This window comes from Synechococcus sp. JA-2-3B'a(2-13) (assembly GCF_000013225.1).
Lineage (GTDB): Bacteria > Cyanobacteriota > Cyanobacteriia > Thermostichales > Thermostichaceae > Thermostichus.
Genome location: NC_007776.1, coordinates 2280538 through 2393167, shown reverse-complemented (window position 1 = coordinate 2393167; position 112630 = coordinate 2280538). Strand labels below are relative to the sequence as shown.

Here is a 112630-nt window from a genome sequence, read left to right as displayed (position 1 = left end):
CCAGAAACAGTCCGCCACATGGCTCTGCTCTGTAGGCTAGCTCATCCCGGATGGATGAGGGATTGGGTTTCCCGCACCCTTCCCGAGGCTCTCCCGGCAGCCCATGCGCCTCAGTTGCGTCCCTGTTCTATTGGGCCTGAACTGAGCCTGAACGATGTCTTCAGCAACCAAGTCGGGTGGTGTCGTCATAAATGAAGTTATTATCAATTACAGAACTTATTGACTGTTACGGCGACGTTGCCCAACAGCGGAGGGGCGGCATCATGGTCTACACCGAAGAGGCGTTCAAGGCAGAGCTCAATGCCAAAGGCTGGCGAGCCACTCGGCAGCGGGAGATCATCCTGCAAACGTTTCAAAACTTGCCTGAGGGCACGCATCTGAGCGCGGAGGAGTTGCACAAAAAGTTGCGGGAAGAAGGCCACAACATTAGCCTTTCCACCATTTACCGCACCGTCAAGCTGATGTCCCGCATGGGCATTTTGCGAGAACTGGAACTGACCGAAGGGCACAAACATTACGAGATCAACCAGCCGGCCCCCCACCACCACCACCATCTGGTGTGCGTCAAGACCAATAAGGTGATCGAGTTCAAAAACAACGCCATTCTTAACATCACCCAGAAGGTGGCAGAAAAGTACGGTTTCAAAGTGTTGGATTGCCAGCTCACCATTATTGGTATCAGCCCAGAAGGGCAGCGCTCGATTTTGTAGCCAAAAATTCCCAAAGCTCAGGTTCTCATGCTTTCCCAGAAGGGGAACTGTACTGGGCTGGTAGGAGGATGGGGATCCCGTCAACGGGAGGAAATGCCAGAATAGCTCCCGTGAGGCCAATCGGCAGTCGGCAACCGAGGCAACAGTTGAATGGTTGATGAATAGTTGATCTTCTTCACCCCACTAGATCCGGGAGAGGGCCATGAACGAACAGGAAGTGGTGCAGTGGCTGGAGCAGGCGCTGGCCAATCCCCACCTTAGATTACAGGCCAAAGCCCAACCGCTCCGGGACAGCCCCAAGGCTTATGCCCTTGTCATTATGATCAACCGTCCTGCCGGCCTTGCTCTCAACTATGAGGAGTTGACGGCCTGGTTCCAAAAGGCAATCCCCACTCGTTACCCCCAAGTCAAACGGTTGGCCCTCTACAGCCGCCCCATGGGCCAGCAGGCTGCCGACTGGAAAACTCAGGTGAGGCTGGATCCGGAGCCGACAACGACCAGATGGGATCCCGGGATGGAGTTCTCAGAGAGTCCGGATCTAAGCCGCTACTGCTTTGTCAGCAATCGCCAGTTGCTTACTGCCGACCTTCCTCAGCCGCCTGGTTTGCTCCGCCAGGCGGTTTTGGGTTTTCACAGCCTCACTTCTGGGCAAAAGCAGGAGGTTCTGCCCCTCCTGCCCACCTTGTTTCGCAATCCCAGCACCGTCTCGACGGTGATGCTGTCGGTGGAGGCAGCCCTGTGGCTGGAGCCTCTGAAAAGCCTGAATCCTCACGAGCTGCGTCTATTGAGCGTTTGGCTGAGCCGCTATTGCTTCAACCCCAGCCGCACCCTAGCGGAATTGGATCCCGCCACCTCAGGTCTCAAAACCGGACAAACCAAGCGCAGCTACCGCGCCCCTCAGGTGGGGGTTTCGCTAATGTTGGCCAGCTTTGCCGGCAACCTGACGGCGGCCTCAGGTGTGACCCTGAGCCTGCTGTTCGGTATGGTGTTTGTGCTTTTCCTGACCGTCTTGGGCAGCTTAGAGGGGGGATTCTCTCTGGGCTCTTTCATCTTCGCCATTCTGCTCACCCTCGCCTTCAATGCCCTGATCTTCTTTTTGTCCCCTTGGCTGATGGACTGGATCCAGCACAGCCTCTATGGCACCGAGTGGGTAAGCTTGGCGGAAATTGGGCGTCGCAGCCCAGAGAGTGCAGAGGTGATTCAACGGGTTTGCCGCCAGTACAAGCTGAAGCAGCCGAAGCTGGGGCTGATCCGCGACCAAAACCCCACTGCTTTTACCTACGGCAGCCTGCCGGACACGGCCCGCATCGTCGTCAGCGAAGGGTTGTTCACCTACTTGGAAGATGAGGAGGTGGCTACAGTTTACGCCCACGAGCTGGGGCATGTGATCCACTGGGATTTCGCCGTCATGACCCTGGCTTCCACGTTGGTGCAGATTCTCTACCTTCTTTACGTCTACATGCGGGATGCGCGCGACAACGGCAAAAGAGGCAGCCTCCGCTCCCTGGCCTTGGTCGCCTACTTTTTCTATGTGGCCGGCTCCTACTTGTTGCTGTATCTGTCGCGGGTGCGGGAGTACTTTGCCGACCACTTTGCTGCCGAAACCACCGGCAACCCCAATGGGCTCTCGCGGGCTTTGGTGAAAATTGCCTACGGCATTGTGCAAGAGGGAGAGCGGGAACAGGATGAGGAAACCCGACAGCGCAGTGCTCGCCTGCTGGAAGGAACGCGGGCTTTGGGGATCTACGATGCCAAGGCGGCGGTGATGGCAGGGACGGCCTACCGGGTTGCCTCGGATCCCGGCCAGGTGGGCAGGGTATTTTTGTGGGATCTGTTTAACCCTTGGGCCTGGTGGATGGAGCTGAACTCCACCCATCCCCTCACGGGCAAACGGGTACGGGCGCTGAGCACCTATGCGGAGCAACTGGATCTGCCGGTGGAGTTCGATATGGCCAGCGTGGTTGCCCAGGGCAAGCAGCTCAACCGGCAACAGCTCTACGGGAACTTTCTGCTGGATATACTGCTGTTGAACGCCGAGTGGCTGGGGGCGATTGTGGGGGCGCTGCTCGGGATCCCAGCCTTGCAGGTGGGCTTCTATGAAATGTTTGCCGGGCTGACCCTGATGGGGGTGGGCTTGGGCCTGCTGCTGAAGATGACGGTGATGTACCCCAGTCTGGAAAACCCGCCGGCGTTGACCGTGCTGAAGGCGATGAGCAATCCCTACGCCAGCCCCTTGCGCGGGTTGCCGATGCAGTTGGAGGGGCGGGTGATCGGGCGGGGGGATCCGGGCTATCGCTTCGGCTCCGATCTCAAGTTCCAGGATGAGACAGGGATGATCTTCCTGCGCTATGCTTCCCGCTTTGGGCCGCTGGGCAACTTCCTGTTTGGAGCGCGCCAGGCAGGGGGGGTAATCGGCCAAGAGGGATCCGCGGTGGGGTGGTTCCGACGGGGGGTGGCCCCTTACCTGGATCTGGCCCGCTTTCAAAGCCGCCATGGCCAGCTCATCACCAGCTACCATCCCTTCTGGCAGGCTATGTGGGCTGTGCTGTTGTTAGTGGTTGCCCTGCTGGTGATGCTGTTCTAGAGGATCGCGATCCTCAGCAGCGAAGAGCTCGCCTAGGCCATTGGGATTGGCTACTTTTGCCCACCGTTAACCCGGGCGTAGTCGTCGCTGAAGCGGACAATGTCGTCTTCGCCCAAGTACTGGCCGTTTTGCACCTCGATAATCACCAGAGGGATGACGCCAGGGTTCTCCAGGCGATGCTTGGTGCAAGGGGGCACGTAGGTGGATTGGTTGGCCGTGATGAGCTTTTCTTCATCTCCGCAGGTGACCTTGGCGGTGCCGGCAACGACGATCCAGTGTTCGCTGCGATGGTAGTGCAACTGCAGGCTGAGGCGATGCTTGGGCAAAACCACGATCCGCTTGATTTTGTAGCCAGGGCCCTCTTCCAGCACTGTAAAGCTCCCCCAAGGCCGACTTTCAGCATTGCTCTCGATCAGCTTGTTGAGGGTTTCGGCAGAGAGGGAAGGCGAAGGTTTTTCCGGTGAGGCCAGATTGGCATTGGGGGTTTCCAGCATGGGATGCTCTCCTTGGGAGGCCTACCTGTAGCTTATCTCAACAACCAACTCGAAGTCTGTTTGTTTATCTTTAGAACCACCAACAGATCGGCTTCAGCTCCTGGGGATCCCCAGCCGGTTCAGGTTTGGTGGGGTAGTGGTTAAAATCCTGTGGAATCATGAAAAAGATTTCTGCTCTGCAAAAAGGCCACTTCCCCATGCGTTCTTCCTCTTCTGTCCCTTCTTACCCGGTTCACATCCATGACCGCCAACGGGACACTCACTATCTAATCCAGGTGCCGGCGGATCAATACATTTTGGCCAGCGCCGAGGCCCAAGGGATCCAACTGCCCTTTGCCTGTCGCAACGGCGCCTGTACCACCTGTGCGGTGCGGGTACGGCGGGGATCCCTGTATCAGCCGGAGGCAATGGGCATCTCGCGGGAGCTGAAGGAGCAGGGGTATGGGCTGCTGTGCGTGGGCTATGCCCGCTCGGAGCTGTGGGTAGAAACCCAGGATGAGGATGAGGTGTACGAGCTGCAATTTGGGCGCTACTTCGGCCAGGGGCAGGTCAGGCCAGGGATCCCCATCGAGGATGAGTGATGTCTTCTTCGGCACCGGTTTCATCTCAACAACTGTCGCCGGATCCCTTGCCCTCTCAACCGCGGGGCTGGCTGCTGGCAGCAGCGGCGCTGATCCCGGTGAATCTAGCCCCCAGCTTGCTGTTGGCTTTGGTGGGAACGATTCAGGGTTATACCCGCTGCGGTGGCCGGATCCTGCGGGATCCTCTATTTGGACTGGCGGCTCTCCTGAGCCTGGCTGCGGTGGGAGTGGCCTTTTGGGGGGAGGATTGGCGACTGAGCCTGCCGGGGATGTTCAACTACTGGCCTTTTTTGTTGATGCTGCCGGCCTTTGCCGATGCGCTGGCCTCTCGCGGTAGCGGGACGGAGTTCCATCCTGTAGGCCGTCGGCGTTTGGCCCAGATGTTGGTGTTGGGCAGCGGGCTGATGCTGCTTTTGGGTTGGGGAGAAGTGCTGTGGGAATGGCAGGGGCACTTCTTCTTGGGGCCGGTTTGGATCACGGGGGTTGCCGGGGGAGAGCGACCGGCGGCAGCTTTTACTTCCCCCAATATCCTGGCCATCTACCTGGTGATCCACCTGTGTTTGGCGGCAGGGCTGTGGCTGGATCGAGCCGATAGAGACTGGCCACAGGCAGTAGGGCTGGGAGCTGTGCTGGGGCTGGGATCCCTCTTGTTGCTGCTGACAGCCTCTCGCAACGGCTGGGGAGTGGGGGGGCTGGCGCTGATGATGGGGCTGGCCCTGCGGCGCTGTTGGTGGGGGATCGGGATCTTGGTCGGCATAGGGTTGGCTGGTTTGGCTGCTGCTTGGGATTGGCCGGGCTGGCGGGCCGTAGTGCCCCGATTGATTTGGAGCCGTCTGGCAGACACCTTCGATCCCCAGGCGCTCCATTTTAGTTCCACCGCTAACCGTCTGGATGCCTGGCACTTTGCCCTGCAGATGGCGCGAGAGCGGCCTTTGACGGGCTGGGGCTGGCAGAGCTTTGCCGCCCTTTATAATGCTCAGGAGCCGCCGGAGCTGCTGGGCCATTGCCACAATCTGTACCTACACCTGGCAGCCGAGGGTGGGATCCCGCTGTTGCTGGGCCATCTGATCCTGTGGGGCTGGATTTTGGCGCGGGGATGGCATGCTTGGCGGCGCTCTCAAGAAAGTGTCCTGCTGGGGATGCTGCTGGCCTTGACGGCGTTTTTTGCCTCAGGGCTTTTGGATGTGGTGATGTTGGATGGCCGCATCCACCTGTTGGTAACCTTGCTGTTGGGGGCAGTTTGGGGAGCCAGCCTCGAGCAGCGCTCGACAAAGGGCCAATGCAACCAAGATCTGGGATAGCTTTCCCAAGGGGGTCACGGTTGAATGCCCCACCATGGGCGTCGGCGCTGCCTGGCAATAGGGAATGACTCTTGACCTAGCAGTAAATCCAAAATCCATGGGTTCCCACCCGTAGGAAATCCTTGTGGTGAACCTGTACCGAGATGTGTTGTGGCCTCTGCTTTTTTCTGGGCTGAGAGCCGACCCGGAAGCGGTCAAGATGGGCCTGCTGCGCGCCTTGCATTGGATCGATGCCACCCAGGCCACCGGGATCCTATCGGCTCTGGAGCGACTGTTTTGCTACCGGGATCCCCGGCTAGCGGTGTCGCTGTGGGGCCTTACCTTTCCCAATCCCCTTGGATTGGCTGCGGGCTTCGACAAAGATGGCCTGGCTCTGGGCGTCTGGCCCAGCCTAGGATTTGGTTTTGTAGAGGTGGGCACCATCACTCCTCAGCCCCAACCGGGCAACCCCAAACCTCGCCTGTTTCAACTGCCCCAAGATCGCGCCGCCCTCAACCGCATGGGCTTTAACAACCAAGGGGCGGCGGCTCTGGCGGAACGGTTGCGCCGGCTACAGCAACGTCCCATCCCCATTGGAATTAACCTGGGCAAAGCCAAAATCACCCCTCTGGAAGAAGCGGCTGCCGATTACCTGGCCAGCTTCCGGCTGCTCCAGGATCTGGGGGACTACTTTGTGGTCAACGTCAGCTCCCCCAACACGCCGGGGCTGCGATCCCTGCAGGCTGCTGAGCAACTGGAGCCCATCCTATCTGCCTTACAGCGGGAAAATCAGAAGCGAAAACCCCTCCTGGTGAAGATCGCCCCCGATCTGGACTGGCCCGACATCGACAGCATCCTGGAGCTGGCCCAAGACCATCAACTGGCCGGGATCGTGGCCACCAACACCACCCTCCGCCGCGATAACCTGAAAACCCGTTTCCTGCCTGGCCGCGGGATCCCCTTCGCACCAGCGGAGTCTAGGCCAATCCTTGCAGAAGCCGGCGGGATCAGCGGTGCCCCCTTGCGGGAGCGTTCCACCCAAGTCATCCGCTACATCCACCGCTCCACCCAAGGAAAATTGCCCATCATCGGAGTGGGGGGCATCTTCACCTTGGCCGACGCCTTGGAGAAACTGGAAGCGGGAGCCAGCCTGCTGCAGGTCTACACCGGCTGGGTTTACGAAGGGCCGGGTATGGTGCCGCAATTGCTCCGAGGCCTAGCCCGCTCTTCTCCCCCCAGCCCTGATGTTACACTTCCCCCAGAGAATACCCCTGTGGGTCAGATCCAGGCGTAAGATCGTTAGGGATCCCTGAGGAAGCTTGCCGGTGAACCTGCTGCAACACCTCTTCAAAACCCCCCATCCGGTCATTGGGGTGGTTCATTTGTTGCCGCTGCCCACCTCACCCCGTTGGGGGGGGGACTTGGAATGGGTGATCGCTCAGGCAGAACAGGCAGCTACTGCCCTGGCTGCAGGAGGGGTAGACGGGATCCTTGTCGAGAACTTTTACGATGCCCCCTTTGCCAAGGATCGGGTGGACGCAGCGGTGGTCAGCGCCATGACCGTCATCGTCCAGCGGCTGAAAACCCTGGTCTCGCTGCCGGTTGGGATCAATGTCTTGCGCAACGATGGCTGCAGTGCTCTGGCAATTGCCGCCTGCGTGGGGGCGCAGTTCATCCGGGTGAATGTGCTCTGCGGGGCGATGGTGACCGACCAAGGCATTATCGAGGGGAATGCCTACCGCCTGCTGCGCTATCGCCGGGAGCTGGGGGCTAATATCAAGATTTTCGCCGATGTGCTGGTGAAACACGCTCAACCCCTAAGTCCCATCAGCCTGGATGCGGCTATTACCGACACGGTGGAGCGCGGCCTGGCCGATGCCATCATCCTTTCCGGTTGGGCCACCGGCAAGCCACCCCTTCTGGAGGAGCTGGAGCTGGCCCGCAAAGTTGCTCCTCAGGTGCCGCTGCTCATCGGCTCGGGGGCTACTGCTGAAAACATCGGCAGCCTGATCCGGCGGGCAGATGGAGTAATTGTGGCCAGTTCTCTGAAGCGGTCTTCCCGTTCCGCAGGCATGCCGGCAGGCTATTCGGATCCCTTTCCCATGATCGACCCGATTCGGGTGCGGCAGTTTGTGGAAGCACTGCACCTTGCGCTCCGTGAGCGGGCCTCCAACCATGCTTGTCTGGCCGCTCCCGGCTCTGGTTCCAACTAGCCGTTGGCGCTAGGATTGGGATCTGGCTGCAATGGAGCGCTCCTCTTTAGACTATGTCATCAGACTATGTCGTCCCTTGATCTGGAGGGCTTGGATTCTGTATACCACCCTTCTGGTTCGGCTCTTGGGCCTGCAGAAGAAGCCTTTTGGAGCTCTGTTCCGGCTCGCACCCCCCGCATTTGGGTTGTTGATGATGACCCAGTGGTTCGTTGCTACATTATCAATGTTCTCAAAGGCTCTCAGTACTACGTGGAAAGCTGGGAAAGCGCCCGAGCAGCTTGGGATCCCTTGCAAAGCTTGGAAGAGAGCGAGTGGCCCGACATGGTGATCTGCGACTGGGTCATGCCTGAGATGTCGGGGGTAGAGTTCTGTTGCCGTCTCAAGGGATCCGCAGCAGGGCAGTTCGTCTATTTCATTTTGCTCACGTCCCGTTCTGAAGTTGAGGCTCGGGTAGAGGGGCTGGATGCGGGGGCGGATGAATTCATCACCAAGCCGGTCGATCCCGAGGAGCTGCGGGCGCGGGTGCGGGCAGGGTTACGTCTCCAGCGGCTCACCCAAGCTTTGGCCCAGGCCAACCGGCAATTGCGAGCCCGCAATGAGTTGTTGGAGTCTTTGTCTTTGACGGATCCCTTGACCGGGGCGTTGAACCGGCGAGCTCTGGATCAGGCGCTGCCCCATTTGCTCAAGCAGGTGGGGCCCCGCGGGGAGGCTCGCTACCGCTATCTCTGCCTGCTGATGATGGATGTGGATCATTTCAAGCAGGTCAACGACAGCTACGGCCACTACATTGGCGACTGTGTGCTGCAGGCCATCGTCGGGCGGCTGCAAAATCAACTGCGGCCCTCCAGCCTGCTCTACCGCTATGGTGGGGAAGAATTTGTTTGCGTTACGCCCGGGCTTAGCCCCCCCCGCTGCGGTCGCTACGCAGAGTCTCTGCGGCAGGCTATCGCCAAACGGCCCATTGACATCTCCCCCAAGCGCAGCCTGCCTGTTACCATCAGCATCGGTGGGATCGTGCTCAGCGAAGACTACTGCCCAGAACCGGAAACCGCCTTGCAGCAGGCGGATAGCGCGCTCTACCAGGCCAAGCAGGCAGGGCGCAACCGAGTTCACATCCTCATCCCGACTCCAGGGGTTTATCTGCCCTCTTCCAGCGGATAGCCAGAGGCCACCGCCAAGGCTTCCAGAGAGCGAACGCCTGTGTAGGTGCGGCCATTGATGATCCAGGTGGGATAGCTGGTGATCCCCGCTTCTGTGCATTCTTGAGCTTGGGGAGTGCCGGGGCCGTTGGGGGAGCACTCCACGTAGGGCACTTGGTCGAAAGCTGCCCCGAACAGCTCTTTCTGATCTTGACAATGGGGGCACCAATAGGCCCCGTACATGGTGCCGCCGATCTGCCGCAGGTGGGCTGCTAACCCTACCGCCAGGGGGCTAGGCGGGGGAACTTGGTTGGCGTACACCCCAATCGTGGTCACCAATGTGAGAAAGGCCACCAGAATGTAGCTGAAGGCCAGCTTGCCCCCATCCAGCCAGCGGTGGCCCAGCACGGTCACCAGCCCCAGCCCCGCCACCAAGATGATCGCGGTGGTGCAGTACATGCAGAATTGCCGTAGCACTGCCACCATCAGGTAAAGCATGTACATCTCAAAGGCGGTCATGGCGGAAACCAAGCCAAACAGGGCCGGCCAGCGCCACCGCTTCACCAATGGGAGCCCATCCGGCAGCACCGCCAGCGCCAAGACTCCCAGAAACCCCAGCAGGCCAACAGCCGCTGTCGGGATCCCCAAAAACTCTGCCCAACGGCTGGAGAGCACCAGGTCACACCCTCCATCCCCAGTGCAGAAGGCGGCGGGCTGCTCCGTCAGCTTGGTGTAGGTGAGATAGGCCGTCAACAGGGATCCCAGGCCGGCCAGGATCGCCAAGATCAGACGGGAATGGCGCTGCAGCCAGGTCTCTTCTTGGGCTTTGAGTTTGAGATAAGAAGCCATGGCGTTTCAGGGGTTTCAGCAGTTGGACACCCCCGATTATAGTGGGGCAGAACTGGCCTCGTCCGTGGGCTCCGACGCAGAAGAGCCGCTTGAGCGCCGCACCTGGGCGGCAAACCTATCTCCCAGCGGATCCAGCTCCCCCAGGGATCCCAGTTTGGAGTCGGAGATAGGCCGGTCGCAGAGACCCCAACGGCGGCGGAAGTAGCGGGCTAGATCTCTTTCTGCCAGGGCCAGGTACACCGGTCGGCCATGGGGACAAGTGTGGGGATTGGCGGTGCGCTGCCAAGCTTCCAACAGCTTTTGCATCTGCTCCAGGGTCAGCGGGATCCCGTTGCGCAGGGCGCCACGACAGGCCACTGTTACCTGGGCTGCCTGCAAATCTTGACAACCACTGAGCTCCAGCAGGGATCCCTGTACCTCTTCCGGATCTTCCGACCCTAAAGCCAGAGGGATGCGTCGAATGAGATGGGTATTGGGGCCAAAGGGTTCTGGCTCCAGCCCCAACTGCTCCAACCGCTCCAGGGCTTGGGGCGATAGTCCTTGCAGCGTTATGGGCGTCTCCGGTGCTACCAGTTGCCAATGCTGCCGGATGTACTCGTAGCGAACTCGCTCGTGGGCCAGGTGCTGCTCCACCAGCCATAGCCCCTGGGGATGCTCCGCCAAGATGTAGATCCGATGCAGTTGGGCCAGCGCCCTGAGGGGAGGCAAGGGAGAAGTTGGGCGGTCAGAGGGAGGAAGATGGCTCTGAAAATCGGGCGAGACTCGATAGACCACCTTGGCCTCGCTGGCCCGGATCAGATGCACAGAGCGGCGGCTGGCTTGCCCGGATCCCAATTGCAGAAGGGAGTGCAGGTGTTGGCGCAACTGCTCCTGGCGGGCCGTCAGATTCTCCAGGTAGAGCTCGCTTTTGGCAGGATGACGGTTCCAATCCACCTGCTCTGGGGGCAGGCGCAGGTGAACAACCACCAGTGGATGACGGTGGCGAGGCAACGCGTGGTGAAAAACCGACTGGATCAGCCGTTGCCAGTCGGGCATCTGCACAAACCGTCCGTTTACGGCCACACGGATCCAATCGGGGTGGGGGCGATGCAGGCGATCCGGCAGGCCCAGCACCACTTCCCAATCGCTATCCCCATCCTGGATCCGCCGATAGCGCAGATCCGTGGGATCCACCTGCGGCAACACCTGCAGCAGCAGATCTTGCAGAGATTTTCCCGGCCAGAGGCTGAGCAGCAATTGCCCTTCCTGATGCACCTGCCAACTGACCCAGGGATGGGCTAGGGCTGCATTCTGCACCAGGGTCAGGAGCGGGCGAGTTTGGGGCAAGGCCCGACGGCGCAGAGGCCAGTCGGCAAACAAATCCGCAACCGTGACCACCGTTCCCAAGGCAGTGGCTGCCGGCTGCTTGTGGATCAGCTCCCCCTGTCGGTCGTAGGCGGCCAGCCAGCCGTGAGCATCAGAAACGTGGCGGGTTTGGATAGCCAGGGATCCCAGCCGGGCCAGGCTGTGCAAGGCTTCGCCCCGAAACCCCAGGCTGCAACCGTCCAACTTGCTGGTGGTGTGGCGACGGGCCACCTGCTCCAGCTCCGAAGCGGGGATCCCTTGGCCGTTATCGGCCACCCGCACCTGCCAGCGGCTGGGCCAGATCTCCACCTGAATGCGGGTGGCCTGAGCATCGAGGGCATTTTCCAGCAATTCTCGCAGAGCAGCCCCCAGCGAGTCGATCACCTCTCCCGCGGCCATCTGGGCGATCCGCTCTGGGTTCAGGGGTTGGATTTTGGACATGGAGTGAGTTGAGAAAGCAGACTCTCTTCCTGCCAGCTTGTCGCCAAAAGGCCAACAGCGCCGAGCTTTAGCTTAGCTCTCTCCCTCTGTTGCCAGTGGACAGCGCCTTGCCAATGGTTTTCATTAACTTCAAGGCTCCCCTCAGGCCAAGTGAAGGATTGAGGTTCCGCCTTCCTGCCCATCGGTAACCGCCAAGAACTTCGAGAAATTTCGAGAACAAGAGAGCTGAGCGGGTGGCCAGTCATAAGGAAACCTTAAAATCCCAAGGCCAGCCATCAGCCTCTACTAGGATTTAAATAGTAAAATTTCTCATTAAGGAGGAGATTATGGCAGCACAGCAAGCTCCGGCCCGAGAGCTATTCAAGGAGGCTTTTGAGAATCGCTACACCTGGGACAAAGACTTTCCTGGCTACCGAGCTGAGATAACCTACTTTCCCAAAGAAGGTGACAGCAGCCTCTCCTTCTCAGGAGTTGTGAGTATTGACCGCAACATGAAGATCGATGTTGCCGGCGTCGAGGACGAGGAGATCCGCCAGAAAATACGGGAACAGATGTGGGAAGTCATGGTGCATCGCGTTCGTCATTCCTTCGACGAGGAACACGGTGGCCACACCTTTGCCTATGGAGAGCCACAAAATTCAGACATCACTGAAGTTCTTGTTTCGGGCTTATCTTCTACCGATAGGTACTGGGTTCAGGGCAAGCACATTCAAATGGTACATCGCCATCTTGCCAATCGGACAATTACAGTCTCAGTTCAAGAGTTTTACGATACAGGTGAGGGCTACCTACCCACTCACTACACTGCTGAGTATTGTAGCCCAGGAACTGGAGAAAAAACTCAAGCAAAGATGATCTACGAAGATCGTTATCAAAAAATAGGTCGGTATTGGATTCTGGTTGAGAGAAGAATTTGGGAAGAGCAGGATGGCCAAAAAAGTTCATCCCCTCAACTTTTCCTCTTCTCTAATATTCGATTTTTCGAATAGCTGAGAAAAATAAGTTTTTCTTTGCGGCTGTGGGCATCTCTCATTATAGAAGGTGATGAGTTGCTCACAGCCAAGCTCAAAACAGATGGCCACAGGGTACAGCCTGTCAAGGACTCAAGGGGTACAATAGCAGCACTTAGCAAACCAACTTCGGAAGGAGGATGGATTGATCAGTAGTAAAGAAGTCTTCACTATCTGCTCCATGCTATATTTCCCAATTCTGCAAAGCTTTGGAGTTACCTATGTCTAAGCTGGACTTAAAAAATGCACCTGGACACCAGGTACTGGCTGCGGCAGGTAAAAAGGCACTTCGACCGGGGGGCTTTGGCGCTACCGAACGGCTCTTCAAGTTTGCCGAGTTCCGTCGAGGAGAAACTGTGCTGGAACTTGCCTCAGGCCTTGGCTACACGGCTATTCGATTGGCAAAGCGCTATGGCATACATGTTACCGGCATTGAGAAAAATCCAGATAACATTGCTCGCACTCGCGCTAATGTTTCTGCAGCAGGGCTAGCCGGCCAAGTTGAGATCCTCGAGGGCGATATCTTTCACCTAGATCAAATCGATCAGAAATTTGACTATGTCTTGGCGGAAGCTATTTTAACAATGCAGTCCGATGCAGGAAAATCTAAGATTTTGTCAGGGATTTACAATTGCCTCAAGCCAGGGGGTAAGTTCCTCAGCCATGAGCTGCGAGTTGAGGGATCCAACAGCGACGCTATCCGCAAGGAGTTATCCTCCGTAATCCATGTCAATGCCAATCCTTTATCTACTGACAGCTGGCTTGCAACTGTTCAGCAAGCAAATCTTACGGTTGTCCAGTATGCCACCGGCCCCTTAACTTTGCTCAATCCCGTTGCTATTGCTACAGAGGAAGGATTGCCGACGCTCTTAACTATGGTGTGGAATGTGCTTACACGTCCTGTAATCCGGCAGCGGATCTTATCTATGAAGCAAATCTTTAGCCGATATCGAAATAACCTAGGCTACATCATACTGATTGCCAAGAAGGAGGCTTAATGATGTCTCTTGTCTCCCCTGAGTCACCTTTTTTGCAGCTCAAAGATCACATTGCTTATTCTGTGGAAGGAGTTCTCAGCAAGATCATTTGGAAAAGTGAAGTCTGCCAACATACTCTTTTCTGTATGGCGGGAGGCACAAGTATTTCCGAGCATACCTCCACAAGGGACGCTACTCTCCACGTCATTGAAGGAACTGGAGTCTTAACCCTTGCAGGTGAGAAGATCTCTCTATCTCCGGGCATATTTGTCTTAATTTCGGCAAATGTTCCCCATGAGTTAGAAGCCACTGCTGACCTTGCTTTTGTTCTGACTTTATCAAAGGCAAGTTAAGAACGCCGCCTTTTACTCAGCCAGCCGCTTAACATCGCCAAAGCAAACATTCCCAGCAAAGCAAAGCCCAGCAGCCACCTTCCCTGCTCTAGGATCCCTGCCCCCAGAGCCACTACTGGGGGTGTAGAGACGGCAATGCCCAAAGCTAGGGCGAGAAGAAAGTTCTGCCATTTTATTTGGGTTAGGCCGGCGGCGTAGGCGACAAAGTCGAATAGGCCCGTCATTAAAAAACCAGCTGTAAGAAAAATATTGTTTTCCAGATAGTTAGCTGAAAGGGCATCGACTTTGTACATCCATTGTCGCCCAACTACTCGCTGTACTAGGTCTCTACCAAACTTTCTGGCTAGGTAGAAGTTAAGTGTACAAGAGATAAAATCAGCAATTGCAATGTAAAGGATTCCCGATCCAAATCCAAAGAGGGCTCCTGCCAAGATGGAGTAAAGGGTGCTGGGTATGGCAGGAATAATAATACTCAGGGAGCGTAATCCAATCAGGGCAAGGGGTGCCCAGGGGCCTAGTTTTGCTATAAATTCTCGAGTTGCCTCTGGATCTAAGCGACGGGCCAGCAAGATGGCAGCTAACAGGACAACAAGCAACAACAGCAGTGAGAGGATGTCTTTCCTTTTTCTGGAATTGATTTTGCTGCTAGAGGACAAATCCTCTGAGGGGGTAGGGGACGATCCTACTGACTCGCCATCTGCTGACTTGTCAAAGGTAGTGCCGGGCGGATAATAGAGTTCATCCTTCAGGATCCAACCTGTTTTCTGTTGCAGATAGGCATGTGTGCTCAAGCCCAGACGCTTTGCCTCGGTGGCAACAGCCTTGTAGTCTAAGCCCAATAGCTCGCAGAGCTCTTTTTGTCGAATACCAGAAGGTGGCTGCATAGGGCAAAAGATCTCTACTTTCTCTGCTAGATGCTTAAGGTTTCCGAGGGATGCTCGAAGTAGGCATGATTTTCATAAGGCTTGTTTTGCTAGTGTAGAAGGTGTCATGTATTTTGCTTTTTAGAGGTTGATAATGATCTTGTGTATTGGCGATGTTCTTAGTTTAGCAGAATTGCAACAGATTCTGTCCCTCATAGCCGATGCTGAATTTGTGGATGGTGCTCTGACGGCAGGCTGGAATGCCAGGCTTGTCAAAAACAATAGGCAAATGCCAAAGGGATCCCTTCAGCAACGGAAGATAGAGGAGATTATCTTGGCAGCTCTAGAGCGTAATTTGTTGTTCCAGATGGCTGCCCGGCCCAAGCTCATTCATTCCATTTTAATTAGCTGCTACGAAGCGGGAATGTCCTATGGCACTCATACCGACGATGCGCTGATGCTCGATCGGCATCAGCTGATGCGCACGGATATTTCCTTTACGCTATTTCTAAGTGCCCCTGAAGACTATGATGGCGGTGAGCTGAAGATCGAGAGTAGCGAGGGGGAGCAAGCCTACAAGCTGCCGGCGGGTGCTTTGATCCTCTATCCTGCTTCCACCTTGCACCGAGTTGAGCCTGTAACCCGTGGGATCCGCTATGCTGCCGTCAGTTGGGTTCAAAGCCTAATTAGGGATCCGCAAGAACGCGAGATCCTCTTTGATTTACAGACTGTGCGGCAGCAGATGTTTCAGGAATCGGGCAAGACACGCCACTTTGATTTGATCTCCAAAGTTTACGCGAACCTGCTGCGGAAATGGGCAGAGCTCTAGAGGGATCGAAGAAAATAGAGCAGGGCTTCTCTGTCTTCAGCAGCCATATTTTTAAAGATCTCGCGGGAGCGTTCAGCTTCTCCCCCATGCCAGAGAATGGCCTCCTCGAGGCTGCGGGCGCGGCCATCGTGCAAATAGCCGGAGGAGGGCAGAACTGTCTGCGACAAGCCGATGCCCCACAAAGGGGGGGTGCGCCATTCTCGGCCCGTGGCCTCGAAGTCAGCGCGGCCATCTGCTAGTCCTTCGCCCATGTCATGCAACAGCAAATCGGTGTAGGGGTGGATGACTTGGTTGGCCAGGGCAGGGATCTCATGAATGCCGGTTTGTAGCTCTGGTCGGTGACACTTGGCGCATTGGGCTTGGACGAAGAGCTTTTCCCCTCGCTGAACTTGGGGATCCTGCCAAAGGGCGCGGCCAGGCACGGCCAGGGTTTGCACGTAAACGGTTGTCGCTTGGAGAGTGGCCTCGTCGATATCTTGGCTGCCATCCGCGGCCGGAAAAAGAGGATTCGTGACACCCATGTCGTTGGCGTAGGCGGCCGCAGTTTGTTGCCTGAGGTTGGGGGTATTGGCTTTCCAACCAAACCGTCCCAGCACCAGACGCTGCTGCTCTTGATCCCAAACCAAGTTGGGGCGGCCAGAGATGCCATCCCCATCGGCGTCGTCAGGATCGGCTGCTGCCAGGATCCTAGAAGCGGGAACGGCCTCCAGTAGGCCCGCTCCAAACACCGGCTGGGGGATCCGCAGGGAGATGAGGACAGGATCGATGGGCGATCCCTCCAGAGTTAACAGCTTTACAACAGGAGAACGCAGCCTGTAGGGAGTTCCGTCGGCGTACTCTCTGGTCTGCTCTACCCAGTGCAACTCCACCTTGGCCTCTGGCCGATAGCCCCGAACGGCCTTTTCTTGAACCTGCGTGCCGATGCCGGCCACAGGGGGAGTGTTGCTATGAGGAGCAATGGCCTCCCATCCAAAAGGCTGGGGATCCCCGCTTCTATCCAGGGATCCAACCTGGCTGACTCTGACGACCCGCTGCCCCTTGTCAGGAAAACCTCGGCCGTTTTTAACATGACAACCGGCGCAGGAGTTGTTGTTGAACAGAGGCCCAAGGCCGGGGTTAACAGGCGCCGGAGCGGTGACGAAGCGAGCCTCAAAGGCGATGTCCCCCAGGGCATGCAACCTGGCCCAGCGGGGATCCAAGTTGGGAGCCGGCTGCTCGTAGGCTGTTGAGGTGCGGTTCCAAAGGGTTGTTTCGCCACCCGCTCGAGGGGGCAATGGCTGGGATCCCTCTGGGGCAGCGGGGAAAGCCAGAAAGCTCGCCGCCCAAAGAGAGGCCAATCCCAGCATGAAAATCTGGAGAAGACGACGCATCGGCTATCAAAATATCGGCAACTCAGCTCTTTTGGGACTTTCTTACTACTGCAGGAGCGGCACAACTTCCTGAGCAAAGCTGTCGAAAGCGTCTTCAATTTTTTCCATAGCGGCAGTAATAGATCCACGGGCATTGGCATCGCAAAGGCTTTTTTCGATAGGGGCAGGGATCCCCTGGAGAGCCGCCGCCGCTGCTTGTAACTCCGACTGAATTTGACTATCCAAATTGGGATTGATGTCCCGGACAAATTGGCTCAGGCCACGACCTTTTCTATCTCTAAATCCGCCCAAGTAAGCATACTGAACGCTGCGCACATTGGCCTGGAACTCCGGCAGCGAATGGTGGGCAAAGCGACTTTCCAGCAGAAAAGGATTTTGCTGGGCGAAGGCTTCGCCAATTTTGACCTTGCCCAGCTCGTCCAACATGCCGAGAATACCTTGGGCTATTTCTTCAGCAGCAGCTTGCAGCGTGAGATAACTCTTGCTGCCCTCGCCGGCTTTTACCCATTCTTCGCGAAAAGCAGGCAGCCCTTGCACTCCCTCTGTCCAGCTTTTGAGCAGCTTTGCCGCCGTATCCGCCAAAACTGGGCCAAGGGCAGCCAAGTACTCCCGATCCCGCTCGGTAAAGTCTTGCAAAGACTTGTTGTTATCCACGCCAAAGAGCAAGAAGGCCACGGCATGAAATCCCTTTTGCCCGCTTTCCAACTCGGCCACGGTCTCTGGAGTGAGGGGATCGCCGCTGTTGAGAACTTCCAGCACCTCCACCTCGTTCAGGGGCCATTCGTCCAAATCCGCATCCAGCCCCAAATAAGCCGCCGGCCCAAAGGCAAAAGCCTCGCTCTCCTCCCAAGTGATGCGGGCAACAGACCAAGCCTGGCGAGCCGCTTGCAAAGTCTGGGCATTGGGATCTTGCACGAAGGCCTGGATGGCCTGAGACAGGGCCTGGGTATCGGCGACCAACTGCTCATAGGCAGGGATCACCACCTGATCGGCAAAGTCGAGCAAAATCTGCCGATCCTGAAACCGCTGCTCAGGAGAGAGCACAACGGCTGGCCGGCGAGAGCCTGCCCCTTCTTCCCCACCCTCGCCGCCGCCATCCACCGGGATAGGCCGACACTCCGGGTTCATTTGAGCTGCCTGCTGAGGCGAAGCCTGGCTCAGGGCCGGTGGATCCCCGCCGCCCGCAGCCGAGGGATCCTTTTGGGTTTCCCCGCAAGCGGCCCCGCTGACCAGAACATAAAGCCCTATCCCCGTCCACAGCTTCAGATACCTCGACATCTCCTCCGACTCCTTTGCCCTCGACTTGGCCAACTTTGGCTTGATTGTAATCCAGCTATTGCGACTCAATCTTAAGAAGGGAGAGATTTTTATCACCGGCTGCCACCGGATCGCCCGGCTCGTCCCTCTGCGGGCCAGCTTCCATCTGCAGCTTCCCCAGGTGGGGCTATGGGCGGATACAAGTCCGACTCTTAACAAAACTTAACTCTAAAGACATTGATATTTGTTTGCAAGAAGCCTAGAGTAGGTCACAGCTCGCTGTTGAGATTTACTCTCAACAGTTGGTTACGTGTCTCGAAAGGATGTGTCCGTGCGGCCAGAGGCGGGCCTGGGGCAAGGTCTCTGGCCTTTTCCTAGAAAAGCTTGTTTAGAAACGCAAGAGGAGCGGAGATGACAGCGACGACACTCAAGCAAGAAGGGGGATCTAGCTCGCAACAACAGATCCCGTGGTGGGCGGGCAACGCCCGTTTGACCGATCTTTCTGGCCGGCTGCTGGGGGCGCATGTGGCCCATGCCGGGCTGATCGTTCTCTGGGCAGGGGCGATGACCCTGATCGAGTTGGCCAAGTTTGACCCCAGCCGACCGATGTATGAGCAGGGGCTGATTCTCTTGCCCCACCTGGCCAGCTTGGGGCTGGGGGTGGGATCCGGCGGGGAAGTCCTGGATACGGATATCTACTTTGCGGTGGGAGCGATCCACCTCATCAGCTCTGCCTTTTTGGGGTTTGGCGGCATTTTTCATGCCCTGCGCGGGCCGGCGGTGCTGGATCCCAAAGCCTTTCCCCTGTTTAGCTACGACTGGCAAGACAAAAACAAGATGACCACCATCCTAGGGATCCACCTGGTGCTGCTGGGATTGGGAGCCTGGCTTTTGGTGCTCAAGGCAGTGGTGTTTGGCGGCTTGTTCGACCCGGTGGCAGGAGAGGTGCGCCTGGTGTCTCCCAACTGGAACCCCTTTGGCCACCTGTTGGGCATAGAAGGGCGCCACTGGATCGCCGGGGTGGACACTTTAGAAGACGTGGTGGGCGGCCACCTCTGGCTGGGCTTGCTCCTGGTGTCAGGTGGGGTTTGGCATATCGCGACCAAGCCTTTTGCCTGGGCAGAACGGATTTTTATCTGGTCTGGGGAAGCTTATCTTTCCTACAGCTTGGGAGCTTTGGCCTTGATGGGATTTATTGCCGCCTATTTCGTTGCCGTTAACCCAGTGGTCTATCCCGAAGTTTTCTATGGGCCGCTGCTGCAGGTGGGCTTGGATCGCTATCCCTTTTTTGAGCAAGGAGAGGCTCTCACGTCTAGGGTTTGGCTGGCCAATGCCCACTTTTGGCTGGCCTTTTTCTTCCTTCAGGGCCACCTTTTCCATGCCCTGAAAGCCCGAGGATTCAATTTCCGTACCGGCAGAGTAGAGCTCGCTGCACAGCAGGCCTAACGGCACGCTGAAGGCATTGACTATCTAGCCATCTGATTTTGAGCTTCGCACTTGCAGTTTCGAGGTAGGAGCAATGGCAAAAATAGGTCTATTTTTCGGCACTCAAACCGGAAATACCGAAAGAGCTGCCGAGATGATTCAAAAAGAGCTGGGCGAAGACAATGTAGATTTAATTGACATTGCCGAGGCCAGCATTGAGGACTTTGAGAAGTACGACTACTTAATCATCGGCTGTCCAACTTGGAATATTGGGGAGCTTCAGGCTGATTGGGATGGTTTTTTCCCAAATTTGGATGAGATCGATTTTTCCGGTAAGACGGTAGCCTACTTTGGAGTTGGGGATCAGTTGGGCTATCCCGACAACTTTCAAGATGCCATGGGGATCCTGGCCAAAAAAATTGCCGAGCGTGCCGGCAAAAATGTCGGCTCCTGGCCTACAGAAGGCTACGAGTTCAACGAGTCTAAGGGAGTGGTTGACGGTGAGTTTGTCGGCCTTGCTCTGGACGAAGATAACCAACCAGAGCTGACGGAAAAACGAATTAAAGAGTGGACGGCTAAACTAAAAACGCTCTTCAATCTGTAATTCAAACCCGGCTTCTTAACTTGTCATTGATACTGTGGGAGTTTGTCATGACCGGCGCAGTTCTATCTTCATCGCCTACTTCTGCTGAGGGATCCCCTCAGGTCAGTTGGTTGGCAGGGAATGCTCGTTTGCTCAACCTATCCGGAAAGCTGCTGGGGGCCCACGTGGCCCATGCGGGGCTGATCATGCTGTGGGCCGGCGGCATGACCTTGTTCGAGGTGGCCCACTGGGATCCAAATCAACCTATGTACAGCCAGGGGCTGATTTTGTTGCCCCATCTGGCCAGCTTGGGCATCGGCGTCAACGCAGAAGGGGTGGTTACGGATCCCTATCCCTTTTTTGTCGTGGGCGTTCTGCACCTAATTGCCTCGGCAGTGCTGGGGGCAGGAGGGATCTTCCATGCCCTTTTGGGACCAGAGGTGCTGAGCAAGGGGAAAACCTTTGCCGAGTTTTTCGGCTACGACTGGGAAGATGACGACAAGATGACCACCATCCTCGGCATCCACCTGCTGCTGCTGGGGCTGGGTGCATGGCTGCTGGTGGCCAAGGCTCTCTTTTGGGGAGGGCTGTACGATGCCAACCTGGGCCGCGTGCGGATCGTTGCGGATCCCACCCTCAATCCGCTGCGGATCTTTGCCTACCTGACGCCGCTCATGGGTCAGCAGGGCATGGCCGCCGTGAACAATCTGGAAGATCTGGTGGGAGGGCACATCTATGTCGGCCTGCTCTGTGTGCTGGGGGGATGGTGGCACATAGCCACACGGCCCTTTGCCTGGGCCAAGCAGGTGCTGATCTACTCGGGCGAAGCCTACCTCTCCTACAGCCTGGGGGCCCTGGCCTACATGGGCATCTTGGCGGCCTATTTTGTCAGCGTCAACGAGATCGCCTATCCGGTGGCTTTCTACGGGCCGCTGGGGCTGGCTGCCGACGAGATGGGTGTGGTGAGCAGCCGTACCTGGTTGGCTACAGCCCACTTTGTCTTGGGGATCCTGTTTTTGGCGGGGCACATCTGGCATGCCATCCGGGCGCGGGCGGCGGCCAGCGGCTTTGACTTCCAGCACGGGGGCTGGGTGCGAGCCACAGATCCGCAGGTGGGCAACTTGGACACGCCGGTAAACCGGGGCGATCTCACCCTGCTGCTGCTGCAAAACCTGCCCATCTACCGGGAGGGCCTCTCTCCTTTTTTGCGCGGCTTGGAGATCGGCATGGCTCATGGGTACTTCCTGGTGGGGCCGTTTTACAAGTTGAGTCCGCTGCGGAATTCGGAGCAGGCCCTGACGGCAGGGACGCTGGCGACCATCGGCCTGGTGCTGATCCTGACGGTTTGTCTCTCCATTTACGGACGGGTGTCCTTTCCTCGCTCGCGGCTGGTGGCAGTGGTCAATACCCCCTACGGCGAGGTGGCCTATCCGACGCCGGGCGTGCAACTGATGGCCGAATCGCAGGGATCCCCTCAGCCGGTGCGAGTACCGGCAGGATCGGAGGACTTGCCCGAAAACTTGCGCACCCGTGCCGGCTGGAGCCAGTTGGCGGGAGGGTTTCTGGTGGGCGGCGTTGGCGGTGCCCTGTTTGCCTACATGCTCCTGAACAGTGCGGACGTGTTGGCCCAGATTTTGCCTGGGCTGTGAATGAGGTTTGAGGCTCCCTGGTTCGGGGATCTGCAGAAAGGAGAGGGGTATTGTCCCCTCTCCTCTATCCAGATCGGCTCGGATCCTTTGGGCCGCATTTTCCAATGGCAATTGCACTGTTCACAATTGCATGGTTCAACCGCACTTTGCCGGTTGGTTTCTGGCTACTGGACTTTGTAGATCTTTTGTTTGGCTAGCAGCCTTGATGGTTTTAACAGTCGAGATGGAATAGCGAATATGAGTTTAAGCTCCGCTTCTGCGCTCGCTTTTGAGGCCCTGTATCTGGGCATTTCTCCCAGTCTCAAGCTCTTTGATCAGCCTTTATTAGGATCCCTGGGGAAATGCTTTCGGATAGCCTACTGGGAGTACCACCAAACCCAGGATGAGCCTTGTAGCCTGGAGACTGTAATCACGCTGCTATACGAATATCTCAAAGCTTGGGATCGACCCGTTCATCTTATCGGCCACGGCTTGAGCGGGGTGGCCGCTTATCTTTTTGCCTGCCGTTACCCACAGCGGGTACAGTCTCTGACCTTGCTGGCCGTGGGAGGTTGGCCTGCTACCACTTGGCATGCCCATTTCTATGTGCAGCGAAAAATCTTTTGCTGGAGTCGGGAACAACTCTTGGTGCGTATAGCCCAGAGCCTTCTACCTACTTCAGAACAGTGGCGAGCACGCTCACTCTCCTATGCTCTGGCTAAAGATTTGGATACTTCTCCCATACCTCACTCCCTATTTCAGGTGATAGCGATTCCAGCCCAGAAAGTGTCGGTGCCGATGTTGGTTTGCGCCAGCAAGGATGACCCCATTGTGGATCCTGCTTCGCTCGAGAAGTGGAGAAACCACCTAAAGCCAGGGGATCAAATGTGGTTTTGCCCTGGGGGGCGACACTTTTTTCATCATTCTTTTCCAAGTTTGGTCAATCTGAAAATAATGGATTTTTGGCAGGAATTGCGTAAACTTCAGCCCAGCATGGCTTAGGGCGGCTGGACTTTCGCGGGATGATAGAATGGCTACTCATCCAAACAGCAGAGGAGCTCCGTTTGCAGCTAGGGCGAAGCAGCCCAGGTGGAGCCCCTGACAACAGGAAAACGGGCAGGGGTGGAATGAGGCCATTGAGCTCCCGGTAAAATTGATAGAATAGGGCAAGCCCCCAACTTGGATAGGGAATGGGCTTGACCGCGGAATCCTCGGCTATGTTCGACAAACTGCTCTTTCCCATCGATAACTCGCGTGAAACCAGCCACGCCTTGCCCTTGGTGGCGGACATAGCACAGCGCTACAAGAGCCAAGTGTATTTGCTTTCTGTGCTGGATGATACGGAGCTTGACCCGGAGCGAGCCGAGCAAGCCCGGCAGAACATCCACAACCTGCTTAAGCAAACGGAGTCTGGCCTGCATCAAATCGGCCTTAGCAACGTCAAGAGTGAGTATCGAGAGGGGAAGGTACCTTTTGTCATCTGTGATGTGGCAGACGAGCTGGAGATCAGCCTGATTGTGATGGGCTGCCGCGGCCTCACCCTATCTGGAGAGGGGCAGAACAACTCCGTGAGCCACCGCGTGATCGATCTCTCCCCCTGCCCGGTGTTGGTCGTGCCCTGAGGAGAGGGATCCCATTGACCAAAAGGCGCGGCAAGCCCCGTCCTTCAGGGCGGGGAAGGATAGCGCCGACCGTAGCCGACGCCCTTTAAAAACGCAGTGCCGGCCATGTGAATATCGTTGTCATCACGCATAGGCCAAGAATACGATTGAGCGGTGCAACGACTTCAAGCCTTCAAGTACGAATTGCTGCCCAACGGCCAGCAGGAACGGCAGATGCGCCGCTTTGCTGGCTCCTGCCGGTTCGTCTACAACAAAGCACTGGCGTTGCAGAAGGAGCGTCACGAGCAAGGCCAGAAAAAGCTAGGCTATGCGGGCCTGTGCCAGCTGCTCACCGCGTGGCGCCACAGCGCAGATACGGCGTGGCTGGCGGATGCGCCGGTGCATCCGCTGCAACAGGCGCTCCAGGATTTGGAGCGAGCCTACAGCCACTTCTTCGCCCAGCGCGCCGGCTTCCCTCGCTTCAAGAAAAAAGGCCGGTCCGACAGCTTCCGTTATCCCGCGCCCAAGCAAATCCAGCTGGACCAGGCCAACAGCCGCATCTGCCTGCCCAAACTTGGCTGGCTGCGTTATCGCAACAGCCGCGACGTGGTGGGCAAGGTCAAGAGCGTCACCGTATCCAAGCACGCTGGCAGGTGGTTCGTGTCGATCCAGACCGAGCGCGAGGTGGAGCAACCCAAGCCGAAGGGCGGCGTAGTCGGCATCGACGTCGGTATTGCCCGCTTGGCTACCCTCTCGGACGGCACGTTCTACGCGCCCCTCAACAGCTTCAAGCGGCACGAGGCGCGCTTGCGCAAGGCACAGCAAGCGCTCTCCCGCAAAGTCAAGTTCAGCAACAACTGGAAGAAGGCAAAAGCCCGCCTCCAGCGTATTCATTCTCAGATGGCCAACGCCCGCCGCGACTTCCTGCACAAGGTCTCGACCGCGATTAGCAAAAGCCAGGCAATCGTGTGTATCGAGGACTTGCGGGTGCGGAATATGTCCAAGTTGGCGGCAGGGACGGCAGATGCTCCTGGGAAGAACGTCCGCGCCAAGTCAGCGTTAAACAAAGCCATTCTCGACCAGGGGTGGTACGAGTTCCGTCGCCAGCTGGAGTACAAGCTGGCCTGGAAAGGCGGCAGGCTCATTGTCGTGCCGCCGCAGAACCCGAGCCGCACCTGTCCATGTTGCGGCCATGTTTTATCAGACAACCGCCAGACCCAAGCCTGGTTCGAGTGCGTGGCGTGCGGCTATGAGAATAACGCCGATCGCGGCAGCGGGCCGGAGGCCTTTCGCGGCAGCGGGCCGGAGGCCTTTCGCGGCAGCGGGCCGGAGGCCTTTCGCGGCAGCGGGCCGGAGGCCTTTCGCGGCAGCGGGCCGGAGGCCTTTCGCGGCAGCGGGCCGGAGGCCTTTCTGGTCGGTGCCATCAACATCCTTGCTCGCGGGATATAGCTGTTGCGAGACGAAGGGCAGGACACGGCCGACGCTGCGGTCGGGATGCGGGTGGGTGAACCACCCGTGTCAGCCCGGATGGCCTGTGGATCGAACTGCACGGGCGGTCGGAAGCAGGAACCCGCCGAGACGACTGCGCAAGGAGCCATCCATGCGTAGCGTGGTAGGAATCTCCGGCCTAAAGGCCGGGGAGGATGTCAATGCTTGTTTCCCGTACTGCTCAGCCACAGCCTCTGGCCGTTCCTGGAACGCACTACGCGCCCACCAGTAGCAAGCGCACCGTCTTGGCATGTAGCTGGCGCTGCTTTCTGACCGCTATCTTGGAGGTCTGAAACTTGAGCAGCAAGACAATAAACCAAGACAATAAACAATGTCAAATAATGTCAAAGAAAATGTCAAAGAAAATGTCAAAGAATAAATGTCAAAGTTGTCCACCCAGAACCTGGCCGCCTTGGCGCTCATCCCGCAAGTCTTGAATGGGCCAACGCAAACAATGACTGCCACTTTCTGGTTTGGTACGGGACTGCCTTCGCCCGATCTGGTAGAGAAGGCAAGATGTGGTGAGTAGCTACTTGCATCCAGGTGGACGCTCGCCTTCTAAAGACTTCAGAAAATCTAGGGTGCGGTTATAAACAAACCGAGCTGTTCCCAACCACTGCTGCAGCGTCTGTCGCTGTTGTGCTGTCGGATACATCTCGTCCCCCAATCTTTTTGCCGGCGCCGGAGATGGAAACTTGCCGGTTGTCTCACCGCCATTTGGAATGGCCAACTGCAAGCCCAAAATCTGGGGGCGCGCAGGGAGGCCGAGACCTCCCTGCTTGTATACTTCTCTTGCGGCTGAGCTGAGCTCGAGACCAAGCATGATCCCACCGCAAACTGCTATTCCCCAAGGGGCTGAGATCCTCTGCATCGGCACAGAATTGCTTTTGGGAGAGATCACCAATACCAATGCCCAGTACTTGGCAGCCGAGTTGGCGCAACTGGGGATCCCCCACTATTACCAAACGGTGGTGGGGGATAACGAGGCCCGCATTCACCACGCGCTGGAGGTGGCCTGTGGTCGTTCCAGCTTGATTCTGATCACCGGGGGTTTGGGGCCGACGCCGGACGATCTCACCCATGAGGCGCTGGCTTCCTTTTTTGGGGCGGAGATGGTGGAGCACCCCCAAGTGTGGGAAGAGATCCTGCAAAAGTACGGGCAGCGGGGCCTTGTGCCCTCGCCGAGCAATCGCAAGCAGGCTTTTCTGCCCCGGGGAGCGAGGGTGTTGCCCAACCCGCTGGGCAGCGCCTGTGGCCTCATCTGGCAGCCCCGGCCCGACCTGCACATTCTCACCTTCCCTGGGGTGCCGCGGGAGATGCAACACATGTGGCGGGAGACCGCCGTGCCTTATCTGCGCTCCATCGGCTGGGGAAAAGAGGTGTTCTACAGCCGGGTACTGCGCTATTGGGGCATTCCCGAATCGACGCTGGCCGAACGGCTGGGATCCCTGTTGGCGGGGGAAAACCCTACGGTGGCTCCCTACGCCAGCCAGGGGGAGGTACGCCTGCGGGTTACCGGACGTGCTCCCAGTCGTGAAGAGGCCCAAGCCTTGATCGCCCCGGTGGTGGAGCAGATTTTACAGATTTCTGGAGAAGACTACTTCGGCAGCGATGACGCCACCTTGGCCGGTGTGGTGGGGGAGCTGTTGCTGCAACGGGGTCAAACTCTGGCGGTGGCAGAATCCTGCACCGGCGGGCTGCTGGGGCAGTTGGTGACCGGGATCCCGGGCAGCTCCCGCTATTTTGTGGGGGGGATCGTGGCCTACGACAACCGCATCAAGGAGCAGCTTTTACAGGTGAATCCGGAAACCCTGCGACAGCACGGGGCCGTGAGCGAGGCGGTGGCCGCCCAAATGGCGCTGGGGGCCAAGCAAGTCCTGGGCTCCAACTGGGCCTTGAGCATCACCGGCATTGCCGGGCCAGAGGGAGGCACCGCCACCAAGCCAGTCGGTCTTGTGTATCTGGGTTTGGCGGATCCGCAAGGGAAGGTGGAAGTACACGAGTACCGGTTTGGCAGCCTGCGCGGCAGAGAGGGGGTGCGTTGGTGGAGCGCCCAAACGGCTCTGGATCGCTTGCGGCGGCGCTTGCTCCACCACCCCCTTCAGGGGGGATCCGGTCTCTCAGGGTTGGATCCCTGAGTAAGCTGGGGGAGCAGATGGATCCAACCGATCTCCAGAAGCAGACCCTACCAGGCAAGGAGCAAGCCGATGATCCCCGATGCCGTCCAGGCGGGCAAGGAAGCCCTGCGGCAGGGCCGCCTTCAAGAGGCCATCCAACTTTTTGAAGGCTACCTGGCCCAATCCCGTCAGCAGGACAAAGCATTAGGGATCCCGGCAGACTCATCTGACGGCGAAGCCCTGGAAGCCCAAATGAACCTGGTGCGGGCCTACCACCAGTTGGGCCAGACGGAGAAGGCACGGTCCCTCTGCCTAGAGCTGCTGCAACACCCCAACCCCCAGGCGCAAGGCTGGGCCAAGAAGATCTTGCTTCGCCTGCCCACTGCAACAGAGTCCCTGGCTGCTCCGTCCGCCAAACCTGTCGAACCGCGTTCTGCTCCCCCAGAGGAGCCGTCTCCTGGAGCGGGATCCCTGTCCACCCGTCAACGGGCCGCCCAACTGGGTATGAAGATCCCCCTGCCGGAGCGGGCCGGCCCCCTGCATTGGGCCAAGTGGGGATCCCTGGGGGTGGGCATTGTCTTCCTTTGGTGGCTGAGCTTTGTGTTGGTAGGCAGCCATCTGGATTTTGGCCGGCTGAGTTTTCCGCGGCAGCTTTGGTTTTTGCAGGGGTTGCTGCCCTGGCTGCGCAATGGCCTGCGGTGGTTGGTGGCCGGCAGCCTGGCGGTCAACTTTGGAGTAGGCCTTCTCTTTTTTGCCCCCTGGCTGATGGATCAGCTCCACCAACGGCTGCACAAGTTGCGTTGGGCCAGGCTTGGCGAAATCGAACGCTACAGCCCCGAAACGGCGCGCCTGCTGCAGCGCATCTGTGCCCAAAACCAGCTAAAACAGCCCCGACTGGGGGTGATCCCGGATGCTGGGCCGCTGGCCTTTGTTTACGGCACTTTTTCTGATGGCTGCCGCATTGTGGTCACCCAAGCCCTGTTGCAGCAGCTTTCTGAGGATGAGATTGCCGCCGTCTACGCCCAGGCCCTGGGGCGAATTGTTAATGGAGATATCCTGGTCATGACCCTGCTGGGATCCCCGATTCAACTGGTTTACCTGGCCCTAGAGCAGGTGAGCCAACTGGGAAGCAAACGGCGGGATCTCATCGGGCATGTGGCCCCGCTGCTCTACCTCATCTACACGGTGCTCTCCTACCCGCTGTTTTTCCTCTCCCGCCTGGGCACCTACCATGCCGACCATTTTGCTGTAGAGGCGACTGGCAACCCGAACGGGCTGATTGCTGCTCTGCTCAAATCGGCTGCTGGCCTGCAAGAGGCCCACAAAAACGACCGCCGACCTTCCTCGCTGTTGCACTGCACCCGCCTGTTCAGCTTTTTGGACTTCAAAACCATCGCCGCTGCCAGTGCTGCCGCCCGCCTCCAGGATCCCTCCCAAGCTGGCCAAGTCTTTCTTTGGGATCAAATCAACCCTTGGGCCCGCTGGATGCAGGTCAATTCCAGCCATCCGCTGCCGGGGCACCGCTTCAAGGTCTTGGCGGGATATGGAGAGCGGCTGCGCCTCCTGCCGGAGCTGAGCCTGGGATCCGGGTCCAAATTGGATGTGGCCCGCCTGCAAAGCCGGTTTTGGCTGGATCTGGCCATCTACGCAGCCGAAGTGGTCGGGATCCTCATTGGCTGGCTGGTGGGGCTGATCCTCTACCTGCTGCTGCAAAACCGTCTCGATCCCAAGGTGATCGCGGCAGCAGCGGTGGTGGGCTACGGGGTGGGCTTGTGGGCCAAAGCGGGATTGATGTACGGGGGATCCCTGCCGGCAAGGCCGACGGATGTGCTCAGCTTGCTGGCGGATCCCGACGCGGATCCCCGCCGCGGACAATGGGTGGAGCTGGAGGGGGAGTTGGTGGGACTGGGCCCCTCCGGCTATCAACTGGGGGCAGAGCTGAAGCTGCAAGAGGCCACAGGGCTGATCCCGGTGCGCTTTACTTCCCCTTTGGGGCCGGTGGGCAATGTCTTTTCCGGCCTGAAGCGGATCCGCGCCCTGGTGGGCCGGCGCGTCAAAGTGGTGGGCTGGTTCCGCCGCGGCAATACTGCTTGGGTGGATCTGGCCTACGTCCAGGTGGGATCCAATAAGCTGCACAGCCGACCGCGCCTTTGGCTGGTTGTGTTCGGCTTGGGAGTCATCCTGCTGGGGATTTGGGGGGCGTTCTATTTCCCCAACTTGGCCTCTTACCTGCGGCGGTGGTGAGCCAGGCTCTCTTCCAGTTGGCTGAGAAAACTAGCGGCGAGAGGGCGTTAACTGTGCCTTGCGCAGGCGCACCGACTGGGGCGTGATCTCCACCAGCTCATCCTCGCCGATGTATTCCAAAGCCCGCTCCAGGGTCATCTCCACCGGCGCTTGCAAGTGCACCAGCTCCTCCCCGCCCGCAGCTCGGTGGTTGGTCAGTTGCTTGGTTTTGCAGACGTTCAACTCCAAGTCCTGGGGACGGTTGTGCTCGCCCACGATCATCCCTTTGTAAACACGGGTACCTGGGGTAATGAAAAACACACCCCGATCCTCGGCGTTTTTCAGGGCGTAGGTGGTGGCCACCCCTTCTTCAAAAGCAATCAGCACCCCGTTGCGGCGCATTTCCATCTCAGAAGTCAGGGGACGGTATTCCAGAAAGCTGTGGCTCATGATCCCCTCGCCGCGGGTGATGCGGATAAACTCCCCTCGAAAGCCGATCAGCCCTCGCGCCGGAATGACAAACTCCAGCTGAGCCCGACCATCGGATCCCACCATCATGTTCTGCATTTCTCCCCGCCGTTGCCCCAGCCGCTCGATGCAGGCCCCCACCGTCGCTTCCGGCACATCCAGCACCAAACACTCATAGGGCTCATAGGGCTGGCCGTTGACCTCGCGGAAAATTACCTTCGGTTGCCCCACCTGAAACTCATAGCCTTCCCGCCGCATGGTTTCTAGCAGGATGCCCAGGTGCAGCTCGCCTCGCCCCGACACCAAAAAGCGATCCGGCGAGTCGGTTTCTTCCACCCGCAGCGCCACGTTGGTTTCCAACTCCCGCATCAGGCGCTCCCGCAGTTGCCGCGAAGTTACAAAAGTACCCTCTTGCCCGGCGAAGGGGGAGTCGTTGACGCAGATCATCACCTGCAATGTGGGCTCGTCCACTTTGATGAGCGGCAAAGCCTGGGGATTCTCGGGAGAGGTGAGGGTGTGGCCAATGTTGGCCTCGGCAAACCCCGCCACAGCAACAATGTGGCCGGCGGTGGCTTCCGTCAGCTCGATGCGCTGCAGGCCCTGAAAGCCGAACAGCTTGGTTACTTTGCCCTTGGCAATGGATCCATCCTCTTTCACCACTGCCAATGGATCCCCCAGACGGATGGTGCCGTTGTGGATCTTGCCGATCACAATCCGGCCCAGGTATTCCGAATACTCCAGCGTGGTGACCTGCAGCTGCAGGGGCTTGCCGGGATCCCCAATGGGAGGTGGGACATGCTTGAGAATGGCCTCGAAAAGAGGCTTCATATCCAGGGATCCGCTGTACTTCCCTTCCAGAAAGTCTTTGAGATGGGCTTCTTCCAGGGCAAAGCCGCGCAACCCAGAGGCAAATAGATAGGGGAAGTCGCACTGGTCTTCGTCTGCCCCCAGCTCCAAGAACAAATCCAGCACCTTGTCGACGGCTTTGTAGGGCTCGGCGCGAGGCCGATCAATCTTGTTGACCACCACAATTGGGCGCAGGCCCTTCTCCAAGGCTTTGCGCAGCACAAAGCGGGTTTGCGGCATCGTGCCTTCGTTGGCATCCACGATCAACAAGCAGCCCTCCACCATCCCCAGCACCCGCTCCACCTCGCCCCCGAAATCGGCGTGGCCAGGGGTGTCGACGATGTTGATCAAGGTTTCGCCGTAGCGGACGGCTGTGTTTTTGGCCAAGATGGTGATGCCCCGCTCCCGCTCCAGCGTGTTGCAGTCCATCACACAGGTGGGGATGTCTTCCCCCTCCCGAAAGATGCCCGCCTGGCGCAACAGGGCATCCACGAGGGTGGTTTTGCCATGGTCAACATGGGCAATGATGGCGACGTTGCGGATGGGGAGTGACATAGATAATCAGCCAGGGGAACATTGCCCTATAGGCAGGAGAGCCCTAGGGATCTCTTTACAACTTTAGCGCAAAGAAGCGTTACATCGCTAAACAGTTGAGCGCCCTTGACTCTGGGCTTAGCCCCAGCACTCCCAAAGGGTTATCCCGACTGCCTCAATATCCAAAGGGATCCCCTACATATCGGCGCCGCGCAGATAGAGCAGCAGGATGACCGCCGGGCCTGCCAAGACAATCAAGGCCAGCAGGGCCAACTGCACAAAAACTTCGTATTGTCCGAACATAATCCCAGATCCTGTGGCTTACGCTTTGTATCCTAAGGGGTGCCCTCCACCCCAGATGGGAGAGCTGTTACAATTCTTCAAGTCATGCGCTCTTCGCCAAGGGATCCCTAGCGCTCCTGCTGGGCTTGAAACACCACCGGATCCAGGTTGAACAGTTCCTGCAAGATCCGCATGGCTGCCCGCCGCGCCTCAATATCCCGTTTGGCCCGCAGTTGCACCATCGGGTCGTGCAGGATCTTGTTGACGATGCCGCGGGTCAAGGCGTCGATCACCTCCAGGTGCTTCTCGGCAAAGTCCTTGCCCAGGCGGGAGAGAGCTTTTTCCATCTCCTGCTCGCGGATGGACTCCACCTTGTGGCGCAGGCTGGAAATGGTGGGCACCGTCTCCAGAGAACGCCACCACTCCATGAATTGATCCACCTCCTCTTCCACCAGGGCTTCGGCAGCCAGAGCCAGCTTTTGCCGTTGGGCGCGGTTTTCTTCCACGATGCGGGAGAGGTGATCCACATTGAACACCTGTACCCCCTTCAGCTTTTCCACATCGGGATCGATGTTGCGGGGCACAGAGATATCCACCAACAACAGCGGCTGATCCGGCTGCAGCACCCCTGCCAGTTGCTGGTAGTTCAGGATCGGCTGGGTGGCACCGGTGCTGGTGAAGACCAAGTTGGACTCGGCCACACTGTTCAGCAGCGACTCCCAAGGCAGCACCTGGATCGGCTGCTCAAATTGCTTGGCCAGGGCTTCGGCTCGCTCCAGGGAGCGGTTGACCACCGTGATATCGACTGCCCCCTTGGCCAACAGGTGCTGCACCAACAGACGGGCCATTCTCCCCGCCCCCACCACGGTAACCTTGCCCTGAGAGAGGGATCCCTGCTCTTGCAGAGCCAACTCCACCGCTGCCGAGCTGATGGACATGGCGCCGGTGCCGATCTCCGTTTCGGTACGGACGCGTTTGCCGGCGGTAATGGCCGCCTTAAAGAGGCGATTGAGGATGCGATCCATGCCGTTGCAGGCTTGGCCCAGTTGCTGGGCTTTTTTCACCTGCGAGAGGATCTGCCCTTCTCCCAGCACCAAGCTATCTAGCCCGGCAGCCACCCGCATCAGGTGGGTTACGGCATCTTGGTAAAGAAGGGTAAACAGGTGCGGACGCAGTTGGGGCAAGGGGATCCCTTTCAGCTCAGCCAAGAACTGCATCGTCTGCCGGACACCACTCTCCATTTCTGAGGTGACGATGTAGACCTCCAGCCGGTTACAGGTGCTGAGGATCGCAGCCTCCTCAATGTGGGGGTGGGTGCGAAGCTGCTGGATCGTCTCTCCCACCTCCGCCTCCGCGATGCTGAGGCGCTCCCGAATCTCTACGGGAGCTGTGCGATGGCTAAGACCGACAACCGCGATAAACATGCCTCTCCGTCGTCTGTACAGCAACAGCAAAAGTTATTAAAAACAAAAACTCTGAACAAAAGCAAATATTGTTTCAGAGAGAAAGCAAGAGCTGTGACCGATACGAGGGGATCCCTTGACTCGGTTCCAGCAAGCTTAGGTAACTTTTCTCAGCCTACCTAAACCCTAAGACCAGTATCGAACCGGTTTTGCCGGATTTTGCTGAAGAGTTATTACGTTTTCACGGGTTGGGGCTTGATAGATTTCGTAACTTTCCCAAAAAGGCAAGGGCGACCTTCACCAGGGGAAAGCCGCCCCGATCTGCGAGGATGTTGGGTAGGGGATCCCTTAGCGCAGCTGCAGTCCGCGGGGCTGCTGGCCATCTTTCATGTGGATGGTATCCACAAAGCGCACCGTGCGGGATTGGCTGGAGATCACCAAGGTCTCGGTGCGGGCCCCACCCCCAAAGAAACGTACCCCGCGCATCAAGTCACCATCGGTGATCCCGGTGGCAGCAAAGAGGACTTCCTTGCCACTGGCCAGCTCCTCACACTCCCACACCTTGTCGGGATCCTCAATGCCTTTTTCTTTGAGTTCCCGTCGCGTTTCCTCCACAGGCGGCAGGTAAGTGCCCGCCTGAACTACTTCGGGATCGTAGATCAGCCGACCTTGGAAGTGGGCGCCCAAGCACCGCAGAGCAGCTGCCGAGATCACTCCCTCAGGAGCAGCCCCGATCCCCATCAGGGCATGAATGCCGGTGCCATTGAAGCCTGCCGAGAGAGCCGCCGAGATGTCGCCATCGGTGATCAGCTTCACCCGCGCCCCCGCCTCTCGAATTTGGCGAATCAGATCGAGGTGGCGCTTGCGATCCATGACCACCACCGTCAGATCGGAGATCTCCCGATCCAGGCTTTCGGCGATGATCTTGAGATTTTTCTCTGGCGGATAGTCGATGTGCACCTTGCCCTTAGCCTGGGGCGGAGCTGCCAGCTTCTGCATGTAGATGTCCGGGGCATGGAGAAGGCCACCTTTCTCAGAGATGGCCAGCACGGCCATGGAGCCATTTTGGCCTTTGGCCACCAGGTTGGTGCCCTCGCAGGGATCCACAGCAATATCGATCTCCACCAGCTCTTCCACACGGCAGAACTGCTCAGCATCCGGGCGGGTACAGATGCCCACTTCTTCGCCGATGTAGAGCATGGGGGCCTCATCGCGGGTTCCTTCCCCGATGACGATGCGACCGCGCATAGGGATCTGGTTGAGTTTCTCCCGCATGGCCTCTACAGCCACCTGGTCGGCGGTCTTGTTGTCCCCTTTGCCCATCCAGCGGGCGGCGGCAATGGCAGCCTGCTCCACGACTTCGATGATCTCTAGCCCCAACTTGTTGTCCACGATGTGCCCCCTTGCTGATCTCGGAATGGTGAAGGCCAACTTAAGGATATCTTCAGACTCTTCCCCTCAGTTTACCAGGGCAGGCTTCTCCTCGGGATCCCATTCTCTCAACCCCAATAAGCTGAGAGAACAAATCTCCCAAAGCCAGTCAGGAAGAGCGATCCCCGTCTTGGCGGCTTACTATTGCCGCTTGGGGATCAGGGATGGTAGCCTATTTTAAGGGCAATAAGTTTTTCTTAACGCCATTAAAAAAACGCAATGAAAAGATACGCTTTTGTCAACCGTTCCGGACAGGTTCAGGTGATCCGAACGATCCCCGGCCACTGGGAGCGCACCCTCTTTCCCGGCCAGCAGGCGATTTTTGAGGCGGAGCCGGACGACTATCTGGAAGTCTACAGTTGCTGCTGCTCCACCGCCATCCTGGAAGAGCGCCGCCTCTGTCGCTATCTGGTGGATTCTTCCTCGCCTGAGGTTGACCTCTACCTGTGGTCATCTTCGCAACGGGGAACTCTGGCGGATGCGTTGAATGGTTGACAGGCTCTAGCGGCTGGCTTCCACGCGGCAGTAGAAGGTGTCTTGGCAAGAGGACTCGGCTTGCCCAGGATAACTAGATTGGGGATCGCTTCTCCTGAGGCCGATCCCCGGATTTTTCAGAGGGCGGACGCGGCTCTGGAGAAGGGGCATCGGGGGGACGGGTCAGGCAACTGCCCCGCGCAGCATTGCGAAAGGTATCGATGCGCTCCACGCAATTTTGATGGCCGCAATAGGGGCAATACAGGCGATCCCCAGGTTGGGGCTCCACATCGGCCTGGCTCCACCACCGCCGACAGCGGTCACAACAAAAGTGATAGAGGAACTCCAGCGCCACTCTCATGGGATCCCTTGCAGAGCTGAGCCGATCAGCATGGAAAAATGGGCATTATCCGGATCCCGGCAGTTGGGATCCGTCGCTATCTATCGAGTTAAGGCAGAGTCATTATGAGTATGGTATGTTAGGTTTGGTTTACATTTGCACTTTACCGCAAGGAGCGTTGATTTATGTCTCAGGAAGGATGCCTGCGAGTGGGGCAGCCCGCTCCCGATTTTTCGGCCACCGCCGTCTATGACATGGAATTCAAGACGGTGAAGCTCTCCGACTACCGGGGTAAGAAGTATGTGGTGCTGTTCTTCTACCCCTTGGACTTCACCTTTGTCTGCCCAACGGAGATCACGGCCTTTAGCGACCGCTATGACGACTTTGCCAAGCTGGATACCGAGATCCTGGGCGTCTCGGTGGACAGCGAATACTCTCACTTGGCCTGGATCCAGACCGACCGCAAAGCCGGAGGGGTGGGCGAGCTAAGGTATCCTCTGGTCTCTGACCTGAAAAAGGAGATCAGCGCTGCCTACAATGTTCTGGATCCGGAGGCCGGTGTGGCGCTGCGCGGCCTGTTCATCATCGACAAAGAAGGGATCATCCAGCACGCCACCATTAACAACCTGGCCTTTGGCCGCAGTGTGGATGAAACCTTGCGCACCCTGCAAGCTATCCAATACGTGCAATCTCACCCCGATGAAGTTTGCCCGGCCAACTGGCAGCCCGGCCAGAAAACCATGCACCCCGACCCAGTGAAATCCAAGGAGTTCTTCGCGGCGATTGCCAAGTAGGTTGGCCCAGATCCTGCCTCAGGGATCCCGGGCTTTTTCGGGTATGGCTCCAGCCCCGGGTGGGCTGGGGCTTTTCTTCGCCAGGGGCAGCCCGACTCTTCCCAAAAGGGACAAGCAACAGCAGAGGGGCTGGGGGTGAGGGCCGTCGGCAACCGCTCCAGAACCAGGTGCCCGCGAACAAATAAAGATCCCCTGAATTGACCAGGGGATCCGACAAGACAAGGGCCGCTGGACTTAGTCCCAGGGTTTCCCGCCGGTGAACTTGTAGGTAATCGGCTCTTTGTTTTTGCCGATGTTGCGATCCACTTTGCCGACGGGCTCACGGCCTTCGTTGACCTTCTCAGGAAAAACGCCATCTTTGGGATGCACCAACACAGGCTCTCCACCCGCCGGAATGCGGAAGATCTGGTAGTCGTTGATCTTGTAGTCGGATCTCAACTGGGCACCCAGCGCCAAACACTGCTCTTTGCGGGCAAAGGTGAGAAAGTTTTTGCCTTCCACCATTTCGGCAGCGCCGCCGGTGGGCATTTCAAACACCTGCCCCGGCTTGCCCGTCCAGGTAATGACGTATTTTTCTTCGGTTTCGGCTGCGCTCAACAGCCCTCCGGTGGATCCCCCAAATAGAGGCAGCTTTGCTCCCTGACGAGGATCGCCTTCCATCACAGCCATAGTCTACCTTTCTCAACTCGTTGTGGTTTGCGGTGGTTTGCCTTGTCCAAACCGCGGTTTGCGGCGCGAAGCACTTTGAATCTACCACTGACTCGATTTTTGGCCCCAGTTCCGCCTGGGAACTGTAATCTTTCGTAGCAGACTGGCTGGCCCTCAGACGGATCCCTGGGCGCCCTGTAGGCCACCATAGAACAAGCCGGAGACCCACAGCTTTCTGGAAAAGGAACAGCGCCCATGGCCCAGTGGTCCCTCCATCCCAGCTCGCAATCCAACGCTAGGGTCATTCTCATTCCCACCGCCTTTGGCCACGATACTCAGGCTCCGATGGCCATTCTCAATGCCGGTTCGGAGCTGTGTGCCTTCGAGCCGAGGTTGGGGATCGATGTGGATAAGCTGGCGGTGGCGCAGTTGCCGGGGCTGGTGGATGAGCCTCCCTACGGCATGTGTGAGGCGGCGGTGGCTCAAGCTTGGAGACGACAACAATGGCCGGTGCTGTTGCCCTCAGTCTTGGCTGCCAGTTGGGGGGCCATTCGTGCCCTTTGGAAGCACTACCCAACTCTGAGTGTGGTGCATTGCAGCGCCCATGCCAATCTGATGCCGCCGCCGGAGATGAGCCAGCCGGATCAAGATACAAGCTATGGCAGTGCTGCCTGGGTGGAGTTGCTCTACCAGCACATGCTGCCGGTGATCCATGTGGGGTTGCGCAGCGGCAGTGCGCGCGCCTACGCATGGCTGAAAGCCCACCACAGCCCAATATTCTGGGCCCAAGATGGCTGGGATCCCCAGCAGGTGGTGGCCTCTTTGCCGGATCAACCGGTGTTTTTGGTGGTGGACTGCAGTGTGCTGGATCCTTCCTTAGCGCCCGCGGTGCATCACCCAGAGCCAGGGGGGGTGAGTTGGCCGCAACTGTTGCAGACCTGTGAGGCCATCTTTGCCGCTCGTCCTGTGGTTGGCCTTTCACTGGGAGGGGTGGCGGTGGGATCCGCAACACGGCAAACTGCTCGCGTGGTGGCCCGCCTGCTCAATTGGTTGCTGGCCTGCTATGCCCTTCACTCCCTGAAGGTGACCGCTCAACCGCAACCTGTCCAGACGGTTTAAGCTGCTCAGGTCTGAACATTCATTTGGGATGGTCGAATGAACCTGATACATTCACGCTGAACTCTCCTGAACATGGTTCAGGAAAGAAGCGATCGCATCCTGCCTATCTCTGTTCGCGTCAGCGGGACGGAGTCCAAACAGGAAGGCGGTATCCCGCAAAGCCCTGAGGAATACCCCCCGAGCGCTTTCCCCCTTCACTTCCCGGCAACCGTTGCGGTGGACTCAAGGATCAGGGGGAAACTTGGTCTACTATATCCCTCTCAATGACTTTTGCCAAACCGCCTAAAGCTCAGTAAATTCAGCAAAGTTCAGGGTTTTGGGGGTTAGAGGCATGCTCTATCGCCGAATAATCTTCCCGCGGCTGTTGGATTTAGCTCTCTCGGGGGAAGGGATGGAGCGCTATCGGCGGCAGCTTCTGGCTCATGTGCAGGGATCCGTTCTGGAGATTGGTTTTGGCACCGGCCTCAACCTATCCTGCTACCCAGAGCACATTCGAAAGATCACAGGGGTAGATCCCAATCCCGGCATGGGATCCCTGGCTCGTCGGCGCATTGCCTCTTCTCCCATCGCCGTTGATTGGCAGGTGGCGGATGCCCAGAAACTGCCTTTTCCAAGCCAGAGTTTTGATAGCGTGGTTAGCACCTGGACATTGTGCAGCATTCCTAATGTGGCCAAGGCTTTGAGAGAGATCAGGCGGGTGTTGCGAGCAGGGGGAAAGCTGTTTTTTCTCGAACACGGCCTCAGCGAGGATCCCCAGGTGCAAAGATGGCAAAATTGTCTTAACCCTATACAAAAGGTAATCGCAGATGGCTGCAACCTAAACCGAGATATGGCTCGGTTGATCCAGGGAGCGGGGTTTCGGTTTGAGCAACTGGAGCGGTTTTATATGCCTGACCAGCCGAGATTCATTGGCTACACCTATCAAGGCATGGCGCTTCCCGCCGCGGAAGGAAACTTCCAGTTCTAGGTCGTGTTGATCTTATGTTAGGATAGAGGGAATAATTTATAGAGGAAAGAGGATGAAGTTGGTTTTTTTAGATGAAAACAAATGGCAGAAGATATTGGCTTTTTTACAGACAGAAGAGAGAGTTAACATTGGGAAAGAAGCAAACTGCAAACAGTTTATTGAAGCAGTTCTTTGGATAGCCCGTTCCGGTGCTCCTTGGCGCTACCTCCCAGAAGGATATGGCAAATGGTACACCATCTATCAAAGATTCCACCGGTGGAGTCGTTTTGGAGTGTGGGAACGGATGTTCAAGTATTTTATTGACGACCCTGATTTAGAGCATCTCATTATTGATTCAACCATGGTTCGAGCGCACTCCTGTGCTGCCGGAAAAAAGGGGAGCAAGCTTTGGGGAGAAGCCGAGGCGGATACAGCACCAAGATTCATGTGAGTGTAGATGGGTTGGGAAATCCGCTGGAATTGAGAATAACTGGCGGAGAAAAGAGCGATATTACTCAAGGGGAAGAATTGATAGAGGGCTGGCAGAGAAAGGATACCAAAGTAATTGGGGATAAAGGATATGATGCGGATAAGTTGATTGAGAAGATAGGGGAAGCTCAAGCGGTTATTCCGCCTAAAAGGAATAGAAAGACGCAGCGGCATTATGACAAGCATCTGTATCAAGAGAGGCATTTAATCGAATGCTTTTTTCATAAGTTAAAGCAGTACCGGCATCTATTTTCTCGTTTTGACAAATTGGCCAGGAACTTCTTGAGTTTTCTCTATCTCGTCAGTGCTCTCTTTTGGCTCAAATGAAAGATCAACACAACCTAGAAGACTTGAGCAGCCACCAATTTTCCAACAGCTCTCTACCTGTTCGCCTTTCTAATCACACAGTCTAATCACACAGTTGCAGACGGGATTGCGGCTGCCGCATGGCCGGGTCGATCTCGTAGGTCAGCTCAAAGTTGATCACCCGCCAGCGCTGAGGGGATCCACCCCTATCCTCTGGGATTTGGGAGCTGAAGCTGACGGGCAAGCCATAGAGGCGAGGTGGGCCGGGGCGACGGTGGGATCCCTGCTCCAGATAAGGGGTGAGCAGCTGGCGGTAGCGCTCGGCCACGATCACCTGAGTGGCTCGCATTCCTTGCATGCGCAGCCGATCCAATTCTTCATGAATCTCAAAACGGATCCCATCGGCGTGGGTGTGCTGACGAAACCAGCGACCTTCCCAAAAGCGCCAGCGCCGTCCGGATTGCAGGTGTACCAGCTCCTCTTGTTCGGCATCCGCCTCAAATGCACCATGGCGAGGGCAGAGGTAGGTATCGGTCAGGGTGAGGGCCGCAATCGTTTGCCGACAGTGGGGGCACTGAATGCTGGGGCCGAAGATCGGGTAGGAAAAGGCAACAGTCATAGGAAACCCCACAAAACGCGGCTGGATATCTGGGCAAATCCGCAGTTGTCCACATTATAGATGTTGCCTTTTGGGGATCCCCATGACAAAACCGGAGGAGATCTTCTAAATTAGGAGGTAGGGGGGATGCGCTCGAAGTCTGTACTGATTCTGGGCGAGCCTCAAGGAGCTCCGCGATAGCAACGGGGAGTGGGTGGTACCCACTTCTTTGCTTTTTGAGGGGGCTTACTGTCCCCTTTGCCGGCTCCGGCTCAAAGGGGTTTGGATCTGGCGGCAACACCCGGTTGGTGACAAGTTGGTTATGGTTCACCCTCTTATTCCACAGTTGGAGAGCTTGGCCCGTCCCTTGGCCGCTCAACTGGGATACCAGTTGGTGCAGATGGTTTTCCACACCAACCAGCATCCGCCAGTTCTGCGGGTGGATATTCGTCCACTGGATCCCGACCGAGAAACCAGCCATGCCGATTGCGAAGCCATGAGCCAAGCCTTGGAAGTCGAGCTGGATCGGGTGGATCTGATCCCAGGCCAGTATGTGTTGGAGGTGTCCAGCCCTGGCATCAGCAACCTTCTCACCAGCGATCGCGACTTTGTGGTTTTCAAAGGGTTTGCGGTGGAGGTGACCTTGGATCCACCCTACAAGGGCAAAGCCGTTTGGTCAGGACACCTGCTGGGTCGGGATGAGGAGAGGGTTGCCTTATCCCTCAAGGGGCGGCGAGTTCAGTTGCCCCGCGCTTCGGTGCAGCGGGTTGCCCTCTCATCGGAAACTGACTAGGAGACCGGAGATAGAGAGAGCGTTTGACCGCAGGTGGTGCGGCCCTCCCTTCGCATCAGAGATGCGGGTTCAGTTCCCGCTGTGGAGCAATAGCAACAGCAAGTTTCACGAAGTTTGTGCAGGAGGACAGTGGTTATGGCGATGGTGCCTCTGCCGGGTTTGGCGGAAATGGTGGAGATGATCTCGCGGGAGCGCAACTTGCCCCGCCATGTGGTCACCGATGCTCTGCGAGAGGCGCTGCTCAAGGGCTACGAACGCTACCGCAAAACCATCCAGCGAGATGTGGTCTTTGCAGAAGACCACTTCCGCAATTTCGATGTGGAGTTGGATGTGGAGGCAGGAGGCTTTCGCGTTTTGGCCACCAAAGCCATCGTTGAGCAGGTGCAAAACCCCGACCATGAGATCTCTCTGTACGATGTGCAGCAGGATTACCCAGAAGCCGAAGTAGGCTGGGAAGTCACAGATGATGTCACCCCACAACAGGCGGAATTTGGCCGCATGGCGGCCATCCAAACCAAGCAGGTGCTGGCGCAAAAGTTACGGGATCAGCAGCGCCGTCTGATTCAGGAAGAGTTCCGCGATCTGGAAAAAACCGTACTGCAGGCACGGGTGCTGCGCACCGAGCGGCAGACGGTGATCATGTCGGTATCCAGCGGTTTCGGACAACCTGAGGTGGAAGCAGAACTGCCCAAGAAGGAACAGCTGGCCAGCGATCGCTACACTCCCAACGCGGTGATGAAGGTCTATCTCAAGAAAGTCTATGAGGGATCCCGGCGGGGGCCACAGCTTTTGGTTTCCCGGGCCGATGCTGGCTTGGTGGTGAACCTGTTTGCCAACGAGGTGCCAGAAATTGAAGAGGATATCGTGCGGATTGTGGCAGTGGCGCGGGAGGCCAACCCCCCTTCCCGAAATGTGGGGCCACGTACCAAGATTGCGGTCGATACGGTGGAGCGGGACGTGGATCCGGTGGGGGCCTGTATTGGCGCGAGGGGATCCCGGATTCAGGCGGTGGTAGCAGAGCTGCGCAACGAGAAAATCGATGTCATCCGCTGGTCGCCGGATCCTGCCACTTACATTGCCAATGCCCTCAGCCCGGCCAAGGTGGTGGAGGTGCGGCTGGTGGATCCGGAAATCCAGCAAGCTCATGTGTTGGTCAACAGCGACCAGCTCAGTTTGGCCATTGGCAAAGAGGGGCAAAATGTGCGCCTGGCAGCCCGCCTCACCGGTTGGAAAATCGACATCAAGGAAGTGGAGAGCTACCGCGCAGCGCTGGAGGAGGCCCAAGCGCAAGGGTTGCCCTATCCCTTCATCACTCCAGCGGCACTGGAGCGCTTCCAGCGGCGGGCAGAGCGGGCTGCTTTGGGCCTAGAGGATGAGGAATACGAAGAAAAGCGCCGCCTGGAGGAAGAGGAGCTGGCGGGGGACGATAGGCTGGAAGAAGACTGGGCTGACGAAGAGGAGGACTTCGACTACGACGCCGAGTTCGACATTGCCCAGCCGAAGGGGTAATGATATACGCTCTACCCTCACTTTGCCCGTACACTTTGCTCGTAGAGGGCGGCTTCTGCCGGAAGTCTGGGCTTTGGAATGAGTTTTGCTGCAGGGGATCGCGGTTGCACCGAGACCGCAATGGCGCATGTGGGGTTTTCCTGCCTGCTTGGGCAGAACTTCCCTGTTCCGGCAATCTGCATTGGTGAAAGATGCTAGCTTTTGTTAGCATGCAGGAGCCAAAAAAGTTCGGCAGGCAAATCAAAACTCTTCCGAGCCAGAACCCAAACCTCAATCCAACACAGCGGGATCCCTTGGCTAGTTCAGAGTTTGCCCTGGAGCAGTTGCTCTTTGCCCCGGCCACGCCTGACCCCGACGCAGTGCGGGTAATCTACGCCTTCCCCAACACCTACGCAGTGGGGATCACCAGCTTGGGCTATCAAGTCATCTGGAGTCTGCTGGCCAGCCGCCGGGATGTGGCCGTCTCCCGCCTCTTTACGGATCTGGCTGAACCCCTGCCCCGGGAGCCGGAGCTGTTCGGCTTTTCCCTATCCTGGGAGCTGGATTATGTCCATATCCTGGCTCTGCTGGAACGGCACGGGATCCCTCCCAGATCTGAGGAGCGGGAAGAAGCCCACCCCTTGGTCTTTGGCGGCGGCCCGGTACTGACGGCCAACCCCGAGCCTTTTGCTGAGTTCTTTGACCTGATCTTGTTGGGGGATGGGGAAGGTCTTCTGGAGAAGATGATCGAGGTCTATCGGGAGGTGCGCCAGGGATCCCGGGCTGAGAAATTGCAGGCGCTAGCGCAGGTGCCAGGGATCTATGTGCCCGGCTTGTATGAACCCCAATACCGGGAGCCCGACGGCCCAGTGGAGAAGGTGCTCCCCAAAGTGGCCGGGATCCCTAGCTCCATCCGCAAACACACCTTCCGCGGCAACACCCTCTCGGTTTCTACGGTGGTTACCCCCAAAGCGGCTTGGGAGAGCATCTACATGGTGGAGGTGGTGCGCAGCTGCCCGGAGATGTGTCGGTTTTGCCTGGCCAGCTATCTCACCCTGCCTTTCCGGGTGGCGGATGTGGAGGGGCATTTGATCCCGGCGGTAGAGCGGGGGCTGCAGGTCACTCAGCGGATTGGGTTGCTGGGGGCTTCTGTAACCCAGCACCCCCAATTTGAGCAGTTGCTGGAGCACTTGGCCCAGGATCGCTTCGAGCAGGTGCGTCTCAGTTTGGCCTCGGTGCGCACCGCTACCGTAACCCCACGTCTGGCGCAGGTACTCTCCCGCCGGGGCAGCCAGTCCATTACGGTGGCCATCGAAAGTGGCTCAGAACAACTGCGCCAGATCATCAACAAGAAGTTAAGCAACCCGGAAATCTTGGCAGCAGCAGCCCACGCCCAGGCTGGAGGTCTGAAGGGCATTAAGTTCTACGGCATGGTAGGGATCCCGGCGGAAACCCAGGCGGATTTGGAGGCCACAGTGGATCTTTTCCAAGAGCTCAAAAAAGCGGCTCCCGGCCTGCGCCTAACGCTGGGTTGCAGCACCTTTGTGCCCAAAGCCCACACCCCTTTTCAGTGGCACGGGGTGGATCCCAAAGCCGAGAAAAAACTGCAGTTTTTCCAGAAACACCTGCGTCCCTTGGGGGTGGAGTTGCGCCCGGAAAGCTATAGCTGGTCGGTGATCCAAGCCCTCATCTCGCGAGGGGATCGGCGGGTGGGAAAGGTCTTGCAGTTGGCGCGGGACTTTGGCGAATCTTTGGGGAGCTACCGGCGCGCTTTCAAAGCGCTTAAAGGGCAACTGCCGCCTCTGGATTACTACGTGCACAGCCACTGGGATCCAGGGGATCCCTTGCCTTGGCAACACATCGAAGGGCCCCTCACCCCAGAGCGACTGTTGCAACATCGCCAGGAAGCTCTTTCTGTTCGCATCCCTTAGAGATGTCTATTGGGGTTGTTTGCAGGCCGCAATGCTGCTGGCAATGACCGCCTCGGTTTCGGCCAAACCTTTCCAGCCCAAGATCTGGGTTTCTTTCTTTTCCAAGCGCTTGTAGGTGGCGAAAAACTCCGCGATCTCATCCAGGCGGTGCTGGGCGATGTCTTCTAGCTTGGTCACTGCAGCATAGCGGGGATCCTTGGCAGGCACACACAGCAGCTTCTCATCCGGATCCCCGCCATCGATCATCTGCAACATGCCCAAGGGTCGCACCGTGACCACACACCCTGGGAAAGTGGGCTGATCCATGATCACCAAGCCATCCAAGGGATCCCCATCCCCGGCCAGCGTGTTGGGCACAAAGCCGTAGTCGTAAGGGTACTGCACCGAGGAATAGAGCACCCGATCCAGCGCCATTGCTCCCATGTCTTTGTCGAACTCATACTTGTTTTTGCTGCCGCCGGGAATCTCAATCAAGATGTTGAGCAGGCCGGGCTTGGGTTGGGCAGGGATCCGCGACAGGTCGATCACAGCAAGCACCCTCGGATTGGGAATAGACAGCCAGAGGGTATTCTGACATACTCCTTGCCCCAAAGGACAGAGACTCTTGACACTTGCCGGGAACAGGCGGGACGAAACCCTTAGCCGCCTTCACATTGCTTCACATTATTTTCTCCACGTCTGGCTTAGCGTCGCATCTTCCTCGACGAGATGGGAGACTGGGTTTTCTCTCCCCCTTTCCCTCAGCAGGCCCAGAGCCGCCTGGAAGGATAGGGTTCCGGATCCGGCTTCCTTGATTGGCTCAGACATACTCCCCGGGCAAGATTCGAACTTGCGACCAATCGGTTAACAGCCGACCGCTCTACCGCTGAGCTACCGAGGATCAAGCGTTTCTCATCATAGGGGAAAAAAGGACTGCTAGGCAACTGCCGATGAGGGGTTCTGGTTTGGCCTTGGGATCCCTGCTCAGTGGAGCGGGCTTGATTTTGCTCAATTGCTCGCCTTTCTCAGGTCTATCTGACGGATCCAGGGGACAAACCCTGAAAACGCCCTCGTCAACCGAACGGAAGCCATTACAATGGTTACGGACATTTGCCAGCGCCCCTCATGGACTTCGGAGTCGGATTTCTCTCCAACAACGTCATGCTGCCGATCCTGGATTTTTTCTATGGGATCGTGCCCAGCTATGGACTGGCCATTATCTTCCTGACGTTGGTGATCCGCTTTGCCCTCTACCCGCTCAATGTGGGATCCATCCGCAACATGCGGCGCATGAAGGTGATCAGCCCGGTGATGCAGCGGCGGATGCGAGAACTCCAGGAGAAATACCGAGACGACCCGCAGAAGCTTCGGGAAGCCCAGGCCAAGCTTTACAGCGAGCTGGGGGCCAATCCCTTGGGGGGCTGCCTGCCACTGCTCATTCAAATGCCAGTGCTGTTTGCCCTGTTTGCCACCCTGCGGGGCTCCCCCTTTGCAGCGGTGACCTACGATGTCAACTTGCAGATCCTGCCGGCGGAAATGGCGGCTGAGGTGGTGCCCGCCCCCTACGTCAGCCCCAGCAAGAACATTTTTGTCACCGACTCTCTCCACAAGCCGGTGGTGCTGGTGGAACCCAAAGGCACCAAGGTTGCCGTTGGGGAGGAGGTGCAATTTCTGCTTCAAGGGCCGGGGGGCAAGCCTTTTGAGCAGTTGGTGGCCGAAGCGGGTGGGGATCCCAATCTGTTACAGCCCACCTGGAAGATCACCAAAGGAGAAGATCGTGCCCAGATAAAGCCGGATGGCACCTTGCTGGCTCTGCAGCCGGGGGATGTGACCGTGCAGGTGTCTATTCCCGGTTTGGCCTCTGAGACTGGCTTTCTGTTCATCGACAAGTTGGGCCGTGTGGGAGCCTTCGACGAGGATGGCACCATCCACTGGGATATCATCGCCATGATCGTCATCTTTGGGGTGTCCATTTACCTGAACCAGTACCTAACCAATGCCGGACAGGATACCGGCAAAGAGGATCCCAGCCAAAGTTCCATGGCTCGCATCACCCCTGTGCTGTTCTCGGCGATGTTCCTGTTCTTCCCTCTGCCGGCAGGGGTTTTGCTCTACATCCTTGTCTCTAATATCTTCCAAACGGTGCAGACTTTCCTGCTCTCGCGGGAGCCGTTGCCGGAGAACTTACAGCAGTTGGTGGAAGAGGAGCGTCGTCGGGCTGCCCAGGCGATCACGGTGGAGGCCAAGGAAGTGGAAAAATCGACCAAGCCCAGAGCAGCCAAGGAGGGACGGGAATCCTTGCCCTTTGAGCCCTAGGGGATCCTCGCTGTTGGGGTGGACTTGTGGTGGAGTGTTGATACCTGATACATTTACGCTGAACACTGCTGAACATCACTGTTCAACTATGCAGCGATAGCATTCTGTTTGTTTCCAAACAGAATGGCGGTATCCCGCAAAGCTTTGAGTAGAATACCCAAAGCGCAGTTTCCGTGTCGTCTTACTACCAATTTTCTGCTTTGCTTTGGCTACCATGTTGGCAGACTCGAAAGTAAACAGAAAGATCAACTGGTAGTAATCCGTACTGAACATATTATACATTATTTTCAGTATAGTTGAGCTTATTATTGACTAGAGTCATGCTCTTCAAAGTTGGAAGCTGCCCAGGATGAGCCGTCCTAAGTCTTCTACGGGATCTGCTGCTAAGAAATCTGAGGGAACCGTTGCCCCTTCGCCAAACAAGTCCACCTTTGCGGCCAATCAAGAGCGAGCCAGGCAGTGGTTACAGCAGGTGCTGGCGGCTATGGGGATCCCAGCGGCGGTGCGGGTGGTGGGGGAGGTGCTGGAAATCGAGGCGTCTTCTTTGACCCCAGCTCAGAAGCAACTGCTGTTGGCGAAAGCCCCCCCCTTGCCCTCTCCATCTTCCAGAGATTCCCCTCAAGAGGAGGATCGCTCCCCTGTGGTGCTGGATGCGTTGCAGTACCTGGCCAACACCCTTCTCAACCTGAACCAGCCGGAAGACCAGCAGCAGCCCTACATTTTGGATTTGGACGGCTATCGGCAGCGGCGTTTGCAGGAGCTGAAGGTTTTGGTTGCCGCTGCTGTGGAAAAGGTGAGGGCCACTGGCCGGGAATACGAGTTTCCCGATCTCTCGGCTGCCGAGCGTCGGCAAATTCATACTCTCTTGAATGACCCTGCCTATGCCGATCTGGAAACTTTCAGCCGTGGCAAAGAGCCTGACCGGCGCTTGGTTATCCGTCGGGCAGCTTCCCCATCTTGAGAGTGGGCAGAGGGCTGGGAACAAGTTGGCCCTCTTGCTACGGTGACGACAGGGATCCCGGCTATCCAAAACGTGCGAAAGGGGGCGCAATGTTAAGGCCAATTCGTCTATCCGATCTGCGGCAGATGCCGGATCAAACCCAAGAATTGCAGTTTAGGCAGTTTTTTTCGGGCTTTGAGAGTTTGACCCCTGTGGAGGGATCCCTGGAAGTCAGCCATCGGGGCCATTTTCTCGAAGTGAGTGCTGAAGCTCGTACCATTGTCACCCTCACCTGCCACCGCTGCCTCCAGCAGTTCAACCACCGGCTGCACCTGGAAGTTGAGGAGATCATTTTGATTCGGGATCCCGAACCTCTCCCCTTGGAGCTGGAACTGCAAGACGAAGAAGATCTGCTGGAAAGCCTGCCCCCCAATGGTGAGCTGGATGTCGAAGACTGGATGTACCAGCACCTGCATTTGGAGATGCCCCGCCAGTTGCCCTGCCGTCCCGACTGTCCGGGCATTGCGGTGGAAGCTACAGCACCAACGGCGGATCCCCGCTGGGCAGCCCTAGCTTCTCTCCTGGAAGACTCTCCCTAGCTTTTTTGATGTTGCGCCCACAAGTTCTCTGGCGTTTTGCTCGACCCCACACCGTCTACGGCACCAGCGCCAGCGTGGTGGGCCTCTACCTGTTGGCGGGGTTTGTGGCTGCCGGATCCCTGCAACCGGTTCTCTCGGCGCTGCCCCAGTTGGTCTGGGCTTGGGCGGCCTGTCTGGCGGCCAATGTCTACATCGTCGGCTTGAATCAACTGACGGATGTTGAAATCGACCGCATCAACAAACCCCATTTGCCCTTGGCTGCTGGATCCCTGAGTTGGCGACAGGGGGTGGGGATCGTCGTGGGTTGTGGAGCGGCGTCCGTCCTGCTGGCCATGGCCGGGATCCCCTACCTGCTGCTGACGGTGCTTTTGAGCAATGGGATCGGCACGGCCTATTCGCTGCCCCCCTTGCGGTTGAAGCGTTTTCCGCTGGCGGCCTCGGCTTGCATCTACAGCGTGCGGGGTTTGATCGTCAATTTGGGCCTTTACAGCCATTTTCAGCAGGTGATGCAGGGAAGGGTCGAGCTTTCAGCCCCAATTGTTTGGCTGACGGGGTTTATGTCGATTTTTGGGTTGGTGATCGCCCTTTTCAAAGATATTCCCGACATGGAAGGGGATCGCCAGTTTGCCATTGCCACCTTCTCGCTGCGCTTTGGGCCAGGGCGGATCTCAAGGTTTTGCATTAGCATTTTGGCCTTGTGCTATCTGGGATTTATCGGGGTGGGGATCTCTTTTCTCCTTGCGGGCAACGGCCTCTGGCTGTTGGTGAGCCATGTGTTGGGGCTGGGGATCCTCTTGGGCTATGGTGTCCATCTGGATCTCAGCCATCGGGAGGCGATTGTTGGCTATTATCAACTGATCTGGAAGTTGTTTTACTTGGAGTATTTGCTTTACCCTTGGGCCTTTTTCTCTTTTTTCTAGAGCATTTTCCTGGAGGTAACGATCTCCCCAAACTCAGACAGGAAAAAATCTAGAGATACCGCCTCATTTGCACTCGAAAGCGGCCTTTTTTCGTTTCGGCTACCTCTTCGATTTGCAGCCGACCCCGACCGCGAATGGCAATCCAATCCTGAGGGCCAACGGTGTAGCTGGCTTGGGTAATGGGCTTCCAATTGACCCGCACTTCCCCCCGTTGGATTTCTTCCACCATTTTGCTGCGGGAGATGCCAAACCCGGCTGAGGCTACCGCATCCAGGCGCAAAGAGGCTTCCACGCTAGTGATGGATTTGACGCGGGGGGGTTGAATGTTCAACTGGCTCAGGGGGATCCGGCCTACTTTGACAGGCACTGTGCGCACCTGCGTCAGGTTTAGGGTGAGGTAATCCACCATTTCGGGCACAACGATGGCCTGGGCGCCTGAGTCCCCCAACAGGAGGATGTCTCCCACTTTCTCGCGGGCGATGCCGGCTCCCAAAAGGGCTCCCAGAAAATCGCGGTGGGTGGCCGGGTCGAAGAGAAAGTTGCCCTGAATCTGAATGGCGGCCAATGGGATCCCTTCTGGGTCGGACTTTGGATCCCGGACATCCAGACCCACCTCAGAGCGAGCTAGGGCCAAGCGCTGGCGCTCTGCTTGAGGGTACCCTCCCCAAGCCCACACTTGCAGTTCGGTCAAGTTGCACAGCCGAGCTTGCACCTCTGCTATTTCCGGTGGCGAGAGGAAGTCGCTCCAGACCACTTGCCAGGTCTTGAGGGCTTGCTCTCCCAAATCCAAGACCCGTGCCAAGGTTTCTCGATGCTCTGCCCCTCGCAACAAATCGGCTCTGGGTAGCATTTGGGGTGCTTCGACCTCTGTGGTTCAGTCCCGTTTTTCCCATGCTAAGCTAGATAGCCGGAATCACGGCGGGCGTAGCCAAGCGGTTAAGGCAGAGGATTGTGGATCCTCCATTCGTGGGTTCGAGTCCCATCGTCCGCCCTTGAGGGAAATCGCGAAAATCCAGTCAGGGCAAGGGCTGCAGAGGCCAGTCCATCTATCTAGACCCTGACAAACGAAAACAGACAACACCCTATCTGGACGCAAAAATCGTGAAGGTATTCGTCAAGGTGATCTGGAGCACCTGCCTCTCCCTCTCAAAACAAGCTCTGCTGTGGTCTTTCAGGTTAGGGTGAGCTTCTGGCCCCCTGCATTATTGCTCCGCAACGCCGACGCGAGCAACGTTTTGGGTGTGGGCACAGTATCCTAGTTTGAATCGAAATGACCATGACGCTCTGCTTGCGGATGGACTCACCAGGACTTTGTCCCGCTATCGCGAACACAGCTCAAGATTAGGGTTCCCACTTCGTCAATGACACCTGTCCAACCGGCTTCGATCACCGCCGTTGCCTCCGGCATCTCGACAATTGCCGGCCCGCGCAGTTGAAACCCCACATCCATGCGCTGCCGATCGTAGACCGGCACCGAGCACATCCTGCCCCCAAACCATGCCTCTCGCCGATCCTTGAGGGGATCCCCTGGCAAGGGGGGGGGTGCGGTCAAAGGCACGGTGGGTAGGGCCTGCACCGCCTGTAGACGCAACTGAATCACCTCCACCGGCTGGGCCAAATCCTGCCATCCATAGCGTTGTCGGTGGGCCTGGTGAAACTGTTGCTCCAGATGAGGAATCGGATCTGACAACTGCACCGGGATCTCCAACTCAAAAGACTGGCCGCGATAGCGCAAGTCCAAGCTGAAGTGCAGCGCCGGCTCCTGCAGATCGGCTCTCGCCTGGCGGATCAGGGGTTCTGCCCATTGGGCCAGCAGGGATCCCCCTGAAGCGGACGTGAGCTGCCGCAGAGGTTGGAGGATGGCCCGCCGATAGTCTCGCCGCAGATCTGCCAGAGCCATTCCCAGCGCCGAGAGCACCCCACAGGCAGCCGGGATCAAGATCGTGCGGATGCCCAGCTCTTCTGCCAAAGCACAGGCATGCATGGGCCCGGCTCCGCCGAAGGCCAACAGGGCAAAATCGGCGGGATCCAAACCCCGCTCCACGCTGATCACCCGCAAGGCCCGCGACATAGCGACGTTGGCCAAGGTGCGAATGCCAACGGCAGTTTCCTGCAAGCTCAAACCCAAGGGATCCGCCAGCGTGGCAATAGCCTGTTCCGCCAGCTCCCGCCGTAGCTGCACCGAGTTGCCCAGCCGCCCGCCATCCGGCAGGTACCCCAGCCAGAGGTTGGCATCGGTAACCGTCGGAGCCCTTCCCCCCCGACCGTAGCAGGCCGGCCCGGGGTTGGATCCGGCACTCTCTGGCCCCACCTGAAGCCCACCGCCGGGCAGCAAATGGGCCAGGGATCCGCCGCCGGCACTGACGGTGTGGATATCAATTTGGGGCTGTTGCACGGGCAAGCCGCACACCACCGCTGCGGGAGTAACCTGGGGGATCCCATCTTGGATCAAGGCCACATCCGTGCTGGTTCCCCCCATATCGAAGCTGAGCAAGTGGGGGTAGCCACTCAGGCGACCCAGATAGGCCGCCCCATAAACCCCGCCTGCCGGCCCTGAGAGCAAAGCCACCGAAGCATGGGCCGCCGCCTGAGGGATGGAGGTCACGCCGCCGGAAGACTGCATGATCAACGGTTGGGGGATCCCTCGCTCCCGACATCCTTGGGCCAAGCGGTGCAGGTAGCCCGCCAATGCCGGGCTGAGGTAGGCATCGATGGCGGTGGTGCTGAAGCGCTCGTATTCTCGGAACTCCGGCGCCACCTCGCAAGACAGGGAAAGGTGTAGCTCCGGGAAAGCCTGTCGCAAGGCCATTCCCAGCCGCTGTTCGTGCTCCGGGTAGAGAAAAGAAAACAAAAACCCCACCCCAATAGCGCGGATCCCATCCCGCTGCACCCGTTCCCCCACCTCCTGCACCACCCGCCGGATTTCGGCATCGGTGAGCGGCTCCAACACTCCACCCACGCTGCAGCGCTCCTTCACCTCCAGGCAATGGTGGCGGGGCACCACCGGCTCCGGCTTGGGCTGTGTCAGGTCATACAGAGAGGGGCGGTTTTGACGGGCAATGGCCAGCACATCCCGAAAGCCCGCCGTGGTCAAAAACAGGGTGGGGGATCCCTTGCGCTCCAGCAGCGCGTTGGTGGCTACCGTCATGCCATGACAGAAGAGGTCAACCCAGAGCACCCCCAGCTTGTCCAGCGCCGCAAAGACCCCCTCCTCAGGGCTGGGGGTAGACAGCACCTTCGCCGTCTGCATCTGGCCATCCTGCAAGAGCACCAGATCAGTAAAGGTGCCCCCCACATCGATCCCCAGGCGGGCCAAGCTGCGGCTTGCTTCCGTCTGATCCAGATTGGCCGGATCGAGGTTGCTACCCAACGCTGATGCGACCATGGCTTCCATCGTGCATTTCTTTTGCCTTCTTCTGGGGCCAGCCCTTGGTCGGACTATGGCTATGACGCCTGGCTTTTGTAACGGCAGAGACAGGCTGACCGGCGCCCCTTCGTGTAGCGAGTGTAGCTCAGCAACTTCTGTCTTTTTTGGAGCATGACTCTAGTCAATAATAAGCTCAACTATACTGAAAATAATGTATAATATGTTCAGTACGGATTACTACCAGTTGATCTTTCTGTTTACTTTCGAGTCTGCCAACATGGTAGCCAAAGCAAAGCAGAAAATTGGTAGTAAGACGACACGGAAACTGCGCTTTGGGTATTCTACTCAAAGCTTTGCGGGATACCGCCATTCTGTTTGGACTCCGTCCCGCTAACGCGAATGGAAACAAACAGAATGCTATCGCTGCATAGTTGAACAGTGATGTTCAGCAGTGTTCAGCGTAAATGTATCAGTTTGGAATAGTCACCACCTCTAGCTCGGAAGTCCATCGTTGCCTTTCACCAGCCCTGCCCGAACGGCATCCAAGAACTGGCGGGCAGTGCGACCGGAAAAGCCGTTTTGCTGTTGGGCCCAGATTAAGGCCTGGCGGCGCAGGGCATCCAGAGATTGGGTGAAACCCAGCCGCTGGGCCAAGTGTTCTACGGTTGCCAGGTAATCTCCCTGGGTGAAGGGGGTGAAGGTGAGGGTGAGGCCGAAGCGATCCCGCAGCGACAGCTTTTCCTGGACCGTATCCCAGGCGTGGACTTCTTGATCTTGGGGATTGGGACGATCGCCAAAAAACTCGCGGATGAGATGGCGGCGGTTGCTGGTGGCATAAAGGCGCACGTTGGGGGGCGGCGCAACGAGATCCCCCTCCAGGAGCACCTTGAGCTGCTTGAACTCGGTTTCCTCTGCCTCAAAGGAGAGATCGTCCACAAACAAGATGAAAGGCAACACCTGCGCCCGCAGCTCTGCCAAAATCTCCGGCAACTGAATCAAGTCTGTTCGCCTCAGCTCCAATAGGCGCAGCCCCTGCAGGCCGTAGCGGCGCAACAAGGCCTTCACCAGAGAAGACTTGCCGGTGCCCCGCGCCCCGTAGAGCAACACATGCAAAGCCGGATCCCCCCGCAGCAGGGCTTCGGTGTTGGCCGCCAACTGCTGTTTCTGCCGTTCGTAGCCGTAGATCTCCTCCCAGTCAGACAGATCGGGAGCAGGGATCCCTTCTAGCCCTGCTGGCCCCCAGCGAAAGGCCCAGTAGCGACCACAGAGCCCTACCCCCCTTTGGCGGTAGTGGGCAATTAAGGTCTCCAAGCTCTGGCCCCAATCGGCAAAAGAGCGGGGATCCCAGCCAGCGCTATCGGTTTCCCCATCGGGCCAGGGGATCCCCAACCCCAACGCCTGCATCTGCTCGGCAATGGTCTCCTGACTGTCCGCTAGGGTTTGCAGACAGCGCAGGTCGTGGCGGGCCGCCTGCATAAGAGGCTCTGGGATCCCTTGGGGCTGCAGCGCTGCACGGGCAAAGGGGTTATCGGCCCAGCGGATCTCCCGGATCAGCCATTGCCGCCAGCTCAGGCCCTGCCGGGCCAAAAGCTCAAACCAGCGCCCGTAGGCCCTCCAGCACGGCAGGGGATCCCCACTCATCAACTGCTGGATTAGCTCCTGCCAGGCTAGGGCTAGGGGGTGGGTGCAGATGTCCCGGAATACCAGCAGCTTGGCCGCTGCTTCTGCTGCTTCTTGGAGGGGGGTCATCGCTTGAAGCCGCTCTAACTTGGCGTTGCTTATCCGCTCCCTAGGGGAGGAGACTGGGGGTAGTTGCGTTAACAACACGGAGCGCTTGAGTTACCTGGCATTGTCCCGCCGGCCCAGTTCATAGAGGCCTCCGCCGACGCAGGCGATCAGGCCGCAGGAGACGGCCCAGCTTTTGCCCAAGGAGATCTCCGTCAGGGCTACCACCAAGCCTGCTGCCAGCAAAAAGGGAAGGGTGCTCAGCAAGGAAGCCAAAGCTCCACTGGGATCCCATAGCAATTGCTTTTCCCAGCTCTCCTGCAGCTTTTGATGCAGCGGCGAAAACCCCCACATCAGTCCCAAGCCCCACAGAGCCGTGGCGGCCCATAAAGAGGGGCGAAGCATCTCCCAGCCCACAAGTCCAACCCCAACGGGATCCACCGGTCAACTCCCAACCCTGCCTTTCTAGGCTAGCGGGATTGGGCCCAATCGGTGGCGGTAATGGTGGTGCCAGGAAATTGAATGGGGTTGCCCAAGCTCTGGATTTGGGCCTGGAGAGCTGGCAACAGCCGCAAATCCAAAAGCGGCTCCTCCACGATCTCCGCCGGGATCAGATCCCGTTCTAGGGCAAAGTGGGCCGTGTGGCCGGCGGCGGTGCCAATGGCCCATTCCACCGGATGCACCCGGTAGGAGGCACTGGCAATGCGGCTGGTGGCGATGTTTTTGTTGCCGGCCAAAAGGTTGTCGATGCGCTGGGGGATCAGAGCCCGCAGGGGGATCTGGTAAGGGTAGCTGGGGGCCTGCGCGTCTTTGTTGTTGCTGGGAGGCAGCGAAAAATCCGGCAGCAGGCAGTCGTGAAAGTCGATGGGGTACTGGCCCACCCCCACTGAGTCGTAGAAGATAAAGGGGCGACCACGATTCAACTCCGATTCCCGCGTGGTGATATCCGACTCGTAGATGGTAAATCCTTCTGGGTAGGAGAGGCTGGGCCGACCAATGATGCGCCGCGACTCGCGGATATAAGGGTACTTGGAGAGGCCGCTGGCAGTTCCCATGGGGGTATTGGGCCCCCGTAGGTAGGCATAGCGCAAGTAGAAGTCTTTTTGAAAGTTGGGATCCTCCTGCTGCAGGAGAAAATCCGTCCTTCCCGCCACCAGCCAGTAGAAAAAGCCCTTAGCATGCTGCTCAGCTCGCCGCAGGGCTTCCACCCGCAGGCCCCCCATCCAGTCGCCGGGATCCAACTGGCCTGAAGCCTGCAACTGCTCGTGGGTGAGGATGAAATTCTTATCCGGCCCTGTGATGCGCCAGTCATTGCCCCAGGTCCAGTTCTGCATTGACTGATCCCCCACCCGAATGGCCTCTTCCCCAAAGCCGAACACCTGCCCCCGGATGCGGCGGTAGGTGAAGATCAGCGCAAAGTTGAAGCGAGGGTGTTCGTAACTGTAGTAGGGGCCGTGCAGGGGATCGTTGTAGAACTCCGGCTTGACCGGCACCTGCGGCACAGCAGAGCGCTCCAGGACAAAGGTGTAGGTGAAGCCCTGGGTACAGTAGGGATCCACGTAGGGCTTGGAGCTGGGTTCCCAGCGGCTTTGGCCATCAGTTCCCAGGCGGTAGGGCACCCGCGCCAAGGGCAGCAGCTCGCCGGTTTCAGTAGCGTCGATCACCACCCAGGGCAGGGTTTTGTCTTGGCGTTCTGGCGGCGGCTCAAAGCGCAGGATCTCCTTGTCCCAGTCCTCGGTGGGTTCTAGACGATAAAAATCGAGAAAGTAGCTGGAGAGATCCCCTCGATTCTCTGGCTGGACGCTGGCGTGTTTGGGGATGTTGCGGATGGCCTGCACGCTGCGGATTTGGTAATCCGCAATCTCCAAGTCTTTGACCACCGTCTCCGTAAATAGCCGCAACTGCCCCGACTGCAGATAGGGATCCAACATCTCCCGAATCACCTGGTGGCCCACCTGCGGGGAAAAGCAGAGCACGCTCACCCAGCATTTGCCCGGATTGGGATCCCCGCCGTATTTTTCCCGTACCCGCCGGCGAAACTCGCTGTAGCCTTTGGGGAAGATGTCATTTTCTCGTTGCAGGGGTCGCTCGTCCAAAGCGGAGACTCCCTGGGCGCTCACCTGCCCCCCGATCCAATCGGTGATCTCCGTCATGCACACCTGCCGGCCCAGTTGCAGCGCGTCATAGGCCGCCGCCACCCCCCCCAGCCCACCCCCGGCAATGAAGATCTCACAGGGGATGCGGGTTTCCGGCAAGGGCTGGGCCAGAGCCGCTCCGGCGCCCAGGATCCCTGCTCCCAAGGCTACCCTGCTCCACCCCGGAAGGTTAACCTGAAGTTTCATCGAATGAGCCTCTCCCCACCCACGCTCTGGCTTGGCCTTTTGGACTTTCCGGCAACCTCTATCATGGGAGAAAGCCTTGCGGATGCTCATGCCGGATTCCACCTTTGTCATCACCACCCCCATCTACTACGTCAACGCTGCCCCCCATATTGGCAGCGCCTACACCACCCTAGTGGCGGATGCCATCGCCCGTTACCACCGCCTGCGGGGCAAGGATGTGCTGATGGTGACGGGAACCGACGAGCACGGCCAGAAGATCCAGCGTACCGCCGAAGAGCGCGGCATTCCCCCTCAGCAGCACTGTGACGAGATTGCGGCTCAGTTTGCCCAGCTTTGGCAGTTGCTAGACATCCGCTACGACCGCTTTATCCGCACCACCAACCCTCGCCACAAAGCCATTGTGCGGGAGTTTTTTCAGCGGGTCTGGGATCAGGGAGATATTTTCATTGGCCGGCAGCAGGGTTGGTACTGTGTGGCCTGCGAAGAGTTCAAAGACGAGGCCGAGCTGCTGGAGGGAGGATTTTGCCCCCTGCACCCCACCAAGAAGGTGGAGTGGAAAGACGAGGAAAACTACTTCTTTCGCCTCTCCCGCTACCAAGAAAAGCTGGAGGCCCTGTATGCGGAGCACCCGGAGTTTATCCAACCAGAAAGCCGCCGCAATGAGGTGATTAACTTTGTCAAGCAGGGCCTGCGGGACTTTTCCATCTCTCGCCCTAGTGTCTCCTGGGGGATCCCTTTTCCGGCGGATCCCGGCCAAACCCTCTACGTCTGGTTTGACGCCCTGATCAACTACATCAGTGCCGCTCTGGATCCTGACGACGAGCCCACCTTGGCAAATGCCCTACGCCGCTACTGGCCTGCGGATGTCCACCTGGTGGGCAAGGATATTGTCCGCTTCCACGCCATTTACTGGCCGGCCATGCTCATGTCCGCAGGTCTGCCCCTGCCCAAGCAGGTGTTTGGCCACGGCTTTCTCACCAAAGATGGCCTCAAGATGAGCAAAAGCTTGGGGAACACGGTGGATCCCTTTGAGCTGGTGCAGCAATACGGCGCCGATGCCGTGCGCTACTACTTTCTGACGGAAATCGAGCTGGGCAAGGATGGCGATTTCAGCGAGGGCCGCTTCGTTGACGTGCTCAACGCCGATCTGGCCAACGACCTGGGCAATCTGCTCAACCGCACCCTCAACATGCTCAGGAAATATCAATCCGACTACCGCGTTCCCGCCGTCGGGATCCCTGCAGATCACCCCCTCAAAACCCTGGCCGAGCGCCTTGCCCCGGCAGTGGCCGACGCCTACGAGCGGCTGGATCCCAGCTCTGCTGCCCGCAAAGCCCTCAGCTTAGCCCAGGCCAGCAACAAATACCTTGATGAGCAGGCTCCTTGGACGCTGCACAAGCAAGGGCAAAACGAACGGGTGGCCCAGATTCTCTACGCCGTTTTGGAAAGTGTGCGCTGGGTGGCAGTCCTGCTCTCCCCCCTCATTCCCGCTCTCAGCCTCAAGATCCTGCAGCAGCTGGGGTTCTCCCTCGCCGACACCCTGCAACTGCGCTGGGATCCCGATGCGACTTGGGGCCAGCTTCCCCCCGGGCAAGAGCCCCAGCCTCCTACGCCTGTCTTTCAGAAGATCCTGAGGAACGCCTAGGGATTGGCGATGTCCGGTCGGGAAGATTGGGCAGCGGCTTGGGATCCCTCTGGTGTGGCTCCGCCGGCAAAAGGGCGGTCACCTCCCAGGGGAAGTGTTGATGAAGCAGCGGAGAAAGAACGGTTGGATGGGTCGGATGGGCGCAGCCGCGGGTTGTGAATCGCGCCAGTGGTGGGGGGCACTTCGCCGGACAGCGTCTGCCAGGCTGCCCGTACCCCTGCCCAAAAGCTGCGGATATTGACTTGGGCGCCCTGGGCTTGGGTGCGTGCTCCTTCGATGGAGCGGTTGACCTGCTTCACCACTTGCCCAGCCCCTTTCACCCCTTCGTCGAGGCTGTCGGCAATCTCGCTCACTTCCAGGCTGGTCAGGCGCAGGGCCTCCAGCGTGGGCGGCAATTCCCGCAGCAGCGTGTCGAAAAAGCGCTCCACGCTCTGGGCAGCTCGACCCAGTTGAATGACGGCAGGTAGTAGGGTCAGGATCACTGCCAAAATGCCCACTGCTACCAGGCCTACCGAGAGGCCGAGCCAAAAGACCGGGTCGTTCATCCCGCCGCCTCCTCCCCATCCCGAGCTTCTAGGTCAGCTTCTTCCCCGCCAAAGGGACGCGAGTTCTGGGCTTGGAGCAGCTCCCTTCGCTTCTGCAACATGGCTTCTTTGCCCACCGCCACTGCCTGCTGCAGCCGCAGCAGAGCCTCATCCAAACTGCGTTGGGCAGCGTCGAACAACTTTTCCGATTGATATTGCAGACTGCTGGTCACATCTTCTGCCACCTCTGGCAGGGCCTCTGCCGATTTCTTCAGCAGTCGCCGCGTCTCCCGTCCGCTGCGGGGAGCCAAGAGCAGGCCAATGGCGGTGCCCACAGCAGTTCCCAGCAACAGCCCACCAATAAACGCGCCAGTCCGGTTTTCAGCCATGCTTTGCCAGAGTTGAGTTGGATACGGGTGGCCCCGAAACCAGACTACCTTAAGATCTCGCGGGAAGATCTCGCGGGATCGGCGGGCTTGCCGCGCGCCGGGTCAACTGTTCCTAGAGAATCCGCAGGGGATCCACATCTATGCTGACGCGGATCCCTTGGGGGGGATGGCCAATGGCGGCCTGGATCTGCGCAGCCAGCTTCGGGCGATCCCAACCTTGGTCGGGAAGCTGCTTCAACAGGATCTGCCAGCGGTAGCGTCCGGCAACCCGCTCCACCTGGGCCGGCCCCGGCCCCAACACCTCTGCTGGGATCCCCTGTAGGCGTTCGGCCACCCGATGGCAATAACGCTCCAGGGCTTCCAGGCGGGTGCTGCTCAAGCGGATCAAAATCAAAGCTCGGTGGGGAGGATAGCCCCCCTCTCGCCGTTGTTGCAGTTCTGCCTGCAAGAAGCCCTCGTAATTTTGGGCCAGTACCGCCCTCAAAATCGGGTGCTCCGGCAGATAGGTCTGGATAATCGCCTGTCCTGGCAGGGATCCCCGGCCCGAGCGCCCTGCCACCTGGGTGAGCAGTTGAAAGCTGCGCTCGCCGGCGCGATAGTCGGCTTGGTGCAACAGCCCATCGGCGGCCATCACGCCCACCAAGGTTACCTGGGGTATGTCCAGCCCTTTGGTGAGCATTTGCGTGCCCACCAGCACCTGGGCCTTGCCGCTGCGAAACTGCTCCAGCAAATCGCGATGGGATCCCTTGCGGCGGGTGGCGTCGCTGTCGTAGCGCAAAATCGAGAGCTGCGGCCAATGCTGGTGCAACACTTCCACCACTTTTTGGGTGCCGGTGCCGAAGTGCTTCAGGTAGGGGGATCCACAGGCGGGGCAGCGCTGCGGATGGGGTTGGCGGGCGCCGCAGTAGTGGCAGCGCAGTTCTTGTCCGCCGAGATGGGCCAGGTGAAAGGTGAGAGAAACATCACAATGCTCGCAGGTGAGGACAAACCCGCAGCTACGGCACAAGACGAAGGTGCTGTGGCCGCGGCGGGGGACAAAGAGAATGGCCTGTTCCCCTCTGTCCAGCGTCTGCTGCAGGGCCTGGTGTAGACGGCGGCTGAGGATGCTGCGGTTGCCGGCTTGGAGCTCCTGGCGCATGTCCACCAGCTCCAGTTGGGGCAGGGTGGCCGGGATCCCAGCTTGGGGGATGCGCTGCGGCAGGGCCAGCCGGATCCACCGCTGCGGATCCTGCAGATGGGCGGCATAGGTTTCCACCGCTGGGGTTGCACTGCCCAGGACCAGGGGACAACCGGCCAGCTCGGCCCGCCACTCGGCCACCTGACGGGCGTGGTAGCAGGGCTGGGGCTGATCCTGCTTGAAGCTGTCGTCGTGCTCTTCGTCCAAGACGATCAGGCCCAGCTTGGACAAGGGGGCAAACACCGCCGAGCGGGTGCCGATCACCACTTGGGGGGTGGAGGACAGCATCTGCCGCCAGGTGTCGTAGCGCTCGCCTTCCGAGAGGCCGCTGTGGTAGGCCCACACCTGGGATCGCAGCCGCGCCCGAAACCGATCCATCAGTTGCGGGGTAAGGCCGATCTCGGGCACCAGCACCAGCGCCGACCGTCCTTGCTGCAGCACCTGGGCGATCACCTGCAGGTACACTTCCGTTTTCCCAGAACCGGTGACCCCGTGCAGTAAAAACCGCTGGAACCGGCCCAAAGCTTGCCGGATCGCCTCTACCGCCTGGGCCTGGGCGGCCGTCAAGGGCCTGGGCGGATCCCGCCACCCCGGCAGGCTGGCATCTCCCAGCCGCAGCAGTGGGCGCTCGTAGAGGTGGACACGGCCTTTGCGGGCCAACCCCTGCAGAACCGCTCGGCTCACTCCTGCCAGGCGCTCCCACTCGGCGAGCAGCAGCTCTCCCCCCTTCTGCTTGAGGATCTGCAGCGCCTTCTGCTGAGGGAGGCTCAGCCCCTCTGGGGAGTCGTCGGCCAGACTGGCGGCCAGTTGGGTCCTCACCCTGCCCCCCTGTTGCTCCTGCCAAAAGCTCTCCACCCAACCCCGTCGCTGCAGTTCCCGCAGGGCGAGGGCGGCAGTGGGCACCTGCTGTTGCACATAGCGCCAAGACAGCTCTCCCCCTTTGGCCTGAAGCAGCTGCAGCAGGGTTTGGGCAGCCGGCGAACATTCCTCCCCTTCGGCAGGGAGCCTGAGCAAGCGGACACGCCGCTGAGAACGGCTGAGCAAGCCGGGGGGCAATACCGTGCGCACCACCTGAGCCAGAGGGGTGAGGTAATAGTCGGCCACCCGCTGCAGCAGGGGCCAGAATTCTTTGGGCAGGATCCCTTTGGCCACCACCGCCTCGATCTCCCGCACCGACTGCGGATCCACCCCTGCCGGCAGCTCGGAGCGCCAACCCAAGGCCACCGCCCCCGCCATTTGCCGACCAAAGGGCACGCTGAGCAGGTCGCCCGCTTCTGGCGCGGATCCCTCTGGCACACGATAGGTAAAGCAACCCCCCAAATGGGGATGATCCACCCACACTTCCAGCCAGCGGGGAGGAACAGGCTGCAACACGGGATCCCTCACGGACGGGGCAGAAACCTCGGCAGATCGACCGCCCGCTTGCTTGCCCGAGACGGTAGAGGTTGGGCCAGGGGCTGAATTGTAGGCTTGGCAGCAGGGGTTGGAGACAGAGCCTGGCCAAGGGACTCTGTTCGCGTGAGGGCGCTGGAGGTATCGGCCCGAGGTGGGACATCCAAGCCTTTGCGTTCCAAAGCCGCCTTCAAGCTCAGCACATGCATCTGCTGCTGCTCGTATTTTTCTCGGAGAGAGCGGTTTTCTTCCCACAGGGCAGCACGCTCCCCTTGCAGGGCTTTGATCTGCTCTGCTTGCTTCTCCAGTTGCGTGGACAAGGTTGCAATTTCTTCTTGCAGATGGAGAATGGTTGCCTGCGCAGAGCGCAACTGTGGCTGCCAGTCGGGTTGGGCGGCCAACTGCTCCAAGGCAGCCTGCAACTGCCGCTCCATGGCGGAGAGATGCTGCTGGGCTTGGGCGTACTGTTCCTGCAGATGGCGGTGCTCTTGCTGCCAACGGGTAACTTCCGCCTGGGCTTGAGAGAGGGCCACTTGCAGCGCTTCGGCCTGGGCCTGCCACTGCTGTTGAAGCTGTTGCTGCGCCAGGGATCCCTGGCGCAGATGCTCCTGCTGAGCTTGCAAAGCCGCCAATTGAGCTTGGGCTTCGGCCAGGGCTGCTTCTAGCTCTTGCCGTTGTTCCCGCCAGCGCTGCTCGGCCTCGGCTTCCGTCTCGGCATAGCCCGCCAAACGGGCCTCGAGGTGTTCCCGTTGCTCCTGCCAGGCTGCCTGTTGGTCGCTGTACAAAGCCCGCAGGCTGCTCAGCTCCGCCTGAGTTTCGGCAATTTGAGTGCGGGCCAGAGAAAGCTCTGCCTTAAAGCGTTGCAGCATTTCCACCCGCTTTTCCGCCACATCCTGGGCTTCCAGCAGAGAGGCCTGCAGCTCCTGCTGGCGCTGTTCCCATTGACGGCGCTCCTGAGCGTGGGCCAAGCGTAGCTGCTCAATCTGCTCCTGCAGGGCCTCGATATCCTGCCGCTGCCGTTCATTTAAGCGTTGCCGAGCAGCAAGCTGAGCTTCCTGATCCGAGATCTGGACTTTCTGAGCCGCCAAAGTCTGCTGCAACTGTTGCAAGAGATGCTCCCGCTCCTGCAGCGCCTTCTCTTGTTCGGCCACCTTCTGGTGCAAAGCCCGCAGTTGTTCCTGAAGAACTCGCCGCTCTTGGAGCTCGGCTTCGGCTTTGAGCAGACGGCTCTCCAAGGGCTGTTGCTGCCTCAGGGCCAAATGGCGCTCCGTGCTGGGATCCGGCTCGGATGCTGAACAGCCCGCATGAGTCTCTGAAAGGATGGGATCCAAGTCGCCTGAGGAAGGAGCACGCATAGATTGAAGGAGAGATGAAGAAGCGGGAGCAAATGATAAAGTTCCCTGCAGTATAGAGAGATTTTTGGGCGGGTTCAAGCCAGAAGGGTGATCTTGTAAAATCTCCTGCTGCTCCGCACGGCGCGGAGTGCTATCGGCCTGTTTTGGCCGCGCTCTTGCTTCTGAGGTTCCCAAATCCCCGGACTGGGCAGAAGGGCTTGGCTTACTTTTTTTCGGCCGCGAGGCCCGATCCCGACCGGAAGAGGTCTCCCCTTGCTTGGGCGTGCTCTGAGAGTCTGCCACCTTGCCCCCTTTCATCACCCACAACACCCACCCCCGCCATCACGGACAGATGGCCCCACCATTCTAAACTGAGTCTAAATCTAAATCGACTCGGTCTCAATCCAAGCGTCTCTGCTGAGTGTAGAGGAGTCCCGCCCGTGCTCGGAGCTCCTGGCAGACGCAGGTCGGCCTCATCGTTGCAGGGGCAAATGCGAGGACTCGCTTCCACTGGCCCGAACAGGGCAGCCAGCGAGCCTGCGGAAAACCGTCTTATCTTTGTCCTTCATTTTGCGATACTGCTAGGGGTGATGTTGAGAATGACCGCACGATGGCGATGCAAAATGGAGCCAGGGATCCGCTTCAACTTCCTCAACGGCAGACAAACTCGGCGGGATCCCAGTTGAACCTTGCCTGTTCTGCCCCCTGTGGCCTACTGTTGAGCCTGCTCTGGGCTGTCCCTGCTCTTGCTCAGCCAGAAGCTCCCAGCTCCGCTGCCTCTGCTCTGCCCAACAGCCGCGAAATCCTCACCCCCCCACCCCCCCCCACCCTATCGATTCCCCCCAACCCTGCTGACTCCACCCCTGCGGCTGACCTGACTCTAAAGGGGGCTTTGACGGCTGAAGAATTGGTGGTGCCCCAATCCCCCTTGCAGGTGCGCATTGAGCGCAGGGAGGGCTTGTCTTTGGAAGAAGCTCTGGAGATCGCCGTTGCCCAGAACCCGGCTGTGCAGCAGGCCAGACTGGCCGTCGAGCGGGCCGAGGCCGGGGTAGCCCTGGCTCAAGCTGCCTTTGCTCCCACCCTCTCCAGCCGTGCCAACTACCAGTACAGTGAGGCTCCCTCTCCGGGTGGTGGGCCAAGGCGCGAATCCCATACCCTCTCGGCCAGTGTGGTGCGGGTGGAGTATACCGCTTTTGACAGTGGCCTCAGGGAGCAAAACCTGAAGCTGGCCCAAGAAGCGCTGCGCATCGCCCAACTGCAGCTGGAGCAAACGCTGCAGACGGTCAAACAAGCTGTGGCCAATGCCTACTACGATCTGCAAAGCGCAGATGCCAGGGTTGCCATCAGCCAAGCTGCCGTCGAAAGTTCCGAAGCCACCCTGCGGGATGCTCAAGCCCGAGAACGGGCCGGGCTGGGTACCCGCTTTGAGATTCTCCAGGCAGAGACGGAATTGGCCAACAATCGACAAACCTTGCTGGTGGCCCAGAACACCCAGCAACTGAATCGCCGCCGCCTGGCCGAACTGCTGAATTTTCCCAGCCCCACCGACGTGTTGGCCAGCGACCGCATTGAGCCGATGGGAGAGTGGGATCTCAGCCTGGAAGAGACCATCATTGCTGCCTTTGCCCAACGACAGGAATTGGAGCGCCGACGCCGAGAATTGGAGCAGGCCCAAAGCCGCCTGCGCCTGGCACAGGCCCGCAATGGCCCCCGAATTGGCTTATTCGCCAGCCTCGATGCCGTTAACGATTTCAACGCCAGCCGCAACAGTTTTGATGTTGGCTATTCGGTGGGAGCCAATTTCAGCTTGACTTGGTTCGATGGAGGAGAAGCGGCTGCCCAAGCCCGCCAAGCCCAGATCGATGGACAGGTGGCCGTGAGCAACTTCGTCGGCACCCGCAATGAAATCCAGCGGGGGGTGGAAGAAGCCTTCCTGACCCTCAGCTCCAGCCGCGAACAGATCGACTCGGCCAAAGTGGCAATTGCCTCAGCAGAAGAGAGCCTGCGCTTGGCCCGGCTGCGCCTGCAAGCGGGGGTGGGCACCCAAACGGAGGTGATCAATGCTGAAGCTGCCCTCACCACTGCCCGTGGCAACCTTTCCAATGCTGTAATCGCCTACAATCGCGCCCTGGTACAACTGAAACGGGCCATTGGCAGCCTTTGACTTGAGCCTTTCTCCCTCACTCCCAGCCCTTCTTCCAAAAGGAGAGGGGTGCTATGGATACCGCGACGAAACAGTTCTATTCCAACTTGAGCTGTTGTGACATACTCCCGCACTCATGCTGATGCAAAGCGCTCCGCGCCGCTAGCGCGAAAAGGACATTTCCTGCGCTTGAGGACTACGTCCCGCTGACGCGAAAAGAACGGGATGCCCCACCGCCCTGTGCTTGATGTTGATGGCCGCATGGTGGTCGCGCCCTAGTTCTAGCCCACAATGGGAACAAGAATGCCATCTGTCTTGAATCGCTTTCGGTACTCTTTGACCACACCGAGAGCAGTTTTGACTGCTGCCGTTGGGATTCACTGCAATCGCCCTCAGCCCAGCTCTTTCAGCCTTGACTGCCAGCATTTGCAGAAATTGTCCCCACCCAGCATCATAGGTGGATTTTGCTAGCTTCGTCCTCGCAATACCTTTGATATTCAGGGCTTCGTACCCAATATGCTTGCCCTTGCTTACCAGCCAGTTCGCTGTTTTGTCATGAAAATCTTTGCGCTGAGATAGTGGTTAGTGGATAGTGGTTAGTGGATAGTCACTATTCACTATCTACTGGTCACTATCCACTAGTCACTAGCCATAGGCGGTTTGACCCCTTCTTCTCGCGAGACACTGCCCGCTGCAGTCTCTTTAACCGCTTTTGGGCTCTGCGGTAATACTGGGGAACTGGAACAGACTCCCCCGCGTCGGTCACCAAAAAGGAGTCCAGTCCCACGTCGATCCCTGTAGTGTTTTCCAGCGTTGCAGACTCAGGAGTAAACTCAGGGACGGACGAATCTTGCAGGCTCAAGGTCACATACCACCCGTCTGCCTTGCGGCTGATGGCAGCGGTCTTAATCACAAAGCCCTCAGGCAAAGGACGGTGCTGAATTATCCGAACAGCATCGTGTCCTCGCCTTTTATCCCGACCCTTACCCTGGATAGTGGTGAGTGGATAGTGACCAGCCACTAGTCACTAACAGAAGGCGGGGCTTCCCGCCGGTCTAGCTAACAAAGCCAATCCCCAAAGATCGAAAATGGCCCCCTGGCTGCGCCTCAGCCCCTCCATCTCTCCTGCAGCTTGAGCTCCATCTGCAGATCCCGCGCCGGGACAGGGTCAGCTTCCAGTCTTGCTGCCCATCTCGGCAGCTTGGATCAAGGCCCTGGCTCGCTGTTGATCCAACTTGGCTTGCAAGCGCTCTTGCTTGTCGCTGCTGGTATTCAAAACTTTGCTTGCTTCGTCCAAGAGGGCCTGAGCCGCTGCCTTATCCACTTTTTCACCCCGCTCTGCTCGGTTGACCAGGACGGTTACCTCGTTATTTTCGACTTCTGCAAATCCGCCCATGACCGCAATGGCCAACCACTTTCCATCGGCTTTGACCCGCATAACGCCATTGCCGATGGCGGTCAAGAGGGGGGCGTGCCCAGTGAGAATGCCCAATTGGCCCGAAGTGGCAGGGAGGATCACTTCCTCGCTGGGGGCATCCCAAACCGTGCGGTCGGGGGTAATCACACGAACCATCAGCGTCACGACAGATCTCCTGAAAGCTTGAGCACTTTCGCGTCGACGGTGCGGAGCACCCTGGTTTCGATCCTAGCGGATTAGGATCCCTGCAGCTTTGCCTGGTTCCCCTTTTGTCTTTATTCTCTCGGGGCAGCTACACTTAACCTGGACATAACCTTGCCTTTACTTCAGACTGGGAGGCAAGCGCTAAGGTGTTGTCGGGAACACTTATCTCATGCCCCAACCTCAGCATTGACGGCCAGCCCATTGCTGTTGGTTTGCAAGGGGGAGCCCAACGACTGGTGCGCCCAGTTTTCCTAGCGGAGCCAGCCTATGCCTGAAGCGATGCCTAGCCATTTTGCTGCCGGCCTGTCCACACGGGAGCGCCAACTGCTGGAAGACCTCTACCGCAGCCGCAGTTTATCCCCCTACACTCCTGGCCAGGTTATCCCTCTGTTTCCTGAGGAATGGGTGATCGTCTGTCGGGGCGTGGTACAGTTGACCACCCTCTATCCCAATGGCGGTGAGGCGTTGTTGGGGTTTGCCGGCCCCTCCATGCCCCTGGGATCCCCGCTGACGATGCTGGATCCCTACCAAGCTAAGGCTTTGACGGCAGTTGATGTGCTGCGGCTGCCGGCAGCAGAGGTGGAAGCCTCAGAGATCCTGAGTCAAGGGCTGCTCAAGCAGGTGGTGCGTCGGCTGCGCCAAACCGAAGCATTGCTCGCCTTGGCCGGACGGCGGCGGGTAGAGGATCGGCTGCGCCAGTTGCTCTCCCTTTTGGCTGTGGAGCTGGGATCCCCGGTTGCAACAGGGGTGCGCCTGCAAGTGCGCCTTACCCACCAGGACTTGGCCAATGCCATCGGCACTACCCGGGTCACCATTACCCGTCTCCTAAACCGCTTTCGCCAGCAGGGCTGGGTTGCGGTGGACAAAAACCGGCACCTTGTCATCAAACTCGCCCACGCTCCGTAAAACCTTTAGAAACTGAGCAGGATCTGCTCCTAGGGCATGGCTGAAAGCTGGCAGTTTTTGGCTCGTAGTTAACTGCTGGGAGATGGAGCTGACGGGAGTCGAACCCGTGTCCGAGATGGGTACTGAGGGATCACTCATTCACAGGTTTAGCCTCTTTGACCCTCGAGGCGGGGATCGCCGTTTGGATCCCAGCGATGGGAGTTCTCCGCCTAATCTTAGGCTCTCCCTCGACGGAGCCGGAGTAGAGAGCTGCACCCGTTGGGGTTGTGATCCGCCCACTTAACGGGGTCGTGAGCAGATCCTCGAGCTCAGAGTAAGTTTTCGGTTACTGAGCCTTAGGCAGCCAAAGCAGCTGCTTTACGAGCAAAGGGTACGACGTTGTTCGCACGTACTGTTTTGAGCCTGGTGGTAACGGGATAAGCTCAATCCCGACCTGCCTCATGAACCCATGTTCGCCACCCCGTCGAAACCGTTACAGCCCCAGGGTTGACTTGAGTCCAGCATAGCAAGATTTTTGGGGATACGGCCAGAACCTTTGCGAATGTGACAGAAGCTTTGCTAATATGACAAAGCTGCAAACTTGGGTCGGTAGCTCAGCGGTAGAGCACTCGGCTTTTAACCGATTGGCCCAGGGTTCGAATCCCTGCCGACCCATGTCAGTCTTCCCCTTCCAAAATGCGGGGCACCTTGAAGAACATGTCTGCCCGGTCAGGGGCGTTGGCCAGGATCCCTTCGATATCGGGGTAGGGCTCGACTTCATCGGGGCGGGTGGGCAGTTCCATGTCCAGGACGTGAAAGGTGGGCTCTACCCCCTCCGTGTCCAGCTCCTTCAGTTGCTCCACGTAGGCCAAGATGTCTGTTAGCTGCTCTGTGAACTGGATCTCCTCCTCTTCGGTTAGCTCCAGACGAGCCAAGTGAGCAACATGTTGGACTTCTTCCCGTTTCAGCATCCTCTCCTCCGGCTCCCAGATTATCGACTTGACTTAGCCCAGGGTAGCCGAGATCAACCGTTCGCGTTAACGGAACGGAGTCCTTCTGCAGGAAAGCTCAGTACACCTCCAGGTTGGCGCGCCCGGTGGTTTTCAGCCAGTTTTGGGCCTCGATGTAGTTGTTGGGCGCAATGCGAATGGCCCGAATCCAGTACTGGGCAGCCTCGTTGAACAGGGCCTCTGCTGTTTCCTCATCCCCGGCTTGCAGGCTCAGCTCGCCCTTGTGGTGCAGCAGCACGGCAATGTTGTTCAGAGCAGAGCAAAGTCTTGGGTTCAACTCCAGAGCTTGGTGATAGTACTCCAGAGCCTTGTCCAGTTCGCCGTTGCTCTGGTAGATCAGGCCCATGTTGTAGAGGATGTAGCTGCGGTCTTCTTCCCCTTGCTCCAGGGCGAGGGCTTCTCTGTAGTTTTCTAGGGCCTCGGCATATTCTCCTTCGCTCTGAGCGGCCATGCCATCCCGGTAGTAGGCAAAGGCTTTCTTTTGCTCGGAACTCACCCCTGGCAGCAGTTTCAGGATCAGATCGGCCATGACGGTGAAGGTCTTGTCAATGAAGTTGTCGTTCTTCATGCTGCGCGGCATGGCTGACCCCTTTTAAGTTTAGGACTAAGGATCTCTACTCTTGCGTTGTATCACGCCCAAGGCGGGATCCGAAACACAACTCCATGAGGGCTCTGTCTCAGGCTACGGCAGGGGAACTGCAACGCTGCTGCAACGAGGCCACAAACGGCCTTGTCAACGAACTTCCGACCTGTCAAGACTGTGTCGAGGAGCGCTTGCTCAGGCGCACAGGATGCCACTGCACGGTTTCGCCGGGGGAAACTTCGATCTCACAGGCGGTGTCGATCAGCCGCTGTGCCTGCGCTTGAGGGGTGGGATAGCGGGCCAGATCTGCATCCACCAGGTGGGGATGTTCCTGCAACAGCCGCACGAGAAACTCCTGCAATTCCTCAGGGCTGAGAAATTGCTCCGGCAAGCCCGGGATCAGCAGCACATAGTGGTTGGCAGCACGTAACAGTTCGGGTTCTGAGTCTAACATGGTGTGGGGTTGGGCGTCTTTTTTCCATCATGAACCAACGGGTTGCGCCTCTCTTGATATCCTGAAAAAGACTTTCCTTGCTCTTGTCCTCCGTCTTGTTGGCGTTTGAGATCTGCTTTCCCTATGGCCAAGCCGCGCACCCTTTCTGGCATTCAGCCCTCTGGCGAACTGCATTTGGGCAATTACTTGGGGGCGATTAAGAATTGGGTGGCCGAGCAGGAGCACTACGAGAACTTTTTTTGCATCGTCGATCAACACGCCATCACCGTCCCTCAGGATCCCAAGCTGCTGAGGGAGCGTACCCGTTCGCTGTTTGCCCTTTATTTGGCCTGCGGTCTCAGCCTGGAGCATTGCGTGCTATTCGTCCAGTCCCACGTGCCTGCCCATACGGAGCTGGCCTGGCTGTTCAACACCATCACCCCCATGAACTGGGCGGAGCGCATGATCCAATACAAGGAGAAGAAGGAAAAACAGGGGGAGGAGACCAGCGTTGGCTTGTTCAGCTACCCGATTTTGCAGGCGGCAGATATTTTGCTCTACCAGCCCAAGTATGTGCCGGTGGGGGAGGATCAGCGGCAGCATATTGAGCTGTGTCGGGATATTGCCCGCCGCTTCAATGACCGTTTTGGAGAGGTGTTTCTGATCCCGGAGGCCCTGATTCGTCCGGAGGGGGCGCGGGTAATGAGCTTGACCGATGGTACGCGCAAGATGTCCAAGTCGGATCCCTCGGATTTCAGCCGTATTCATCTGCTGGATGACCCAGATACCATCCGCAAGAAGATCCAAAAATGCAAGACCGATCCCATTCGGGGCATTGCCTTTGACGATCCGGCTCGTCCCGAAGCCCACAATTTGTTGACGATTTACATGCTCACCTCCGGCAAAAGCAAGGAGGTGGTGGCGGCTGAGTGTGCCGAGATGGGGTGGGGGCAGTTCAAGCCCCTCCTTGCCGACAGCATCATCGCTGCCCTGGAGCCCATTCAGCAGCGCTACCGGGAACTGTGGAGCAACCCCGACCACCTGCTCGTTCTGATACGGGAGAATGCCGCTAAGGCCCGTGCCATCGCCGAGCAAACGCTAAAAACGGTGAGAGAGGCTATGGGGTTCTTACCCCCCTGAGGGATCCCTGCCCAAGCTTTGATGGGATCAGTCGGGGTTGCCATCGCGGATCTCGACGGTGCTCAAGGCGCTCACCAGCCAGTCTAAACCCAGCTCTGAGAGGATCCCTTTCCAGCCCAGGCGCAGGCGCTCCTGCCATTCTTGCCGGTGGTTAATCAAGTACACACAGACCAGAGTGATGCCCACTCCCAGCCATTGCAGCCGCGTCAGCGATTCCCCCAGAAAGGTGCTGCCAAACAGCAGGGCAAAGATGGGGGTGAGGAAGGTCAGGGAACTGAACTCGGTGAGGTTTTCCTGAGAGGCGAAATAGAAGAAGAGGGCATAGGCCAAGGCGCTCCCCATCACCGAAGCGTAGAGAAGGCCCAGCCAGTGGGTTCCGCTCAGGTGTTGCCATTGCTGAGTCTCCGTCAGTCCCGACAGCAGGATCAAGGGCAGGCTGCCCAACACCATGTGCCAGCCCGTCGCCAGCACCGGATCCGCCACCTCCGCCACCTTGGGCATCATCACGGTGCCGATGGCCATCGACAGGGAGGCCATCAACATCCAAACGACGCCGGCCCCCAACTGCAGGGATCCCCCACCGGATAGGCCGATGAGGCCAATGCCGAAAACTCCCAGCCCCAGGCTCAGCCAGCCCAGGGATCCCATCCGCTCGCGGTAAAACCAGGTGGCCATCAAAGCCACCGCCAGCGGCTGCGAGTCAATGAGCACGGATCCCAGGCCTGCCCCTGTCTCTTTCAGCCCTTGGGCCAAAAATCCCTGAAAACAAGTGCCGTCCACCAGCGCAAACGCCAACACCCATAGCCAGCCGCGCAGCCCTCTGGGATGCCAGGCGTGAGAGGCCGCAGAGCCCCGCCCCTGCCAGAGCCGAAAGGCCAGAACCAGGATCCCTGCCGGCAGCAACCGCAGAATGGCAATAAAGAGGGGGGTGGTCTCGGAGAGGGCGTCTCGCATCACCACCATTGCTGAGCCCCACAGGAAAAAGGGGGCAATCATCAGGAGGCGTTGCCAGATAGGCTGAAAGAACAGGTCAGACTGAGCCATAGGTGCTTCAAACTTGGAGACGGAAGTTAACCCCATGTTAAGCGCTGGGGCAGCTCAGTTACAAATCTTAACTGTTGATGCATATTATGCCTGGCATGGGATCCCTGGAGGGCTTTCTCAACCTGGACAAGCCGGCGGGGCTCACCTCCCACGACTGTGTGGCAGTGGTGCGGCGGGTCTTGCGCACCCGCAAGGTGGGGCATGGGGGCACCTTGGATCCGGCGGCAACGGGGGTTTTGCCGATTGCGGTGGGACGGGCAACACGCTTTTTGTCGTTTTTGTCGGGAGATAAGGTGTATCAAGCAACCTTCCGATTTGGACAGCGTAGCGACACCGACGATGCTGAAGGGCAGATCCGGTTGGGATCCCCTTGTCCTGGGTTGAGTCGCGAGCAGGTAGAGCAGTGCTTGCGGGAGTTTACCGGCGAGATCTGGCAGGTGCCGCCCCTCTACAGCGCCCTTAAGCGCCAGGGGAAAAAGCTCTACCAGTTGGCCCGTGCCGGCGTGGAGGCTGCGGAACTCCAGTTGGAGCCGCGGCGGGTGGTCATTCGGCAACTGCGCATCCTGGGCTGGCGAGCCGGAGACTTTCCGGAAGTGGATCTGGAAGTTGCCTGTGGCCCCGGCACCTACATTCGTGCCCTTGCCCGCGATGTGGGGGAAAAATTGGGCTGTGGAGGGCTGATGAGCCGGCTGCGACGGCTGCAAAGTGGCCCCTTTCGCATCGCAGAAAGCCTGCCCCTGGAGAAATGGCGGGGATCCGCGGATCCCGCTGCTGCCCTGCTGCCCATCGAGTGGGGATTTGCCGATTGGGGTGCGGTACAGCTCTCTTCCGCCGAAGCGAAGCAGTGGCTGCAGGGTCGGGCCATTCTCCTCGACCGGCCCATTATCGGTGCCCCTACTTTGCGGGTGCTGGATGAGGAGGGCAAGTTTTTGGGCTTGGGGTACGGTCAGGCAGGTCAGCTCAAGCCGCTGCGGGTGTTGTCGCCGGATCCCTAGAGTGTTGCAGAAAAGTTACATTTTCGTAACAACATTTGCCATTGTCTCAGGGGGAAGCGGGAAAGAAACCCTCGCATGCTAAACTTCTGAGGGCGAAGGGGAGCCTGAAGCGTCGCCGTTGCCGGGCTCTGGCTCGATTTTCCAAGGTTGACCTTTGGATGTTGTCCGGCAAAATCTCTTCTCATTTTTTCATCTCAAGCTACTTTACAAAATAAAGTCACAAGAATGGAGCTGGGGATATGCGGGATGCCGTAACCACGCTGATCAAAACCTACGACCTGACGGGCCGCTACTTGGATCGGGAGGCAATGGATGCGCTCAAGGCTTTTTATGACTCGGGGCTGCGGCGCATCAAGGCCGTGAACGTGATCAATCTCAACTCAGTGGATATCGTCAAAACGGCTGCTGCGGCCATGTTCGCCCAGGTGCCAGATCTCATCCGTCCGGGAGGCAACGCCTACACCACCCGCCGCTACGCCACCTGTTTGCGGGATATGGACTACTTCTTGCGCTACGCTTCCTACGCGCTGGTGGCTGCCGACAACAGCATTTTGGATGAGCGAGTCTTGGCCGGCTTACGGGAGACCTACAACTCCCTCGGTGTGCCCATCGCCCCGACGGTGATTGGCATTCAAAACATGAAAACCCGCACCCTGGAGCTGCTTGGCTCCGGCGAAGACTATAGCTTTGTGGCCGAGCCCTTCGATTACCTGAGCGCTAAGCTGAGCGAAACCGATATCTAAACCGATATCTAAGCGCCTGCTCTTATTCGTCGGCATAGGGGTTTGGCGGCACCGGTATCGGCTCCACCTGCTCGGCAGCGATTACCAACTGAGATTGGCCATCCCGCTGCTCCACGGCCATGCGCCCCTCCAGACGCAGCCAACTGTCGGCAGTTAACTGCTCTGCCTCTGGCCAGCGCACCGGCAAGCCCACGGGGTAAGCATCGGCAGCACAGCAGCTAACCAAAAACCGGGCAATAACAAAGTGGTCGGGTTGCTTGTCGGGAATGACGAACCCCTGCACCCGCACCGGCTGGTCTTCATAGGTGTAGGGATCCGGGTAAACATCCAAGGTGCGCACCCAGTCCAGCAGAGTACGCTGACGCGGGTCGAGCTTGGGGCGAAAAGCCTGCGGCTGGCTACGAGATGCTCCCAGATAGGGAGATACCCCTCGGTTGAGGGCAGTTTGGCTGGAGAGCGGGCGTGGCTCGACCCAAAACCCCAGCAGGGCCGTCAGGATCAACAGTCCTGCGCCCAGCCGCGGCCCCAATAGTGAGGCATGGACTTCAGAAGAGGCAACTTTGGCTCCTCGCCAACGGCCAATCCCCAAGCCCAACAGACACAGCCCGGCCAACAGCGCCACATTCACGTAGCCGGGATTGATCAACATCAGCAGGGTGCCCCGCCAGCGATAGACGATCAGCAGGATCCCTAGCAACATCAACCCAACCGCCTCCCGGTAGGCCGTATTGCCCCACCGCAACGGTTTGGACTCCGTCCCGCTGACGCGACCGACAGGCCGAGACATACCCTTGGTTTTCGCGTGCGGTTCCTCTGGATTTTGTTTTTCTCGAAGACGACCAGAACTGCTTTTGGGCATGGGTTGCAGCTTTTTCACACCACTCCGAGCCTAAGTTTAGCAATCCTCGCGGAAGTGCCCACTGCCGGCGTTGGGGAATGCCTGTGCTGCCAATTTCCCAGTCACAGGTATCGGGTTGCCCGAATAAGGCAAGGACTCCGTCCCCCTAACGCGAACAGCAAAACATTTCGTTTGGCTCACGTTCTTTGATTGCCGTCTTTACAGCTTCAGGGATCCCATCATCAATTCAACAAATCCAGCCACAGATAACCTCACATTGATATCCCATTGATAACGGACTTTGGCGTGATAGACAGGGTTGCAGGCTGATGTATAAAGCCTAGGGAGTTGCTGCAATTTTGGCAGCCTGCTCTACAGTGGGATAGACGCAACTGAGATAGCACACGCGAATGTTGGCAAGGATACCCACCTGGCTGCGGGGAGTCAGCTATGCCATCTATGGCTTTCTCTACCTGCCAATTCTGCTGATCGCCGTCTACTCCTTTAACCGAGCCCGCTTTGGCCTGGCGTGGACAGGTTTTACCTTCGATTGGTACCTTTCCCTGTTTCAGAATGCCCTGGTCTGGCAGGCCACGCAAAATACCCTCGTCCTGGCGTTGGTCAGCACGCTGGTCAGCACGCTGCTGGGATCCCTGCTGGGCTATGGGCTGTATCGCTATCGCTTCCCCGGTAAAAAGATCCTGCAGGGGCTGATGCTGTTGCCGGTGATCGTCCCCGATATTGTGATGGCCATCGCGCTGCTGCTATTCTACCAGTTTGTGCGCTTTTACACGGGCCTCTTTGAGCTGGGCTTGGGGACGATGATCTTGGCCCACATTACGTTTCAGATTGCTTTTGTGGCTATTGTGGTGCGCAGCCGTCTCCAACTTTTGGATCCCGCCCTGGAAGAAGCAGCCTATGACCTCTATGCAAACACCTGGCAAAAGCTACGCTATGTCACCTTGCCCTTGGCCATGCCAGGGATCCAAGCTGCCGCTTTGCTGGCTTTTACCCTTTCGATAGATGATTTTGTCATCTCCTTTTTTACCAGTGGGCCGGAGAGCCTGACCTTGCCAATTTTGATCTACAGCACGGCGCGACGAGGAGTTACCCCGGAAATCAATGCCCTCTCCACCTTGATCATTCTGGTTACCTTGATCTTGGTCGTGGGCTTCCCCCTGCGGAGTGCTCCGCACCGCTGACGCGAACAGCCGCTCCCGCCTGGGATCCCGCTAGCCGTTCTCGACAGTTCCCCCTCTCCCCCTGAGAGAGGTTGGAGATGAGGGCGTGACATACTCCCATCGCTGACCCTACGGGTACAGCGTGGGCTTCTCGCTTCAAAGTGCTACGCACCGCTGACGCGAACGGGGAGCCTACGCAAGAACCCTCCACGAGCAGACACGGAATGCCCTACCGCGTAGTTGCACCAGATTCCGGCAAAAGCCGTTTTGTGCAAGTACTCCCATCATACACCATGTGGGGGTATCTGTATCCCGACACTGACTCTACGAGTACAGTGCGGGGCTTAGCTACCCCCACACCCCGACAAGCTAAGCCTAAGTGTTGAAGTAGCGGGCTGCCGGATGGTAAGCAACGATGGCGGTGGTGGACTGTTCCGGATCCAATTGATCGCTTTCGTCCATGGTGAGGCCAATGCGCTCGGCCTGGAGCACCTGCAGCAGAACCCGTTGGTCGGCGATGTTGGGGCAGGCGGGATAGCCGAAGCTGTAGCGGGATCCCCGATAGCCCTGATGCAGGATCTTGCGGATGTCGGGGCTATCTTCGTGGCCAAACCCCAGCTCCCGCCGGATGCGCGCATGGCACCATTCCGCCAGGGCTTCCGCCAGGGTCACAGCCAGGCCGTGGAAATACAGGTAGTCGGTGTACTGGCCCTCGGCAAAGAGGCGCTGGGCATAGGCGGTGGCTTCTGCCCCTACCGTGACCGCCTGCATGGGGAAGACATCTACTAGGCCAGTGGAGCGAGCGGCGAAGAAGTCGGCGATACAGTAGCGGTGGCCGGTTTTTTGGCGGGGGAAGGTGAAGCGGGCCAATTCCCGCACCCCTGGAGAGAGTTGCGGGCGCTCCACCGTGGGCAGTTGGAAATAGGTGGTGGAGCCTGGCTCCAGGGAAAACAGCTCGGGGAAGCTGGCCGGGTCGAAGAGGATCAAAGTGTTCCCCTCTGCCTGGGCCGGGAAATAGCCGTAGACAATCTGGGGGTGCAGCAGATCTTCTGCCAGGATCCGCTCTTTCCAGCGCTCGATCACCGGCTCCACCTGGGTGGCGATAAACTCGGCAAACTCCTCCGCCGACTGGTCGCGGGGCTTGCGAATCTGCCATTGTCCGGCCACCAGGGCTTGCTTGTCGATGTAGAAGAAGACCTCTGGCCAGGGGATCTGATCTGAGGTGAGAACCTGGGATCCCCAGAAAGGCGGGATGGGTCGCTCGGTCTCCAGGGCAACGGCTTCAGAGCGGCGGGTGTCTTGGGACTCGGAGAGGGTGAGGGCGGGAGCAGCTCCCACGGTGGTCTCCGCAGGGGGCAGGCTGGGATCCGTTTCCTCTGGAACCCAAGAAGCCTCTTTCTGGCCGTTGGCAGAGGGGGATCCCAGCTCTAGGTCGTCCAGAAAACCCAGCCGGTCATCCCAGCGGCCAGCAGCCTTGGCCTGCATCAGCCGATCCATAAAGTGGAGATCGACGAAGGCGTCGCGGCCATAGATCACCTGGCCTTTGTAGGTCTGGCGGCAGTCTTCTTCCACAAAGCGGCGGGTGAGGGCAGCCCCTCCCAAAATGACGGGAACCGTGATGCCCCGCTCGTTAAACACCTCCAAGTTCTCCTTCATAAAGGCGGTGGATTTTACCAACAGGCCGCTCATGGCAATGCAGTCGGCCTTGCTCTTTTCATAGGCTTCGATGATGTTCTCCACCGGCTGCTTGATGCCCAAGTTAATTACCCTGTAGCCGTTGTTGGTGAGGATGATGTCCACCAAGTTTTTGCCAATATCGTGGACATCCCCCTTGACGGTGGCAATCAAAAGAGTGCCTTTGCACACTTCCCCTCCCACCTTTTCCATGAAGGGCTCCAGGTATTTCACCGCCGCTTTCATGGTTTCTGCCGATTGCAGCACAAAGGGCAGTTGCATCTTGCCGGCACCGAACAGCTCCCCCACCTCTTTCATGCCATCCAGCAAAAAGGTGTTGATGATCTCCAGGGGGGGATAGTTCTGCAGCGCCTCTGCCAAGGTTTCTTCCAGGCCAATCCGCTCGCCGTCGATGATGTGCCGCCGCAGCCGCTCCTCCAGGGGTAAATCTGCAAAAGATCCGCCAGAGCGCAGTTCCTTCCCGGAAACGCCCGCAAACAGCTCCGTCAGCCGCGCCAGAGGATCGTAGGTGCAAATGCCCGAGGACTCCGTCCCGCTAACGCGAACGGCGTTAAACTGCCGCCGATCCCAGATCAGATCCCGACACACCTGCTGCTGCTCTGCGGGGATCTTGTTCAGGGGCAGGATCTTGGCGGCACTGACGATAGCGGCATCCAGCCCAGCTTCACGGCACTCGTGCAAAAACACCGAGTTCAAGACCACGCGGGCTGCCGGCGAGAGCCCAAAGGAGATGTTGGAAATGCCCAAGAGAATGTGGGTCTCCGGGAAAGCCTGGCGGATACGGCGGATGGCCTCCAGGGTGGCTGCCCCGTTGGCCCGGTCTTCCTCGATGCCGGTGGAAATGGGCAAGGCCAAAGGGTCAAAGAAAATCTCGTAGGGCGGGATCCCGTACTCAACCGCCTGGCGATAGGCGCGCTCGGCAATCTGGAACTTCTTGTCGGCGGTGCGGGCCATGCCCTCTTCGTCGATGGTGCCGATGACCACCCCGGCGCCGTAGGTTTTGGCCAGCTCCAGCACCTTTAGGAAACGTTCTTCCCCATCCTCGTAGTTGGTGGAGTTGAGCAGACATTTGCCTCCCGCCACCTTGAGGCCCGCCTCCATCTTTTGCCAATCGGTGGAGTCCAGCATCAGGGGGATTTGGATTTGGGTGACCAGCCGCGAGACCAGCTCCCGCATATCCCGCACGCCATCCCGGCCCACGTAGTCCACATTCACGTCCAGGATGTGGGCTCCCTCCCGCACCTGCTCCCGCGCTAGGGCCACCAGGCCGTCCCAGTCTTCGGCGTTGAGCAGCTCCCGCATCTTTTTGGAGCCGCTGGCGTTGAGGCGCTCGCCGATGATTAAAAACGAGTTGTCCTGCAGGTAGGGCTGGGGCGTGTAGATCGAGGCAGCAGCCTGGATCCGTTCGATGCTACGACGTTTGGGCCGCAACCCCTGCACGGCTTCCACCAAGGCGGCGATGTGCTCGGGACGGGTGCCGCAACACCCTCCCACCACCGCTACCCCCAGATCCCGCACAAAATGCTCCAGGTGGAAGCGCAACTGCTCCGGGGTGAGCTTGTAGTGGGCTTTGCCGCCGATGTTTTCCGGCAGGCCAGCGTTGGGGATGCAGGAGATGGGGAAAGGAGAATGGCGGGACAGATAGCGGATGTGTTCGACCATCTTGTCTGGGCCGGTGGCGCAGTTGAGGCCCAGCACATCGATGGGATAGGGCTCCAGGATGGCCAGGGCCGCCCCGATCTCCGTGCCCACCAGCATTGTCCCCTGCACCTCAAAGGTGAGGGACACCACCACCGGCAGGCGGATCCCGCGTCGGGCAAACTCCTGCTGCACGGCCACCAGGGCCGCCTTGGTCTGCAAAATGTCCTGGCAGGTCTCGATGATCAGCAGATCCGCCCCACCGTCAACTAGCCCCTGCACCTGCTCCTCGTAGGCAGCCCGCATCTCATCAAAGCTGATGTGCCCCAGGGTGGGCAGCTTGGTGGTGGGGCCAATGGAGCCGGCCACAAAACGGGGCTTTTCCGGCGTCGCAAACTCGGCTGCTACCCGCTTGGCCAGTCGCGCCGCCGCCACGTTCAGCTCGTAGGCTTTTTCCGGGATCCCGTACTCGGCCAAAACGATGGAGGTAGCCCCAAAGGTATTGGTCTCAACAACGTCGGCCCCCACTTCCAGAAAGCCGCGGTGTACCCGCTCCACCGCCTCCGGCTTGGTCAGCACCAGCATCTCGTTGCAACCCTCCAGCTCCGGCCCACCAAAATCCGCTGCCGTCAGGTTCTGGGCCTGGAGGGAGGATCCCATCGCCCCATCAAAGACAATCACACGTTCCTGGAGATGCTGCAGGAAGGGATGGGTCATAGAAGTCAAAGTCAGGCAGGGTGTCATCGACCTAGAGTCTGATTTAAGTTAGCATCGAGCCATTTGCCCGGACTAGGCCGAAGGATGGATCCCTGGCCAGGGCTTCCATTCTGGCCATTGTTGAGGCGAATTTAACATTTTCTTTGCCTGCCCCGTTGCTGTTTCCCCCAGGTCGGGCTAATTTAGGGAAGACGTTTTGGTGTGAACGGCTACAGTTGCTCGCAAGTGTTCCTCCCAGGGTCACTTGCCGCCTGCTGTAGAGCGATCTTCTCCTCGCAGGTTGGAGTGGTTGAGGTGCTGAATGTTCCGCCCCCCCAGTGAAGTGCCTCGCACCCCGTCGCAGGATTGGCGAAGAGAAAGATCCACCTCTCGCCATCTTGAGAGGTTCCGCCCACCAAGATGACGGGTCTTGCGCCAGTTCAGTTGAGCCCCATGAGCGATATCTGCTTCCAGATTGACCCGAGCAATCGGTTATCCAGAAGCGGGCAGGCTTGCCTAGGGCAACTCAGGCTTTGGCTTGCGGATATCGGCTCCCTCACTCTGGCGTTGTGGGATGCAGCAGGGCTGCAACTTGCTCCTCTCCCTTTGGCGTCTAAGCTCCCTTAGTCACCTTTAGTTGTCTGTGATTAGGATCACGAGGAACTCAGCATGGCTCAAGCAAAGGAATTGGTGAAATCGGGTAAAACAGCTCTTCTCGAATCGGATCTGGAAAATCCACCTTCTGGCACCCTGGAGTTGGACACGGAGACAGATACCCTCGAGAGCGAACTGGATACCGGTGACACTGATGCTTTTGATGAGGATGACGACGACGAAGAGGCAGCAGAGGAGGATGGAGAGACTGCCGCCGCCGGTGCCAAAGGTCGCTCAAAGCGCAAGGCGGCCAGTAAGAAAAAGCCCTACACCGATGACTCTATCCGGGTCTATTTGCAAGAAATTGGGCGTATCCGGCTGCTGCGGGCCGATGAAGAAATCGAGCTAGCCCGAAAAATTGCCGATCTGCTGGAGCTAGAGCGCGCTCGCGAGGCCGTTTTTCAGCGTATGGGCCTCTGGTCAGACCCAGAAGAGGTGCCGGACACCCTCTGGGCAGAAGAGGTCAAGATGTCCTTGCCGGAATTTCGGCGGCGGTTGCATCGGGGGCGGCGGGCCAAAGAAAAGATGGTGCAGTCTAATCTGCGTTTGGTGGTGTCCATCGCCAAAAAGTACATGAACCGGGGCCTGTCTTTTCAGGATTTGATTCAGGAGGGATCCCTGGGCCTGATTCGGGCAGCCGAGAAATTCGACCACGAGAAGGGCTACAAGTTCTCCACCTATGCGACGTGGTGGATTCGACAGGCCATCACCCGCGCCATTGCCGACCAATCCCGCACCATTCGCCTGCCTGTCCACCTCTACGAGACGATCTCCCGCATCAAAAAGGTAACCAAGTTGCTTTCCCAGGAATTGGGCCGCAAGCCCACCGAAGAGGAGATCGCCACCCGCATGGAGATCACCATCGAGAAGTTGCGCTTTATCGCCAAGTCGGCCCAGCTTCCCATCTCTTTGGAAACCCCCATCGGCAAGGAAGAGGATTCTCGGCTGGGAGACTTTATCGAGTCGGATGGGGAGACGCCGGAGGATCGGGTGGCCAAAGTCTTGCTCAGAGAAGATCTGGAAAGCGTTTTGGAAACCCTCACCGCCCGCGAACGGGATGTGTTGAAGTTGCGCTACGGCTTGGATGATGGCCGCATGAAAACTCTGGAGGAAATCGGCCAGATCTTTAATGTCACCCGTGAGCGAATCCGGCAGATCGAGGCTAAGGCTCTGCGCAAGTTGCGCCACCCCAACCGCAACAGCGTGTTGAAGGAATACATCCGGTGACTCTGGGGCCCATTCCTTCTAGCTCTCAGGGAGAGCCGGGGCAAGGGATCCAAGAGAGTTCCCGGCCCCCTAAGGCAGACTGAGTTGGAACTGCCAACCCGCGCGATGGAGGATCTTCAGCATGAACTCGAACCAGACTCCGCGGATCCCAGTCTTTCTGAAAAAGCAGCCCTCTTTCTGGTGTTGGCCGCGGTGGGCGCCATCGGAGCTTTGGTGGCCAAGCTCACCATTGTCAAGCTCACCATTGTGGTGGGGCGCACCGTTCGCAAGGATTCCTATTTTCTCTCCCAGAGGGCTGGATTGGCGGATCCCTTTACACAGACTCAAGGACTGAGCGATTGCGGCGCTTCTGGGCAGCCTTGACTTTCTACACGGCCCTGCCTCTGGGGTGGGTCGGAGACTTGCCGTTTGAGGGCATTGCCGCCTGGCTGCCAGGGGTAGGTGTGTTGCTGGGCGGGATCCTCTCCCTGGCTGGGATCCTGCTGCAGATTTTCCCCAATCCGGTGCGGGCCGCTTTGCTCTTGGCCCTGTGGGTTCTCTTGACCGGTGGGCTACACCTGGACGGGGTGGCCGATACTGCCGATGGCTTGGCGATCAATGTCCACAAGAATCCTTACAAAGGGGATCCGGAACGGTCAACTGAGGATGGACAAAAATCTGACTTGCAGGGATCCCGTCGCCGTCTGCAGGTGATGAGCGATAGCCACACCGGGGCCTATGGGGTACTGGCCTTGGTGCTGCTGCTGCTGCTGAAATTTGCTGCCCTGAGCAGCGTTCGAGCTTGGCCCCTCTTGCTGCTGGTGCCCGCCTGGGGGCGTTGGGGCCAGTTGCTCGCCATTGCCCTGTACCCCTATCTGCGAGAGCAGGGATCCGCCCGCTTCCTCAAAGACTCCACTTCCCTGCCGGGATCCCTGTGGCCGGGCACTCTGCTTGTGCTGGCCATCACCGGGGGGTTGGGCTGGGCTGGGATCTTGGCTTGGCCCCCTTTGCTGCTCTGGACGCTGGGATCCGCCCTGGGGGCTTGGGCCGTGGGCTACTGGATCTACCGCCAGTTGGGAGGACACACGGGCGATACCTACGGAGCTACGGTGGAATGGTCAGAAGCGATAGCATTGCTGTGGGGATCCCTTATTGGGCCATCATGAATCTGATACATTTACGCTGAACACTGCTGAACATCACTGTTCAACTATGCAGCGATAGCATTCTGTTTGTTTCCATTCGCGTTAGCGGGACGGAGTCCAAACAGAATGGCGGTATCCCGCAAAGCTTTGAGTAGAATACCCAAAGCGCAGTTTCCGTGTCGTCTTACTACCAATTTTCTGCTTTGCTTTGGCTACCATGTTGGCAGACTCGAAAGTAAACAGAAAGATCAACTGGTAGTAATCCGTACTGAACATATTATACATTATTTTCAGTATAGTTGAGCTTATTATTGACTAGAGTCATGCTCCTGACCGTCCTGAAGACTTCCTTCCAGATTACCCTGGCTCCCCTGTCCATCGACCGTGTCCACCAAGAGGCCTACCATCCGGGCAATGGGGCCGTGGTGGTGATGAGCGGTACCGTTCGAGACAACACCAATGGCCGCCCTGTCGATTACCTGGAATACCAAGCCTATGAGCCCATGGCCCTGAAGGTCTTCGCCGATATTGCCCGACAAATTCAGCAGCGCTGGCCAGATGCCAACAGTGTGGTCATCCACCACCGCATCGGCAAGCTGCGCATTGGCGAGATCAGCGTCTTGGTGGCGGTGGGCACCCCTCATCGGGCCGAAGGGTTTGCTGCCTGCCAATTTGCCATCGACACCCTCAAGCACAACGCCCCCATCTGGAAAAAAGAATACTGGCGAGATGGCACCAGCGCCTGGGTGAGCCTTGGCGCTTGCGAGCTCTCTTCGGCATAGATCCCCCTACACCATACCCACTTGCTCAGCCAAACCCAATTGCTGGCGGGCTGTTTGGCAATCTTGCTGAATTTGCTGAATCAAATCTGCCACCGTGGGAAATCTCCGCTCTGGGCGGATAAAGCCCCGTAGCGCCACCCGCACCTCTTGCCTGTAGAGATCTCCTGTCCAATCCAATAGATGCACCTCGACGGTGTGCTGTAAACCGGCAAAGGTGGGCCGATGGCCAATGTTCATCACCCCAGGTAGAGCTGCCGCAGCAGCAGGCACATCCACCCAAACGCTGTACACCCCATCGCGGGGCAAAAACTTCTCCGGAGGCAAGCGGAGGTTGGCGGTGGGAAAGCCCAGTTGTCGGCCCCGCTGATCCCCTTGCACCACTTCTCCCGTTAGCCGGTAAGGACGACCCAAGAGCGCTTCGGCGGTGGACACCTCCCCAGTCGCCAAGGCAGCTCGAATGCGAGAGCTGCTCACCCGTTCCCCGTTGAGTTTCGTCTCCGGGATTACCTCCACCGGAATGCAGCGCTCGGATCCCCAAGCCTGGAGCGTTTGGGCGTTGCCGGAGCGACGGTGACCAAAGCAAAAATCCCAACCGACGCTGAGATGGCGAACGCGCAGGCCCTGTTCAAGTACCGTTTGGATAAACTCTTGGGGGGGCTGGCAGGCAAATGCAGGGGTGAAGGGGAGCAGTACCACCTGCTCAAAGCCCATTTGCGCCAACAGATCCAGCTTTTCGGCAGGGGGAGTGAGCAACAGCTGAGGCCGCCTCGTCAAGACTTCCTGGGGATGGGGATGAAAGGTGAGGACAGTACGTACCCCCTGAAGAGAATCTCGAATCGGCTGCAGCACCTTCTGATGGCCCAGATGCAAGCCATCGAAGTTCCCGATGGCCACAGCGGTGGGTCGCAAGGTTTGAGCCAGATCAGAAGTGATGTGCACTGTTCGGGATCCTAAAAACAGCCAACCAACTGCCTACCCCAGAGGCCACAGCAGGGCCACCAACCCACTCAAGCCCACTACGCCCCACAAGCTCCGTCGCAGGCGCTGCAACACAGGATCAATCTGATACCTGACAATCAGCCGATGCTGAGCCAGCTCCTCTTCTGACTTGGCATACATCGCCCCATCGTACCAGCCACTTTCTTCATAGGGAATCTGGGCTTGTACCAAGCGCCGCCGCACATAAGCCCATCCCAAGTAGAGATGGAGCAACACCAGGCCGAGCAAGACATTGGCCCCCAGCACCGACCCAGAGACAAAGTGGCCCCAATCTCCGGCAAAGCTGCTCCAAACCAGCGGGGAAACCGCCAGCACAACAGCTCCCCAAACCCCAAAGATTCGTTTTAAGTAAGGGATCCACCCCAAAGCAGGCCAGGAAAAAGGAAAGGCTTCCCTCAGCTCTGCATATTGCCGGAGCGGCTGTTGCTCAGCGGGAATGGGATGGGAGGGATCCAGCATAGACCTTAACGTATCTACACAAAATGATATCGGTCGGGTTGGCCCCCCGCCAAGCCCATCCTCAGACCTCCATCTCTCGACGAAGACAGCCTAGAAATCCAGCCCAGGCATCTTCCCGATCAACCGAAGGGGAGCGGGGTATCGTATTTATTAAAGTGTGGTCGCGTCTACAACTTATCCCATCATGAGCGTCACGAGCGAATCTGCCGCCACTGCCGCACCCTATGTAGTCTTAAAAGAGCCGGATGGCAGCCAAAGAAAACACGTTCTCTCGGGAGCGACCGCTTGGACCCTAGGCCGTGATGAGGACAACGCCATCGTCTTGAGCGATCCCAGCGTTTCCCGCCAACATGCCCTGCTGCAATACCTCGACAACAACAGCATCTATCTCATCGATCTGGGCAGCCGCAACGGCTCGTTTGTCAACAATCGCCGCGTCAGCATTCCCACCCTGCTGCAGGATGGGGATCACCTCACCCTTGGACAATCCCAGCTGGAGTTCCACAGCGGATCCCTGGCCAGCTCGGAACCCAGCCCTGCGGCCAAACCTTCGGACACCCTGGTTTTACAAACCCGCTGGCTGATCTCGGTGGCGGTGGTGGATGTGCGAGGTTACGGACAACTGACTCAACAACTGGACGAGCGCCTGCTTTCCCAGGTGATGGGCGATTGGTTCCGGCGGGGTGGGGATATCATTCAGCAGTACGGGGGCACTGTCGATAAATACATTGGCGATGCGATTATGGCCGTTTGGTTCCATGTGCCCCAAGCCAACACTGCTTCTCTGGGCACGGAAGCGCCGGGAATTCACCTCGATGTGAAGTCGGTTTTGCAGGCCATAGCGAAGCTGTTTCAAATGACCGAGCAGCTGAACGGTGAGTTTCCGCTGCCTTCTCCCATTCGTCTGGGGGCAGGGGTCAACACAGGCTCGGCAATCGTGCGCCAGGTGGGCAACAACACCCGCCAAGAATATACGGCTCTGGGAGATACGGTGAATTTGGCCTTTCGCATCGAGAGCGCTACCCGCACCCTCAACGCCGACCTGGCGATCAGCCAGGACACCTATACCTGCTTGGCCAAACAGCTGGGGCAGGCAGCCGCCTGCTTCTCCCATCAGGCTGTGGAGCTGAAGGGGTATGCCCACCGCCATCAGGTGTACTACTGCGATGTGTGGTCTTTGCAAGCCGTTCTCAGCCCCTAGACTTGGATCCGACTACTCGGAGATGTCTTGCCGCTGTCTGCTGTCTGACAGAGCAAGGTGGGGGATCCCGCTGTTCTTTTAGAACCTCCTGCTGCTCCTGGAGCCGATAGGATCCCATTTCGATTGCACGAGAGCCCGGCCCATGAGTGTGGTGAATCGCCCCGAGGTGGTGGCAGAGCTAACCGAACTCTACCATCAGTACGAAGCTGCCCTGACGAGCAATGATGTGCCCACCCTAACCCGCCTGTTTTGGGATGGCCCCCAGGTGGTGCGCTTTGGGGTGGGGGAAAATCTCTACGGGGGAGAGGAGATCAAGGCTTTTCGCCAACAGCGCCCTCCCACGAATTTGGCCCGCGAGATGCTGCGTTTGCAGGTGGTCACCTTTGGGGAAGATTGCGGCTCGGTCACCCTAGAGTTTCGCCGTCCGGTGAACGGGATCCCTCGCTTGGGCCGCCAAAGCCAGATGTGGTACAGGTTCCCCGATATCGGCTGGAAGATTGTCTCTGCCCACGTGTCGTTTTTGCCGGAAGATCAGGGGGAAATGCTGCGCAAAAGCTGGGGATCCACCTCGCCCACGTAGGTATTCAGCCCAATGGCCGTGGCGATCAAAGCCCCGTCCACCTCCACCCGCCGATACTGGGAGATGGCCTCTGCCAGGGGCACATCCACCACCCGCCGATTTTGCCAGGCCACCATGCGGTCGTATTTGCCTTGGGCGATCAAGTCCACAGCAGCCACCCCAAAGGCTGCTCCCAGCAGGCGATCCAGAGGAGAAGGCGTACCTCCCCGCTGCAGGTGGCCCAAAACCATAACCCGGGTTTCGATGCCGGTGCGCAGGGCGATCTCATTGCTGATGTAATGGCCGATGCCGCCGTAGAGAGACTGCCCCAGGCTGTTGGTGTAGGTCACCGGCTCCCCCGACTCGGTGCGAACTGCCTCCGCCACCACCACGATGCTGAAGTTATTGCCCCGCTCTTTGCGGTCGCGGATTCTTTTGCAGACATTCTCCAGCTTGTAGGGAATTTCCGGGATCAAAATCACATGCGCCCCCCCGGCAATGCCGGCGCTGATGGCAATGTGACCGGCATCCCGCCCCATGACTTCCATGACCATGACTCGGCTGTGGCTGATGGCCGTGTAGGTGAGCTGATCTAGAGCTTCCACAGCCACGCTCAGAGCTGTGTTGAACCCCACCGAATACTCGGTGGCACCGACATCGTTGTCGATGGTCTTGGGGATCCCGACAAAGTTCCAATCCCCCTGCAGGGCCAGTTGCCGGAGAATGGCCAAGCTGCCATCCCCCCCCACCCCGATCAGCGCATCCAACCCAAGCCGGTGGTAGCCGGTGATCACCTCTGCCGAGCGATCCACCAAGCTGCCATCGGGCATAGGGTAGGCGAAGGGGTTGCCTTTGTTCACGGTACCCAAGATGGTGCCGCCGTAGCGCAAAATGCCGGAAACCCGCTTCACATCCAGCAGCTCCGCCTCCACCGGTCGAGCCATGAGCCCTGCCGTCGCATCTTTGATGCCATAAACTTCCATGTCGTAGTCGCGGGCCCGCCGCACCACCGCTCGAATCACGGCGTTGAGGCCGCCACAATCGCCGCCGCTGGTGAGGATCCCGATTCGCTTACGTTTGGGCATAGAGCTCTAGTTAAAGAAAGGTGAACATCCTGAACAGAGATAAGGGTCTATATCGCTTGCAGAGAATCCCTACTCAATCGCAAACTACGGATGTGATCCAGTCGATCATTATCCCAATTATCTTGGTTCAATCAGCTCTGGAGAAACACCTTCTGGTTGGGGGAGTGCTGAAAAAGAAGAAATTGAGGGATCCATACAACCCAGCAAGATCAGGTCAGCTTGCGTTCCCGGTGGGGTTTGGGGTTGGCGATCAAGCCCAGCCGTTAAGTATTCTTCACAAAAAGAATTAAGAAACATTGCCGCACAAGCTGCCGATTGGGAAAGACTTCTATATCTCTGAGGATAGATCTTTCCAAAAAAACTTGGGGGCAACAATCCACTCAAAAACTGAAATTATTTGTTAAGCAGGGATGATCAAAACCTGGTCAACCCGATGATAGGGATGAGGATAGAAATAAGGCATCCAGTCTGATTTGGGAGCAGTACCATGACTCAAACCATTGCCCAGTGTGCTCTACAAGGGGCCTCAGAGTTGCTCAGCCGCTACCAGCGGGGAGAGCGCCATTTTCCCCAGTCCTGCTTGGAGTATGCCTTCTTGAGGGGGGCCGATCTGCGAGGGGCCAATCTCGAGGGATCCGATTTGCATGGGGCTAACCTGCGCTACGCCAACCTGCGGGGCAGCAATCTGGCGAAGGCTGATCTGCGCTGTGCCGACCTGCGCTATGCCGACCTTGAGGGAGCCTGCTTGGAAGGGGCCAATTTGAGGGGATCCCTCTACAATCACAGCACCTGCTTCCCGGTGGGGTTTGATCCGGTGACGGCAGGGATGCAGCCCTTTGAATTTTGATTGGGGAAGGAGAGGGGATCCCTGAGCCCTCAGGCCAAGGGAAAGCGCTCCCGCAAATCTCGAATCACCGGAGCGGGCACCAGATGATCGATGGGGCCGCCCAGCTTGGCGACTTCCTTCACCAGGCTGCTGCTGACAAAACTGTGCTCGCTGGCGGTGGCAAGGAACAAGGTTTCCAGTTCGGGAGCCAGCAGCTTGTTGGTGTGGGCCATTTGCAGCTCCACATCGAAGTCCGACAAAACTCGCAAGCCGCGCACGATCACCTTTGCCCCCCGTTGACGGGCGTAGGCCACCGTCAGACCTGAAAACGTATCAACTTCAACATTTTTGAGATGGGCTGTAGACAGGCTAATCTGGGCCTGCCGCTGCTCGGGGCTGAACAGAGGGGTTTTGTTGGGGTTTTTCAAGACGGCGACAATCACCTTAGAAAAGAGACGACTGGCCCGCTCGATAACATCGAGATGTCCAAGGGTAATGGGGTCAAAGCTGCCGGGGTAGAGGGCGATCATGGCCAACCTCGTGCTATTCCTCACCCTACCTGGTCTCGGGCCCAAGCCAAATAGGTTGTGCTCACTTGAGTGGCTGCCAGAGCCAGGATCTCGGGCTCAGCGTAGGGGTGCAGCTCTCGCAGCCGTTGTTCCAGGCGGGGGTAGGCAGTTGCGGGCAATTTGAGCAGGATGAGGAACTCGGCATCGGTCTGCAGGGATCCCTGCCAACGATAGTAGGACGTGATCCCGGGCAAGACCTGGGCACAGGCCACATAACGTTCGGCCACCAGGGTATGGGCCAAGCGATGGGCCTCGGCTTCGGATCCCACCGTGGTCATGACAACCGCGAGGGTATCGGGTGTGGTCTTATCGTCCATGCGGGGCAGTGGTTAACCAAGCGGTTCCTCCCTATCCTATCGCCCGCCAAGCTAGACGCTCCTAGCTCAACGGGGGCCTAGATTTGCCGAAATAGGGTCGCTTCTGGTGCCAGCGCCAGGCAGTTTGAATGATCTCGGCCAGGTCGGTGTAGAGAGGTTTCCAGTTGAGATCCCGAAAGATGGCACCGGCATCGCCCACCAAGCGCGGGGGATCCCCAGGTCGACGTGCTCCCATTTGCACCGGGATCCGCTTTCCGGTCACGGCTGCTGCGGTGGCAATGACCTCTTTGACGGAAAAGCCTCGGCCATTGCCCAGGTTGTAGGCTGGTTGTATGGGCCGGCCAGAGGCCAGCGCTTCTATTGCCAACACGTGGGCTTGCGCCAGGTCGGTGACATGGATGTAGTCTCGGATACAGGTGCCATCGGGGGTATCGTAGTCATCTCCAAAAACCGTGATGTGAAGACGTTGGCCGCCGGCGACCTCCAACACCAAGGGGATCAGGTGGGTTTCCGGGTCGTGGGCCTCCCCAATTTCGCCATCGGGATCGGCTCCGGCGGCATTGAAGTAGCGCAGGCTAATGGATCGGATCCCGTGGGCAACCTGGAAATCTTGCAAGATCTGCTCCACCATCAGCTTGCTCTGGCCGTAGGGGTTGATGGGACGTTGCGGATGACTTTCGGGAATAGGAATCCGCTCTGGCACCCCATAAGTGGCACAGGTGCTGGAGAACACTATGTAAGGGATCCCGTGATCCCGCATGGCCTCCAACAAACTCAGGGATCCGGCCACATTGTTGCGGTAGTATTTGCCGGGATCCTTGACCGACTCGCCCACATAGGCATAGGCAGCAAAGTGGATCACCCCTTCCGGGCGATAGTGTTGGATGACTTGATCAAGCCGCTGGCGGTCGGCGAGATCCCCAATCTCCAACGGCCCCCAGCGAACTGCCCAGGGGTGCCCGTAAACCAAGTTGTCGTAAGTGATGGGCAGATGGCCAGAGGCCGCCAGAGCTTTGCAGGTGTGGCTGCCGATGTAGCCCGCCCCGCCGGTAACCAGGAGACGCATAGGCAAACGTCAGATGGAAGATCCCACCCAGGATAAAGGCTGCCGACGGGATCCCTTCAAGCTCCAAAAGCTTCTTTGGCGGCGTACATGACCTCCACACTGATCTCGGTCAAGCCTCGTTCGCGGGCAAATTTTTCGGTGTTGCGTTTAACCTTGCCGCGCACAAAGCCGGGCACCTTGTCCAGCTCCGCCTGGGCTTCCCGCGTCCAGATGAGGTCGGAATCGGCGCTCAGGCTCTTGTGAATCACCTCCTTGGTGTCGTGGCCACCGAAGATCTCCAACAGGTGATCTTCCATGCCCAGGGTAAAGGAGTTGTAGATCAAGTCCACAATTTGGTTGGCGCCCTCGTAGCCCAAAAAGGGCCGGTAGCCGATAGGGAAATCCTGCACGTGGATGGGGGCCGAGATGACCCCACAAGGGATCCGCAGCCGTTTGCCCACATGCCGCTCCATCTGGGTGCCGAAAATCGCGGCAGGTTCCGCCTGGGCAATGGCGTCCGCCACGCGGGTGTGATCCTCCGTCATCAAGATCTGATCGCAATATTCCCCCACCTCTGCCTGGAACCACTCTCCATCGTAGGTGCAATAGCTGCCCGCCCACACCACGTGGATCCCCATCTCGCGGGCCAGGATTTTGGTGATGGCCGCCGCGTGGGTGGAATCCCCGAAGACCACCGCTTTTTTGCCGGTTAGGTTTTGGCAGTCGATGGAGCGGGAAAACCAGGCCGCTTGGGAAATGTGCAGCGTTTGCTCCTGGATGTAGGCTTCATAATCGACAGGGATCCCTTGCTCGTTTAGGATCTGCTGGATCTGGCGGATGAAGCGAGCCGTTTCCACCACCCCCATCGGGGTGATCTCAATGTAAGGCATGCCGAATTCCTGCTGCAGATAGCGAGCTGTCATCGGCCCCAGCTCCCGGTAGGGCACCACATTAAACCAAGCCCGCCCCAGGTGTTTGAGATCGTGGACGCTGGCTCCCTGGGGGATCACCAGATTGAGATCGATATCCAGATCTCGCAGCAGCGCCTTCAGCTCCCGCAGATCATGGGCATTGTGAAACCCTAGGCTGGAAATGCCAAGGATGTTACAGGAAGGCCGCTCCGTCTTTTGGGGCAGGCCGTCTAACTCACCGCTTTTGCGAGCTTTGGTGATATAGAACTCCACAATCTGCTGCAGGGTGCGATCCGCTGCCTGCAATTCGTTAACCCGGTAGTGGTTGACATCTGCCAGCACCACATCGCAGCGACTGGCCAACTGGGCCTGCCGGACAAAGTGATGCAGATCTTCCTGCAAAATGCTAGAGGTGCAGGTGGGGGTGACGACGATCAGATCCGGCTGCTCCTCGCCGTCTTTGCGGACGATGTTGCGAATCACCTTTTCGTCGGATCCCCGCGCCAACACCTGCCGGTCAACGACGCTGGTGGTTACCGGAGTAAAATCCCGCTCTCGCTCCAACATGGAACGCATCACGTTGAAATAGTCGTCTCCCAGAGGAGCGTGCATGATGCTGTGAACGTTTTTGAAGGAGCTGGCCACCCGCAGCGTGCCGATATGGGCAGGGCCAGCGTACATCCAATAGGCCAATTTCATGGGCAGCCTCTCATCAAATAAAAAAAGACAAGGACAAGATCGGTGATCCCAACCCACCGCCGGATGTGCACCCGCTGGGAATCTCTCCTGGCATTGTAGAACGCCCAGCAGCCGGCATCCCTTGGCTGTTATCCTCCGTAACTCCCAACCGAGACGCTCCCAAGCCAAACTCGATCAAAAGAAAAACAACCCTGCCAAGGCAAGTGTGATTACGGGGATCCCCCTACTCCGCCCAAAGGGCTTGTTCCATCCTAGAAATAGGAGCGATGGATACCCATCTGGCCCCAAAGTTCAAGCTGAGGAACCTCAGGGATCCTGACAGGTGAATCGGCTAGCAGACAAGAGCAGAGGAGTTTTTGTATTTTTCGTTACATGTTAACTTTTGGAGACAAAACATGTAGCTCTACAACGTTGAGCAGAGATTCTTGTTTACAGAAGCAAGCTTTCCGTTGGAGAAGGCAGACTAACAGAGGGAAGAGAGATGGCTAATGTTTCCCTGAATACAAGCTCGACACAGAGAATTGTCGATGGCTAGTAATTTTGCGCGCCGTAACCGACCAAAGGCTGCTGCTTCTTCAAAGGTTGAGGTGAAAGCTTATGGGTTCCACAACGATTTCTTGGCAACGTGCTCGCAAAGCTCCTCAGGAGCTGCCTGGTTCCATGACTTCTGTGCTTTTCAAGTCCACGGGTCGCCTGCGCGACTGGTTGCAGGCTCCGTTGCGTCCCATTCAATCGGCTATGGATAACTTTAGCATCCGCGATCCACGCTTGGCCCATTTCCTTTGCCAGTGGATCCCGGCCCGCTGCCCCTTTGAGCGAGATGTGGTGCTGTTTGGCCATAAGGTGATGCACATTCCGCCCATGTGTAAGCTCAACCCCCTCTACGACCAGGTGGCAGGGCTGCGCTTCCGGGCCTTGTCGTTTTTGGCGGAGCGAGGAGAAGACATTAGCCGTTACCTGTAAGGCAGCTTTTTCCACTAAATCTTTTTTCAAGGGATCCCTGGCCATCCAAAGCCTGCTGCCAAACTCCGGAGCGGATCCCATTAGAAGCGGGTCTCAAACTCGATGGAAATGACATTGTTGCCCTCGAGGTCGGTGCTGGCGCGGGTGAGGGTTTGCTTGTTGAGGCGGTAGCGGGCGCTGTAGCGGGTGGGCTGAAAGGGATCCGTTAGGTTGCGCTGCACCGAGATGGAAGTGGCTGGCCCCAGATCGCGGGCCACCTCCAGCGCTAGCCCTATCGAGGAGCGGTTGGCAGCGCGGGTATCGACCTGGGGGACGGGGCTAATGCGCACCTCGTCTAGGCCCAGGGTGTCCCGCAGCGTGTCCAGCACATCGTTGAGCAAGGCAGTTCCGGCCAGGCCGGCCACTCCCGCTTCGGGGTTGAGGCGGGCCAGAGCTGTGCCTCCCAGGAGGGCGACGATCTCTTCGGGGGAGCGGCTGGGGCTGCTGGAAAGGGCCAGAACCCCGTTGCGGGGATCCGCCTCAGCCAGCTGGCTGGCCCGCCCGTTGACCGTGGCGAAAATCTCGATGCTCTGCTGGGATCCCGGCAGGTTGCGGTTGGTGTCAAAGGGGGAGAGCTCTTGGGGAAAGCGATAGACCTCGATGGCCTGGGTCATCAAGCGCAGGTTCAGGAAGGGATCGAAGGGGTTGTCTAGGTCAAAAGTGGCGGTATTGGAGCGGGAGCGATCCAGGCGAAAGTTGGCAAGGGGCAGGTTGACGCGGCCTCGCTCTAGGGCAATGGTGCCCGCTGGGCGCAGATCCTGGGGAGTGCCAAACAGGCGCAAGGTGCCGGCAGCATTGAATTCAAACAGATTGGGACGCTGCACGCGGATCCCTGGCCCCAAGACCAGCTCCAGTCCGTTGAGCCGCGGCTGCCAGAAGGGATCCGGCGAAGTCGAGCCGGCGGCAGCTGTTGCGGCCTCAGGTTCTGCCCGGCGGGGGCTGACATCCACGATCCCTTGAGAAACCTCCAGCCGCCCCTCGAGCAAAGGTTGCAGAAGCAGCCCTCTGACAGCCACCTCGCCGTCCAGATGGCCAGTGTAGAGGTTGGGCAGGTTGAGCTGGATCCCTTGGAGTTGCAGAGTTAAGGGTGGCGAGGTTTCGTCCATCTGCAGGGCACCGCGAGAGTTGACGGGCAAAAAGCCTTCAGCCAAAAGGGATCCACCCCCCAACTGTCCCCGCAGCTCCTGGACTTGCAGCTGATTGAGGTTAAAGGCGATCTGGCCTGTGAGGTCGGTAATGGGCTCCGGCAGGGCTGCCAGCTTGAGGATCCCCGAGTTGACGCTCAAGTTCCCCTGCAGGCTGGGCTCTCGCAAGGTGCCGCGGATGGCCAGCTCCAGTTGGCTTTGGCCGCCTTCCCAGCGCACCTGGTCGGTGAAGAGGTTGATCAGGCGCAGACCGCCATGCTTGGCTTGCAGGGTGAGGTCGATCTGGTCGGATTCGGCCCGCACCTCGGCAAAGGGCAGGGTGTAGGGCACTAGGCCAAAGAGGCGAATGGGTTCGTCACCATTGGCCAGCAGGGCACCGTCCAGGCGCAGCTGCCCCCGCTGGTAGTCAAATTGTCCTCCCACCTCCCGCAGCGGCACCTGGTTGATCTGGGCGTTGACCACTGTCAGGGATCCGCGGGCATGGGGATCCCGCAGGTTGCCGGCCAGCTCCACGTCCAGGTTGAGATCCCCCTGCAGCTCCAGCTCCTCTGGCAGGAAGCGGTCCAGCAAAGCCAGAGGCAATCCTTGGATTTGCAAGGATCCCGACTGTTCCTCTAGGCCCAGCTTGCCCACAAAAAGGGCTTGACGTTCGCCACTGCGCAACCGCAGCGGCTCCAACACCACTGCATCTCCAGCCAGGCTGCCCCTGGCAGTAAGGCTTTCGATGCCAAACTCCTCTGCCTGCCAATTCTGGCCCTCAAGGTAAAAGCTGACGCTAGGCCGGTTGAGGCTGCCGACCAGGCTAACGCTGGCTTGGAATTCCCCTCGCAGACTTGTGGGCGGCGGGAAAGTGCTCCGCACCGCTGACGCGAACAGCGGATCCATGCGGCTGGCCAAGGTCTCCAGGTGGACGGCCAAGATCTGGGCATAGTACTCCAGCTGCTCCAGGAGAGGATGGTTGGGCAAACCAACCGGGTCGGTCTTTAACGCCGAGGCAGGGCCCAAGGGGGGCCGCCGGAAGCCGCGAGTGGTGATGTCTTGCCACTGCCGCCACTTAAAGGCAGAGACGATGTCTTCCAGGCGGCCCTGGCGGGTGCTGATCTCTAGGTTAATTTGAGGAACGGAAACCTCTGGAGTAGACTCCAAACCGCCCTGGAGGGGATCCGCCGGCAGCTCCAGGGTGCCGCTAGCGGTGTAGGTGCTCTCAAACAAATCCAGTTGGGCTTGAGCAATGGTCAGCCGGGGAGAGCCGGAGTCGCCCGCAGTCTGGTAGTCGAAATCCACCGAAAAGCCCCGTACTTCGATCCCTCCCAACTGCAGATCCGCCACCGCAGCCCGTCCTTGGGCGGCGCCGCTTGCCAGGTCAACTGCCACCTCCCCCTCGAGGGTTCCCTGCAGACTGGCCCACGGCCCGGCAGCCACCCCCCCCAGCAAAGCCAGAGGCAACTGGTTCACTGCCACCTGGAGCTCCTCTTGCCGGCGTTGGCCGCGAATTTCCGCCTCGCCCCGCTGCACCTGAAACTGCAAAGGCTGAAACTGGGGATCCAACTGCAGCGCCAGTCGATCCCGCTTCCCCCGCAGATCCACTTCCGTCCCCTGAACAGACCCCTGAAAGGGCCCGGCCAAGTCTTCAAAGGCCACATCTCCCACCTGCAAGCCCCGCAACTGCGCCTTGCCAGTCACCTGCAAGGTGTCCAGAGGTCCGCGGATCTGGCCGGATCCCTGCAGCACTCCTTTCACCAGCGGCGGCAGGCCGGGTACTTCTGCCAGCGCAATCCCATCGGTGGTAAAGCTCAGATCCAGGGATCCCACCTGCAGCGTCTGGGGATCCAAGGGGATCTGCCCTTCGACCCTGGCCAGGCGAGTGCCACCTGCCAACACCTCCGCCTCCTGGATATGCAGTCCGGATCCCTCCCAAGTCACCTGGCCGCGGATGCCCTCAACCCACTGCCGTCCCCTCGCTCCCAAAGGCTGCAACAAAGCCAGCGACCCTTGCGCCCGCAACGCCCCCAGGAAGCCCACTTCTGCTGCCGCCGCCCTGTCCAGCTGCGCCGTCAGCTCGCCAGAGAGGGATCCCGTCCATTGGGGGTTAAAGAAAGCCAGCGGCACATTCTGGGGGCTCACCTGGGCTTGCACTTGCCCTCCTGCCCACCGCCCCGCCACCTGCGCCTGCCCTCCTTCTACAGCCAAGACTGCCTGAGGCACCTCCACCACCCAACCGTCAGCCTCTGGCAAGAGCTGGAGCTGCCCTCTTCCGGCGATCTCTCCCCCTTGGGTTGCCCAGGTGGCCTCCGCCCGCGGTTGGGATCCCGTCAGCGCCACCTGCACTTGAGCGGAAACCGGCCCCACCCAAGGAAGAGCGCCCCGGCGGGGCAGGTTGAGGCCGTAAAGGGCCAGCACCTGCTCCACGTCGGCTCCGCTGACTTGAAGATCGAACTGGCCTGCCAAGCCGGCAGCCCATTGCAGCTGGCCGGAGCCTTGGATGCGACCCCCTGCAGTCTTGAGGTCAATTGCTTCCAAGGCCAAGGTTTGATCCGCAAAGCGGAAGCCAAAGGCATACTCCGACACCGGCAGGCGATCCACCTGCCCCGGCGAAAGCCCCCGCAACTGTCCCCGGATCTGCGGCTGATCCAAGGCTCCGGTGACCGCTACGGATCCCCCTACCACCCCCTCCACCGCCACCGGCAGGCCAAAGGCAAACGTCTCTTGGATCTGCTGCAGGCGGGCCGGCGCTACTTCCGCCTGCAAACCAAACCCCTGTCCTTGCTCCCAGACCACCGGGCCTTTTAGCTCGGCAAAGGAAAGCTGACCAAAGCGACCGCTCACCCCCTCCAGCTCCAACCCCTGCAAGGTAAAGCGAACGGAGCCCTTCACCTCTTCAAAAGGATGGGGCAACCTCTCCAGATCCAGCCGAGCCTGTTGAACCTGGGCCTGCCCCGTCAACTCCAGCGGTTGATCCCGCCGCCAGAGCACCTGGAGATCCAAGCCAGTTTCCCCCTGCACCTCCGCAAAAGGGGCCGCCGGCACCACACTGGGCAAGAGATCCAAAGGCAGACGAGCTGCAGAAAGCGTCACCGAACCGGAAGCCTGGGCAAAATCCGCCACCCCCCTGAGCTGCAGGGGGTACCCCCCCTCCCCCTCCCGAGGGAGCAACCGTGCCGTCGCCTGGAAACTGGCCCGCCCCCCGAAAAGATCCTCCTCTCCTGGCGGGGCATTGTGAGTCAGCCACACCTGCACCTGGCCCTGCAGCCGATCAAACTGGCGTCGCTCCCCCACCAAAGGGATGGCCGTCAGGGATCCCTGGCGCAAACGGATGTTCAGCCCATGCAAGGGCAGGGATCCCTCCCCTTCGGGCAGTTGAAACTGCACATCCGCCCAGCCGCGATCCAGCGTTTCCATCAGCAGCAGTTGCGGCTGGTTTAGGGTAACATTCAGCACCCACTGACCCGTCTGCAGCCAAGTCCAGAAATCAGGGCTGAGGTCGATGGAGCCGATACTGGCCAGATGTTCAACGCGGCTTTCTCCCAAGCTCACCTGCCAGGGGGCCAGAAACCTCACCTCCCCCAATTCCACGCGCCGGCGCATCGCTTGCGAGAGGGTTGCTTCCACCTGCGGCAGCACGTGATCTTGAAGGTAGATCCCTGTTCCCCAGGCGGCACCAAAGGCGGCAGCCGTCAAGCCCAAACCCACCCCAGCTAGAGTGATGGGGGAAAGGTTGAATCGTTGCTGCTGCATCTTTGGATCTCGGTGATCCTCTCCCAACCGCCTACCCCTTAAAAACCTGACAGGCTCCCAAAAGCCATTCGTGCACTGCGGGCCGACCTTGCCGGCACAGTTGCCCCCATCCTACCCAAGGACTCCTGGCTTGCCACGAGGGAACAGAAAGAAGAGATCCCTGCTCCCAGGCGTAATTCCCCCGAAGACCCCGCGGAAAAATACCGTCTCCCGCGGAGAACGGGGATGCTAAGCTATCTCCACACCCGAGATTGAACCCACCCTGGGGCCTCTCTCAGGTGTTCCCTTCTGTCGAGATGGTTGAAAGGAGAAGAGCCATTCCGGAACCCCTATCTCTGACGGTCAGCTTGCGCGGCAGCCGCGAGGCGCTGGAAAACTGCCAGGTCTTTCACCTGACTGGCCTTCTGGATGCCTTTTCCGAGCCGGTCTTTGTTAAGGTGGTCACCAAATACCTGGAAGAGGGATCCCCTAACCTGATCCTGGATTTGACAGGGATCGACTTCATCGACAGCTCTGGCGTCGGCGCCCTGGTGCAATTGGCCAAGCTGGTGCAGGGCCGCGCAGGTATCTTTCAGGTGGTGAGCAACCCCCGCATTACCCAAACGGTGAAACTGGTGCGCCTGGAGAAGTTCCTATCTTTGCGCAACTCCTTGCAGGAAGCCTTGGATCGCCTGAAGGAAGGAAGTACGGGCAGTACAGAGACCGCCTGATACGTAATAAGTATGGGTCTGGGAACCTTTTGGGGGATCAGTGCTGGAGCAGGGGATCCCGACTGGATCACGGTCAAAGCAGCCCGCATCCTCAGCACGGTCAACTGGGTGGCCTGTCCCCAAAATGCCGCCGGCCAGCCGGGCCTGGCCTATCAGATTGTGCGCCCTTGGCTGCGACCGGAACAAACCCTCTTGCCGCTTCGCCTGCCCTTTGTCACCCGGTCGGAAGTCCTGCAAGCTGCCTGGCAAGCGGCTGCCCAGCAACTGGCCCCACTCCTAGAAAGGGGAGAAGATGTCGCCTTCATCTGTGAGGGAGACGTGGGCCTCTACAGCACCTTTGCCTACGTGGCCCAAGCCCTGCGGCAGCGGATCCCCGCCTTGCCCATCCAGGCCATACCGGGGGTGTGCTCTCCCTTAGCCGCTGCTGCTGCCCTGGGATCCCCCTTGGTGCTCGGCTCCGAGAAATTGGCGATTTTACCGGCTCTGTTTGCCCTCTCGGAACTGGAGCAGGCTTGTGCCTGGGCTGAGGTAGTCGTCCTCATGAAAGTGGCCTCTGTCTACCCTCAGGTTTGGCAGTGGCTGGCCGAAAGAGGTTGGCTGCAACAGGCCAGCTTGGTGGTCTGGGCCGGCTGGCCTCAGCAAACCCTCTTCCCCACCCTGGAAGGACTGGCCGACTACCGGCCCCCCTACTTTTCCCTGCTGATCCTGCGTTCTCGGCCCCGAAATCAAGATTCTCTTAACCTGGAAAACGAGCTACAGCTGGAATGAGTTTTCTAGGATAGGGAATGAGTTCCTTCCGGCGATTAAGCCCGAAGCAGGGGTTGGTCGTTGTTTTTTTGCGTTTATTTCTGTTTAGCTCAAGGCTCGCGCCGAGCCAGCTTGTTTCCCCAAAAAATCAGGTGTCCTGTGACGGAAAGAGGCTGAGGAATCCGAATCCAGAATGCTGGGATCCCTCATTGACCTGAACCAAAAAGAGATGAAAAGACCAAGTTAAAGGAATGATCCAGCCTGTTAAGAATGGTTGCCGCCCTTGGTGGAGAGATCGGCTATAGGTTAGATTATGGATGTGGTGATTCAGGCGAGGAGGATAATATCTCATCCCCATCCCAAACGCGAGGCACCGCTTCTCGATTGAATCAAATCCAAAATTCAAGTCCAAAATTCTCTGTCGGTCAACGCTTTGATCCAAGCTTCCGATCCGTTGCTTCGGCAGACTCTCCTGAGAAGTGGTTGTCTCGCTCAGCAGAGCACCTGGTACCTACGACAGGTTTTCCTCAAAGCAGAACAAGGGAGTTAAGCAGATAGCAGTTGGGCTTGCTGCACAAGCCACTGGGAAAGTGAGAGAGCGCTCTAGGTGTTCCTCAAATAATTCTCAAATAAAAGTGGTTTTGCCAGATCAACAAGCTCAGCCGGCTATTTTGAGTCTCCATTCATGAGCGAGTCAGGGTGGGAAAATCGGTGATCAGGTTCAGGTGCTCTCAACCTGCAAGCTCTGCGAGTCGGAACCAGCGCTCAGTGGGACAAGGACTGCGGGCTTTAGCAATTCGAGGTTCTCTCAGTTCATAGTTTCACTCTCACTTTCAGGAGGTTGCTATGTTTACCTTTCTCTCAAAGATTGCTAGAGCAATTATCCGCATATTTGCTCCTGCCAAGTCCGATCTGGTGGAAGTGGGTTACCAGCCCATCACGGATGATATCTATCGCATCAACGGCTCAGCCTGCCGTTTTAGCGATCTGGAGATCTCATCGTAAACCTCAGAGTCGGATTCTGGTGTCGGAGCGGCCACTGGCGCTGGCCTAGAAATTGGAAACAAGTTAAGACAACTGAATAAGTCTTAGTTAAGTCTTGGATGCGGTTAGTCCGCGTCGGCAGGGGTGGTTTTCCTCCCTGTGGCCAAGTTCTACCGGTTCAGTGGTGGCTCCCCGTGGGGGTCACCACTTATTGTTTTGTTGTTTGCAAGTTGTTTGGGAAAATAAGGAGAATGCTTGCGGTTGCCCTATCTCAACCTGTGTTGCCTTCCCCCGTAGTTTACCCAGCTACATCGAATGATCTGGATCCCTTGGCCGAAGTTCTAGCCCAGGTTTTTCATCCCCCCTCAGGCCTGCAACGCTGGATCTACCCAATTCGCAAGCTGGGCATTCGCGAAGAGTTGCGCCTCAGGCTGGCCGCAAGGGATCCCCACTACTGCTGTCTGGCAGCTGCGGTGGGATCCGAAGTGGTGGGCACTGCCGAGATCTCTTTGCGGGTCACAGCCTACGGGAAGTATCCCTACCTCTCCAACTTGGCGGTGCTGCCCGGCTGGCGGCGGCGAGGAATTGCTCGTCTGCTTTTGCTCAGTGCTGAAGGGGTGGCGAAAGGGTGGGGCTACCGCTGTTTGCATCTGCACGTGTTGGAAGACAATCTCCCCGCGCGGCAACTGTACGCTCAACTGCGCTATACCCCCATCGAACGCACCTCTCAACTCTGGCGATGGTTGGGGATCCCTCCGCAGCTTTTGCTCTGCAAGTGGTTACCTTGAATTGGCAAAGGAATTGGCAAAGCGGCAACATTGAGCTGGCAGAGTGGAGATGCTTCCCACCCCGCTGGCTTGCTTCTGCGCAGTGAGGCGAGTTCCTGGACTCATATAAAGTTATGTAAACTAGAGATGGGTTCTAGAGAGGTCTCGGAGGGGCAGTGAGGGAATTGGGCAGGGTTTTCATGGGATTGGTTGTGGGCCTGCTTGTGGGCTTTGGGATGACTCAGCCTGCCTGGGCCCAGTGGGGAACTACTCCTCTCCCGCCAATAGGTTCTCCGGCACCGGAGTTCGCATTGCCGGATCAATCCGGGCAAATACGGCGGCTGGCGGATTTTCGGGGGGAGTGGGTGGTGTTGTATTTTTACCCCCGCGACTTCACTTCCGGCTGTACGATTGAGGCCCGCCGCTTTCAGCAAGATTTGCCCAAGTTCCGGGCCATGGGGGCACAGGTTGTGGGCGTGAGCGCTGACTCGGTGGACTCTCACAGGCGCTTTTGCTCGGCAGAGGGGCTACAGTTTCCTTTGCTGTCGGATCCCGACGGCACGGTCAGTCGAGCCTACGGATCCTGGATGGGCGATGTTGCCCTGCGCAATACGTTCTTGATCGACCCGGAGGGGATTTTGCGAGAAATCGACCCAATCGTGAACCCCAGCCGCCACAGCGCTGAGGTTCTGGCCCAGTTGCAGCAGCTTATCAGGAACTAGCCCTCTAGCTTTCCGGGCCAAAAGTCTGCTCAAACTCGTGGAGCAACTCGTCGATCTCCTCCAGCGCTTGGTTGACATCCACGCGCAAGCTGCCCAAGTCTGGCTTTTCCAACAGCTTGGCTACCGCTGGCCGGCGTTCGCGGATTAGCTTGATGCGCTCTTTCAAGGCGGCAATTTCGGCGGCGTCCATAGCTTCAGAGACCTAATTGACTCTCCTAGCTTATCGCTTCCGCTGGGGGAGTGTCGCCTGCTGGGATCCCTTTCTGAACCACCGAGAGCCAATCATAATAGAGCTGCGCAACCTGGCACTCAACCCCGCTTCAGCTAGAAATTGCAGGAGCCCCGCACTGTACCCGTAGGTTCGGTGTCGGGAGGAATGCTATAATAATACTGCGGACACCAGAAACGGTTGTTTAGGGCACTGGTAACGGTCGATTGGGGGTGCAGTAAACCACCCCAGAGGCTCGTGGTTGGCTTGCTAACTGCAGGGCTACTAAAAGCCCGCTCCGTACCGCCTAGCGGTTGGTGTCGGGTAGTTTACAGGTGCTGACATGCTCCCCTACACCCAGATTGTCGCCCACCGTGGGGAGCACACCCACGCCGAGGAAAACACGTTGGCCGCTTTTGCTGCTGCTGTTGAAGTGGGGGCCGAGCAAATTGAGCTGGATGTGCGCTGTAGCCGAGATGGGATCCCACTGGTTGTTCACGATGCCGATTTGGATGGACAGCCTTTGGCCGCATTAACTTGGGCCGAGATTCGGGCCCGCAAACCCACGATTCCCACTCTTGAAGAGACCCTGTCACATATCAAGGGCAAGATCACCCTCGATATCGAACTCAAAGAAGCAGGCTATGAGGAACAAGTCCTTGCCCTCGTTAGCGATATTTTGACCCCCGAAGAATTTGTGATCACCTCTTTTTTGCCTCAGGTGGTGCAGCGGGTTAAAACGCTTTTGTCCCCGCAACCCAAGGTTGGCCTGTTGATCGAGGCAAAGGCTGAGGAGCAAGCCAAGGGATCTTTACTTACCCGTTGCCGGGAGTTGGGAGCGGATTTTCTGGCCTCCCACTACAGTTGGGTGAACTTGCAGTTCTTGGCTGAAGCTGAACAGGCCGGGATCCCTCTGTACGTTTGGACGGTGAACGATCCTGAAGTGATGAAGTTGTGCTTGCAGCCATTTGCCGGCTCAGTAGGACAAAATCCCGTTGTTCAAGGGTTGATTACCGACCGTCCCCAATTGGCTTTGCAAATTCGCGCCCACCTTTTGGCAGAAATAGAGGGGGCAAAACCCTAGACCATGGGCACAAACTGCACTGGAAAAGCCCCTTTTTGAACCCATCCTTGGGCTGTTTTGCAGAGGATCAGCAAGGACTGGGATCCCTGGGCACCGGAGTCCGAAGGGCTTTCTCCCACCGGCACCACCAAGGTGCCCCCCACCGCCAGTTGATCCAGCAGCACCATGGGCACAGTTGGGGGCGCTGCCGTCACCAGAATGGCATCGTAGGGAGCATGCTCTGGCCAACCTTGGTAGCCATCCCCCTGACGCACTTCCACGTTGCGATAGCCCAGGGCAGCGAGGGTTTGTTGAGCTTGAGCAGCCAATGGGGACAGACGCTCCAGGCTATACACTTGCCGGGCCAGCTCTGCCAAAACAGCCGCCTGATAGCCGGAGCCGGTGCCGATTTCCAACACCACCGATTCAGGCGTGAGGCGAGCAGCTTCTGTCATAAAAGCAACAATATAGGGCTGAGAAATGGTCTGGCCATAGCCGATGGGCAGAGGGCAATCCCTGTAGGCCCGATCCCGCAGATCAGAGGGGACAAAAAGGTGACGCGGCACTTTTCCCATGGCTTCCAGTACCCGTGGATCTCGGATCCCTCGTTTGATGAGCTGTTTCTTGACCATCTGCTCCCGTTGGGAAGCAAAAGGATCGGAAGCGTCTGGGGGCTGAGGTTCAACTTCTGGGATCCCAGCTGGAGAGCGAGAAGAATGTCTCCACCGGAAGGATGAGAATGGGTTGATCACCGATACACAACCTCCAGAAACGATGAGCTGCTCAGATCTGGACTCTGCTCAAGCTGTGGATAACACCGCAGCTGTTTGCTTTATGGGCTTATGGATCCCCGCCTGCTTTTTCTCCTTGTCGGCAGGGCCGAAGACAATGGCTGCCTATTGCGAGGATGGCGTGACCCCATTTCTTTCATCGGAAGAGAGGTTAAGGGTGAGGGAAAAGATGCCTGTGGAGCCCTACGCTGATCCTGGCTTACTTTTGGCAAGACTTCACCACTTGATGAAGAGATTGTTGCCGAATGGGAAGATGGAAAAAGTGAAACAAAATCCCTAGGAGCCTTTGTCCTGATCCTGCGTGGCCTTCTGGAACTTCAGATGAAGCTTACAGCCGGGATCCCCATGGGAGATATGGGATCCGGTTTGATCAAAATTGTAAAGTTTTGTGCGCAATCTGCCGGGGCGAGCAATCACCACCCTGGTTCTGCCAGCGCAAGATTTTATAGTGTTGATCCTTACCTTTTCCCCGCAAGGGGAAGATGGTGAATGGGGTGACAGGCTGGGAACTGTCCTAGCGACACGTGGGGAGAGAGGCTGGGTTTAATAGACTGTAAACGTAATTTACGGTACAGATCTATGACAACTGCTGCCGCTTCTGCTACTCCCACTGCCCCTGAGATGACGCTGCTGAACGTTTGGCAAGTGCTGGCGGAAGAGTTTGCCGGTCAAGTTGCCCTACGGGATCCCCACGCGCAGCCAGTTTTCGAGATGTCTTATGGAGAGCTGTTTCGCCGCATTCAAACCCTGGCGGCTGGCCTGCAGGCTTTGGGCATTTGCCCGGGGGATCGGGTGGCCATTTTTGCCGATAACTCCCCCCGCTGGCTGATGGCCGATCTGGCCACGATGTTCACGGGAGCTGTGAATGTGCCCCGCAGCGCTGTGGCGGATCCCAGTGAGCTGGGCTACATCTTGCGCCACTCCGGTAGCACGGCCCTGATTGCTCAGGATCTGAAGACCCTGAGGCGGATCCGGCCGGATGTGCAGGAGCTGGGCCTGGAACGGCTGCTGTTGCTTTCCGATGAGCAGGAAGCAGGGGTGCTGAACTTTTCCCAATGGCTGCAAAAGGGTCGGGAACACACCTACCAACCCCCAAAGCTGGAGCGATCCCAACTGGCCACCATCATCTACACCTCCGGCACCTCCGGTCGGCCCAAGGGGGTGATGCTCAGCCACGGCAACCTGATGCACCAGGTGGAGAACTTGGGCGTGGTCGTACAGCCACAACCGGGGAATAAGGTGTTGACCATTCTGCCCACTTGGCACTCTTATGAGCGGGCTTGCGAGTATTTTCTCCTCAGCCGTGCCTGCATGCTGGTCTATACCAGCCCTCGCTTTATCAAACAAGATTTCCAACAGGAGCACCCCCATTTTCTGGTGGCAGTGCCGCGGATTTGGGAAACCGTTTATGAAGGGATCCAACGGCAATTCAAAGAGAAAAGCCCCCTGATGCAGCGGCTGATCCGCGCTCTGATGGCCGTGAGTGAGAGCCATGTGCTCTCTGGACGGATAGCTCGCAACCAGTCGATTTTGCATTACGGAGTCAGCCCCTGGGTGCGTCTGCAGGCTCGCCTGCAACATTGGCTGCTCTGGCCCCTGCACCGATTGGCCGATGCGCTCATCTACCGCAAGGTGCGACAGGCGTTGGGCCCCAATTTTCAACATGCCATCAGCGGCGGTGGATCCCTGCCTGCCTACTTGGATCTGTTCTACGAGGTGGTGGGCATTTCCATCTTGAATGGCTACGGCCTCACCGAAACTTCGCCGGTGTTGTGCGCGCGGCGTCCAGACAACAATGTGCGCGGTACGGCTGGCCCCCCTCTGCCGGGGACGGAGTTTCGCATTGTGGATCCTGAAACTCGACAGCCGCTGCCCCCTAGAGAAAAAGGACTAATCCTGGCCCGTGGCCCGCAGGTGATGATGGGCTACTACAACAACCCGGAAGCCACTGCCAAGGTGCTCAGCTCCGACGGCTGGTTTGAAACCGGGGATCTGGGCTGGCTCACCCCCGATGGGCAACTGGTGATCACCGGCAGAGCCAAGGATGTCATCGTCCTACTCAACGGGGAGAATATTGAGCCCCAGCCGCTGGAAGATGCTTGTCTGCAGTCTCCTTACATCAGCCAAATCGTGATCGTCGGGCAAGACCAAAAGAAATTGGCTGCCCTCATCTACCCCAACCTCGATGCCCTCAAAGCCTGGGCTGCTGAGCAAGGGATCCCGGCTGAGGATGCCGAGCTGCTGGCCCAGCCCCAGACCCGCACCTTGATTTTGCAGGAGGTGCGCCGCCGCATCCAAGAACGCCCTGGCTACCGGCCCGACGAGCAGGTCAGCGACTTTCGCTTCTTGCCGGAGCCCTTGAGTGTGGAAAACGGCCTCATGACCCAGACGCTGAAAATTAAGCGCAACCCTGTGGCGGAGCGCTACGCTCACCTCATCGAGGAGATGTACCGATCTTTGAAGTAGAGCCAGCCTTCTAGGTTTGGGATCCCCGTTGTTGCTCCAGGTAGCGCCGGAAGGTCTCCGGTGGGATAGCCCCCCGGTAGGCCCCACAGTAGTAGAGCGTCAGCACTGCCTTGTAGGCCCAGTCGGTCGGCACCACGTCCGGGAAGGGGCTGGGCAGGGTATCGGCTTGGTTGGCGGCGCAGGCTTGCAAAATTTGCTCTGTGGTTAGCTGTTCTGCCAGGTCTGGAGGGAGTTCCCGCAGGTTAGCCTGGGCCAGAACCGCTCCCGGCAGGCACAAGCTGGCGAGGGTCGCCGCCCAAAAAGCGCGAGTGAAGAGGTGTTGCCAGTTCATGGCTGATACATTTACGCTGAACACTGCTGAACATCACTGTTCAACTATGCAGCGATAGCATTCTGTTTGTTTCCATTCGCGTTAGCGGGACGGAGTCCAAACAGAATGGCGGTATCCCGCAAAGCTTTGAGTAGAATACCCAAAGCGCAGTTTCCGTGTCGTCTTACTACCAATTTTCTGCTTTGCTTTGGCTACCATGTTGGCAGACTCGAAAGTAAACAGAAAGATCAACTGGTAGTAATCCGTACTGAACATATTATACATTATTTTCAGTATAGTTGAGCTTATTACTGACTAGAGTCATGCTCTAGGTTAGAGTTACCGCAGGCAGCAGCGTTCCTGCTAGGGGTGCGAAGCGCCCACACGGGGGAGCCTGTTGCAATGTTTTAATGAGTAGACAATTGCATGCTGCAGGAGGACAGTGAGATGAGCACAATTCCGCCGAACTTGCTGGACTATCAGCGCAGAGCTCTGGCGATGCGGGAGAGTTCATACATTGACTTTCCAGCTCATGTCCATCTGGAAACGATGGCACGTTGCAACGCTGCCTGCAACTTTTGTCCCTATTCTTCACTGGAAAGAAAGGGAGCAAAGATGGATGATTCTCTAATAGAAAAAATTGTCAATGACCTCAAAGACATTCCGCGTCTTCATCGCTTTCAATTAAGTCCTTTTAAGGTTAATGAGCCATTTTTGGATACACGGATCTTCGATTTGCTTACATATCTTCAGTCTGAGCTACCGCACGCTACCATCACCTTGACTACCAATGGCTCCCTCATCAACGAGCGGATTGTGGAACGATTAACACAGTTTCCCAATCTTGGTTACTTGTGGGTTAGCTTCAACGATCACCGCCCAGACGAATACGAGGCAACGATGAAGTTGCCCTACAGACGGACTCGCGAAAGCCTGGACAGACTTCACAAAGCAAAAGCTGAGGGACGCTTGCCAATGCGCATTGTGCTATCCCGTGTTGGAGACGGCACAGCAGCTGATGAGGATTTCATTACCTGGGTAAGGACAACGTATCCATTGTTCGAAGTTAGCATTTTTCCGCGCATGAACTGGCTTGGCCAGGTCGATGTGTCGCCTCCCACGGCACCGCCCATAGCCTGCACTCGCTGGTTTGACATATCAATCACGGCAACGGGTGTGGTAGCCCACTGTTGCGCCGATGGCCAGGCACGCTACCCCATAGGCAACGTTCGGGAGCAGCATGTCCTCGACATCTACAACAGCCCAAGCTATCGCCGACTGCGCGCGACGGTGGACAACCGTCTGCAGGTAGAGCCATGCCGCCGCTGCAACTTCCTTTAAACAAGGAGAGATCCATGGCTATCACTGCCATCGAATACGTTCTATTTAGCCAAATGCGGCAACAAAACGCTATTCCGCTTGGAGGCGACTGTTTGGAACTGGGCGAGGCCAACTGGTACGGCGACGTGGCTGTCGAGCAGCTTGGCCAAGACATTTATCGCTTTGCCAAAGAGGAAGAACGTACTGCCCTCTTCCGTCAACTTGATGAAATTACTCAGGCTAAGCGCCCTGGAATGCTGTTCGAGATCGCCAAGGTCTTTTGGCGCACCTTCTGGCAGCCACGTTCGATGACAGCGGTGGATCTTCATGGCACGGAGGCAGCTCTCAAGCTGGATCTCAATTTCCCTATCGAGTTGCCTCAGCGTTACCATGCTGTTTTTAACCTTGGCACAGCCGAGCACATCTTCAATATTGCCCAGGTGATGAAAACCATACACGACTACACGCTGCCTGGTGGCCTAATGATCCACGGTCTGCCATTTACCGGCTGGCTCGATCACGGTTTTTACAACGTGCAGCCGACCTTTTTCTGGGATCTAGCCCAGGCAAACAGCTACACGATAATGGCCTATCTCTACGTCGAGTATAATCCACTGAAGTTCGTACAGCTATGGAAACGCGAGGATATCCTCGAACTGGTCACTAAAAACCAGATTGGCCAAAACGCCTTGCTTTACTGTGTTCTGCGCAAGCCTGCTGAAGATCAACCGTTTTGCTTTCCGATTCAGGGCTACTATGCCGGCACTCTCTCCCAGGAGGCAGCAGAGGCTTGGAAGACTTTACGATAAGCGAGGGTGAAAATGAAGCGACTCAAGGAGCAATTTGCAGACAAAGCTAGCGCTGGAGTTGCTTGTGCCACGCATGCCAAAGGGAGCTGTGATCTTGTTCGATGAGCTCAACATGCGTCAGTTTCCGGGTGAAACACTGGCAACGATCGAGATGCTGGGCCTCCGCAATCTCCGTCTCTTTCGCTTCCCTTACGCGACGAGCATGTCTTATACTGTGCTCGAGTAAGTGTAGAGCATGACTCCTCTTTATACGGATCCCTGTCCTGCCTGTGGCGAATCAGTGGCTCACCCTTTTTTTGACGGAGGGGCTGCGCCACTTGCCACATTGGGCTGGCCACGTACTGAAGAGGAGGCACGGGCCATGCCCCCCTATCGGCTTGACTTTGTGCAGTGCCTCGCCTGTGGCCATGTCTGGAATCGCGCCTTCCGCTATGAGGATGTCCCGTACGGCAGTCAGCCGAACCTCATGTTCAACGCCGGGGTCTTGTGGAACCGGCATCTGGCGCAACTGGTCGATGAGGTGCTGACCCGCCTACCTGAGAACCCAACCGTGGTTGAGATTGGCTGCGGTTGTGGTCACTTTCTGCGGTCTTTAGCTGCTCGCCGGCAAGGGCGGTACATTGGATTTGACCCTCACCAACCGGACGACTTCCCCAGTGAGTTTCAATTTGAGGCGCGGCTTTTTGACCCTGTTGAAGATCTGCTGCACCTCCAGCCGGATCTGGTGGTGATGCGTCATGTCCTGGAGCACTTTAGCCAACCAGCAGCCTTCCTACAGCAGTTGGCATGGGCTGCAGGTTGCTGTAAAAAGACTGTGCGCCTGCTTGCTGAAGTGCCCTGTATCGACCGGGTCTTTGCCACAGGGCGACTGGTGGATTTTTACTACGAACACCCCCAGCAGTTTAGCACTGAGTCGCTGCGTGCCCTGCTACAGCGCGTCGGTGCAATTGTGAGCTTGTGGCACGCCTACGATGGGGAAGTGGTGTTGGCCATCGTTGAGCTGCAGCTACCGCTAGCCTGGCGGCTCCGGGCTGAAGCAGCAGCCAAATTTGAGCAAGGCAGCCAAAAGGCTCGCCGCAAAATTGCTGCCCAGCTTCAAGAGCTGGCTAACAGTGGCCTGCGAGTTGCCCTCTGGGGAGGCACGGGGAAAGGGGCAGCCTTCATGCACCACTTTGGGGTTAAGACCAATTGGCTTACCTGGGTTGTCGATTCCGATCCAAACAAAGTTGGCACCTATGTTGCCGGCGTTGGCCAGCAAATTGTCAGCCCAGAGGAGCTGAAAACGCAGACCCCAGACGTGGTCATCATCCCAACCCAATGGCGCGCCGCTGACATTGTTGCCGAGATGGCTAGGCTTGGGATAGAGCCAAAGCAGGTGCTTATCGAGCACCAAGGGCAACTAGTCGACTACTGGCATTCTGCTCATCCCTATGCCTTGCCCAAACTAGAGGGCCGATGATGGAGCTAAGCAACCTTCTGCAGCAAGCTATTGACCACCACCAGCAGGGGCACCTGGAAGAAGCAGAGCGGCTCTATCGGGCCATCCTGCAGGTTGCCCCCCGCCACCACTACGCCCACCACCTTCTGGGCCAACTTGCCCGTCAGCGGGGGCAGCCCCGGTCGGCACTGTCCCATTTGGTGACGGCAGTCAGCGCCAATCCAACGGTTGGTCAATATTGGCTAGCTTTGGTTGAAGCCCTGCTGGAGTGTGGTGAATACGGGGAGGCCGAGCGGGTTCTTGCCGAAGCGTGCGCCCACGGTTTGGAAGGGCCCGCTGTTGTCGAGCTAACTGCGCGGCTAGCGGCCGCCACCCTGAAGGGAGAAGCTCCCTCTCCTGACCCTCTGCCAGCAACGCAGCCCCCCACCGAGGAAGAAGCCAGCGAGCTACAGGAAGCAGCAGCTGCCTACAACAGTGGCAACCTAGCCCTTGTTTTGGAAAAAGCCCAGCGGCTACTTGCCAAAAACCCAGGTCTTGCCCTGGCCTGGGCCATTATTGCCCAGGTGCGCTGGAAACAGGGGGAGGCAGTGGCAGCGGAAGAGGCAGCTCGGCGGGCTCTTGCCATTGAGCCCAATCAGCGCGAGGCCCTGCTTGCCCTGGCCCTATCTCTTCATGCCCAAGAGCGCTATGAGGAAAATGAAGCTCTCTTCCGGCAGGCACTGCTGGCTTATCCCGAGGATGCCGAGATATACAGCAATTTTTCAGCTCTGTTGCAAGAGATTGGCAAATGGCCTGAAGCGCAAGCGGTTGCCTTGCGGGCAATTGAGCTTAACCCAACCTATGCCGACGCTTGGGTCAACTATGGAAGTGCGCTGTTGGGAAGTGGCGAAAGGGAGCGAGCTGCAAGCGCCTACCAAGCGGCACTGCAGTTCAACCCACAGCGGGTAGAAGCACTCTACTGCCTTGGACGATTGGCCGTAGCTAACTATGACTTTCCCAAGGCGCTGGATTACTTTGACAAAGCCCTAACCCTTTGTCCCCACTTTGTTGAGAGCCTCCTGGCAAAGGCAGAAGTCTACGGGTTTTCTGACCAACTCCAAGAAGCAGAAAGCTGTGCGCGCCTTGCCCTGCAGAAAAAGCCGCACCACTTCGACGCCCATCTAGCTTTGGCCTTTGCTTTGGCAGCTCAAGGAAAGGATGGGGAAGCTGAGGAAGTGTTACAGGCGGCCCGCCAATGTAGACCCCAGCCCTCCGATGCGGCCGAGCGGATCCTTGCCACCCAGATTGCGGGTCGGCTTCGCTTACCAGCCATCCCCGAGTCCCAAGCGGCCATTGCCCACTGGCGAGCTCGCTATCGGGAGGGCCTTAACGCTCTGCTGGACCTGCCTGGAACCTTGACCGACCCAACCCAATACTTCAGCGACCCTCGTTCCTTCTACCTTGCCTACCACAACGCCGACGACCGAGCGCTCATGGAAGGTCTCTGTCGGCTCTTTCGGGCTAAGGCGCCGCAGTTGAACTTTGAAGCGCCGCATGTTGCCCGCTGGCAGTTCCCTACAGGTCGGCGCATCCGGGTTGGCTTTTGCTCCCAGTTGCTTGTCAACCACACCATCGGCAAGCTCTACCAGGGCCTTCTGGTTCAGCTTGACCGTTCCCGCTTTGAGGTCATCCTCATCTACCCACCACAAGCCAAGCGTGACCAACTGCGAGCTAGGTTGGAAGCTGCTTGCGACCGAACGGTGACCCTCAGCGGTCGACTTCCCCAGTGGCAAGCACAAGTTGCAGCCCTTGAACTCGATGCCCTCTTCTACCCCGACATTGGCATGTGGCCATCCACCTACTTTCTGGCCTATGCGCGGCTTGCGCCTGTGCAGATGGTTAGTTACGGCCATCCGGATACCACCGGCATCGATACAGTTGATTACTTCCTAGGGGGAGATGCGCCGATGGAACCGGAAGGAGCAGAAGCCTACTACAGTGAGTGCTTGGTGCGTTTTACCCGCCTCCCCTTTTGCTACCAACTTTTCAGCTTGCCAACGTCAATTCCCTCCCGCACAGAACTGGGCCTGCCAGAGCACGGCCGGCTCTACGGCTGCCCTCAAGCTTTGTTTAAGCTGCACCCTGACTTCGACGCGGTGCTAGCAGCCATTGCTGAGGGCGACCCCGAGGGCCACATTGTCATGCTTGAGATCCCCGCCAAGGCTTGGAGCGAGCAGCTCAGGGCGCGCTGGGCAAAGAGTGCCCCTATCCTCAACGAACGGGTCTGCTTCCTGCCGCGCCAGCCGCTTGATCGCTTCATGGCTTTGGTGGCCCACTGTAATGTTTTGCTGGATCCCATTCATTTCGGCTCAGGCAACACTCTCTACGAGTCCATGGCTTACGGCAAACCAATTGTCACCTGGCCTGGGCGCTT

The 112630-nt window shown here is 58.2% G+C and carries 103 protein-coding genes, 3 tRNA genes, 1 other RNA gene and 1 pseudogene (1 of these 108 cut by a window edge); 60 read left to right on the top strand and 48 right to left on the bottom strand.

Annotated elements, in window-relative coordinates:
* The first annotated feature begins 263 nt into the window (after positions 1-263).
* On the top strand, positions 264-710 hold the full coding sequence (locus CYB_RS10895) for a Fur family transcriptional regulator (RefSeq protein ID WP_011433855.1): 447 nt from the start codon (positions 264-266) through the stop codon (positions 708-710).
* Positions 711-912: 202 nt separating this feature from the next.
* The gene (locus CYB_RS10890; protein WP_011433854.1) at positions 913-3294 is read left to right on the top strand and encodes a M48 family metalloprotease; all 2382 of its coding nucleotides are present in this window, start codon (positions 913-915) and stop codon (positions 3292-3294) included.
* A 50-nt stretch (positions 3295-3344) separates the two neighbouring features.
* Here the strand turns inward: CYB_RS10890 and CYB_RS10885 are convergent, their stop codons facing one another.
* Positions 3345-3788 carry a phosphomannose isomerase type II C-terminal cupin domain gene (locus CYB_RS10885; protein ID WP_011433853.1) on the bottom strand — a complete coding sequence of 148 codons (444 nt, stop codon included), beginning with the start codon at positions 3786-3788 and terminating at the stop codon, positions 3345-3347.
* Between the two features lie 197 nt (positions 3789-3985).
* Here CYB_RS10885 and CYB_RS10880 point away from each other — a divergent pair, with 197 nt between their 5' ends.
* From CYB_RS10880 to CYB_RS10860, 5 genes are all read left to right on the top strand, one after another.
* Complete coding sequence (locus CYB_RS10880) at positions 3986-4369, top strand: 2Fe-2S iron-sulfur cluster-binding protein (protein WP_011433852.1); 384 nt, start codon at positions 3986-3988, stop codon at positions 4367-4369.
* Positions 4369-5670, top strand: coding sequence for an O-antigen ligase family protein (locus CYB_RS10875; protein ID WP_011433851.1), 1302 nt, complete (start codon positions 4369-4371; stop codon positions 5668-5670). The genes CYB_RS10880 and CYB_RS10875 overlap by 1 nt, the downstream gene beginning before the upstream one ends.
* 127 nt (positions 5671-5797) lie before the next feature.
* Positions 5798-6943 carry a quinone-dependent dihydroorotate dehydrogenase gene (locus CYB_RS10870; protein ID WP_011433850.1) on the top strand — a complete coding sequence of 382 codons (1146 nt, stop codon included), beginning with the start codon at positions 5798-5800 and terminating at the stop codon, positions 6941-6943.
* Between the two features lie 31 nt (positions 6944-6974).
* Entirely contained in the window at positions 6975-7862 is an 888-nt protein-coding gene (gene btpA / locus CYB_RS10865; RefSeq protein WP_011433849.1) for a photosystem I biogenesis protein BtpA, read from the top strand.
* A gap of 66 nt (positions 7863-7928) precedes the next feature.
* Complete coding sequence (locus tag CYB_RS10860; protein WP_011433848.1) at positions 7929-9023, top strand: GGDEF domain-containing response regulator; 1095 nt, start codon at positions 7929-7931, stop codon at positions 9021-9023.
* On the opposite strand, the gene CYB_RS10855 is transcribed toward CYB_RS10860, so the two are convergent.
* Together CYB_RS10855 and mutL are read right to left on the bottom strand one after the other, a co-directional pair.
* Positions 8999-9850 carry a vitamin K epoxide reductase family protein gene (locus CYB_RS10855; RefSeq protein ID WP_011433847.1) on the bottom strand — a complete coding sequence of 284 codons (852 nt, stop codon included), beginning with the start codon at positions 9848-9850 and terminating at the stop codon, positions 8999-9001. The two genes, CYB_RS10860 and CYB_RS10855, sit on opposite strands and share 25 nt — an antisense overlap.
* A gap of 36 nt (positions 9851-9886) precedes the next feature.
* Positions 9887-11635, bottom strand: coding sequence for a DNA mismatch repair endonuclease MutL (gene mutL / locus CYB_RS10850; RefSeq protein WP_011433846.1), 1749 nt, complete (start codon positions 11633-11635; stop codon positions 9887-9889).
* A 326-nt stretch (positions 11636-11961) separates the two neighbouring features.
* Between mutL and CYB_RS10845 the strand changes: the two genes are divergently transcribed.
* Entirely contained in the window at positions 11962-12624 is a 663-nt protein-coding gene (locus CYB_RS10845) for a DUF3386 domain-containing protein (protein ID WP_011431401.1), read from the top strand.
* A 114-nt stretch (positions 12625-12738) separates the two neighbouring features.
* On the opposite strand, the pseudogene CYB_RS14960 reads toward CYB_RS10845, so the two are convergent.
* Positions 12739-12855, bottom strand: a pseudogene (locus CYB_RS14960) (IS630 family transposase); the annotation flags it as partial.
* 11 nt (positions 12856-12866) lie between these two features.
* Between CYB_RS14960 and CYB_RS10840 the strand changes: the two are divergent.
* Both CYB_RS10840 and CYB_RS10835 read left to right on the top strand, forming a co-directional pair.
* Positions 12867-13643 carry an SAM-dependent methyltransferase gene (locus tag CYB_RS10840; RefSeq protein WP_011431400.1) on the top strand — a complete coding sequence of 259 codons (777 nt, stop codon included), beginning with the start codon at positions 12867-12869 and terminating at the stop codon, positions 13641-13643.
* On the top strand, positions 13643-13975 hold the full coding sequence (locus tag CYB_RS10835) for a cupin domain-containing protein (protein ID WP_011433845.1): 333 nt from the start codon (positions 13643-13645) through the stop codon (positions 13973-13975). Before CYB_RS10840 ends, CYB_RS10835 begins: the two co-directional genes overlap by 1 nt.
* Here the strand turns inward: CYB_RS10835 and CYB_RS10830 are convergent.
* Entirely contained in the window at positions 13972-14859 is an 888-nt protein-coding gene (locus tag CYB_RS10830; RefSeq protein WP_228375352.1) for a TVP38/TMEM64 family protein, read from the bottom strand. The genes CYB_RS10835 and CYB_RS10830 overlap by 4 nt on opposite strands.
* 133 nt (positions 14860-14992) lie before the next feature.
* On the opposite strand from CYB_RS10830, the gene CYB_RS10825 reads away from it, so the two are divergent.
* Complete coding sequence (locus CYB_RS10825) at positions 14993-15667, top strand: Fe2+-dependent dioxygenase (RefSeq protein WP_011431398.1); 675 nt, start codon at positions 14993-14995, stop codon at positions 15665-15667.
* Here the strand turns inward: CYB_RS10825 and CYB_RS10820 are convergent.
* Both CYB_RS10820 and CYB_RS10815 read right to left on the bottom strand, forming a co-directional pair.
* Positions 15664-17037, bottom strand: coding sequence for a di-heme oxidoredictase family protein (locus CYB_RS10820; protein WP_011433844.1), 1374 nt, complete (start codon positions 17035-17037; stop codon positions 15664-15666). The two genes, CYB_RS10825 and CYB_RS10820, sit on opposite strands and share 4 nt — an antisense overlap.
* 45 nt (positions 17038-17082) lie before the next feature.
* Positions 17083-18315 (bottom strand): imelysin family protein, encoded by a 1233-nt coding sequence (locus tag CYB_RS10815; protein ID WP_011433843.1) that lies wholly within the window; start codon positions 18313-18315, stop codon positions 17083-17085.
* 390 nt (positions 18316-18705) lie between these two features.
* On the opposite strand from CYB_RS10815, the gene CYB_RS10810 reads away from it, so the two are divergent.
* The 6 genes from CYB_RS10810 to CYB_RS10785 all read left to right on the top strand — a co-directional run bounded on the left by CYB_RS10810 (position 18706) and on the right by CYB_RS10785 (position 24980).
* Positions 18706-19740, top strand: a complete 1035-nt coding sequence (locus CYB_RS10810) for a chlorophyll a/b binding light-harvesting protein (RefSeq protein ID WP_011433842.1) — start codon at positions 18706-18708, stop codon at positions 19738-19740.
* A gap of 73 nt (positions 19741-19813) precedes the next feature.
* The gene (gene fldA, locus CYB_RS10805) at positions 19814-20323 is read left to right on the top strand and encodes a flavodoxin FldA (protein ID WP_011433841.1); all 510 of its coding nucleotides are present in this window, start codon (positions 19814-19816) and stop codon (positions 20321-20323) included.
* A 47-nt stretch (positions 20324-20370) separates the two neighbouring features.
* Positions 20371-21951, top strand: a complete 1581-nt coding sequence (locus CYB_RS15700) for a chlorophyll a/b binding light-harvesting protein (RefSeq protein WP_011433840.1) — start codon at positions 20371-20373, stop codon at positions 21949-21951.
* A 189-nt stretch (positions 21952-22140) separates the two neighbouring features.
* Positions 22141-22932, top strand: a complete 792-nt coding sequence (locus CYB_RS10795) for an alpha/beta fold hydrolase (protein ID WP_238376770.1) — start codon at positions 22141-22143, stop codon at positions 22930-22932.
* 215 nt (positions 22933-23147) lie between these two features.
* A complete protein-coding gene (locus CYB_RS10790; RefSeq protein WP_011433838.1) occupies positions 23148-23552 on the top strand; it encodes a universal stress protein in 405 nt (134 codons plus the stop codon).
* A gap of 153 nt (positions 23553-23705) precedes the next feature.
* Positions 23706-24980, top strand: a complete 1275-nt coding sequence (locus CYB_RS10785) for an RNA-guided endonuclease InsQ/TnpB family protein (RefSeq protein ID WP_011433837.1) — start codon at positions 23706-23708, stop codon at positions 24978-24980.
* 568 nt (positions 24981-25548) lie between these two features.
* Here the strand turns inward: CYB_RS10785 and CYB_RS15695 are convergent.
* A complete protein-coding gene (locus CYB_RS15695) occupies positions 25549-25674 on the bottom strand; it encodes a helix-turn-helix domain-containing protein (RefSeq protein ID WP_369791772.1) in 126 nt (41 codons plus the stop codon).
* A 166-nt stretch (positions 25675-25840) separates the two neighbouring features.
* On the opposite strand from CYB_RS15695, the gene CYB_RS10775 reads away from it, so the two are divergent.
* Both CYB_RS10775 and CYB_RS10770 read left to right on the top strand, forming a co-directional pair.
* Positions 25841-27157: a competence/damage-inducible protein A gene (locus CYB_RS10775; RefSeq protein ID WP_011433836.1), complete on the top strand. Its 1317-nt coding sequence runs from the start codon at positions 25841-25843 to the stop codon at positions 27155-27157.
* 69 nt (positions 27158-27226) lie between these two features.
* Positions 27227-29380: a zinc metalloprotease HtpX gene (locus CYB_RS10770; RefSeq protein WP_011433835.1), complete on the top strand. Its 2154-nt coding sequence runs from the start codon at positions 27227-27229 to the stop codon at positions 29378-29380.
* Positions 29381-29410: 30 nt separating this feature from the next.
* Here the strand turns inward: CYB_RS10770 and typA are convergent, their stop codons facing one another.
* The 4 genes from typA to glpX all read right to left on the bottom strand — a co-directional run bounded on the left by typA (position 29411) and on the right by glpX (position 34284).
* Entirely contained in the window at positions 29411-31228 is a 1818-nt protein-coding gene (gene typA, locus CYB_RS10765; RefSeq protein ID WP_011433834.1) for a translational GTPase TypA, read from the bottom strand.
* Positions 31229-31402: 174 nt separating this feature from the next.
* A complete protein-coding gene (psb30, locus tag CYB_RS10760) occupies positions 31403-31510 on the bottom strand; it encodes a photosystem II reaction center protein Ycf12/Psb30 (RefSeq protein ID WP_011433833.1) in 108 nt (35 codons plus the stop codon).
* A gap of 107 nt (positions 31511-31617) precedes the next feature.
* Positions 31618-32913, bottom strand: a complete 1296-nt coding sequence (locus CYB_RS10755) for a glutamyl-tRNA reductase (RefSeq protein WP_011433832.1) — start codon at positions 32911-32913, stop codon at positions 31618-31620.
* 327 nt (positions 32914-33240) lie between these two features.
* Entirely contained in the window at positions 33241-34284 is a 1044-nt protein-coding gene (gene glpX / locus CYB_RS10750) for a class II fructose-bisphosphatase (RefSeq protein ID WP_011433831.1), read from the bottom strand.
* Positions 34285-34542: 258 nt separating this feature from the next.
* On the opposite strand from glpX, the gene CYB_RS10745 reads away from it, so the two are divergent.
* Positions 34543-34818, top strand: coding sequence for a DUF1830 domain-containing protein (locus CYB_RS10745; protein ID WP_011433830.1), 276 nt, complete (start codon positions 34543-34545; stop codon positions 34816-34818).
* A 73-nt stretch (positions 34819-34891) separates the two neighbouring features.
* Here the strand turns inward: CYB_RS10745 and CYB_RS10740 are convergent, their stop codons facing one another.
* A complete protein-coding gene (locus tag CYB_RS10740) occupies positions 34892-35158 on the bottom strand; it encodes a hypothetical protein (protein WP_011433829.1) in 267 nt (88 codons plus the stop codon).
* A 164-nt stretch (positions 35159-35322) separates the two neighbouring features.
* Between CYB_RS10740 and CYB_RS10735 the strand changes: the two genes are divergently transcribed.
* Positions 35323-35931 carry a peroxiredoxin gene (locus CYB_RS10735; protein WP_011433828.1) on the top strand — a complete coding sequence of 203 codons (609 nt, stop codon included), beginning with the start codon at positions 35323-35325 and terminating at the stop codon, positions 35929-35931.
* Between the two features lie 234 nt (positions 35932-36165).
* On the opposite strand, the gene CYB_RS10730 is transcribed toward CYB_RS10735, so the two are convergent.
* Positions 36166-36600 carry a photosystem I reaction center subunit II PsaD gene (locus tag CYB_RS10730; RefSeq protein ID WP_369791755.1) on the bottom strand — a complete coding sequence of 145 codons (435 nt, stop codon included), beginning with the start codon at positions 36598-36600 and terminating at the stop codon, positions 36166-36168.
* A 234-nt stretch (positions 36601-36834) separates the two neighbouring features.
* On the opposite strand from CYB_RS10730, the gene CYB_RS10725 reads away from it, so the two are divergent.
* The 3 genes from CYB_RS10725 (at position 36835) to CYB_RS14555 (ending at position 39460) form a co-directional block, all read left to right on the top strand.
* Positions 36835-37698 (top strand): arginase family protein, encoded by an 864-nt coding sequence (locus CYB_RS10725; RefSeq protein ID WP_011433826.1) that lies wholly within the window; start codon positions 36835-36837, stop codon positions 37696-37698.
* A 331-nt stretch (positions 37699-38029) separates the two neighbouring features.
* A complete protein-coding gene (locus CYB_RS10720; protein ID WP_011433825.1) occupies positions 38030-38665 on the top strand; it encodes a class I SAM-dependent methyltransferase in 636 nt (211 codons plus the stop codon).
* Positions 38666-38717: 52 nt separating this feature from the next.
* Positions 38718-39460 (top strand): IS5-like element ISSoc13 family transposase gene (locus CYB_RS14555; protein WP_148202704.1). Its coding sequence is split into 2 segments (ribosomal slippage): positions 38718-39036 and positions 39036-39460, totalling 744 coding nucleotides; the frame shifts between segments, so codons are not numbered across the junction.
* Positions 39461-39542: 82 nt separating this feature from the next.
* Here CYB_RS14555 and CYB_RS10705 read toward each other — a convergent pair.
* Entirely contained in the window at positions 39543-40058 is a 516-nt protein-coding gene (locus CYB_RS10705; RefSeq protein WP_011433824.1) for a TIGR02652 family protein, read from the bottom strand.
* A gap of 301 nt (positions 40059-40359) precedes the next feature.
* Here CYB_RS10705 and rimP point away from each other — a divergent pair, with 301 nt between their 5' ends.
* From rimP to CYB_RS10690, 3 genes are all read left to right on the top strand, one after another.
* Positions 40360-40830 (top strand): ribosome maturation factor RimP, encoded by a 471-nt coding sequence (rimP, locus tag CYB_RS10700; RefSeq protein ID WP_011433822.1) that lies wholly within the window; start codon positions 40360-40362, stop codon positions 40828-40830.
* A 135-nt stretch (positions 40831-40965) separates the two neighbouring features.
* On the top strand, positions 40966-42339 hold the full coding sequence (nusA, locus tag CYB_RS10695) for a transcription termination factor NusA (RefSeq protein ID WP_011433821.1): 1374 nt from the start codon (positions 40966-40968) through the stop codon (positions 42337-42339).
* A 293-nt stretch (positions 42340-42632) separates the two neighbouring features.
* The gene (locus CYB_RS10690; RefSeq protein WP_011433820.1) at positions 42633-44249 is read left to right on the top strand and encodes a B12-binding domain-containing radical SAM protein; all 1617 of its coding nucleotides are present in this window, start codon (positions 42633-42635) and stop codon (positions 44247-44249) included.
* A gap of 6 nt (positions 44250-44255) precedes the next feature.
* Here CYB_RS10690 and CYB_RS10685 read toward each other — a convergent pair whose 3' ends face one another.
* On the bottom strand, positions 44256-44774 hold the full coding sequence (locus CYB_RS10685; RefSeq protein ID WP_041437514.1) for an inorganic diphosphatase: 519 nt from the start codon (positions 44772-44774) through the stop codon (positions 44256-44258).
* A 283-nt stretch (positions 44775-45057) separates the two neighbouring features.
* Positions 45058-45129, bottom strand: a tRNA-Asn gene (locus tag CYB_RS10680).
* 224 nt (positions 45130-45353) lie between these two features.
* On the opposite strand from CYB_RS10680, the gene yidC reads away from it, so the two are divergent.
* From yidC to CYB_RS10660, 4 genes are all read left to right on the top strand, one after another.
* Positions 45354-46544, top strand: coding sequence for a membrane protein insertase YidC (gene yidC / locus CYB_RS10675; RefSeq protein ID WP_011433818.1), 1191 nt, complete (start codon positions 45354-45356; stop codon positions 46542-46544).
* Positions 46545-46893: 349 nt separating this feature from the next.
* A complete protein-coding gene (locus CYB_RS10670; protein WP_041436702.1) occupies positions 46894-47505 on the top strand; it encodes a protein jag in 612 nt (203 codons plus the stop codon).
* 89 nt (positions 47506-47594) lie between these two features.
* Positions 47595-48083 (top strand): YceD family protein, encoded by a 489-nt coding sequence (locus CYB_RS10665; protein ID WP_011433815.1) that lies wholly within the window; start codon positions 47595-47597, stop codon positions 48081-48083.
* 8 nt (positions 48084-48091) lie between these two features.
* A complete protein-coding gene (locus CYB_RS10660; protein ID WP_011433814.1) occupies positions 48092-49003 on the top strand; it encodes a homogentisate phytyltransferase in 912 nt (303 codons plus the stop codon).
* A 49-nt stretch (positions 49004-49052) separates the two neighbouring features.
* On the opposite strand, the gene CYB_RS10655 is transcribed toward CYB_RS10660, so the two are convergent.
* Positions 49053-49853 carry a photosystem II S4 domain protein gene (locus CYB_RS10655; RefSeq protein ID WP_041436700.1) on the bottom strand — a complete coding sequence of 267 codons (801 nt, stop codon included), beginning with the start codon at positions 49851-49853 and terminating at the stop codon, positions 49053-49055.
* Positions 49854-49921: 68 nt separating this feature from the next.
* On the opposite strand from CYB_RS10655, the gene CYB_RS10650 reads away from it, so the two are divergent.
* Positions 49922-49994: transfer RNA gene (locus CYB_RS10650), tRNA-His, on the top strand.
* A 309-nt stretch (positions 49995-50303) separates the two neighbouring features.
* Here the strand turns inward: CYB_RS10650 and CYB_RS10645 are convergent.
* The 4 genes from CYB_RS10645 to CYB_RS10630 form a co-directional block, all read right to left on the bottom strand.
* Complete coding sequence (locus tag CYB_RS10645) at positions 50304-52397, bottom strand: hydantoinase/oxoprolinase family protein (protein ID WP_238376769.1); 2094 nt, start codon at positions 52395-52397, stop codon at positions 50304-50306.
* A gap of 465 nt (positions 52398-52862) precedes the next feature.
* The gene (locus tag CYB_RS10640; RefSeq protein ID WP_011433811.1) at positions 52863-54119 is read right to left on the bottom strand and encodes an ATP-binding protein; all 1257 of its coding nucleotides are present in this window, start codon (positions 54117-54119) and stop codon (positions 52863-52865) included.
* 90 nt (positions 54120-54209) lie between these two features.
* Complete coding sequence (locus CYB_RS10635) at positions 54210-54500, bottom strand: hypothetical protein (RefSeq protein WP_011433810.1); 291 nt, start codon at positions 54498-54500, stop codon at positions 54210-54212.
* A 65-nt stretch (positions 54501-54565) separates the two neighbouring features.
* Positions 54566-56437 (bottom strand): FAD-dependent oxidoreductase, encoded by a 1872-nt coding sequence (locus CYB_RS10630; RefSeq protein ID WP_011433809.1) that lies wholly within the window; start codon positions 56435-56437, stop codon positions 54566-54568.
* A gap of 88 nt (positions 56438-56525) precedes the next feature.
* On the opposite strand from CYB_RS10630, the gene metG reads away from it, so the two are divergent.
* On the top strand, positions 56526-58082 hold the full coding sequence (gene metG, locus CYB_RS10625; RefSeq protein ID WP_011433808.1) for a methionine--tRNA ligase: 1557 nt from the start codon (positions 56526-56528) through the stop codon (positions 58080-58082).
* Here the strand turns inward: metG and CYB_RS10620 are convergent.
* From CYB_RS10620 to CYB_RS10605, 4 genes are all read right to left on the bottom strand, one after another.
* Complete coding sequence (locus CYB_RS10620) at positions 58079-58627, bottom strand: hypothetical protein (RefSeq protein ID WP_011433807.1); 549 nt, start codon at positions 58625-58627, stop codon at positions 58079-58081. The genes metG and CYB_RS10620 overlap by 4 nt on opposite strands.
* The gene (locus tag CYB_RS10615; protein ID WP_011433806.1) at positions 58624-58995 is read right to left on the bottom strand and encodes a YtxH domain-containing protein; all 372 of its coding nucleotides are present in this window, start codon (positions 58993-58995) and stop codon (positions 58624-58626) included. Before CYB_RS10615 ends, CYB_RS10620 begins: the two co-directional genes overlap by 4 nt.
* Positions 58996-59107: 112 nt before the next feature.
* On the bottom strand, positions 59108-61546 hold the full coding sequence (gene priA, locus CYB_RS10610) for a primosomal protein N' (protein ID WP_238376768.1): 2439 nt from the start codon (positions 61544-61546) through the stop codon (positions 59108-59110).
* Positions 61547-61554: 8 nt separating this feature from the next.
* Positions 61555-62919: a hypothetical protein gene (locus CYB_RS10605; protein WP_148202755.1), complete on the bottom strand. Its 1365-nt coding sequence runs from the start codon at positions 62917-62919 to the stop codon at positions 61555-61557.
* A gap of 589 nt (positions 62920-63508) precedes the next feature.
* Here CYB_RS10605 and CYB_RS10600 point away from each other — a divergent pair.
* Entirely contained in the window at positions 63509-65062 is a 1554-nt protein-coding gene (locus CYB_RS10600; protein ID WP_011433803.1) for a TolC family protein, read from the top strand.
* A gap of 141 nt (positions 65063-65203) precedes the next feature.
* Here CYB_RS10600 and CYB_RS14410 read toward each other — a convergent pair whose 3' ends face one another.
* The 3 genes from CYB_RS14410 to atpC form a co-directional block, all read right to left on the bottom strand.
* Positions 65204-65557, bottom strand: coding sequence for an RNA-guided endonuclease InsQ/TnpB family protein (locus tag CYB_RS14410; protein ID WP_238376980.1), 354 nt, complete (start codon positions 65555-65557; stop codon positions 65204-65206).
* A gap of 115 nt (positions 65558-65672) precedes the next feature.
* The gene (locus CYB_RS10595) at positions 65673-65954 is read right to left on the bottom strand and encodes a transposase (protein WP_238376767.1); all 282 of its coding nucleotides are present in this window, start codon (positions 65952-65954) and stop codon (positions 65673-65675) included.
* A 255-nt stretch (positions 65955-66209) separates the two neighbouring features.
* Positions 66210-66623: an ATP synthase F1 subunit epsilon gene (atpC, locus tag CYB_RS10590; RefSeq protein ID WP_011433800.1), complete on the bottom strand. Its 414-nt coding sequence runs from the start codon at positions 66621-66623 to the stop codon at positions 66210-66212.
* 306 nt (positions 66624-66929) lie between these two features.
* On the opposite strand from atpC, the gene CYB_RS10585 reads away from it, so the two are divergent.
* Complete coding sequence (locus CYB_RS10585; protein WP_011433798.1) at positions 66930-67568, top strand: Crp/Fnr family transcriptional regulator; 639 nt, start codon at positions 66930-66932, stop codon at positions 67566-67568.
* Positions 67569-67648: 80 nt separating this feature from the next.
* On the opposite strand, the gene ssrA is transcribed toward CYB_RS10585, so the two are convergent.
* Positions 67649-68050, bottom strand: a transfer-messenger RNA (tmRNA) gene (ssrA, locus tag CYB_RS14180).
* 100 nt (positions 68051-68150) lie between these two features.
* Between ssrA and CYB_RS10580 the strand changes: the two genes are divergently transcribed.
* Positions 68151-68222 (top strand) — tRNA-Lys (locus CYB_RS10580).
* 2 nt (positions 68223-68224) lie between these two features.
* On the opposite strand, the gene gatC is transcribed toward CYB_RS10580, so the two are convergent.
* The 3 genes from gatC to CYB_RS10565 all read right to left on the bottom strand — a co-directional run bounded on the left by gatC (position 68225) and on the right by CYB_RS10565 (position 69594).
* Complete coding sequence (gene gatC / locus CYB_RS10575) at positions 68225-68518, bottom strand: Asp-tRNA(Asn)/Glu-tRNA(Gln) amidotransferase subunit GatC (protein ID WP_011433797.1); 294 nt, start codon at positions 68516-68518, stop codon at positions 68225-68227.
* Between the two features lie 97 nt (positions 68519-68615).
* Entirely contained in the window at positions 68616-69137 is a 522-nt protein-coding gene (locus CYB_RS10570; protein ID WP_011433796.1) for a photosystem I assembly protein Ycf3, read from the bottom strand.
* A 172-nt stretch (positions 69138-69309) separates the two neighbouring features.
* Positions 69310-69594 (bottom strand): chlororespiratory reduction protein 7, encoded by a 285-nt coding sequence (locus CYB_RS10565; protein ID WP_011433795.1) that lies wholly within the window; start codon positions 69592-69594, stop codon positions 69310-69312.
* Between the two features lie 123 nt (positions 69595-69717).
* Here CYB_RS10565 and trpS point away from each other — a divergent pair, with 123 nt between their 5' ends.
* Complete coding sequence (trpS, locus tag CYB_RS10560) at positions 69718-70713, top strand: tryptophan--tRNA ligase (protein ID WP_011433794.1); 996 nt, start codon at positions 69718-69720, stop codon at positions 70711-70713.
* 27 nt (positions 70714-70740) lie between these two features.
* Here trpS and CYB_RS10555 read toward each other — a convergent pair whose 3' ends face one another.
* Entirely contained in the window at positions 70741-71757 is a 1017-nt protein-coding gene (locus CYB_RS10555; protein WP_049749592.1) for a DMT family transporter, read from the bottom strand.
* Positions 71758-71852: 95 nt separating this feature from the next.
* Between CYB_RS10555 and truB the strand changes: the two genes are divergently transcribed.
* Both truB and apcB read left to right on the top strand, forming a co-directional pair.
* Entirely contained in the window at positions 71853-72752 is a 900-nt protein-coding gene (truB, locus tag CYB_RS10550) for a tRNA pseudouridine(55) synthase TruB (protein ID WP_011433792.1), read from the top strand.
* 239 nt (positions 72753-72991) lie between these two features.
* Positions 72992-73495 carry an allophycocyanin subunit beta gene (gene apcB, locus CYB_RS10545; protein WP_011433791.1) on the top strand — a complete coding sequence of 168 codons (504 nt, stop codon included), beginning with the start codon at positions 72992-72994 and terminating at the stop codon, positions 73493-73495.
* A gap of 22 nt (positions 73496-73517) precedes the next feature.
* Here the strand turns inward: apcB and CYB_RS10540 are convergent, their stop codons facing one another.
* Complete coding sequence (locus CYB_RS10540) at positions 73518-74282, bottom strand: TIGR03943 family putative permease subunit (RefSeq protein WP_238376765.1); 765 nt, start codon at positions 74280-74282, stop codon at positions 73518-73520.
* Positions 74283-74743: 461 nt separating this feature from the next.
* Between CYB_RS10540 and CYB_RS10535 the strand changes: the two genes are divergently transcribed.
* The gene (locus CYB_RS10535; protein WP_011433789.1) at positions 74744-75535 is read left to right on the top strand and encodes an ABC transporter permease; all 792 of its coding nucleotides are present in this window, start codon (positions 74744-74746) and stop codon (positions 75533-75535) included.
* Positions 75536-75889: 354 nt separating this feature from the next.
* Here CYB_RS10535 and metH read toward each other — a convergent pair whose 3' ends face one another.
* The gene (gene metH, locus CYB_RS10530; protein ID WP_011433788.1) at positions 75890-79564 is read right to left on the bottom strand and encodes a methionine synthase; all 3675 of its coding nucleotides are present in this window, start codon (positions 79562-79564) and stop codon (positions 75890-75892) included.
* A gap of 240 nt (positions 79565-79804) precedes the next feature.
* The gene (locus CYB_RS15540; RefSeq protein ID WP_011433787.1) at positions 79805-79930 is read right to left on the bottom strand and encodes a hypothetical protein; all 126 of its coding nucleotides are present in this window, start codon (positions 79928-79930) and stop codon (positions 79805-79807) included.
* Positions 79931-80212: 282 nt separating this feature from the next.
* On the opposite strand from CYB_RS15540, the gene rpoD reads away from it, so the two are divergent.
* The 4 genes from rpoD (at position 80213) to CYB_RS10510 (ending at position 83330) form a co-directional block, all read left to right on the top strand.
* Positions 80213-81424: an RNA polymerase sigma factor RpoD gene (gene rpoD / locus CYB_RS10525; protein WP_011433786.1), complete on the top strand. Its 1212-nt coding sequence runs from the start codon at positions 80213-80215 to the stop codon at positions 81422-81424.
* An 84-nt stretch (positions 81425-81508) separates the two neighbouring features.
* Positions 81509-81787: a hypothetical protein gene (locus tag CYB_RS10520; protein WP_011433785.1), complete on the top strand. Its 279-nt coding sequence runs from the start codon at positions 81509-81511 to the stop codon at positions 81785-81787.
* A complete protein-coding gene (locus tag CYB_RS10515) occupies positions 81763-82569 on the top strand; it encodes an adenosylcobinamide-GDP ribazoletransferase (protein WP_011433784.1) in 807 nt (268 codons plus the stop codon). Before CYB_RS10520 ends, CYB_RS10515 begins: the two co-directional genes overlap by 25 nt.
* Positions 82570-82871: 302 nt before the next feature.
* The gene (locus CYB_RS10510) at positions 82872-83330 is read left to right on the top strand and encodes a molybdenum cofactor biosynthesis protein MoaE (protein WP_041436693.1); all 459 of its coding nucleotides are present in this window, start codon (positions 82872-82874) and stop codon (positions 83328-83330) included.
* Positions 83331-83336: 6 nt separating this feature from the next.
* Here the strand turns inward: CYB_RS10510 and CYB_RS10505 are convergent, their stop codons facing one another.
* Both CYB_RS10505 and CYB_RS10500 read right to left on the bottom strand, forming a co-directional pair.
* On the bottom strand, positions 83337-84269 hold the full coding sequence (locus CYB_RS10505) for a bifunctional riboflavin kinase/FAD synthetase (protein WP_011433782.1): 933 nt from the start codon (positions 84267-84269) through the stop codon (positions 83337-83339).
* A gap of 33 nt (positions 84270-84302) precedes the next feature.
* Positions 84303-84788: a CGLD27 family protein gene (locus CYB_RS10500; protein ID WP_011433781.1), complete on the bottom strand. Its 486-nt coding sequence runs from the start codon at positions 84786-84788 to the stop codon at positions 84303-84305.
* 184 nt (positions 84789-84972) lie between these two features.
* On the opposite strand from CYB_RS10500, the gene CYB_RS10495 reads away from it, so the two are divergent.
* Both CYB_RS10495 and hpxZ read left to right on the top strand, forming a co-directional pair.
* The gene (locus CYB_RS10495) at positions 84973-85989 is read left to right on the top strand and encodes an adenylate/guanylate cyclase domain-containing protein (protein ID WP_011433780.1); all 1017 of its coding nucleotides are present in this window, start codon (positions 84973-84975) and stop codon (positions 85987-85989) included.
* Between the two features lie 142 nt (positions 85990-86131).
* Positions 86132-86569, top strand: a complete 438-nt coding sequence (gene hpxZ, locus CYB_RS10490; protein WP_011433779.1) for an oxalurate catabolism protein HpxZ — start codon at positions 86132-86134, stop codon at positions 86567-86569.
* Here the strand turns inward: hpxZ and CYB_RS10485 are convergent.
* A complete protein-coding gene (locus CYB_RS10485; protein WP_011433778.1) occupies positions 86521-87633 on the bottom strand; it encodes an ATP-dependent 6-phosphofructokinase in 1113 nt (370 codons plus the stop codon). The two genes, hpxZ and CYB_RS10485, sit on opposite strands and share 49 nt — an antisense overlap.
* A 487-nt stretch (positions 87634-88120) precedes the next feature.
* On the opposite strand from CYB_RS10485, the gene CYB_RS10475 reads away from it, so the two are divergent.
* A complete protein-coding gene (locus CYB_RS10475) occupies positions 88121-88480 on the top strand; it encodes a pentapeptide repeat-containing protein (protein ID WP_011433777.1) in 360 nt (119 codons plus the stop codon).
* A 29-nt stretch (positions 88481-88509) separates the two neighbouring features.
* Here the strand turns inward: CYB_RS10475 and coaD are convergent, their stop codons facing one another.
* From coaD to bchB, 4 genes are all read right to left on the bottom strand, one after another.
* Positions 88510-88989, bottom strand: coding sequence for a pantetheine-phosphate adenylyltransferase (gene coaD / locus CYB_RS10470; protein WP_011433776.1), 480 nt, complete (start codon positions 88987-88989; stop codon positions 88510-88512).
* Between the two features lie 20 nt (positions 88990-89009).
* Complete coding sequence (gene cutA / locus CYB_RS10465; RefSeq protein ID WP_011433775.1) at positions 89010-89345, bottom strand: divalent-cation tolerance protein CutA; 336 nt, start codon at positions 89343-89345, stop codon at positions 89010-89012.
* Between the two features lie 61 nt (positions 89346-89406).
* Positions 89407-90411, bottom strand: a complete 1005-nt coding sequence (gene galE, locus CYB_RS10460; protein ID WP_011433774.1) for a UDP-glucose 4-epimerase GalE — start codon at positions 90409-90411, stop codon at positions 89407-89409.
* Positions 90412-90467: 56 nt separating this feature from the next.
* Entirely contained in the window at positions 90468-92000 is a 1533-nt protein-coding gene (bchB, locus tag CYB_RS10455; protein ID WP_011433773.1) for a ferredoxin:protochlorophyllide reductase (ATP-dependent) subunit B, read from the bottom strand.
* A gap of 660 nt (positions 92001-92660) precedes the next feature.
* Here bchB and CYB_RS10450 point away from each other — a divergent pair.
* The gene (locus CYB_RS10450) at positions 92661-92963 is read left to right on the top strand and encodes a Mo-dependent nitrogenase C-terminal domain-containing protein (RefSeq protein WP_011433772.1); all 303 of its coding nucleotides are present in this window, start codon (positions 92661-92663) and stop codon (positions 92961-92963) included.
* An 80-nt stretch (positions 92964-93043) separates the two neighbouring features.
* On the opposite strand, the gene CYB_RS10445 is transcribed toward CYB_RS10450, so the two are convergent.
* Positions 93044-97882: a translocation/assembly module TamB domain-containing protein gene (locus tag CYB_RS10445; RefSeq protein WP_011433771.1), complete on the bottom strand. Its 4839-nt coding sequence runs from the start codon at positions 97880-97882 to the stop codon at positions 93044-93046.
* A 296-nt stretch (positions 97883-98178) separates the two neighbouring features.
* On the opposite strand from CYB_RS10445, the gene CYB_RS10440 reads away from it, so the two are divergent.
* The 5 genes from CYB_RS10440 (at position 98179) to CYB_RS10425 (ending at position 101812) form a co-directional block, all read left to right on the top strand.
* Complete coding sequence (locus CYB_RS10440) at positions 98179-98592, top strand: STAS domain-containing protein (RefSeq protein WP_011433770.1); 414 nt, start codon at positions 98179-98181, stop codon at positions 98590-98592.
* A 12-nt stretch (positions 98593-98604) separates the two neighbouring features.
* Positions 98605-99360, top strand: coding sequence for a precorrin-2 C(20)-methyltransferase (locus CYB_RS10435; protein ID WP_011433769.1), 756 nt, complete (start codon positions 98605-98607; stop codon positions 99358-99360).
* An 825-nt stretch (positions 99361-100185) separates the two neighbouring features.
* Positions 100186-100344: a hypothetical protein gene (locus CYB_RS15180; protein WP_011433768.1), complete on the top strand. Its 159-nt coding sequence runs from the start codon at positions 100186-100188 to the stop codon at positions 100342-100344.
* Between the two features lie 308 nt (positions 100345-100652).
* Complete coding sequence (locus tag CYB_RS10430; RefSeq protein ID WP_238376763.1) at positions 100653-101111, top strand: GNAT family N-acetyltransferase; 459 nt, start codon at positions 100653-100655, stop codon at positions 101109-101111.
* A 179-nt stretch (positions 101112-101290) separates the two neighbouring features.
* Complete coding sequence (locus tag CYB_RS10425) at positions 101291-101812, top strand: peroxiredoxin (RefSeq protein ID WP_011433766.1); 522 nt, start codon at positions 101291-101293, stop codon at positions 101810-101812.
* 4 nt (positions 101813-101816) lie between these two features.
* Here the strand turns inward: CYB_RS10425 and CYB_RS10420 are convergent, their stop codons facing one another.
* Positions 101817-102002 carry a hypothetical protein gene (locus CYB_RS10420; RefSeq protein ID WP_011433765.1) on the bottom strand — a complete coding sequence of 62 codons (186 nt, stop codon included), beginning with the start codon at positions 102000-102002 and terminating at the stop codon, positions 101817-101819.
* A gap of 361 nt (positions 102003-102363) precedes the next feature.
* Here CYB_RS10420 and CYB_RS10415 point away from each other — a divergent pair, with 361 nt between their 5' ends.
* Positions 102364-103104, top strand: coding sequence for a glycerophosphodiester phosphodiesterase (locus CYB_RS10415; RefSeq protein ID WP_011433764.1), 741 nt, complete (start codon positions 102364-102366; stop codon positions 103102-103104).
* Here CYB_RS10415 and CYB_RS10410 read toward each other — a convergent pair.
* The gene (locus tag CYB_RS10410) at positions 103101-103835 is read right to left on the bottom strand and encodes a protein-L-isoaspartate(D-aspartate) O-methyltransferase (RefSeq protein ID WP_011433763.1); all 735 of its coding nucleotides are present in this window, start codon (positions 103833-103835) and stop codon (positions 103101-103103) included. The genes CYB_RS10415 and CYB_RS10410 overlap by 4 nt on opposite strands.
* Here CYB_RS10410 and CYB_RS15175 point away from each other — a divergent pair.
* Both CYB_RS15175 and CYB_RS10400 read left to right on the top strand, forming a co-directional pair.
* Positions 103828-104154, top strand: coding sequence for a hypothetical protein (locus tag CYB_RS15175; protein ID WP_187147231.1), 327 nt, complete (start codon positions 103828-103830; stop codon positions 104152-104154). The genes CYB_RS10410 and CYB_RS15175 overlap by 8 nt on opposite strands.
* A 299-nt stretch (positions 104155-104453) precedes the next feature.
* Complete coding sequence (locus CYB_RS10400; RefSeq protein ID WP_011433761.1) at positions 104454-106340, top strand: AMP-dependent synthetase/ligase; 1887 nt, start codon at positions 104454-104456, stop codon at positions 106338-106340.
* A gap of 10 nt (positions 106341-106350) precedes the next feature.
* On the opposite strand, the gene CYB_RS10395 is transcribed toward CYB_RS10400, so the two are convergent.
* On the bottom strand, positions 106351-106671 hold the full coding sequence (locus CYB_RS10395; RefSeq protein WP_041436671.1) for a hypothetical protein: 321 nt from the start codon (positions 106669-106671) through the stop codon (positions 106351-106353).
* A 426-nt stretch (positions 106672-107097) separates the two neighbouring features.
* Between CYB_RS10395 and CYB_RS10390 the strand changes: the two genes are divergently transcribed.
* The 4 genes from CYB_RS10390 to CYB_RS10370 all read left to right on the top strand — a co-directional run.
* Positions 107098-107991, top strand: coding sequence for a radical SAM/SPASM domain-containing protein (locus tag CYB_RS10390; protein ID WP_011433759.1), 894 nt, complete (start codon positions 107098-107100; stop codon positions 107989-107991).
* A 14-nt stretch (positions 107992-108005) separates the two neighbouring features.
* Positions 108006-108779, top strand: a complete 774-nt coding sequence (locus CYB_RS10385) for a hypothetical protein (protein WP_041436669.1) — start codon at positions 108006-108008, stop codon at positions 108777-108779.
* Between the two features lie 235 nt (positions 108780-109014).
* Complete coding sequence (locus tag CYB_RS10375) at positions 109015-110238, top strand: class I SAM-dependent methyltransferase (protein WP_011433757.1); 1224 nt, start codon at positions 109015-109017, stop codon at positions 110236-110238.
* Positions 110235-112630: the 5' portion of a tetratricopeptide repeat protein gene (locus tag CYB_RS10370; RefSeq protein WP_041436667.1), read on the top strand. It continues 295 nt past the right edge of the window; only the first 2396 of its 2691 coding nucleotides appear in the window; the start codon lies at positions 110235-110237; the stop codon falls past the right edge of the window. Before CYB_RS10375 ends, CYB_RS10370 begins: the two co-directional genes overlap by 4 nt.

What these genes read in the sequence shown, in the direction of transcription:
- CYB_RS10895 (WP_011433855.1), top strand. Translation starts at nt 264, where the DNA reads ATGGTCTACACCGAAGAGGCGTTCAAGGCAGAGCTCAATGCCAAAGGC.
- CYB_RS10890 (WP_011433854.1), top strand. Translation starts at nt 913, where the DNA reads ATGAACGAACAGGAAGTGGTGCAGTGGCTGGAGCAGGCGCTGGCCAAT.
- CYB_RS10885 (WP_011433853.1), bottom strand. Translation starts at nt 3,788, where the DNA reads ATGCTGGAAACCCCCAATGCCAATCTGGCCTCACCGGAAAAACCTTCG.
- CYB_RS10880 (WP_011433852.1), top strand. Translation starts at nt 3,986, where the DNA reads ATGCGTTCTTCCTCTTCTGTCCCTTCTTACCCGGTTCACATCCATGAC.
- CYB_RS10875 (WP_011433851.1), top strand. Translation starts at nt 4,369, where the DNA reads ATGTCTTCTTCGGCACCGGTTTCATCTCAACAACTGTCGCCGGATCCC.
- CYB_RS10860 (WP_011433848.1), top strand. Translation starts at nt 7,929, where the DNA reads ATGTCGTCCCTTGATCTGGAGGGCTTGGATTCTGTATACCACCCTTCT.
- CYB_RS10855 (WP_011433847.1), bottom strand. Translation starts at nt 9,850, where the DNA reads ATGGCTTCTTATCTCAAACTCAAAGCCCAAGAAGAGACCTGGCTGCAG.
- mutL (WP_011433846.1), bottom strand. Translation starts at nt 11,635, where the DNA reads ATGTCCAAAATCCAACCCCTGAACCCAGAGCGGATCGCCCAGATGGCC.
- CYB_RS10845 (WP_011431401.1), top strand. Translation starts at nt 11,962, where the DNA reads ATGGCAGCACAGCAAGCTCCGGCCCGAGAGCTATTCAAGGAGGCTTTT.
- CYB_RS10840 (WP_011431400.1), top strand. Translation starts at nt 12,867, where the DNA reads ATGTCTAAGCTGGACTTAAAAAATGCACCTGGACACCAGGTACTGGCT.
- CYB_RS10835 (WP_011433845.1), top strand. Translation starts at nt 13,643, where the DNA reads ATGATGTCTCTTGTCTCCCCTGAGTCACCTTTTTTGCAGCTCAAAGAT.
- CYB_RS10830 (WP_228375352.1), bottom strand. Translation starts at nt 14,859, where the DNA reads ATGCAGCCACCTTCTGGTATTCGACAAAAAGAGCTCTGCGAGCTATTG.
- CYB_RS10825 (WP_011431398.1), top strand. Translation starts at nt 14,993, where the DNA reads ATGATCTTGTGTATTGGCGATGTTCTTAGTTTAGCAGAATTGCAACAG.
- CYB_RS10820 (WP_011433844.1), bottom strand. Translation starts at nt 17,037, where the DNA reads ATGCGTCGTCTTCTCCAGATTTTCATGCTGGGATTGGCCTCTCTTTGG.
- CYB_RS10815 (WP_011433843.1), bottom strand. Translation starts at nt 18,315, where the DNA reads ATGTCGAGGTATCTGAAGCTGTGGACGGGGATAGGGCTTTATGTTCTG.
- CYB_RS10810 (WP_011433842.1), top strand. Translation starts at nt 18,706, where the DNA reads ATGACAGCGACGACACTCAAGCAAGAAGGGGGATCTAGCTCGCAACAA.
- fldA (WP_011433841.1), top strand. Translation starts at nt 19,814, where the DNA reads ATGGCAAAAATAGGTCTATTTTTCGGCACTCAAACCGGAAATACCGAA.
- CYB_RS15700 (WP_011433840.1), top strand. Translation starts at nt 20,371, where the DNA reads ATGACCGGCGCAGTTCTATCTTCATCGCCTACTTCTGCTGAGGGATCC.
- CYB_RS10790 (WP_011433838.1), top strand. Translation starts at nt 23,148, where the DNA reads ATGTTCGACAAACTGCTCTTTCCCATCGATAACTCGCGTGAAACCAGC.
- CYB_RS15695 (WP_369791772.1), bottom strand. Translation starts at nt 25,674, where the DNA reads ATGTATCCGACAGCACAACAGCGACAGACGCTGCAGCAGTGGTTGGGA.
- CYB_RS10775 (WP_011433836.1), top strand. Translation starts at nt 25,841, where the DNA reads ATGATCCCACCGCAAACTGCTATTCCCCAAGGGGCTGAGATCCTCTGC.
- CYB_RS10770 (WP_011433835.1), top strand. Translation starts at nt 27,227, where the DNA reads ATGATCCCCGATGCCGTCCAGGCGGGCAAGGAAGCCCTGCGGCAGGGC.
- typA (WP_011433834.1), bottom strand. Translation starts at nt 31,228, where the DNA reads ATGTCACTCCCCATCCGCAACGTCGCCATCATTGCCCATGTTGACCAT.
- psb30 (WP_011433833.1), bottom strand. Translation starts at nt 31,510, where the DNA reads ATGTTCGGACAATACGAAGTTTTTGTGCAGTTGGCCCTGCTGGCCTTG.
- CYB_RS10755 (WP_011433832.1), bottom strand. Translation starts at nt 32,913, where the DNA reads ATGTTTATCGCGGTTGTCGGTCTTAGCCATCGCACAGCTCCCGTAGAG.
- CYB_RS10745 (WP_011433830.1), top strand. Translation starts at nt 34,543, where the DNA reads ATGAAAAGATACGCTTTTGTCAACCGTTCCGGACAGGTTCAGGTGATC.
- CYB_RS10740 (WP_011433829.1), bottom strand. Translation starts at nt 35,158, where the DNA reads ATGAGAGTGGCGCTGGAGTTCCTCTATCACTTTTGTTGTGACCGCTGT.
- CYB_RS10735 (WP_011433828.1), top strand. Translation starts at nt 35,323, where the DNA reads ATGTCTCAGGAAGGATGCCTGCGAGTGGGGCAGCCCGCTCCCGATTTT.
- CYB_RS10730 (WP_369791755.1), bottom strand. Translation starts at nt 36,600, where the DNA reads ATGGCTGTGATGGAAGGCGATCCTCGTCAGGGAGCAAAGCTGCCTCTA.
- CYB_RS10725 (WP_011433826.1), top strand. Translation starts at nt 36,835, where the DNA reads ATGGCCCAGTGGTCCCTCCATCCCAGCTCGCAATCCAACGCTAGGGTC.
- CYB_RS10720 (WP_011433825.1), top strand. Translation starts at nt 38,030, where the DNA reads ATGCTCTATCGCCGAATAATCTTCCCGCGGCTGTTGGATTTAGCTCTC.
- CYB_RS10705 (WP_011433824.1), bottom strand. Translation starts at nt 40,058, where the DNA reads ATGACTGTTGCCTTTTCCTACCCGATCTTCGGCCCCAGCATTCAGTGC.
- rimP (WP_011433822.1), top strand. Translation starts at nt 40,360, where the DNA reads ATGGTTCACCCTCTTATTCCACAGTTGGAGAGCTTGGCCCGTCCCTTG.
- nusA (WP_011433821.1), top strand. Translation starts at nt 40,966, where the DNA reads ATGGCGATGGTGCCTCTGCCGGGTTTGGCGGAAATGGTGGAGATGATC.
- yidC (WP_011433818.1), top strand. Translation starts at nt 45,354, where the DNA reads ATGGACTTCGGAGTCGGATTTCTCTCCAACAACGTCATGCTGCCGATC.
- CYB_RS10670 (WP_041436702.1), top strand. Translation starts at nt 46,894, where the DNA reads ATGAGCCGTCCTAAGTCTTCTACGGGATCTGCTGCTAAGAAATCTGAG.
- CYB_RS10665 (WP_011433815.1), top strand. Translation starts at nt 47,595, where the DNA reads ATGTTAAGGCCAATTCGTCTATCCGATCTGCGGCAGATGCCGGATCAA.
- CYB_RS10660 (WP_011433814.1), top strand. Translation starts at nt 48,092, where the DNA reads ATGTTGCGCCCACAAGTTCTCTGGCGTTTTGCTCGACCCCACACCGTC.
- CYB_RS10655 (WP_041436700.1), bottom strand. Translation starts at nt 49,853, where the DNA reads ATGCTACCCAGAGCCGATTTGTTGCGAGGGGCAGAGCATCGAGAAACC.
- CYB_RS10645 (WP_238376769.1), bottom strand. Translation starts at nt 52,397, where the DNA reads ATGGAAGCCATGGTCGCATCAGCGTTGGGTAGCAACCTCGATCCGGCC.
- CYB_RS10640 (WP_011433811.1), bottom strand. Translation starts at nt 54,119, where the DNA reads ATGACCCCCCTCCAAGAAGCAGCAGAAGCAGCGGCCAAGCTGCTGGTA.
- CYB_RS10635 (WP_011433810.1), bottom strand. Translation starts at nt 54,500, where the DNA reads ATGCTTCGCCCCTCTTTATGGGCCGCCACGGCTCTGTGGGGCTTGGGA.
- CYB_RS10630 (WP_011433809.1), bottom strand. Translation starts at nt 56,437, where the DNA reads ATGAAACTTCAGGTTAACCTTCCGGGGTGGAGCAGGGTAGCCTTGGGA.
- metG (WP_011433808.1), top strand. Translation starts at nt 56,526, where the DNA reads ATGCCGGATTCCACCTTTGTCATCACCACCCCCATCTACTACGTCAAC.
- CYB_RS10620 (WP_011433807.1), bottom strand. Translation starts at nt 58,627, where the DNA reads ATGAACGACCCGGTCTTTTGGCTCGGCCTCTCGGTAGGCCTGGTAGCA.
- CYB_RS10615 (WP_011433806.1), bottom strand. Translation starts at nt 58,995, where the DNA reads ATGGCTGAAAACCGGACTGGCGCGTTTATTGGTGGGCTGTTGCTGGGA.
- CYB_RS10605 (WP_148202755.1), bottom strand. Translation starts at nt 62,919, where the DNA reads ATGCGTGCTCCTTCCTCAGGCGACTTGGATCCCATCCTTTCAGAGACT.
- CYB_RS10600 (WP_011433803.1), top strand. Translation starts at nt 63,509, where the DNA reads ATGGCGATGCAAAATGGAGCCAGGGATCCGCTTCAACTTCCTCAACGG.
- CYB_RS10585 (WP_011433798.1), top strand. Translation starts at nt 66,930, where the DNA reads ATGCCTGAAGCGATGCCTAGCCATTTTGCTGCCGGCCTGTCCACACGG.
- gatC (WP_011433797.1), bottom strand. Translation starts at nt 68,518, where the DNA reads ATGCTGAAACGGGAAGAAGTCCAACATGTTGCTCACTTGGCTCGTCTG.
- CYB_RS10570 (WP_011433796.1), bottom strand. Translation starts at nt 69,137, where the DNA reads ATGCCGCGCAGCATGAAGAACGACAACTTCATTGACAAGACCTTCACC.
- CYB_RS10565 (WP_011433795.1), bottom strand. Translation starts at nt 69,594, where the DNA reads ATGTTAGACTCAGAACCCGAACTGTTACGTGCTGCCAACCACTATGTG.
- trpS (WP_011433794.1), top strand. Translation starts at nt 69,718, where the DNA reads ATGGCCAAGCCGCGCACCCTTTCTGGCATTCAGCCCTCTGGCGAACTG.
- CYB_RS10555 (WP_049749592.1), bottom strand. Translation starts at nt 71,757, where the DNA reads ATGGCTCAGTCTGACCTGTTCTTTCAGCCTATCTGGCAACGCCTCCTG.
- truB (WP_011433792.1), top strand. Translation starts at nt 71,853, where the DNA reads ATGGGATCCCTGGAGGGCTTTCTCAACCTGGACAAGCCGGCGGGGCTC.
- apcB (WP_011433791.1), top strand. Translation starts at nt 72,992, where the DNA reads ATGCGGGATGCCGTAACCACGCTGATCAAAACCTACGACCTGACGGGC.
- CYB_RS10540 (WP_238376765.1), bottom strand. Translation starts at nt 74,282, where the DNA reads ATGTCTCGGCCTGTCGGTCGCGTCAGCGGGACGGAGTCCAAACCGTTG.
- CYB_RS10535 (WP_011433789.1), top strand. Translation starts at nt 74,744, where the DNA reads ATGTTGGCAAGGATACCCACCTGGCTGCGGGGAGTCAGCTATGCCATC.
- metH (WP_011433788.1), bottom strand. Translation starts at nt 79,564, where the DNA reads ATGACCCATCCCTTCCTGCAGCATCTCCAGGAACGTGTGATTGTCTTT.
- rpoD (WP_011433786.1), top strand. Translation starts at nt 80,213, where the DNA reads ATGGCTCAAGCAAAGGAATTGGTGAAATCGGGTAAAACAGCTCTTCTC.
- CYB_RS10510 (WP_041436693.1), top strand. Translation starts at nt 82,872, where the DNA reads ATGCTCCTGACCGTCCTGAAGACTTCCTTCCAGATTACCCTGGCTCCC.
- CYB_RS10500 (WP_011433781.1), bottom strand. Translation starts at nt 84,788, where the DNA reads ATGCTGGATCCCTCCCATCCCATTCCCGCTGAGCAACAGCCGCTCCGG.
- CYB_RS10495 (WP_011433780.1), top strand. Translation starts at nt 84,973, where the DNA reads ATGAGCGTCACGAGCGAATCTGCCGCCACTGCCGCACCCTATGTAGTC.
- hpxZ (WP_011433779.1), top strand. Translation starts at nt 86,132, where the DNA reads ATGAGTGTGGTGAATCGCCCCGAGGTGGTGGCAGAGCTAACCGAACTC.
- CYB_RS10485 (WP_011433778.1), bottom strand. Translation starts at nt 87,633, where the DNA reads ATGCCCAAACGTAAGCGAATCGGGATCCTCACCAGCGGCGGCGATTGT.
- CYB_RS10475 (WP_011433777.1), top strand. Translation starts at nt 88,121, where the DNA reads ATGACTCAAACCATTGCCCAGTGTGCTCTACAAGGGGCCTCAGAGTTG.
- coaD (WP_011433776.1), bottom strand. Translation starts at nt 88,989, where the DNA reads ATGATCGCCCTCTACCCCGGCAGCTTTGACCCCATTACCCTTGGACAT.
- cutA (WP_011433775.1), bottom strand. Translation starts at nt 89,345, where the DNA reads ATGGACGATAAGACCACACCCGATACCCTCGCGGTTGTCATGACCACG.
- galE (WP_011433774.1), bottom strand. Translation starts at nt 90,411, where the DNA reads ATGCGTCTCCTGGTTACCGGCGGGGCGGGCTACATCGGCAGCCACACC.
- bchB (WP_011433773.1), bottom strand. Translation starts at nt 92,000, where the DNA reads ATGAAATTGGCCTATTGGATGTACGCTGGCCCTGCCCATATCGGCACG.
- CYB_RS10450 (WP_011433772.1), top strand. Translation starts at nt 92,661, where the DNA reads ATGACTTCTGTGCTTTTCAAGTCCACGGGTCGCCTGCGCGACTGGTTG.
- CYB_RS10445 (WP_011433771.1), bottom strand. Translation starts at nt 97,882, where the DNA reads ATGCAGCAGCAACGATTCAACCTTTCCCCCATCACTCTAGCTGGGGTG.
- CYB_RS10440 (WP_011433770.1), top strand. Translation starts at nt 98,179, where the DNA reads ATGGTTGAAAGGAGAAGAGCCATTCCGGAACCCCTATCTCTGACGGTC.
- CYB_RS10435 (WP_011433769.1), top strand. Translation starts at nt 98,605, where the DNA reads ATGGGTCTGGGAACCTTTTGGGGGATCAGTGCTGGAGCAGGGGATCCC.
- CYB_RS15180 (WP_011433768.1), top strand. Translation starts at nt 100,186, where the DNA reads ATGTTTACCTTTCTCTCAAAGATTGCTAGAGCAATTATCCGCATATTT.
- CYB_RS10425 (WP_011433766.1), top strand. Translation starts at nt 101,291, where the DNA reads ATGGGATTGGTTGTGGGCCTGCTTGTGGGCTTTGGGATGACTCAGCCT.
- CYB_RS10420 (WP_011433765.1), bottom strand. Translation starts at nt 102,002, where the DNA reads ATGGACGCCGCCGAAATTGCCGCCTTGAAAGAGCGCATCAAGCTAATC.
- CYB_RS10415 (WP_011433764.1), top strand. Translation starts at nt 102,364, where the DNA reads ATGCTCCCCTACACCCAGATTGTCGCCCACCGTGGGGAGCACACCCAC.
- CYB_RS10400 (WP_011433761.1), top strand. Translation starts at nt 104,454, where the DNA reads ATGACAACTGCTGCCGCTTCTGCTACTCCCACTGCCCCTGAGATGACG.
- CYB_RS10395 (WP_041436671.1), bottom strand. Translation starts at nt 106,671, where the DNA reads ATGAACTGGCAACACCTCTTCACTCGCGCTTTTTGGGCGGCGACCCTC.
- CYB_RS10390 (WP_011433759.1), top strand. Translation starts at nt 107,098, where the DNA reads ATGAGCACAATTCCGCCGAACTTGCTGGACTATCAGCGCAGAGCTCTG.
- CYB_RS10385 (WP_041436669.1), top strand. Translation starts at nt 108,006, where the DNA reads ATGGCTATCACTGCCATCGAATACGTTCTATTTAGCCAAATGCGGCAA.
- CYB_RS10375 (WP_011433757.1), top strand. Translation starts at nt 109,015, where the DNA reads ATGACTCCTCTTTATACGGATCCCTGTCCTGCCTGTGGCGAATCAGTG.